This window comes from Mesorhizobium caraganae (assembly GCF_016836705.1).
Lineage (GTDB): Bacteria > Pseudomonadota > Alphaproteobacteria > Rhizobiales > Rhizobiaceae > Mesorhizobium > Mesorhizobium caraganae.
In genome coordinates this window covers 55,424-170,766 of record NZ_JAFCGY010000009.1, presented here as the reverse complement: position 1 = coordinate 170,766, position 115,343 = coordinate 55,424, and the positions used below count along the sequence as shown (strand labels likewise).

General features: G+C 63.7%; 98 protein-coding genes, 1 tRNA gene and 2 pseudogenes (1 of these 101 cut by a window edge). 44 read left to right on the top strand and 57 right to left on the bottom strand.

Features of this window, described 5'->3' with window-relative positions; translation table 11 throughout:
- Positions 1–882, bottom strand: the 5' portion of a protein-coding gene (locus tag JQK88_RS18265; RefSeq protein WP_203279027.1) for a Ppx/GppA phosphatase family protein. 483 nt of this gene lie to the left of the window's left edge; only the first 882 of its 1,365 coding nucleotides appear in the window; its start codon is at positions 880–882; its stop codon lies beyond the left edge, outside the window.
- A 286-nt stretch (positions 883–1,168) separates the two neighbouring features.
- Here JQK88_RS18265 and JQK88_RS18260 point away from each other — a divergent pair, with 286 nt between their 5' ends.
- The 4 genes from JQK88_RS18260 to JQK88_RS18245 all read left to right on the top strand — a co-directional run bounded on the left by JQK88_RS18260 (position 1,169) and on the right by JQK88_RS18245 (position 3,768).
- A complete protein-coding gene (locus tag JQK88_RS18260; protein ID WP_192253118.1) occupies positions 1,169–2,101 on the top strand; it encodes a lysylphosphatidylglycerol synthase domain-containing protein in 933 nt (310 codons plus the stop codon).
- 133 nt (positions 2,102–2,234) lie between these two features.
- Positions 2,235–2,308, top strand: a tRNA-Gln gene (locus tag JQK88_RS18255).
- Between the two features lie 198 nt (positions 2,309–2,506).
- Positions 2,507–2,866, top strand: a complete 360-nt coding sequence (locus JQK88_RS18250) for a DUF2934 domain-containing protein (RefSeq protein WP_203279026.1) — start codon at positions 2,507–2,509, stop codon at positions 2,864–2,866.
- Between the two features lie 701 nt (positions 2,867–3,567).
- Entirely contained in the window at positions 3,568–3,768 is a 201-nt protein-coding gene (locus JQK88_RS18245; RefSeq protein WP_192253112.1) for a hypothetical protein, read from the top strand.
- A gap of 217 nt (positions 3,769–3,985) precedes the next feature.
- Here JQK88_RS18245 and JQK88_RS18240 read toward each other — a convergent pair whose 3' ends face one another.
- On the bottom strand, positions 3,986–4,483 hold the full coding sequence (locus tag JQK88_RS18240; protein ID WP_192253109.1) for a DUF8453 domain-containing protein: 498 nt from the start codon (positions 4,481–4,483) through the stop codon (positions 3,986–3,988).
- A 366-nt stretch (positions 4,484–4,849) separates the two neighbouring features.
- Positions 4,850–5,152 carry a hypothetical protein gene (locus JQK88_RS18235; protein ID WP_192253106.1) on the bottom strand — a complete coding sequence of 101 codons (303 nt, stop codon included), beginning with the start codon at positions 5,150–5,152 and terminating at the stop codon, positions 4,850–4,852.
- 198 nt (positions 5,153–5,350) lie between these two features.
- Here JQK88_RS18235 and JQK88_RS18230 point away from each other — a divergent pair, with 198 nt between their 5' ends.
- Positions 5,351–5,554 (top strand): hypothetical protein, encoded by a 204-nt coding sequence (locus JQK88_RS18230; RefSeq protein ID WP_192253103.1) that lies wholly within the window; start codon positions 5,351–5,353, stop codon positions 5,552–5,554.
- 1,277 nt (positions 5,555–6,831) lie between these two features.
- Positions 6,832–7,362 carry a J domain-containing protein gene (locus tag JQK88_RS18225; RefSeq protein WP_192253100.1) on the top strand — a complete coding sequence of 177 codons (531 nt, stop codon included), beginning with the start codon at positions 6,832–6,834 and terminating at the stop codon, positions 7,360–7,362.
- Between the two features lie 117 nt (positions 7,363–7,479).
- Here the strand turns inward: JQK88_RS18225 and JQK88_RS18220 are convergent, their stop codons facing one another.
- Complete coding sequence (locus tag JQK88_RS18220; RefSeq protein ID WP_203279025.1) at positions 7,480–8,628, bottom strand: hypothetical protein; 1,149 nt, start codon at positions 8,626–8,628, stop codon at positions 7,480–7,482.
- Between the two features lie 183 nt (positions 8,629–8,811).
- On the opposite strand from JQK88_RS18220, the gene JQK88_RS18215 reads away from it, so the two are divergent.
- The 4 genes from JQK88_RS18215 to JQK88_RS18200 all read left to right on the top strand — a co-directional run bounded on the left by JQK88_RS18215 (position 8,812) and on the right by JQK88_RS18200 (position 11,365).
- Positions 8,812–9,444 (top strand): hypothetical protein, encoded by a 633-nt coding sequence (locus JQK88_RS18215; protein WP_203279024.1) that lies wholly within the window; start codon positions 8,812–8,814, stop codon positions 9,442–9,444.
- Positions 9,445–9,550: 106 nt separating this feature from the next.
- The gene (locus JQK88_RS18210; RefSeq protein WP_203279023.1) at positions 9,551–9,847 is read left to right on the top strand and encodes a hypothetical protein; all 297 of its coding nucleotides are present in this window, start codon (positions 9,551–9,553) and stop codon (positions 9,845–9,847) included.
- Positions 9,848–10,122: 275 nt separating this feature from the next.
- Positions 10,123–10,626 carry a hypothetical protein gene (locus tag JQK88_RS18205; protein ID WP_203279022.1) on the top strand — a complete coding sequence of 168 codons (504 nt, stop codon included), beginning with the start codon at positions 10,123–10,125 and terminating at the stop codon, positions 10,624–10,626.
- A 475-nt stretch (positions 10,627–11,101) separates the two neighbouring features.
- Entirely contained in the window at positions 11,102–11,365 is a 264-nt protein-coding gene (locus JQK88_RS18200; RefSeq protein WP_192253083.1) for a hypothetical protein, read from the top strand.
- A gap of 85 nt (positions 11,366–11,450) precedes the next feature.
- Here JQK88_RS18200 and JQK88_RS18195 read toward each other — a convergent pair whose 3' ends face one another.
- The 3 genes from JQK88_RS18195 to JQK88_RS18185 all read right to left on the bottom strand — a co-directional run bounded on the left by JQK88_RS18195 (position 11,451) and on the right by JQK88_RS18185 (position 14,265).
- The gene (locus JQK88_RS18195) at positions 11,451–12,884 is read right to left on the bottom strand and encodes an aldehyde dehydrogenase family protein (protein ID WP_203279021.1); all 1,434 of its coding nucleotides are present in this window, start codon (positions 12,882–12,884) and stop codon (positions 11,451–11,453) included.
- Between the two features lie 502 nt (positions 12,885–13,386).
- On the bottom strand, positions 13,387–13,773 hold the full coding sequence (locus tag JQK88_RS18190; protein WP_192254295.1) for an ACT domain-containing protein: 387 nt from the start codon (positions 13,771–13,773) through the stop codon (positions 13,387–13,389).
- A 27-nt stretch (positions 13,774–13,800) separates the two neighbouring features.
- Positions 13,801–14,265, bottom strand: coding sequence for a GNAT family N-acetyltransferase (locus tag JQK88_RS18185; RefSeq protein WP_192253073.1), 465 nt, complete (start codon positions 14,263–14,265; stop codon positions 13,801–13,803).
- 360 nt (positions 14,266–14,625) lie between these two features.
- On the opposite strand from JQK88_RS18185, the gene JQK88_RS18180 reads away from it, so the two are divergent.
- On the top strand, positions 14,626–15,702 hold the full coding sequence (locus JQK88_RS18180) for a YeiH family protein (protein WP_203279020.1): 1,077 nt from the start codon (positions 14,626–14,628) through the stop codon (positions 15,700–15,702).
- A gap of 6 nt (positions 15,703–15,708) precedes the next feature.
- Here JQK88_RS18180 and msrC read toward each other — a convergent pair whose 3' ends face one another.
- Positions 15,709–16,206, bottom strand: a complete 498-nt coding sequence (gene msrC / locus JQK88_RS18175) for a free L-methionine (R)-S-oxide reductase MsrC (RefSeq protein ID WP_203279019.1) — start codon at positions 16,204–16,206, stop codon at positions 15,709–15,711.
- A 181-nt stretch (positions 16,207–16,387) separates the two neighbouring features.
- Between msrC and JQK88_RS18170 the strand changes: the two genes are divergently transcribed.
- The 6 genes and pseudogenes from JQK88_RS18170 to JQK88_RS18145 form a co-directional block, all read left to right on the top strand.
- On the top strand, positions 16,388–17,284 hold the full coding sequence (locus JQK88_RS18170) for a GlxA family transcriptional regulator (RefSeq protein WP_246749910.1): 897 nt from the start codon (positions 16,388–16,390) through the stop codon (positions 17,282–17,284).
- Positions 17,285–17,607: 323 nt separating this feature from the next.
- The gene (locus JQK88_RS18165) at positions 17,608–18,912 is read left to right on the top strand and encodes a M24 family metallopeptidase (RefSeq protein WP_203279017.1); all 1,305 of its coding nucleotides are present in this window, start codon (positions 17,608–17,610) and stop codon (positions 18,910–18,912) included.
- A gap of 319 nt (positions 18,913–19,231) precedes the next feature.
- Positions 19,232–19,909, top strand: coding sequence for an isochorismatase family protein (locus JQK88_RS18160; protein WP_203279016.1), 678 nt, complete (start codon positions 19,232–19,234; stop codon positions 19,907–19,909).
- A 7-nt stretch (positions 19,910–19,916) separates the two neighbouring features.
- On the top strand, positions 19,917–20,903 hold the full coding sequence (locus JQK88_RS18155; RefSeq protein ID WP_203279015.1) for an alpha/beta hydrolase: 987 nt from the start codon (positions 19,917–19,919) through the stop codon (positions 20,901–20,903).
- A gap of 198 nt (positions 20,904–21,101) precedes the next feature.
- Entirely contained in the window at positions 21,102–22,742 is a 1,641-nt protein-coding gene (locus JQK88_RS18150; RefSeq protein ID WP_203279014.1) for an ABC transporter substrate-binding protein, read from the top strand.
- Between the two features lie 98 nt (positions 22,743–22,840).
- Positions 22,841–24,106: pseudogene (locus JQK88_RS18145) on the top strand (hypothetical protein); the annotation flags it as partial.
- 27 nt (positions 24,107–24,133) lie between these two features.
- Here JQK88_RS18145 and JQK88_RS18140 read toward each other — a convergent pair.
- On the bottom strand, positions 24,134–24,916 hold the full coding sequence (locus JQK88_RS18140) for a hypothetical protein (protein ID WP_203279013.1): 783 nt from the start codon (positions 24,914–24,916) through the stop codon (positions 24,134–24,136).
- A gap of 150 nt (positions 24,917–25,066) precedes the next feature.
- Here JQK88_RS18140 and JQK88_RS18135 point away from each other — a divergent pair, with 150 nt between their 5' ends.
- Genes JQK88_RS18135 through JQK88_RS18110 form a run of 6 tightly spaced genes read left to right on the top strand, consistent with a single transcriptional unit; the run spans position 25,067 to position 31,014 of the window.
- Complete coding sequence (locus JQK88_RS18135; protein WP_203279012.1) at positions 25,067–25,699, top strand: DUF4129 domain-containing protein; 633 nt, start codon at positions 25,067–25,069, stop codon at positions 25,697–25,699.
- Positions 25,696–26,901: a DUF4350 domain-containing protein gene (locus JQK88_RS18130; protein WP_203279011.1), complete on the top strand. Its 1,206-nt coding sequence runs from the start codon at positions 25,696–25,698 to the stop codon at positions 26,899–26,901. Before JQK88_RS18135 ends, JQK88_RS18130 begins: the two co-directional genes overlap by 4 nt.
- Positions 26,888–27,844, top strand: coding sequence for an AAA family ATPase (locus JQK88_RS18125; protein WP_203279010.1), 957 nt, complete (start codon positions 26,888–26,890; stop codon positions 27,842–27,844). Before JQK88_RS18130 ends, JQK88_RS18125 begins: the two co-directional genes overlap by 14 nt.
- Positions 27,841–29,151: a DUF58 domain-containing protein gene (locus JQK88_RS18120; RefSeq protein WP_203279009.1), complete on the top strand. Its 1,311-nt coding sequence runs from the start codon at positions 27,841–27,843 to the stop codon at positions 29,149–29,151. The genes JQK88_RS18125 and JQK88_RS18120 overlap by 4 nt, the downstream gene beginning before the upstream one ends.
- Positions 29,148–30,167, top strand: coding sequence for a stage II sporulation protein M (locus JQK88_RS18115; RefSeq protein WP_203279008.1), 1,020 nt, complete (start codon positions 29,148–29,150; stop codon positions 30,165–30,167). The genes JQK88_RS18120 and JQK88_RS18115 overlap by 4 nt, the downstream gene beginning before the upstream one ends.
- On the top strand, positions 30,154–31,014 hold the full coding sequence (locus JQK88_RS18110) for an RDD family protein (RefSeq protein ID WP_203279007.1): 861 nt from the start codon (positions 30,154–30,156) through the stop codon (positions 31,012–31,014). Before JQK88_RS18115 ends, JQK88_RS18110 begins: the two co-directional genes overlap by 14 nt.
- A gap of 247 nt (positions 31,015–31,261) precedes the next feature.
- Here JQK88_RS18110 and JQK88_RS18105 read toward each other — a convergent pair whose 3' ends face one another.
- Entirely contained in the window at positions 31,262–31,948 is a 687-nt protein-coding gene (locus JQK88_RS18105; protein WP_203279006.1) for a D-lyxose/D-mannose family sugar isomerase, read from the bottom strand.
- Between the two features lie 143 nt (positions 31,949–32,091).
- Between JQK88_RS18105 and JQK88_RS18100 the strand changes: the two genes are divergently transcribed.
- The gene (locus tag JQK88_RS18100) at positions 32,092–33,150 is read left to right on the top strand and encodes a D-TA family PLP-dependent enzyme (RefSeq protein WP_192253024.1); all 1,059 of its coding nucleotides are present in this window, start codon (positions 32,092–32,094) and stop codon (positions 33,148–33,150) included.
- Between the two features lie 228 nt (positions 33,151–33,378).
- Here the strand turns inward: JQK88_RS18100 and JQK88_RS18095 are convergent, their stop codons facing one another.
- From JQK88_RS18095 to hutI, 8 genes are all read right to left on the bottom strand, one after another.
- Positions 33,379–34,131: a heme ABC transporter permease gene (locus tag JQK88_RS18095; protein ID WP_192253021.1), complete on the bottom strand. Its 753-nt coding sequence runs from the start codon at positions 34,129–34,131 to the stop codon at positions 33,379–33,381.
- Between the two features lie 286 nt (positions 34,132–34,417).
- Positions 34,418–36,190, bottom strand: coding sequence for a glucan ABC transporter ATP-binding protein/ permease (locus tag JQK88_RS18090; protein ID WP_203279005.1), 1,773 nt, complete (start codon positions 36,188–36,190; stop codon positions 34,418–34,420).
- 343 nt (positions 36,191–36,533) lie between these two features.
- A complete protein-coding gene (locus JQK88_RS18085) occupies positions 36,534–45,113 on the bottom strand; it encodes a glycoside hydrolase family 94 protein (RefSeq protein WP_203279004.1) in 8,580 nt (2,859 codons plus the stop codon).
- A 312-nt stretch (positions 45,114–45,425) separates the two neighbouring features.
- Positions 45,426–46,004 (bottom strand): HutD/Ves family protein, encoded by a 579-nt coding sequence (locus JQK88_RS18080; RefSeq protein ID WP_203279003.1) that lies wholly within the window; start codon positions 46,002–46,004, stop codon positions 45,426–45,428.
- 12 nt (positions 46,005–46,016) lie between these two features.
- Complete coding sequence (gene hutU, locus JQK88_RS18075; RefSeq protein ID WP_512699812.1) at positions 46,017–47,687, bottom strand: urocanate hydratase; 1,671 nt, start codon at positions 47,685–47,687, stop codon at positions 46,017–46,019.
- Positions 47,688–47,715: 28 nt separating this feature from the next.
- Entirely contained in the window at positions 47,716–48,528 is an 813-nt protein-coding gene (hutG, locus tag JQK88_RS18070) for an N-formylglutamate deformylase (protein WP_192253008.1), read from the bottom strand.
- A gap of 1 nt (position 48,529) precedes the next feature.
- Positions 48,530–50,068, bottom strand: coding sequence for a histidine ammonia-lyase (gene hutH / locus JQK88_RS18065; protein WP_203279001.1), 1,539 nt, complete (start codon positions 50,066–50,068; stop codon positions 48,530–48,532).
- Complete coding sequence (gene hutI, locus JQK88_RS18060; protein ID WP_203279000.1) at positions 50,065–51,294, bottom strand: imidazolonepropionase; 1,230 nt, start codon at positions 51,292–51,294, stop codon at positions 50,065–50,067. The genes hutH and hutI overlap by 4 nt, the downstream gene beginning before the upstream one ends.
- Before the next feature lie 97 nt (positions 51,295–51,391).
- Between hutI and JQK88_RS18055 the strand changes: the two genes are divergently transcribed.
- A complete protein-coding gene (locus JQK88_RS18055) occupies positions 51,392–52,744 on the top strand; it encodes a formimidoylglutamate deiminase (protein ID WP_203278999.1) in 1,353 nt (450 codons plus the stop codon).
- On the top strand, positions 52,741–53,481 hold the full coding sequence (gene hutC / locus JQK88_RS18050; protein ID WP_203278998.1) for a histidine utilization transcriptional repressor HutC: 741 nt from the start codon (positions 52,741–52,743) through the stop codon (positions 53,479–53,481). The genes JQK88_RS18055 and hutC overlap by 4 nt, the downstream gene beginning before the upstream one ends.
- 174 nt (positions 53,482–53,655) lie before the next feature.
- On the opposite strand, the gene JQK88_RS18045 is transcribed toward hutC, so the two are convergent.
- Positions 53,656–54,000: a RidA family protein gene (locus tag JQK88_RS18045; protein ID WP_203278997.1), complete on the bottom strand. Its 345-nt coding sequence runs from the start codon at positions 53,998–54,000 to the stop codon at positions 53,656–53,658.
- 237 nt (positions 54,001–54,237) lie between these two features.
- On the opposite strand from JQK88_RS18045, the gene JQK88_RS18040 reads away from it, so the two are divergent.
- Together JQK88_RS18040 and JQK88_RS18035 are read left to right on the top strand one after the other, a co-directional pair.
- A complete protein-coding gene (locus JQK88_RS18040; protein ID WP_203278996.1) occupies positions 54,238–55,437 on the top strand; it encodes a GTP-binding protein in 1,200 nt (399 codons plus the stop codon).
- Positions 55,438–55,556: 119 nt separating this feature from the next.
- Complete coding sequence (locus JQK88_RS18035) at positions 55,557–55,895, top strand: protein tyrosine phosphatase family protein (RefSeq protein ID WP_112565008.1); 339 nt, start codon at positions 55,557–55,559, stop codon at positions 55,893–55,895.
- A gap of 243 nt (positions 55,896–56,138) precedes the next feature.
- Here the strand turns inward: JQK88_RS18035 and JQK88_RS18030 are convergent, their stop codons facing one another.
- Positions 56,139–56,606 carry an Lrp/AsnC family transcriptional regulator gene (locus JQK88_RS18030; RefSeq protein ID WP_192252987.1) on the bottom strand — a complete coding sequence of 156 codons (468 nt, stop codon included), beginning with the start codon at positions 56,604–56,606 and terminating at the stop codon, positions 56,139–56,141.
- A 139-nt stretch (positions 56,607–56,745) separates the two neighbouring features.
- Here JQK88_RS18030 and hppD point away from each other — a divergent pair, with 139 nt between their 5' ends.
- The gene (gene hppD / locus JQK88_RS18025; RefSeq protein ID WP_192252984.1) at positions 56,746–57,861 is read left to right on the top strand and encodes a 4-hydroxyphenylpyruvate dioxygenase; all 1,116 of its coding nucleotides are present in this window, start codon (positions 56,746–56,748) and stop codon (positions 57,859–57,861) included.
- Between the two features lie 221 nt (positions 57,862–58,082).
- On the opposite strand, the gene JQK88_RS18020 is transcribed toward hppD, so the two are convergent.
- From JQK88_RS18020 to hmgA, 5 genes are read right to left on the bottom strand one after another with little or no spacing between them, the layout of a single operon-like run.
- A complete protein-coding gene (locus JQK88_RS18020) occupies positions 58,083–58,592 on the bottom strand; it encodes a DinB family protein (protein ID WP_203279034.1) in 510 nt (169 codons plus the stop codon).
- A 26-nt stretch (positions 58,593–58,618) separates the two neighbouring features.
- On the bottom strand, positions 58,619–58,915 hold the full coding sequence (locus tag JQK88_RS18015; RefSeq protein WP_203278995.1) for a hypothetical protein: 297 nt from the start codon (positions 58,913–58,915) through the stop codon (positions 58,619–58,621).
- A 14-nt stretch (positions 58,916–58,929) separates the two neighbouring features.
- Positions 58,930–59,943: a fumarylacetoacetate hydrolase family protein gene (locus tag JQK88_RS18010; protein WP_203278994.1), complete on the bottom strand. Its 1,014-nt coding sequence runs from the start codon at positions 59,941–59,943 to the stop codon at positions 58,930–58,932.
- Complete coding sequence (locus JQK88_RS18005; RefSeq protein ID WP_203278993.1) at positions 59,940–60,827, bottom strand: MBL fold metallo-hydrolase; 888 nt, start codon at positions 60,825–60,827, stop codon at positions 59,940–59,942. The genes JQK88_RS18010 and JQK88_RS18005 overlap by 4 nt, the downstream gene beginning before the upstream one ends.
- 10 nt (positions 60,828–60,837) lie before the next feature.
- The gene (gene hmgA, locus JQK88_RS18000; RefSeq protein WP_203278992.1) at positions 60,838–62,151 is read right to left on the bottom strand and encodes a homogentisate 1,2-dioxygenase; all 1,314 of its coding nucleotides are present in this window, start codon (positions 62,149–62,151) and stop codon (positions 60,838–60,840) included.
- Between the two features lie 132 nt (positions 62,152–62,283).
- Here hmgA and JQK88_RS17995 point away from each other — a divergent pair, with 132 nt between their 5' ends.
- On the top strand, positions 62,284–62,727 hold the full coding sequence (locus JQK88_RS17995) for a MarR family winged helix-turn-helix transcriptional regulator (RefSeq protein WP_203278991.1): 444 nt from the start codon (positions 62,284–62,286) through the stop codon (positions 62,725–62,727).
- Positions 62,728–62,931: 204 nt separating this feature from the next.
- On the opposite strand, the gene tdh is transcribed toward JQK88_RS17995, so the two are convergent.
- Positions 62,932–63,966, bottom strand: a complete 1,035-nt coding sequence (tdh, locus tag JQK88_RS17990) for an L-threonine 3-dehydrogenase (RefSeq protein ID WP_023672918.1) — start codon at positions 63,964–63,966, stop codon at positions 62,932–62,934.
- A 170-nt stretch (positions 63,967–64,136) separates the two neighbouring features.
- Positions 64,137–65,324 (bottom strand): glycine C-acetyltransferase, encoded by a 1,188-nt coding sequence (locus JQK88_RS17985; protein WP_203278990.1) that lies wholly within the window; start codon positions 65,322–65,324, stop codon positions 64,137–64,139.
- 311 nt (positions 65,325–65,635) lie between these two features.
- On the opposite strand from JQK88_RS17985, the gene JQK88_RS17980 reads away from it, so the two are divergent.
- Entirely contained in the window at positions 65,636–67,702 is a 2,067-nt protein-coding gene (locus tag JQK88_RS17980; RefSeq protein ID WP_203278989.1) for a putative bifunctional diguanylate cyclase/phosphodiesterase, read from the top strand.
- Positions 67,703–67,724: 22 nt separating this feature from the next.
- Here JQK88_RS17980 and JQK88_RS17975 read toward each other — a convergent pair whose 3' ends face one another.
- Complete coding sequence (locus JQK88_RS17975) at positions 67,725–68,078, bottom strand: MarR family winged helix-turn-helix transcriptional regulator (protein WP_246749898.1); 354 nt, start codon at positions 68,076–68,078, stop codon at positions 67,725–67,727.
- A gap of 254 nt (positions 68,079–68,332) precedes the next feature.
- Between JQK88_RS17975 and JQK88_RS17970 the strand changes: the two genes are divergently transcribed.
- Positions 68,333–68,740 (top strand): hypothetical protein, encoded by a 408-nt coding sequence (locus JQK88_RS17970; protein WP_203278987.1) that lies wholly within the window; start codon positions 68,333–68,335, stop codon positions 68,738–68,740.
- A 153-nt stretch (positions 68,741–68,893) separates the two neighbouring features.
- Here JQK88_RS17970 and JQK88_RS17965 read toward each other — a convergent pair whose 3' ends face one another.
- Positions 68,894–70,939, bottom strand: a complete 2,046-nt coding sequence (locus JQK88_RS17965) for an NADH:flavin oxidoreductase (protein ID WP_203278986.1) — start codon at positions 70,937–70,939, stop codon at positions 68,894–68,896.
- Between the two features lie 57 nt (positions 70,940–70,996).
- On the opposite strand from JQK88_RS17965, the gene queF reads away from it, so the two are divergent.
- The gene (gene queF / locus JQK88_RS17960) at positions 70,997–71,458 is read left to right on the top strand and encodes a preQ(1) synthase (RefSeq protein ID WP_192252945.1); all 462 of its coding nucleotides are present in this window, start codon (positions 70,997–70,999) and stop codon (positions 71,456–71,458) included.
- Between the two features lie 7 nt (positions 71,459–71,465).
- Here queF and JQK88_RS17955 read toward each other — a convergent pair whose 3' ends face one another.
- From JQK88_RS17955 to JQK88_RS17935, 5 genes are all read right to left on the bottom strand, one after another.
- The gene (locus JQK88_RS17955; protein WP_192252942.1) at positions 71,466–72,341 is read right to left on the bottom strand and encodes an alpha/beta hydrolase; all 876 of its coding nucleotides are present in this window, start codon (positions 72,339–72,341) and stop codon (positions 71,466–71,468) included.
- 16 nt (positions 72,342–72,357) lie between these two features.
- Positions 72,358–72,963 carry a hypothetical protein gene (locus JQK88_RS17950; protein WP_312037300.1) on the bottom strand — a complete coding sequence of 202 codons (606 nt, stop codon included), beginning with the start codon at positions 72,961–72,963 and terminating at the stop codon, positions 72,358–72,360.
- A gap of 4 nt (positions 72,964–72,967) precedes the next feature.
- Positions 72,968–73,447, bottom strand: a complete 480-nt coding sequence (locus JQK88_RS17945) for a DUF3828 domain-containing protein (RefSeq protein ID WP_192252939.1) — start codon at positions 73,445–73,447, stop codon at positions 72,968–72,970.
- 95 nt (positions 73,448–73,542) lie between these two features.
- Entirely contained in the window at positions 73,543–75,192 is a 1,650-nt protein-coding gene (locus JQK88_RS17940) for an ABC transporter substrate-binding protein (RefSeq protein ID WP_192252936.1), read from the bottom strand.
- 61 nt (positions 75,193–75,253) lie between these two features.
- On the bottom strand, positions 75,254–76,804 hold the full coding sequence (locus JQK88_RS17935; protein WP_192252933.1) for a trimethylamine methyltransferase family protein: 1,551 nt from the start codon (positions 76,802–76,804) through the stop codon (positions 75,254–75,256).
- A 90-nt stretch (positions 76,805–76,894) separates the two neighbouring features.
- On the opposite strand from JQK88_RS17935, the gene JQK88_RS17930 reads away from it, so the two are divergent.
- The 3 genes from JQK88_RS17930 (at position 76,895) to JQK88_RS17920 (ending at position 80,101) form a co-directional block, all read left to right on the top strand.
- The gene (locus tag JQK88_RS17930; RefSeq protein WP_192252930.1) at positions 76,895–77,797 is read left to right on the top strand and encodes a LysR substrate-binding domain-containing protein; all 903 of its coding nucleotides are present in this window, start codon (positions 76,895–76,897) and stop codon (positions 77,795–77,797) included.
- Positions 77,798–77,907: 110 nt separating this feature from the next.
- On the top strand, positions 77,908–79,782 hold the full coding sequence (gene mutL / locus JQK88_RS17925) for a DNA mismatch repair endonuclease MutL (RefSeq protein ID WP_192252927.1): 1,875 nt from the start codon (positions 77,908–77,910) through the stop codon (positions 79,780–79,782).
- Between the two features lie 4 nt (positions 79,783–79,786).
- On the top strand, positions 79,787–80,101 hold the full coding sequence (locus JQK88_RS17920; RefSeq protein WP_203278985.1) for a DUF1905 domain-containing protein: 315 nt from the start codon (positions 79,787–79,789) through the stop codon (positions 80,099–80,101).
- A 39-nt stretch (positions 80,102–80,140) separates the two neighbouring features.
- Here JQK88_RS17920 and JQK88_RS17915 read toward each other — a convergent pair whose 3' ends face one another.
- The gene (locus tag JQK88_RS17915) at positions 80,141–80,863 is read right to left on the bottom strand and encodes a hypothetical protein (RefSeq protein WP_203278984.1); all 723 of its coding nucleotides are present in this window, start codon (positions 80,861–80,863) and stop codon (positions 80,141–80,143) included.
- Between the two features lie 176 nt (positions 80,864–81,039).
- On the bottom strand, positions 81,040–81,933 hold the full coding sequence (locus JQK88_RS17910; protein WP_203278983.1) for a DMT family transporter: 894 nt from the start codon (positions 81,931–81,933) through the stop codon (positions 81,040–81,042).
- Positions 81,934–82,025: 92 nt separating this feature from the next.
- Between JQK88_RS17910 and JQK88_RS17905 the strand changes: the two genes are divergently transcribed.
- A complete protein-coding gene (locus tag JQK88_RS17905) occupies positions 82,026–82,952 on the top strand; it encodes a LysR family transcriptional regulator (protein WP_246749896.1) in 927 nt (308 codons plus the stop codon).
- A gap of 17 nt (positions 82,953–82,969) precedes the next feature.
- Here the strand turns inward: JQK88_RS17905 and JQK88_RS17900 are convergent, their stop codons facing one another.
- On the bottom strand, positions 82,970–83,566 hold the full coding sequence (locus tag JQK88_RS17900) for a hypothetical protein (RefSeq protein ID WP_203278982.1): 597 nt from the start codon (positions 83,564–83,566) through the stop codon (positions 82,970–82,972).
- Positions 83,567–83,680: 114 nt separating this feature from the next.
- On the opposite strand from JQK88_RS17900, the gene JQK88_RS17895 reads away from it, so the two are divergent.
- Complete coding sequence (locus JQK88_RS17895) at positions 83,681–83,914, top strand: DUF2093 domain-containing protein (RefSeq protein ID WP_112564953.1); 234 nt, start codon at positions 83,681–83,683, stop codon at positions 83,912–83,914.
- Positions 83,915–84,150: 236 nt separating this feature from the next.
- Here the strand turns inward: JQK88_RS17895 and lpxK are convergent, their stop codons facing one another.
- The 7 genes from lpxK to epmA form a co-directional block, all read right to left on the bottom strand.
- Positions 84,151–85,179: a tetraacyldisaccharide 4'-kinase gene (gene lpxK / locus JQK88_RS17890; RefSeq protein WP_203278981.1), complete on the bottom strand. Its 1,029-nt coding sequence runs from the start codon at positions 85,177–85,179 to the stop codon at positions 84,151–84,153.
- A 1-nt stretch (position 85,180) separates the two neighbouring features.
- A complete protein-coding gene (gene waaA, locus JQK88_RS17885) occupies positions 85,181–86,497 on the bottom strand; it encodes a lipid IV(A) 3-deoxy-D-manno-octulosonic acid transferase (RefSeq protein WP_203278980.1) in 1,317 nt (438 codons plus the stop codon).
- Positions 86,494–87,282 (bottom strand): lysophospholipid acyltransferase family protein, encoded by a 789-nt coding sequence (locus JQK88_RS17880; RefSeq protein ID WP_203279032.1) that lies wholly within the window; start codon positions 87,280–87,282, stop codon positions 86,494–86,496. The genes waaA and JQK88_RS17880 overlap by 4 nt, the downstream gene beginning before the upstream one ends.
- 5 nt (positions 87,283–87,287) lie before the next feature.
- Positions 87,288–87,533: a DUF4170 domain-containing protein gene (locus JQK88_RS17875; protein WP_112564945.1), complete on the bottom strand. Its 246-nt coding sequence runs from the start codon at positions 87,531–87,533 to the stop codon at positions 87,288–87,290.
- 68 nt (positions 87,534–87,601) lie between these two features.
- Positions 87,602–88,402 carry a 3'(2'),5'-bisphosphate nucleotidase CysQ gene (locus tag JQK88_RS17870; protein ID WP_203278979.1) on the bottom strand — a complete coding sequence of 267 codons (801 nt, stop codon included), beginning with the start codon at positions 88,400–88,402 and terminating at the stop codon, positions 87,602–87,604.
- A complete protein-coding gene (locus tag JQK88_RS17865) occupies positions 88,389–89,732 on the bottom strand; it encodes a TldD/PmbA family protein (RefSeq protein ID WP_192252896.1) in 1,344 nt (447 codons plus the stop codon). The genes JQK88_RS17870 and JQK88_RS17865 overlap by 14 nt, the downstream gene beginning before the upstream one ends.
- Positions 89,733–90,144: 412 nt before the next feature.
- Entirely contained in the window at positions 90,145–91,185 is a 1,041-nt protein-coding gene (gene epmA, locus JQK88_RS17860; protein WP_192252893.1) for an EF-P lysine aminoacylase EpmA, read from the bottom strand.
- Positions 91,186–91,314: 129 nt separating this feature from the next.
- Between epmA and efp the strand changes: the two genes are divergently transcribed.
- The 3 genes from efp to JQK88_RS17845 all read left to right on the top strand — a co-directional run bounded on the left by efp (position 91,315) and on the right by JQK88_RS17845 (position 94,239).
- Complete coding sequence (gene efp / locus JQK88_RS17855; protein ID WP_112565024.1) at positions 91,315–91,884, top strand: elongation factor P; 570 nt, start codon at positions 91,315–91,317, stop codon at positions 91,882–91,884.
- A 69-nt stretch (positions 91,885–91,953) separates the two neighbouring features.
- On the top strand, positions 91,954–93,414 hold the full coding sequence (locus JQK88_RS17850) for a phospholipase D-like domain-containing protein (protein ID WP_203278978.1): 1,461 nt from the start codon (positions 91,954–91,956) through the stop codon (positions 93,412–93,414).
- A gap of 27 nt (positions 93,415–93,441) precedes the next feature.
- Positions 93,442–94,239, top strand: coding sequence for an endonuclease/exonuclease/phosphatase family protein (locus JQK88_RS17845; protein WP_112564939.1), 798 nt, complete (start codon positions 93,442–93,444; stop codon positions 94,237–94,239).
- Between the two features lies 1 nt (position 94,240).
- Here the strand turns inward: JQK88_RS17845 and JQK88_RS17840 are convergent, their stop codons facing one another.
- From JQK88_RS17840 to JQK88_RS17820, 5 genes are all read right to left on the bottom strand, one after another.
- Entirely contained in the window at positions 94,241–96,220 is a 1,980-nt protein-coding gene (locus JQK88_RS17840) for a glycoside hydrolase family 127 protein (RefSeq protein WP_203278977.1), read from the bottom strand.
- A 43-nt stretch (positions 96,221–96,263) separates the two neighbouring features.
- Positions 96,264–97,121 (bottom strand): carbohydrate ABC transporter permease, encoded by an 858-nt coding sequence (locus tag JQK88_RS17835; protein ID WP_112564934.1) that lies wholly within the window; start codon positions 97,119–97,121, stop codon positions 96,264–96,266.
- Positions 97,121–98,047 (bottom strand): carbohydrate ABC transporter permease, encoded by a 927-nt coding sequence (locus JQK88_RS17830; protein ID WP_192252888.1) that lies wholly within the window; start codon positions 98,045–98,047, stop codon positions 97,121–97,123. Before JQK88_RS17830 ends, JQK88_RS17835 begins: the two co-directional genes overlap by 1 nt.
- 171 nt (positions 98,048–98,218) lie before the next feature.
- Positions 98,219–99,460 (bottom strand): ABC transporter substrate-binding protein, encoded by a 1,242-nt coding sequence (locus JQK88_RS17825; RefSeq protein WP_192254286.1) that lies wholly within the window; start codon positions 99,458–99,460, stop codon positions 98,219–98,221.
- Between the two features lie 69 nt (positions 99,461–99,529).
- Entirely contained in the window at positions 99,530–100,579 is a 1,050-nt protein-coding gene (locus JQK88_RS17820; RefSeq protein ID WP_203278976.1) for a LacI family DNA-binding transcriptional regulator, read from the bottom strand.
- Between the two features lie 239 nt (positions 100,580–100,818).
- Between JQK88_RS17820 and JQK88_RS17815 the strand changes: the two are divergent.
- A pseudogene (locus JQK88_RS17815) lies at positions 100,819–101,430 on the top strand (zinc-binding dehydrogenase); the annotation flags it as partial.
- A gap of 52 nt (positions 101,431–101,482) precedes the next feature.
- On the opposite strand, the gene JQK88_RS17810 reads toward JQK88_RS17815, so the two are convergent.
- The gene (locus JQK88_RS17810) at positions 101,483–102,928 is read right to left on the bottom strand and encodes a coiled-coil domain-containing protein (RefSeq protein WP_192252879.1); all 1,446 of its coding nucleotides are present in this window, start codon (positions 102,926–102,928) and stop codon (positions 101,483–101,485) included.
- Between the two features lie 279 nt (positions 102,929–103,207).
- Here JQK88_RS17810 and JQK88_RS17805 point away from each other — a divergent pair, with 279 nt between their 5' ends.
- A complete protein-coding gene (locus JQK88_RS17805; protein ID WP_203278975.1) occupies positions 103,208–103,762 on the top strand; it encodes a dihydrofolate reductase family protein in 555 nt (184 codons plus the stop codon).
- Between the two features lie 143 nt (positions 103,763–103,905).
- Here the strand turns inward: JQK88_RS17805 and JQK88_RS17800 are convergent, their stop codons facing one another.
- The 5 genes from JQK88_RS17800 to JQK88_RS17780 all read right to left on the bottom strand — a co-directional run bounded on the left by JQK88_RS17800 (position 103,906) and on the right by JQK88_RS17780 (position 110,550).
- Entirely contained in the window at positions 103,906–104,766 is an 861-nt protein-coding gene (locus JQK88_RS17800; protein ID WP_203278974.1) for a patatin-like phospholipase family protein, read from the bottom strand.
- On the bottom strand, positions 104,763–106,004 hold the full coding sequence (locus JQK88_RS17795; RefSeq protein ID WP_203278973.1) for a M16 family metallopeptidase: 1,242 nt from the start codon (positions 106,002–106,004) through the stop codon (positions 104,763–104,765). The genes JQK88_RS17800 and JQK88_RS17795 overlap by 4 nt, the downstream gene beginning before the upstream one ends.
- Positions 106,005–106,296: 292 nt before the next feature.
- Positions 106,297–107,652, bottom strand: coding sequence for a M16 family metallopeptidase (locus tag JQK88_RS17790; protein WP_192252867.1), 1,356 nt, complete (start codon positions 107,650–107,652; stop codon positions 106,297–106,299).
- Positions 107,653–107,984: 332 nt separating this feature from the next.
- Positions 107,985–108,539, bottom strand: coding sequence for a 16S rRNA (guanine(966)-N(2))-methyltransferase RsmD (gene rsmD, locus JQK88_RS17785; RefSeq protein WP_192252864.1), 555 nt, complete (start codon positions 108,537–108,539; stop codon positions 107,985–107,987).
- A 13-nt stretch (positions 108,540–108,552) separates the two neighbouring features.
- Positions 108,553–110,550 carry a pseudouridine synthase gene (locus tag JQK88_RS17780; RefSeq protein WP_203278972.1) on the bottom strand — a complete coding sequence of 666 codons (1,998 nt, stop codon included), beginning with the start codon at positions 110,548–110,550 and terminating at the stop codon, positions 108,553–108,555.
- Between the two features lie 180 nt (positions 110,551–110,730).
- Here JQK88_RS17780 and JQK88_RS17775 point away from each other — a divergent pair, with 180 nt between their 5' ends.
- On the top strand, positions 110,731–111,183 hold the full coding sequence (locus JQK88_RS17775) for a nucleoside deaminase (protein WP_192252857.1): 453 nt from the start codon (positions 110,731–110,733) through the stop codon (positions 111,181–111,183).
- A 28-nt stretch (positions 111,184–111,211) separates the two neighbouring features.
- On the opposite strand, the gene JQK88_RS17770 is transcribed toward JQK88_RS17775, so the two are convergent.
- The gene (locus tag JQK88_RS17770) at positions 111,212–111,895 is read right to left on the bottom strand and encodes a hypothetical protein (RefSeq protein ID WP_192252854.1); all 684 of its coding nucleotides are present in this window, start codon (positions 111,893–111,895) and stop codon (positions 111,212–111,214) included.
- Positions 111,896–112,093: 198 nt separating this feature from the next.
- Entirely contained in the window at positions 112,094–115,069 is a 2,976-nt protein-coding gene (gene ileS, locus JQK88_RS17765; protein WP_203278971.1) for an isoleucine--tRNA ligase, read from the bottom strand.
- Positions 115,070–115,343: the final 274 nt, after the last annotated feature.

The following is a 115,343-nucleotide window of genomic DNA, read 5'->3' as shown; positions in this document are numbered from 1 at the left end:
GACGACGCCGACCGGCAGCGACGTCCATGACACGATGTGGTTGGCAAGCCGCGGCGAGCGCTGGCCGGTAAGGTCGATCAGCGCGATTTCGGACGAGCCGCCGCCAATGTCGAACAGCACCACCCCTTGCGTGTCGCGCTCGACCAGCGAGCCGCAGCCCGACACCGCAAGGCGGGCCTCGGTCTGGCGGTCGATGATCTCGAGTTTCAGACCGGCCTCGCGCTCGACGCGCTGCAGGAATTCGACGCCATTGTCGGCAGTGCGGCAGGCTTCGGTGGCGATCAGCCGCGCCTTCTTGATCTTGCGGTTGCGCAGTTTGTCGCCGCAGATTTTCAGCGCCTCGACGGCGCGGTCCATCGCCGCCTGGCTCAGGTGCCCGTTGGCCGTCAGCCCCTCGCCCAGCCTGACGATGCGTGAAAAGGCGTCGATGACACGGAACTGGCCGTGCCGCTGCGGCACCGCGACCAAAAGCCGGCAATTGTTGGTGCCGAGATCGAGCGCGGCAAACACCGGCAATTCCTGCATCGGCGGCCGCTGTATGGGCTGTTCGGGCCTGGGCTGCGGAGCCGGAGGCGCGGCCATGGGGCTTGGCGCGATGCTGACGGCCGGCGGGCCGGCCGCGACGATGTTGACGGCTGACGCCGCAACGAGATGCGCGGCCGTAGCGAGCTCACCGCGTGCAAAAACCTTGCGTCCGCGCCGGCGCTTGCGCCGCTTTCTCGCTTTGCCTCGCTGAGGCTGGGCGTCGCCGGCCTGTCCGTTACCGGACTGGGGCCCCGCCTGGCGGGGCCGCCCGGCGGATGGGCTTGGCCCGCCTGACGGCGGCGAAGCCCTGGACACGCCCACTTCCGGCGCGCCTGCGCCGGTGTCGTGGTCTTCCACTTCGGGTCCTTCCGGCGCCGCGCGAACCGGGAAACCGGACGCAGCAGGCACCTAAATGTTTTAAGTTGCCGCCAGAGTAGCAGTGCTGGACCGGATCACCAAGAGCAGCGGGGCAAATTTTGCCGGCATCATGCAGCGGCAACGCTCGCCCGCGTTGAATAGCGGGGCTTGTCCGATTGAATAGCCGGCTTCAATGAGGCATTTCTGAAATGAGGGCAATATTGGTGAATCGCGGATTTTTTCACGCCCGCCTGGGCGATGGGCAGCAACGCATGACGAGAACTCCATGAACTGGAGGCGCTATCTGTGGCCGGTCATCGGCATTGCAGCGGTGATCTTCTCGCTGCTGTTGCTGTGGCATGAGCTGCGCGGCATCTCGCTCGACGATGTCTGGGACGGCATCGTCGCCATCCCCACCCGCGGCTGGGTGCTGGCGGCGCTGAGTTCGGTGGTCGCCTACGCCTCGCTTGCCGGCTACGACCACATCGCGCTCTTGCATATCGGCAAGAAAGTGTCGTGGCTGTTCGTCACCTTCTGCTCCTTCACCACCTACGCGCTGTCGCACAATATTGGCGGCTCGGTGTTATCGGGCGCGGTGATCCGCTACCGCGCCTATGGCACCAGGGGACTGACCGGCCAGGATGTCGGCATATTGGTGGCGATCTGCTGGATCACCTTCGTGCTCTCCAGCCTGCTGGTTGGCGGCCTGGTGCTGGTGTTCGAGCCTGCAATCATCGACCGCTTTTCCGGCGCACCCCACCGCGGGCTGGCGATCGCCGCCGGCATCGCTTTGCTCATTCTGGTCGGCGCCTATATCTTCGGCAGCTGGCTGCATCTGAAGCCGCTGAAAATCGCCGGCTTCCAGCTGCACTACCCGGCGCTGCCGATCGTGGCGCGGCAATTGCTGATCGGCCCGATCGAGCTGCTGGCGGCGGCGGCAATCATCTTCTTTGCCCTGCCCGTGGCCGGCAATCCCGGCTATTTCGTCATCCTCGGCGTGTTCCTGGTGTCGTTCTCGGTAGCGCAGATCTCGCACGCGCCGGGCGGGCTCGGCGTGTTCGAGGTCGTGTTCCTGGCCGGGCTTTCGCAGATGGACCCGGTCGGCGTGCTGGCAGCGCTTTTGGTGTTTCGGCTGTTCTACCTGATCATCCCGCTGCTGATCGCGCTTGGCGTGGTGCTGTTCTTCGAGCATTCGCAATACAGCCGAGGCGAGACGTAGCGCCCTGCCCGCGTATCAACGGAGCAAACCAAAAGCCCATGATTGAAACGCAACGCAGGCTTGACTATTTTCCGGCGGCGGCTACAAGGCACGCGCGGCTGCTTCGGCGGCCCACCAGCGCGACAGCGCCTGCTGGGGAATAGGTTAACGGTAGACCCACGGACTCTGACTCCGTTAGTCCTGGTTCGAATCCAGGTTCCCCAGCCAAACAAAATCAATCACTTAGCTACCAAATCCGCCCCGAACCATGTTGCTGGTCCCCAAATGCGTAGCAACGTAAGCCCTTGATTTGTAAGGAGTGGTAAGGATCGGAGGCCGCGAATAGCAACATGGCAAATTTGCATTTCCGCGGTGGGATCATTCCGCCCTCCTCCGCGTTGAGAGAGAATTCACGGAGGACTCAACATGGGCGACGAACGGCACGAAAAAATTCAGCAACGAGCATACGAAATTTGGGAGCGCGAAGGCGGCGTGCATGGCGACCCAGAGAAACATTGGCACCAAGCTGAGGCAGAAATCGAGCGCGAGAATCAATTGGAAACTGATCACGCATTTACCGAACCAAGTGCCGCTGGAGCGATGGTGCTATCGGCCAAGACGAGAAAGCAGCGGCGTGCTGAGGCCGCCAGTTCCGACGTCATGACGGTAGAGGCGCTGGCGATGCGTACCGGCATTACGGGCGACCAAGCCCAAGACCTAATTGATAGGTTGGGCAATGACCGCGAGGCGATCGAGGAGGCAGCCCGGAGTTTGGCGACCGGCTAACAGAATTTCAGCAAATAGAAGGACCCCGCCGAAGCGGGATAAACCTTCATGTGATCCGGTAGCGCCTTCGTTTAGGGCGGCAACACCTTCGCACAATTGCGGCGCGGAATTGTAGCCGCTACTTTATTAGGTGTCGGCCATCTACCCCTCCCAAGCGATGGCGTGCCAAGCTCACCCCCCCGCGAGCTTGAAATCAACCCGCTGCCTCTCCCCAGGCAGCGGGTTTTTCACACTGCGCAAAGTTATCAGACGGCAACACGCGGGTCGTATTGCGTGCCAGCGAGCAGGCAGTCTGACCATGCCTCGTCATCGATCGGCTTGAGGCAGTCGCCCTCAATCATGCGATCCCTACAGGGATCCAAGATGGCGAATGAGCGCACGCCGTAAATCTCGCATCCTTTGGTCGTCCTAACCCGCCCCCATCACTAGCGACGGTAAGCTTTGGTCTTTGTGTGTTACGAACTCACCTAGTTCGAAACGCCAGCCCGCTGCATCTGCCACCGGCTCGCCCCCCGATACCCCTTCATATGCGCATTCATTGTCGTAGCCCCTCAAGGAGCGAGCCGCCAATTCAGCCTCGCTGGGGATGCGGCAAGCCGGCGAAAGCAATGCCGGCTAGGCTTTTTCGCCTAGTCCGCGGGAAGCGAAGCTTGCGTTCGCGCACAGGTTGCGCGATGCTACCGCGGGGCAAGGGGCAGCAAATGGCACGCAATATCGAGAAGGCCGCTATCACCATCGACAAGTGGGAGGTAGCCATGAGTGAAGTAGTCGGCGGTGTCGTCTTACTGCTTTACCCCGCCGAAGGTGATGTTGTTCCGATCATACTTAGGCCCGCTCAGGCAACAAAGTTGGGCCACGATTTACAATCGCCCAAGTTCATACCCAAACCTACTGTCCAATAAGCCTCACAGCTGCCCTGGATCACATCGTCATCCTCGCTGGCGCGGTCTGGCGCTACAGGCAGCGCGACATGATCGGCATGGTCGCTTGCTTCCTGATGGCCGTGCTGGGCGCCTCTATCCTGCTGCCCTAGCCCTTCTTCACCTTCGGCGTGATCTCCTCGAACCGCGCCTTGTCGCCGATCTCCTTGGCCATCTCCAGCGATTTGGTGACGACTTTTCACCGGCGGGGAGCGGTGAAGCGGTCGGAGTCGGCAATCTGCAACATGTTAAGTGGGTCCGAATCGTACTTGGCGCCGAACCAGTCATGATACACGATGCGGATCGGAAACATCGCCTGCGGTTTCCAGAAGCTTTGCTGCGGATCCATGTGCGTCATCCCAAATGAGCATGACGTCTTGTCGCCGTTTTGGAGGAGCGGAATTTCCGTTGATTCATGGAAACACGCCAGCCACCGATTTTGGTTATCCTCACTGGCACCGGCTCCAAGCGCCGCTTTGAGCCCCGCCCGGTCGTACACGATCAGGCGGATATTTGTCGCGGGAATTGATCCGGAATTCAGCACGACGAGCTTATAGGCGATCTCATTGTTCCCGCCGCTATGAGTTTTAACTGCAGCCGTTACGATCGGGCGAAACTGGCGCTTCCAGAAATAGAAGGACATACCGAGAGCAAGCAGAGACATGGCCAGTGCGGCAAGCGCTATTAAGATGTCCAAGTTCGTTCTCCTGTATTTGGCCCGCCGCCTAACGGTGGCGGGCCTCTTCAAGGCGGAAGCACACTTGTTTCTTGAACAATCCTGGTCACCTCTCCCTGGTCAACCATGGGCTTTGAGCGTTTCCCCTGAAGCGGACCGCAACCGATGGAGAGTGCAACGCCGAATCTGGAATGCAAGATGGTCCAATGAGGTAGGTTGCAGGCCTCCTGGGGCGATGACCATTATGCGCAATCGCTAAAATACGGAACGTCCAATGGACATTGCCGGAACCGAACAGGGCCGATTAGGCCTTTGCACTAGTAAGTCTGAGACCTTGGTCCCCATCAGTTTGAGGTAGGAACGCCGGGCCATGGAATGCTTCCTTGATCATTTTTTGGGCCGCCAGGTCAGCGATCGAACGTCGGCTTCCAGTCGCGGCTGCGCGCCAAGGCCCTCACAATCGGGAATGCAGGTGAAGAACACCGGCCGGCGATCGCGGCCTGCGGCCTTGCAATCCGAGCATCCGAACAGGTGGAACAGATCCCAATGCATGGAACCATGATCCGGCCCGAGGCGGCCGATCAGCGCCTGGATGTCGAGCTTTGTCGATCTGCAGCATATCGGATGCCCGCAGTTCACAGAGATGGATTCGCGGGCGGCCAGGGTATCGGCGAGCATCTTGTGGGGCATGGCGAACTCCGTTGGAGGGGTCGCCGCACCGGAGGATTATATTCCTGATCTCGAAGGCGCTGGCAAGCCAATGTTGGCGCGACTGAAAGTGTATCGTTTTACACAATTTCCAATTGCTGGACTCGCGCGACGCGTCGGTAGTTTAATTTTGCATCGAGCCAAGGAGTGGAAGGGTCGCGAACTGGGAGGAACTAGATAATGGATTTCGAATTCGACATCCGCCATCCATCTGAAGATCAGCCGTACGAAATCACCTCTTTCGCCCAAAAGTACGGCCTTACGATCCCAATTGCGGACGCCGTGCTTTTTGCCAAAGGACCATCGAGGACGGCATGCGACGCTGGCGCATTGGCTTTCCTCTGCGCTATTGCCGCACAAGCCAAGAGACAGAGGGCGCAATAGGCCTGCCAGGCGGCCGGCTTGGGTCCTTTGATCAGGCGACCTCCCAAGCAGGCGCCGGCCATTTTCTAAGCGGGCGGTCCGCAGGATTTAGATCGGCCGCAGGTCGCAACTAAGCAAATTGGCTGAGGCTGCAGAAGCGAACGTATGAGACGACGCCGATTGCCTTCAAAGTAGCTTGCGCTCATTCTTAAGTCAGCCAGCACCGCGCCTCGTTCAAGCCAGACTGGTCAGGCCCAGCGGCAGCCGCCACAAGTCCCCTAGACCATGCCGCTGGGCCGCCCTGCTACAAGACGCGTCGGGCCGGCGGCGCGCTCCCGAACGGCACAGTCTCTTCCGCGATCACACCATATGCAACGGCGGCCCGTCTGTTAGACTATCTTCGCGGCGGACCCCATTTTCCGCCATGGCCGGCGCCCCCCGCCTAAGGCACCCCAACAAGCGCCCTTGCGGCGCCGGCCATCTTCACCGGCGTTCGCTGCGGACCATCGTCCAAAAGACTGTATTCCCACAACTCCAGCGAGAGCGGTATACTCACTACTCGGCGCGCTTCCCTCAAAGCGCCGTCGCTATAAGGCTCGGCGCCCTCTGGTTTGTTCAGTGTCGAAAGGAGGGCGCCGGCCCCAGACTAGCCATTGCTGTTCTCCTACGCTGGATCGTCTCGCCAAATCGGATCACGGTTGATCTTGATTGCAACCAGACGGCGGATGCGCAGTCCGACTGCCTCGCGCCCTGTAGGGGCAAACGCTTCGACGTCTAGCGAGCCGTGGTCCTCGCCGTTCTCGCATTTCATACGGCGTGCCAAAGAGTCGACATCGACATGCGTGACACGAGTGAAGCTATGGCAAACTCGCCGAGCGAAGACCCCAACAGCCTCAAGCCCGGCGAGCCTACAACCTGATCAGAATACGCGATCAGGACCGGGGTCAGCCGGCAAGCTCGTGCAGCAAGACTCATGCCAGTAATTATTTCCCGAAATGGGACTGCGTGAAAGCAAGGTGATCTGATCTGGGGAAAACGTCCGCGCCGGGTTCTGTTGCGGAGTTGCTAATACTAGGGTGGCATTAGCCGGCTCGCCAGCCCCGAGTCGGTTAGGCCCGGCGGTAAGTCGAATTCACCCCAACGGACTCTGTCGGGCCGCTTGGTGGGTCACCGCATATTGTCTACATTAGCAACCCCTTGACTAAGCGGCGAGCCGCGCCAGAATCTTCACCATGGCACGGGAATAAGGCGGCCCAGGCTCTTGGCTTTTCGGGGGCGATGTTTGAGGGAGCAGCGCATTGTTCGTCGATTACTACGAACTCTTGGAAATCAGCCCCAACGCCAACTCGGAGACGCTTGAGCGAATATTTCGCTATTTTGCGATGCGCTATCATCCCGACAATCAGCAAACCGGAAATGAAGCCCGCTTCAGTGAAATCGTAGAAGCACACAATGTCCTGAAAGATCCGGTCAAGCGCGCCCAATACGACATCTCCTATCGAGAGCATGCCGGTCTGCGCCTTCAATTGGCCGAGGAAGCAAGCGACGGCAAAGGCATTCAGAAGGACGCTGTGGTCCAGGCCAAACTGCTTTCTCTGCTCTATGTGAAGCGCCGCCAGGATGTCAGCAACCCCGGCATTGGCGACGTCGAAATCGAACGGTTATTGGGCTGTCCGCGAGAGCATCTCGAGTTCCATCTCTGGTACATGAAGGCGAAGGGATGGATCGCAAGAATTGAGAACGGGACAATCGCGATCACGGTTGAAGGCGTCGACCGCGCCGATTCCGAACTGCGTCGCGATAGCAGCGTTCGGCTCCTGGGATCATAGAACATTGAACCGTTGACTTAGGCTGGTTGCAGGTCCGGCGGCAGCGCGGCGTTACCGCACTTCCACACCGGACTATCAACGTGGTCAAAACCCTAACGCCAATGAGTTTTGCGGCGCTCAAGCGTCTGCGCAGACACCGAGCTCGCAAAGCCTGGCGCTGACCTCCTCGACGCTCATTTCCACCGGCCAGATCGCGCTGTATCCGACCGGCTTGTCCTGCCAGTCCTTCGACGTGAACGTCCGCCCGGCGAGCTTGAAGATGGTTCGAACCGCTATGCCAGACACGTGCGGCATTTCCGTCGAGCAGATGGCGAACGCGGTGTATGCTGGCGTCAGGCCGCTGCGCGCCGGATCGCGCTCGATATCGCTGCGGCAGCGCGTCACGCCGATCCCGGAAAAATCGCTACGGCGCAGGACAACCACGCCCTTGCCGGGGAGGCGTGCATAAACGCCGGTCTGGTCGAATGCCTGGCTTAGATAATACGTGCCGGTATCCCCGTTGAAATCGGGAAAGGTGATCCAGGCGTGCAGATATTGCCAGAAATAGGTCATCGCCACCGCCGCGACGGCCAGCATGGCGGCACCGGCGCGCTGCTGCGGCGGTGTCGGCTTCCAGCCGAAAATCCAGCCGCGCTCCCTGACCACGCGCGGCGTCGCCAGCAGCGGCGCCGACGGGCTGCCGCTGAATACGCGCCAGCGCGTCTCTATTTCCTGCCACAACTCGTCGGCCGTTACGGTCAGCAGGTCGTGGTGGAAGGCGACTTGCACCATCTCGTCCCTGGGAACGAAGTGGACGTCCCAACCGGGACTCCGCCACCACCACGATTTGACCGGATTGTTGGCGTCGAAAAATTCCCGCGACACAAGCGCGGCCGTCACGTCGCGGAAGATATGACCCTTCGCCCCCCTGATGTCTATCAGTTCGAGACCGTGGATCTCGCTCCACGGAATGTGGAGTTCCTTGTTCTTCGCGATACGGAACAGGATGCCGGAGGGAGACAGCCCGAGCATCGGCTTTCGCGGGCTGTTGCGACGATGAAAGGCGAAGCCGATGTAGGCGAGGCTGGCAAAGATGATGAACAATGCGACCACCCTCGCCTCGCTGTCGTCGCTGCTGTCACCGCCGCGCGCGAGAAACAGGACCAAGATGGCAAGAGCCATGAAACCCAGCGCCCAGGGGATCTTCTTGAACAGATATTTTTCAATGCCGAAGGCCCGCGTCGCGGTGGCGTCGACCTCTTTGCTGTTCGCGCTGGTGTCGTTCATGGGGTCGCGATCAAGGCTCTTCGTGCCCGATTACAGCACCGGGCGAAACGGTGCGTCAATGAGGTGTGTCACAGACGGGCAGCCGCAAACCGGCCGCTCGGGGCGAGATTCCCGGAGCGAAAAGATTGGCTGGTTTGTGGTACTGGCTAAGCTTCGTCAAAGGTTCCTGCCCAAGGTCGCGTCATGCCCACCGATAGCCAGTACATTCTCGAAAGCATCGGCCAAGGCTGCGTGACGCTATCCGATGAGGAGTTCGTCATCGACAGGCTGGTGAAGTATGTCGGCAATGGCAGGATCCGCTGGCACGTCGAATTTCGCGGGCATCGCATCGAGCTGACGACAGGCCAGATCAAGAAGCAGCCGACCTTTCGCAGGAAAATCCTCGAACAGGCCGGTGTGCTGCCGCCCCAGCGCGCAGGGGCTGACTACAGGCGGTGGGCACTCGATCTGAGGAGAAATGCCATCGAGCTTCCGTGGCGCGACAGGCCGGTCGATGCCGGTTTCGCCATCGACAGGCTCGCCAGCCACGGCGATGGGCGCTGGACGGTTGAATACCAGGGCAAGGTCATCAAGTTCACGACGACCAAGCTGCGCAGGCAAGTCAGCTTCCGCAAACGCATGCTGGCCAAGGCCAAGGTGCTGCCGCCCGAGCTGGCTCCTGCCGCCTATCGCAAGTGGATGGACTGGCTCATTCAAAACGCCACAGAGGCCGCACCTCCGGCCGGCCAAGCGTCGATGACGGAGAAGAGCTGGCTCGACGACCTGCCGGAGCTGGCCGGCTGGCAAGATGAAGCGCCGTCCGGAGAGACCGACTAGGACAGCTGCTCATCAGCAATAGGATTCCGTAACAGGATTTATCTGCATTTTAACTAATGTAGCTCACCCTTACGGATTGTGTCTCGCGGCTTTTGGACAGAGCAGCATGGTCGACCTTGTGGATGAGGATGAGGTTTCAGCACCCGGCCGATCCGGACGCTGGCGCGTATTAGCTTTGACGACACTCCAGATCGTCCCACCGGTCATTTCGGTGGGATGCGCCATCATGGCCGGTTATTTCGCCTTTGCGACCTCCACCAAAAAGCCGCCCGCAGACATGGCAGCACTAGCCGTGTCGATCATGAAATCGGGCGATGCTTCTCCGGAACTGCGCGATTGGGCAGCGGACGTTCTGGGGATACAGACCGATATTGGAATGCCTACCAAAACTGCCCAGCAATAACCACCTGCTTGGCCTGATATTCCTGCGGCAGGAATTTGGTCGCCGCCCAAGCCGGCGGCCGGCGCCGCTCATCCAAGAGATTGCCCGAGGAGGCGCCGGCCAGGCGGGCATTGGGGTACCCGCCATCGCTACATTAGCATTCGCGCATTGACCTGGAATGGCGCGAACGCGGAAGGCAGCCGCGGCATTGCAGCAATTTTTCCCAAGACCCGGAACCCTCAACGCTGCAATGGTTGTAGCCCCAGCGTCTTGGCGCGGCTTGCCCGGAGACCAGCATGACGACGTTTCTCACCGCTCTCGGATCTGAAGGTCCTCCAGCCGACCGGGCGAAAGACATGGACCTCTATGGATGGTTGATTGGCAGCTGGGACTTGGAGACGATCCACCACCGCAACAACGGCACAGTTCAGAAAATGGACGGCGAATGTCACTTTGGCTGGGTGCTGGAAGGCCGCGCCATTCAGGACATCTGGATCAGGCCCAGGCGCCCTTCCCCGTCCACCATGTATGGCACGACCTTGCGCGTCTTCGACCCCGGGATCGGTGGCTGGCACATCATCTGGAGCGATCCGCTCAACCAGGACTATTCGCGCCAGATCGGGCGGGCCGAGGGCAAGGATATTGTCCAGATCGGCGCTGACTCGCGCGGTCTGCAGGCCCGGTGGCGGTTCACCGAGATCACCGCCGACAGCTTTCACTGGATCGGCGAGGAGAGACGCGCGGAGAGCGACCCCTGGCGCGTGACGTACGAACATTTCGCACGGCGGACGGATTCCTGAAGCACGCCCGCTTTTTGCTGCCAGCTTCTGGCATCAGCCGGGCATCTGGTGTCCCTGGCCTTGCAGGCTGGCTAAGGTCGGGCAGGTTCTAACATAGATTAGCGCGAGCTTAACCAACGCCAAGCCAGTATCTCAAAATCCGCCGCGACTAGCGCGTCAATAATCTCTTATGTATTGAGCGCGAATAGCGGGTAGACAAGCGAAGATTCCAATAGCATTGTCGGTGCGCATGCGGGCGGCGACTTCGCGGGCTTTCTGGATGTCCTTGGTCTGGATGTAGGAGGCCAGCCCGGTGTCGTTGGCGGTGCCGATCTGCCCGCAACGTCTCCGCGCTCAATCGGTACGGCCATGCATATTAGCATTCAACGATATATTAATAAGTATGATCGAGCCTTTGCGTATCGGGACCAATTCCCGATCGACGATCCGGCACTATTTGTGTGCCGCGACGCTCGACCGATGCGGAGTAAAACGCATGAGTGTCGAAACCGCACTGGCGCAGCTATTGCGCATGATCCACGGTCGCGCCCTCAATTTGGCGGCGTTGCCTGATGATGAGAGAGTTACGCACTACGACAGCATCCGCCGGTCATGTTGCGGAGCCGCCGAACATGTCGGCCAGAGTCCCGACGATGCAGCCATTACGGCAAACAGCATGGTTGAGTTTACGCGCGCCATGGTTGGCATAATCGAGACAAACCGCGGCTATGACAAGCGGCGGTCCGTCTCAGGGCGGTGACCCGGTTGACGAGACCAGCGAGGGCGCGGCCGAGACCGCGCCCCTTCGATTGCATTGGAGCTAGCGAGGGCCTTGTCTCCCTGCCCTACTCCGCCGCCTCGTAGCCCGCGATGCCCTTGATCTCGAGGAAATCCTCCAGTCCGTATTCAGCGTATTCGCGGCCGTTGCCGGATTGCTTGTAGCCGCCGAAGGGCAGGCCGGCATCCCACTGCGGATAGTTGATGTAGACATTGCCGGTGCGCATGCGGGCGGCAACTTCGCGGGCTTTCTGGATGTCCTTGGCCTGGATGTAGGAGGCCAGGCCATAGACTGTGTCGTTGGCGATGCCGATCGCCTCCTCCACGGTGTCATACGGCATGATCGCCAGCACCGGCCCGAAGATTTCTTCCCTGGCGATGCGCATGTCCGGCGTGACGTCGGCGAACACCGTCGGCCTGACATAGTAGCCACGGTTAAGCTCGGCCGGACGCCCCGGCCCGCCCGCCACCAGCGTCGCACCCTCGTCTATGCCGGCCTGGATCAGGTCCTGGATCTTGTCGAACTGGATCTGGCTGACAACCGGGCCGAGCTTGGTGCCGGCCGCATCTGCCGGGCCGACGGTGAACTTTTCCGCCGCCGTTTTGGCATAGCCGGCAGCCTCGTCGTGGCGGTCGCGCGGCACGAACATGCGGGTCGGCGCGGTGCAGGACTGGCCTGAGTTGCTGAAGCAACCGGCGACGCCCTTGGCGACGGCCTTTTCCAGGTCGACATCGGGAAACAGGATGTTGGCCGACTTGCCGCCGAGCTCCTGATGCACGCGCTTGACCGTGTCGGCGGCCGCCTTGGCGACCAGTATGCCGGCGCGGGTCGAACCGGTGAACGACATCATGTCGATGTCGGGGTGGCTGGACAGCGCCTGGCCAACGCCCGGGCCGTCGCCATTGACGAGGTTGAAGACGCCCTTCGGCACGCCGGCCTCGTCGATGATTTCGGCAAAGATGATGGCGTCGAGCGGCGCGATCTCAGACGGCTTCAGCACCATTGTGCAGCCGGCGGCGAGCGCGGGACCGACCTTGCAGGTGATCTGGTTCAGCGGCCAGTTCCATGGCGTGATCAGGCCGACGACGCCGATCGGTTCCTTGACGATCAGGGACGAGCCCTTGACGTGGCGGAATTCGAAAGACTTCAGCACTTGCGCCATCTTCTGCAGATGCGCCAGGCCGACGCCGACCTGGCTGTCGAGTGCCATCCGGCGCGGCGCGCCCATCTCGCGTGACACAGCCAGCGCCAGATCGGCGCTGCGCTTCTTGTAGATCTCGATGACGCGGTTGAGGATGTCGAGGCGCTCTTCGGCCGAAGTGAAGCCGAATGTGTCGAAGGCGCGCTTGGCGGCGGCTACCGCCTTGTCGACATCGGCCTTGGAGCCGAGCGAAATCTGCGCGAAGGCATCTTCGTTCGAGGGGTCGATGACGTCGAAACTGTTGGGCACGACCGGATCGACCCACACGCCATCGATATAGAACTGCAGATTGTGAGACATGGGTTTCTCCTTGGGCGGGATCTGATGTGATTGGGGGGCGATCGCCGGATCGTCGTATCGCGTCAGAGATAACGATGCGGCAAGAGCGATGTCAAACGCAAGGGCGGGGGATTGAGCCAGGCGGCTGTTGCTCGGCGGCGATGCGGATCAGTGGGCTTTCGAGCCGAGCTCCTGTGTGGCCTCGAAAGCGGCATTGACGAGCCTTTGACGTAAGCTGCGAACCCAATCATTTCCTTCATCCCGAAGCATGTCCCACTTCGGTCACTGCGGAGCTGCTTCGATCGCATGCAAAATGGACCAGTTGAGCCCGTAGGCCGTGTCGCCATCGGCCGGCAGCAACGATATCAGCGCGCTTGTCGTCGGTGGATAATGGTGAAACGAGGGATTCGATACAATTTTGCGCTGCAGTAATTTGCTCCAGATTGAGACTTTCCGTCAACTTCGGCGCAATCCTGCAGAGATCCTGGACAGCCTCCTGCATCACGCCATCCTCCCTATTCGCTCACATTGTAATCGTATGTCCGGCTTCACCCAGAAGGGTTCTCGCCTTCGCTTCATCCTTCACCTTGACGAGCAGATGGTCGCCATCGAAGGTGGATACCAGAAAAATGCCGAGTTCGTTTTCCGACAATGGCTTTATTACCGACAGCACGATGCCTGTTTCGTCGAAGGCAAAGGGACCCTGGAGCTTCAGGGCGACCCAGTCCCTGTCGTGCTTCACCCCGTCTGGCACCCGCTCCTGCAGGCAGACCACCGAAAGCTCGTCCTCGGTCCTGGTGATGCTGACGAAGCCCGGTCCGTCGGCCCAGCCGGGAATGCTCTCTTTTGCTTCGAGGCGCGAAACCGCATACCGCCCCGAGAGTGGCTTCAACCGGACGCTGACTGCCATCGTCGTATCCATGCTTCCGATTGCCTGCTATCGCGTCAATCTCTTGCTCATATAGACCGTCATGCCGCCCATGAACGGCTCCTCCCGGTCGACCGAATAGCCATGCCTTTTGTACAACAACACATTGGCCTCGAAAGCGCCATTGGTCAGCAGGCGCAGTTCGCGGCGCCCGGCCGCGCGTGCCTTCTCTTCGGCCCGCTCCAGCAACAGCCGGCCAATCCCCCTGCCCTGCGCCTGCGGCGCGACGCAGACATTCTCGATCCAGAGGTGATCGTCCTCCAGCATGGTCTCGATCATGCCGACAATATGGTCATCCTCGACGGCGACATCGAACGGATGCTCGGCCACCGCCTTGTCATAGTCGGCGCGCATCGGCAGCGGCTCGCGGCCGATCACCGGCACCCATTTGGCATAGGCGGCGCGCACGATGTCCCTGATCTTGGCGGCATCAGCGCGTTCGGCCGGCCGAAACCGGATGGAAGAATTGGTCATAGCAAGGCTCCAGACATGAAAACCCCGCCGGCTGATGTGGCGGCGGGGCTGGAAACGAATGAACTGGGATCTAGTGTGCCGGTCTTTGTCGTCGCGCAATCGCCTTGCCGCTCCGCACTGTGCAGGGGCGACGTCGCTTGGTGATGGCGAGTGCAAAAACGAACATGGCGCCACGCTGGAACAGGAAGTTCAGCCCGTCAAGATTTTGAGATTGGCCCAGCCTGTCGAATTCGGGAGGTGTTCCATCGTCAGCTCAAAAACCAATCGTTCGTAAAAATCGATCATTCTAACCAGAACAATTCGTTGGAAAGATTGGTTTAGGAATGGCATTCCTCCAGCATAGTCGCCTGGAGAATTGCATTGTCTTCCGCTACCCACATCGCGAACGATATTCCGAAAAGCACGATTTCTGCCGATCTGGCTGCGGGCCGCAAGCGGCTCGATTCGGTGTGGAATGGCGTTATCCCCGGCATCGTGCTGGTGGCGATGATCACGGCAGTGGCGTTCTCGGCCCACAATGTCTCCGGCGTTGCCTTGTTCAGCCCGATGATCCTCGCCGTCGTAGCCGGCATGATCTATTCCAATGTGCTCGGCACACCGGCCCACGCCAAGGCCGGCATCGCCTTCTCGCAAAAGCGCCTGCTGCGCTTTGCCATCGTGCTGCTCGGCTTCCAGCTGACGCTGGGCCAGGTCGTCTCCATCGGCGCCAGCGGCGTCGGCATCGTGGCGGCTGCCCTTGGCGCGACCTTCGTCTTCACCATCACGCTCGGCCGGCTGCTCGGCGTCGACGCCAAGCTGGCGCAACTGATTGCCGCCGGCACCTCGATCTGCGGCGCCTCGGCGATCGTCGCCACCAACATCGTCACCGATGCGCGCGACGAAGACGTCACCTACGCCGTCGCCTCGATCACGCTGTTCGGCACCGTCGCCATGCTTGGCTTCCCGCTGCTGGCGCCGGTGCTCGGCCTCGACCAGCACGCATTCGGTCTGTGGGCAGGCGCCTCGATCCACGAGGTGGCGCAGGTCATCGGCGCAGGCTTCCAGAACGGCGCCCAGTCCGGCGAGATCGCCACCGTCGCCAAGCTGACCCGGGTTTCCATGCTGGCCCCGATGGTCATCGCGCTCGGCCTGATGGCGCGCCGCAAGACGAGCAGCGACCGGTCAGGCGATCAATCGGCGGCACGGCCGCCCATGCCGTGGTTCGTCGCCGCTTTCGTCGCCGTCGTAGCGCTGAACAGCCTGGTCACCGTACCAGCCGAAGTGAAGTCGGCGATGGCGCTCGGCACCACCATCATGCTGACCATGGGGCTCGCGGCCATGGGCCTGCAGGCCAACATTTCGCAGCTGCGCTCGCGCGGCCTGCGGCCGCTGGCGCTTGCCTTCTCGGCCTTCCTGTTCATCGGCTGCTTCAGCCTGATGCTGGTGAAGTTCGCTTAAAGCCGCTCAATCCTCGAACGAGCTTGCCGCGACATAGATCGCGGCCAGTGCCTCGATGCCGGCCTGGTCGTCCTTGTCGAAGCGGCCGGGCGTCGGGCTGTCGAGGTCGATCAGGCCGAAGACGCCGTCATTATCCCTGAGCAGCACGACCAGTTCCGAGCGCGAGTCGGCGTCGCAGGCGATATGGCCGGCAAATTCGCGCACATCCTTGACCAGCATCGACATTTCGAGATCGACTGCGGTGCCGCACACGCCCTTGCCGACGGCGATGCGCACACAGGCCGGCTTGCCCTGGAACGGCCCAAGCACCAGCTCCTCGTCGGAGGCCAGGAAATAGAAGCCGGCCCAGTTGAGGTCGGGCACCATCTGGAAGATCAGCGCCGATGTGTTGGCGGCGTTGGCGACCGAGTCGCTCTCGCCCTCCAGCAGCGCCTTCAACTGGGTGGCCAGTTCGCGGTAGAAGGCTGGCTTGTCGGTGCTGTCGATGGTCTGAGCCGCAAACATGGTTCGTCTCCGTTGCCGGCGGACCAGGATGCCCGCTATATCCCTGTCTGCCACCAATAACGCGCCTGGGAAATACACAATTGTGAATACCGTCCATGCCAGCAGAAGACAGGATCGGGTGCAGCCGGCAGCGCACGAAGGCCCCCTCACCTTCGCCGTGCTGGTGTTTCCCGGCTTTCCGATGATGGCGTTCAGTTCGGTCATCGAGCCGCTGCGCGCCGCCAATGTGCTGGCCAAACGCGATTGCTACCGCTGGGTGATCGTCGGCGCCGACAAGGGCACGGTCGAGGCGTCCAATGGGGTTGTCATACAACCCGGATTCTCAGCCTCAGGCGCGCCGAAGGTAGACCGCATCGTCGTCTGTTCGGGCGGCAATGCCGACTTGCTTGTCGCCGCCGATGCGGTTGCCTGGATGCGCAAGAGCCTGCGGGGCGGCGCCCATATCGGCGCGGTGGCCGATGCCGCCTTCTTCCTCGCCAGGGCCGGTCTGCTCGACGGCCATGCCTGCACCTTGCACTGGACCAGTCAGGCCGCCTTCACCGAGGCGTTTCCGGACATCGAGTTGAGGCGCGACCTCTACGTCATCGACCGCAAGCGCTTCACCTCGGCCGGTGGCGTCGGCAGCCTCGACATGATGCTGGAGATCATCACCAACGATTATGGTGGCGAGCTCGCGGCAGGCGTCGCCGAATGGTTCGTGCACAGCCCTTTGCGCTCCAGTGTGGACCGCAAGCTGATGCCACTCAGGCTGCGCACCGGCGTCCAGAACGAGCTGGTGCTGTCGGCCATCGCCATCATGGAGGATGCGGTGGAAGAGCGGCTCGGCATGACGGAACTGGCGGCAAGACTCGGCGTCTCCTCCGACAAGCTGGAGCGCAATTTCCGCACCGAGCTCAGCATTTCGCCCAACGGCTACTACCGGCGCCTCAGGCTGCGGCGCGCCGCCGACCTTCTGGCGCATTCAACGCTGATGGTGCGCGACGTGGCGCTGGCCTGCGGCTTTGCCTCGATGTCGAGCTTTGCGAGGGCTTTTCGCGAAGAGCACGGGCATGCGCCGAAGGCGATGCGGCGGCATTAGTTTCTTCGGTGTGCTGAATATTGAAACACTGGCGGGACAGCGCCCCCCTCTGTCCTGCCGGACATCTCCCCCACTTGGGGGGAGATCAGATGTCGCCTCGGCTTTCGCCAATCACCAACGTTGCAGATCGAGCAGGACGCGAGAGCTGCTAATCTCCCTCCTTGTGGGGGAGATGTCCGGCAGGACAGAGGGGGGCGCGAAGGATCGCAACATCGCCCTTTGTACCTATGCCCTTCCTGCGGCATTTCGCACGACATCTGCGGATTTTCGCGCGGCCTTTACCCAACACCCGGCTATGTTCGAGCCTTCAGGAGGCGCACCCAATGAGCATCGTCGTATTCGATCCCGACAGCACCGAGGATGTGGACTTCAAAGACCGCATGCGCCATCCGGCTGCGGCTGACCCGGCCGGCGGCATGTGGCTGTCGGACACCGAGCCGTCCTTCATCGATGCCGACGCACTGAGAAAAGGACGGCTTGCCAAGTTGCGCCAATGGATGCGCGAGGCCGGCTATGGCGGCGTCGTGCTGTTCGACCCTTACAACCAGCGCTACGCCACCGGCTCGCGCAACATGTTCGGCTATTTCCTGCGCAATTCGACGCGCTATTTCTTTATCCCGACCGAAGGGCCGATCGTGCTGTTCGAATATCCGCAGAGTTACCATGTTTCGATGGTGCTCGACACGATCGACGAGGCGCGGCCGTCCAAGCTGGTGTGGTCTTCGGTGTCGGGCCGCGACGACGAAACCGCCGGCCCGTTTGCCGACGAGATCGCCGAACTCCTGAAGAAGCACGGCGGCGGCTCGATGAAACTTGGGCTCGACCGCTGCAGCCATCTGCAGGCGCTGGCCCTGGAAAAGCGCGGCTGCGAGGTCAGGGATTGCCAGGGCGAAATCCTGGCGGTGCGCGCGGTCAAGACGCCTGAGGAAGTGAAATGCCTGCAGGTGTCGATGGCCGGCGCCGAAGCCGCCGTCTACGCCGTGCGCGAGGCGATCAAGCCCGGCGTTTCCGAAAACGAGCTGTTCGCCATCATGTATGGCGAGGTCATCCGGCAAGGCGGCGAGTTCATCGAGACGCGGCTGCTCACCTCCGGCCAGCGCACCAATCCGTGGTTCAACGAAGCCAGCGGCCGCAAGATCCGGCCGGGCGAACTCTTGGCGCTCGATACCGACACGATCGGCTGCTACGGCTACTATTCCGATTTCTCGCGCACCTTCCGCTGCGGACCGGGCAAGCCGACCGACTACCAGAAATCGCTCTACCGCATGGCGCACGACCAGGTTCAGCACAATATTTCGATCGTCAAGCCGGGCATGGCCTTTCGCGAGATCGCCGAAAAAGCGTGGAAAATCCCGGACCGTTTCGTCGACCAGCGCTATACCTCAGTGATGCACGGCGTCGGCATGCATGGCGAGACGCCATTCATTGCCCATGCCATGGACTATGAGACCTATGGCCGCGACGGCATTATCGTGCCCGGCATGGTGGTCAGCGTGGAAAGCTATATCGGCGAGAAAGGCGGCCGTGAGGGCGTCAAGCTGGAGGACGAGATCCTGATCACCGACACCGGCACCGAGTTGTTGTCGCGCTTTCCCTATGAGGATGAATTTCTGGAGAAGCAGGTTTGACGATCGTTTCCCATCCCTTGGCAACCAGCGCGAACTCCCATCCCATCGTCATCCTAGGGCGAAGCAAGGAGCGCAGCGACGCGGCGCAGACCCTAGGATCCATGCCGGGACTCCCGAGCGCCGCAACAATGCAGAATTCTGCTCCGCTGCACTCCTCGGCGGAGGTCACGGCATGGATCCCAGGGTCTCCGCGACGCCGCTCCGCGGCTGCTTCGCCCTGGGATGACGAAGTCGCGAGAGCTTTTGGGCTAATCGCCAAAGCCTGCGCCAACTCGCTGAACGGAGCGGCGTCGGCGGCAACAGGTACAGGCCCATCCATATGAAAAGCCCGATCTCGATCAAACGCGGCACGGTGGCGGCGGTGTTTATCGACCTCCAGGAGGAGCATCGGCAAGACAAGCGCTATCTGGTCGAAGGCTATGGCGAGGTGCTGGCAAACGTCAAGCGCCTGCAGGCGGCGGCGCGGCGCAATTTCGTGCCGCTCTACCACTGGGCCTATATCGTCGACATCGCCAAGGCGCGGCCGTTCCATCCGCTCGATGCCGACGGCAAGTCGGCCTTTTCCGACAAGAGCGATCCGCTGACGGAAATCTGTCATGAGGTGGCGCCGGCCAATGGCGAAGCGTTGCTGATCAAGGCGGAGGCCAGCGCCTTCCGTTCGGGGCCGGCGGCGCGTGACCTCAAATCCGGCGGCATCGAATGGCTGATCGTCGCCGGCGTGTGGACCGAGGCCTGCGTCGACGCCACCGTGAAGGACGCGGTCGCATCCGGCTTTCGTGTACTTTTGGTCAAGGATGCCTGCGGCAGCGGCAGTGCCGCCATGCACCAGACCGCCATCCTCAACCTCGCCAACCGGCTCTATGGCGGCGCCATCACCAACACCATCGACGCCTGCCGGCTGATGGCGGGCGACACCGTCAGCGCATGGCAGGTCGAGGGTTCGGTGCCGCTGCGCTTCACCTTTGAAAACGCCGGCCGGCTCTACGGCGAACTCTGAGCGCAAAATGGGAACACTTCACCAGCTCAAGACAGCCGGGCGGGGAAAGTACGCCACCCTGCTCGACCCGGCGCTGTGGGATTACATCGACCTGGTCAACGACTGGTTCCCACCCGAAATCGCCGAACTGCCGATTGCCGAGCAGAGGTCGGTCTATGACGCGATGTGCCGTGCCTTCCATCTTGGCTACCCCAAAGGCGTAACCGCAAACGACGGCATCATTGCCGGCGATAAAGGGCACGCTATTCCCATCCGCCACTACCGTATGGCGGGCAAGCCGCTACGCGCACTCGTCGTCTATTATCATGGCGGCGGGTTTGTGCTGGGCGGGCTCGACAGTCATGACGACATCTGCGCCGAAATCTGCGCCGGCACCGGCTTCGACGTCGTCTCCGCCGACTATCGGCTGGCGCCGGAACATCCGCATCCGGCTGCCTTCGAGGATGCGCTTGCCGCCTTCGAATGGGCGGCGCAGACGACCGACCTGCCAATCGTGCTTGTCGGCGAGAGTGCCGGCGGCAACCTTGCCGCCGCGGTCGCGCATGCGTCGCGCCGCCACCCGCGCCACGCCGTCGGCCAGGTGCTGATCTATCCCGGCCTCGGCGGCGACGAGAATGCCGGCTCCTATGTCGAGCACGCACAGGCGCCGCTGCTGACGCTGCGCGACATCGAGACCTACCGCGCCATCCGCTCAAGCCCGGCGCACACGCCCGACGACCCGACATTCTCGCCGCTCAAAGACAGCGATTTCTCCGGCCTGCCGCCGACGGTCATCGTCACCGCCGAATGCGATCCACTGTCGTCGGATGGCGAGACCTATCGCGACCGTATCCTCGCCGCCGGCGGCCGCGCCTGGTGGTACGAGGAGCCGCGGTTGGTGCACAGTTTCTTGCGCGCCCGGAAGAATGTAGGGCGCGCCGGCGAAGCGTTTTTGTGCATTCTGGCGGCCATCGCCGCCGTCGCCGTGCTCGGCAATAACGACTGGCCGTACTGAGGCCGTTTCCTTCGCGCTGCGACTTCTGACTTGCCATGCCGCGACTGCGGAGCAGCGCACAAGAATTGCGGAAAAGCGAACATATCCCAATGTCAGCTCGCCCTATCATCCCTGCTCAGGCAACGGCGCCCCGGCGATCGCATCTCCCTCCCAAACAGAAGCGATTTGTCGGGGCGCCCAACAAAAGAGGGAACGACGATGAAATTCATGCTGACCGACAGAAGACTGCACCCGCAGGCGAAACCCGTTGCCGATGATTTCAGGAAAGGCGGCGTCAGCCGGCGCGAATATCTCGCCATCATGGCCGGCTTCGGCGTCAGCGCGGCCGGAGCGCTGGCGCTGGGTGGCCTCAGCACGTCGCCTGCCCGGGCCGAGGAGCCGAAGCGGGGCGGTACCTTGCGCGTCGCCATGAACGTCAAGGGCTTCAAGGATCCGCGCACTTTCGACGGCGTCGAAATGTCCAATGTCGCGCGCCACTGCAACGAATATCTGGTGCGCTGGAACCGCGACTTCACCTTCGAACCGTGGCTGCTCGAAAGCTGGGAAACCAGCGACGATGCGAAAACAATCACCCTGCATGTGCACAAGGGCATCACCTGGTCTAACGGCGACACCTTCAACGCCGACGATGTCATCCACAATCTGACCCGCTGGTGCGATGCTTCCGTTGCCGGCAATTCGGTCGCCGCGCGCATGGGTGCTCTGGTCAACGCCGACACCAAAAAGCCGGTCGATGGCGGCATCGAGAAGGTCGACGACTTCACCGTAAAACTCAATCTGCCGAAGCCCGACATCTCGCTGATCGCCGGCATGGCCGACTATCCGGCGCTGATCATGCACCGCTCCTATGAGGGCGGCGACGACCCGATGAAGGCGCTGGCGATCACCACCGGTCCCTGTGAACTGGTCAGCTGGAATGCCGAGACAAGTGCTGAGGTGAAGCGCAAGGACAAGCCGTGGTGGAAAGGCGACTTCTACCTCGATGGCATCAAATGGGTCGACTACGGCTCCGACCCCAACGCCATGCTGTCGGCGTTCGAATCCGGCGAGATCGACACCGACCACGAGACCGCTTCCGACGCCGTGTCGCAGACCGAGCAGATGGGCTTGCAAAATTCCGAGATCGCTACCGGCTCGACCATCGTTGCCCGCTTCAATGTCGGCAACGCGCCCTATGACGACGTCAAGGTGCGCCGCGCCGCCCAGCTTGCCGTCGACAATTCGGCCGTGCTGGCGCTTGGCCTCGGTGGTCGCGGCAAGCCCGCCGACAACCATCATGTCGGCCCGATGCATCCTGAGTTTGCCGATATCGGCCCGGCCAAGCGTGACGTGGATCAGGCGAAGAAACTGCTTGCCGAGGCCGGCAAAGCCGACCACGAATTCGACCTGATCTCCGTCGACGTCGAATGGCAAAAGAGCACTGGCGACGCGATCGCAGCGCAGATGCGCGAGGCCGGCCTGAAGATCAAGCGCACGGTGTTGCCGGCGGCGACCTTCTGGAACGACTGGAGCAAATACCCCTTCTCCACCACCGAATGGCTCGGGCGCCCGCTCGGCGTCCAGGTGCTGGCGCTGGCCTATAAATCGGGCGCTGCCTGGAACGAAAGCGCCTATGCCGACAAGGAGTTCGACGAACTTCTCGACAAGGCGCTGGCAACGCCGGATGCCGCCCAGCGCAAGGAGATCATGGCCAGGATCGAGCAGAATCTGCGCGATGCCGGCATCATCATCCAGCCCTACTGGCGCTCGGTCTACCGCACCTACCGCAAGGGCGTGCAAGGCTGCGAACAACACCAGTCGCTGGAACAGCATTTTGAGAAGGTGTGGTTGGAGGGGTGATCCTCCGGGACTCTTGGGCCGGCGCGGTTCGAATGAGCCGCGCCGGCCGAATGCCATTTGCCATCGCCACGAATTTTGGCACAGATTGTGCCTGACCGGTCTATCGCAACTTTCCCGACGACCATGATGTGATGGCGCTCACCGTCGAGGCGCTGATGATGCGCACCGTTCGGCGGCTTTGGGATTTGAAGACTGGCAGACCGGCGCCCAATTCGGATGTGCTGGAAGCACTGGAAGTCTGTGAGCGTTCGATCCGGCTGTCGGACGAAGCCGGCACTGCGCCGCACCCGGCGATCCTGCATCTGCACATCCATCTCCTGGAAATGTCGACGCAGCCGGAGCGCGGCATTCGCTCGGCCGACCGGCTCGGCACCATGTGTCCCGATGCCGGCCACATGAACCACATGCCAGGCCACATCCACGTTCTGTGCGGCGAATACGAGAAGGCGAAGCTCGCCAGCGAAAAGGCGGTGCGGGCCAACGATCTCTATCTCGCCTATGCCAGTGAGACGACCTACTACCTCCTTGGCTGCTGCCACGATTTGCATCTGATGATGTTCACCTGCATGTTTCTTGGCCAATACCAGCCGGCGCTGTGGGCGGCCGACAAGGTGCGCAGCCTGGTCGCGCGCGACGTGGTCGCCGTCCAGGACCGGCCAAAGCTGACACAGACGGTCGAGGGCTATCACGCGATGCGCGCGCATGTGCAGGTGCGCTTCGGCCGCTGGCAGGAGATCGTCGACGAGCCGATGGTGGCGGAGCCGGAACTCTACGTGCTAACCGCCGCCATGCAGCACTACGCCAAGGGCGTCGCGCATGCCACGCTCAAGCAATTCGCTGCGGCCGAGCGCCAACGCGAGAACTTCCGCAGGCATGTCGATGCCATTCCCGCCGAGCGGCGCTTCCTCAGCAATCCGACACGGGCCTCGCTGGCTGTCGGTGCAGCCCTTCTCGATGGCGAGCTCGCCTATCACCAGGGCCGGCATGACGAGGCCTACGATCACCTGCGCCACGCAGTCGAGCTCGACGACAATCTGTCCTACACCGAGCCATGGGCCTGGATGCACCCTCCCCGCCATGCGCTGGCCGCCCTGCTGCTCGACCAGGGCCACGCTGAAGAGGCCGAGCAGGTCTATCGCGACGATCTGGGCTTGAGCGGCAGGGTGCAACGCTGCGCCCAGCATCCCGACAATGTCTGGGCGCTGCACGGGCTGGTCGAATGCCTGAAACGGCGCGGCGAGAGCGTGGAGATGCCGGGGCTGCAGGCGAAGCTTGCTGGGGCGCTGACCAAGGCGGATGTGACGATCACCTCGTCATGCCTGTGCCGAACGAGCGTGCAATCGGAGCATAGCTGCTGCCATTGAAGCCCAGCCGACCGCAGCGGCGTCGCCTTATGAGAAGATCTCCGCCAGTTCGTCGACGCTGGTGCCTTCCTTGACCTGGCGCAGCTCGACATAGCTGACCGCGGCGGCCACCGACAGCAGCATCGACGTCACGCTCTGCACCAGCCCCGCCACGATCGTAGCGGCAGTGCCGTGAAACAGGTAGACAACCACGCCAACCGCCCCCTGGATGACCATGGCGATGATGAACAGCACCACGAACAGGCCGAACAGCGACCAGCGGCTGCCTTTGGTCAGGGCGCGGCTGCGCGACATCGAGCCGAACACGCCAAGCCGCTCCTGGATCAGAACCGGCACCGAGACCGACCAGCCGAGCCACAGGATGATGCCGGGCACGATCAAGGCGATCGTGGCCAGGCCCGATCCCAAAGCAACGAGGAAACCTATCGCCAGGGTCGGCAGCAGAAAGCGAATGGCGATCTGCAGGCTGTCGCCGAAGGTCGGACGCTTGCCGTTCAGGTCTTCGATCGTGGCCCGCACAAGCGCCGACTGAAGCAGCAGCGCGAAAATGGAGCTGACGAAAATGGCGACAACCGTGACCCAGGAATTGCGAAACATTAAGGTGGGATCGGCCGCAGCGCCAGGATCGACCGCCAGGATGGCTTGCATGCGCGATTCAGTCCACAACTGCATCAAGACCGTCGGCAAGCCCGAAAACAGAAAGGCCAATCCGACCGTCAGGACGATATTTCGGCCGATGACGGAGAAGCTGTTGTTGAGGACCCTGCCGACCTGAAATTTCTCAGGCCGTGCAAATGTTGCCGAAGTCATGATGCGCCCCCTGTTTCATCGCCGAATATTGTCCGGCGACCGCAGTAGTAAATTTGCCAAGATTGGCGAGCGGCGTCTAGCCCACTTGCAAATGTTGCGCTGCATTGTCAGTGTCGGCGCGCGAACCGCGGGTTGCATGGGGGCGAAAAGGTGACTGCCGCACAGCCGGACGCTGCGCAAGCCGAATGGCTGGCCAAACTGCACAAGCAGTTGCTGTCGGACGATTCGATCCAGTTCGACCTGCCGGCCTATGTGCAGCCCCAGCCCCCCGAGTGGCTGAAGCCGTTTGGCGAGTTCCTGAAATGGCTTGGCCCCTACATGATCTACCTGTTCTGGGGCGCCGTGATCACAGGTGCCGCGATCATCCTGTTGCTGATTTTGCTCGAGGTGAAAGGCGTTGCCTGGCGCCTGCCGTGGCGGCGCAAGAAGAGCGTGACCGAGGCTGAGGCGACGTGGCGTCCCGACGTCGGTGCGGCCCAGATCCTGTTGTCGGAAGCCGATGCGCTGGCTGCCCGCGGCGAGTATGACGAGGCGGTGCATCTTTTGCTTCGCCGCAGTGTCGCCGACATTGCCGGGCGCCTGCCCGACTTCCTGCGTCCGTCGCTGACCGCGCGCGACATCGCCAGCGCGGCGTCGATCCCGACACGGGCGCGCGGCGCCTTTACTCAGATCGCACGCATCGTCGAGGCGGCGCTGTTCGCGCGCCGGCCGGTCGGCCCCGAGGGCTGGCAAGAGGCGCGCGGCGCCTATGAGCGATTCGTCTTCAGGGATGCCTGGGTGTGAGTGCCGCGACGGCCGACATCGCCCAGCAGGAACCGTTCAGCCGAAGGACGCTGTTCTGGGGCATTTTTGCCAGCTTGCTCGCGGCGGCGGGCTTCTTCCTGCTGTCCACCTATGCCCCTGACTTCCGTCAGCCCAACGTCGGCGGCGCGACGCCACTGTCTAAGAGCGGCATCGGCTATGCAGGCCTGGCGGAGTGGCTGAAGCTGACCGGCGAAGCCCCCGATATGGCGCGGTCCGACAGCGATCTTGAGACCGAAATGCTGCTGGTCGTCACCATCTCACCCGACAGCGATCCAGATGCGCTCGCCAACATCATCAAGCTTCGCAAGGGTATGGATACGCTGTTCGTGCTGCCCAAATGGGCGACCTTGCCGCTGTTCCAGCATGAGGGCTGGGAGATGAAGATCGAGCGGCTGCCGGCCGTCGTGGTGAACGACTGGCTCGGCCGCATCACCAAGGCCAAGCTCGGCGGGGGCGAGACCACGGTCAAGCAACTCGATGTGGCAGGTCAGACGGTTACCGTTCCCGACCAACTGCAATGGGTGGCCGACGAAACCCCGCTGATTGCCGCCGGCAAAGGCAAGGCGGTGCTGACCGAGGTGGAAGACGAGCGGTTCTACATCCTGACCGACCCCGACCTGATCAACAATGCCGCGCTCAAGGATCCCGACAAGGCAGCGGCGGCGCTGAAGCTGATCGAGTTCCTGCAGTCCGAAGAGGGTGCGGTGATGTTCGACCTGACGCTGCACGGTTTCGGGCGAAAATACGACCTCGCCAAGCTTCTGGTCGAACCGCCTTTCCTGGCGCTGACGCTGACCATCCTGGCGGCGGCGGCGCTGGCGTTCCTGCATGGCCTTGGCCGGTTCGGGCCGCCGCGGGCCGATCAGCGCGCCATCGCCTTCGGCAAGCGCGCGCTGGTCGACACCACGGCGATGCTGTTGCGCCGCGCTGGCCGGCTGGAGGAACTGGGCGACCGCTATGGCGCGTTGGCGCGGGTGCGCGCCGGCGCTTTGCTCGGCGCGCCGCATGGTTTGCAGGGCGAAGCGCTCGACCGCTGGCTCGATTCCCGCGATAAGGACGAACCCGGCGGTTTCACGACCCGCCTGCAAGCCGCCGACGCGGCAAAGACCCTGACACAAATGCACGAGGCAGCCGAAAAGCTGCATGACTGGACGGCAAGGAGGCTCGGTGAACGTCGATGATGTGAAGGCCCTGGCGACACAGATCAGGGAAGAGGTGGCCAAGGCCATCACCGGGCAACACGATACGGTCGATCTGATGCTGACGGCATTGTTCGCCGGCGGGCATATTCTGCTCGAGGGACCGCCGGGCACAGCCAAGACGATGACGGCGCGCTGCTTTGCCCAGGCGCTGGGCGTCGCCTATGGCCGCATCCAGTTCACTCCCGACCTGATGCCCGGCGACATCGTCGGCTCCAACATCTACAATTTCCAGACCGGGCAATTCACGCTGACGCACGGTCCAATCTTCTGCGACCTGCTGCTTGCCGACGAAATCAACCGCACACCGCCAAAGACCCAGGCCGCCCTTCTGGAGGCGATGCAGGAGCATGCCGTCACCTTCGACGGCACCACCCATTCGCTCGGCCAGAATTTCATGGTGGTGGCGACGCAGAACCCGATCGAACACCAGGGCGTCTATCCCCTGCCCGAGGCCCAGCTTGACCGCTTCCTGTTCAAGCACCGGGTGAGCTACCCCGGCCCTGAAGAAGAAAAGGCGATCATCATCCACCACGGCGGCGGCAGCGCCTCGCACGATATCAAGCAATACGGCATCACCGCCCAGGCCGACCGCAAGACGCTGGAAAAGGCGCTGGCGACGGTCGGCGAGGTCACGCTGGTCGACGATGTCGTCGATTATATCGCCAGGCTGGTGCGGGCGACGCGCGCCAGCCCGGACCTCGAGGTTGGCGCCAGCCCGCGCGCCGGCGCCATGCTGGCGAGAGCCGCACGCGCCCGGGCAGCACTCGACGGCCGTGCCTATGTCATCCCCGACGACGTCAAGGCACTTGCCGTGCCGGCGTTGCGCCATCGCGTGATCCTTTCGCCGGCGGCGCAGATCGACGGCCGCCTGGTCGAGCAGATAGTCACCGACCTTGTTGACCAGACGGAAGCGCCACGTTGATCTATCCGAGCGGCCGGGCAGTCTGGGCAGGTGCGGCAGGGGCAATACCGGCCTTCCTGATCGCGCTCGCGCTGCCGTCGCTGTGGTATCTCGGCCTGCTGTGGATCTGCGTGCTGCTTGCTTTCCTGGCTGTGGACGCGGCCGCCGGGCGCGGACGCGCTTCCCTGGACGCCACCATCCATGCACCGCCGCAAGTCAGCGTCGGCGGCCAGTTCACCGTCAATGTCACCGCCAGGCTCAGCGGACGTCCGCGCGCGGTGCAGGCGCGTCTCGGCCATGATGAGCGACTGGAGCCGCTGGGCGGCACCGGCGGCGCATTGACTGCTGAGGCCGGCAGCGCATCGCTCGACCTCAAATTCCAGGCGCTGCGGCGCGGCATGGCCAGGTTCGATCGCCTGTGGGTGCGCTGGCGCGGGCCGTTCGGTCTGGTCTGGAATCAGGTCGTCCTGCCGATGGACAACAAGGTCGCGGTGCTGCCTGACATCCGCAGCGCCCGCGACGAGGCGATCACGCTTCTGCAGCGCCAGTCGCTGCCAGACGGCCATGCGCAACGCCGCGCCGGCCAGGGCCGCGAATTCGAGGCGCTGAAAGACTACCAGCCCGGCATGGGCCGGCGCATGATCGACTGGAAGCGTAGCGCCCGTCACGGCAGGCTTCTGGCGCGCGAGTTCCGCATCGAGGAGAACAACAACATCGTGCTGGCCATCGATAGCGGCCGGCTGATGTGCGAGCCCGTCGACGGCGTGCCGAAGGTCGACCGCGCCGTCACTGCCGCCTTGCTGACGGCGTTCATTGCGCTGAAGGGCGGCGACATGATCAGCCTGTTCGGCTTCGATGCGCGGCCGCGCGTTTCCAGCGGCGCCGTGCGCGGCTCGGCCAGCTTCGCCATGATCCAGAAGCGCGCGGCCGAGATCGACTATTCCACCGAAGAGACCAATTTCACTTTGGCGCTGACCACGCTTGCGGCGCGGCTCGACCGACGTTCGCTGGTGATCATCTTCACCGATTTCGTCGATCCGATCAGCGCCGAACTGATGCTGCGCACCGTCGGCCGGCTCACCGAACGGCATCTGGTGCTGTTCATGATGATGAAGGATGTCGAGTTGGAGACACTGGCCGACATGCCGCCGGACACACCAGAGGATGTAGCGCGCTCGGTCGTCGCCGGTGGGCTGTTGCGCGAAAGACAGGTCGTCATCGGCAGGCTGCGGCTGCTCGGCGCGCATGTCATCGAGGCCGACCATCAAAGGCTGGGGCCGGCGCTGGTTGAGCGCTATCTCGAGCTCAAGCAGGAGGATCTGTTGTGAGCGCGCTGGTCGGCAAGGATGCCGTGCGCCAGTCGCTGGCGAGCTTCCGTTCGGAACGCGAGGCCGACTGGAAGGCGTTCGAGGCGCTGCTTGCCCGGGTCGAGAAACGCGCGCCGCGTACGCTGTCGGAAGACGAGCTTTTGTCGCTGCCGCTGCTCTACCGCTCGGCGCTGTCCTCGCTCTCGGTGGCGCGGGCGACGTCGCTCGACAATGCGCTGGTCGGCTATCTCGAAGCGCTCTGCCTGCGCGGCTATTTCTATCTCTATGGCGCGCGTCGGAGCCTCCGGCAGCGCATCGGCGATTTCTTCCTGCATGATTGGCCGCATGCCATTCGCGATTTGTGGCGCGAAACCTCGCTGTCGGTCGTCCTGACCTTTGTCGGCTTCGGCGCCGGCTACTGGCTGGTGGCGAAAGACAAGGGCTGGTTCGATGCCATCATTCCGCCGAGTCTCGCCGGCGGGCGCAACCCGGACGCCTCAGTCGAAGTGCTGCGGCAGGTGCTCTACGACGGCGCCGACAGCAATTTCCTGTCGGGCTTCGCCGCCTATCTGTTCACTCATAATGTCCAGGTGGCGATCCTGGCCTTCGCGCTCGGCTTTGCCTTCGCGGTGCCGAGCGTGCTGCTGATCCTGATGAATGGCTGCCTTCTCGGCGCGATGTTCCAGATCTATGTCGCCAAGGGGCTGGGCGTGGAGTTGGGCGGATGGCTGTCCATCCACGGCACCACCGAGATGTTTGCAATAGCCTTGGCGGGCGCTGCCGGCATGCGCATCGGCACGCGCATCGCCTTCCCCGGCGAACTGACCCGGATGACGGCCGCGGCCGATGCCGGGCGCGTGGCGGCCACCACTATGGTTGGGGTGACGATCATGCTTTTGTGTGCCGGCCTGCTCGAAGGCATCGGCAGGCAGGTCATCACCAGCGACGTGACGCGCTATGCCATTGGCGGCGGCATGCTGACCTTGTGGCTTTGCTATTTCTATTTGTTCAGGGTGGTGCGGCATGGCGACCGCTAGGCGCGCTGCCGTCTCGACGATACGGCCGCTGATCACGCCGGAAGGCGTCGATCTCCGGATCAAGCTCGCCGATGCCGGCACACGCGCGGCCGCCTTCCTGCTCGACTTTGTGATCATCATCGTCACCGCCGTCGTGATCACGATCGTCGCGCTGTTCGGGCTGGCCGGCCTCAACGGCGAAGGGGCGCAGCCGCTGTTCATCGTCTGGATCATCCTGATCTTCTTCCTGCGCAACGCCTATTTCATCGTCTTCGAGGCCGGCCGCCGCGCCGCCACGCCCGGCAAAAGGACGCTCGGCATCCGGGTGGCGTCACGCAGCGGCGCCGGCCTGTCGGTCGATCAGGTCATCGCCCGCAATCTGATGCGCGAGATCGAGATCTTCCTGCCGCTGTCGATCATCCTCGGCCGCAGCGAGATGGGGCTCGCCGACACGCTGTCGACAATCTTCGGGCTGGTGTGGGCGCTGTTGTTTGCGCTCTTCCCGCTGTTCAACCGCGACCGCATGCGCATCGGCGATCTGCTGGCCGGAACCTGGGTGGTCGAGGCGCCGAAACTGGCGCTGGTCGAGGACCTGTCGCAACGCCAGAACGCACGTGCCTTCCGCTTCACCCAGGCGCAGCTCGATGCCTATGGCATCGCCGAACTGCACAAGCTGGAAGAGGTCCTGCGCCGCGAGGACTATGTCGCGCTGAAGGCCGTGGCCGAAACGATCGGGCGCAAGATCGGCATGATGATCGAGCCGGGAGATTCCCGGGCTTTCCTCACCGCCTATTATGGCGAGCTGCGGGCACAGCTCGAACGCAAGCTTTTGCTGGGAACACGCAAGGCGGACAAGTATCAGCGGTAGGAAGGCACTCTAAGCGCCTGGTAACAATCACGGAACGCCAGCGCTGCCCCTCATCCGCCTGCCGGCACCTTCTCCCCGTATAGTGACGGGGAGAAGAGAGCTGGCCGCAGCGCCGCGCCTATTCTGCAAAGCTGGATATTGGCGAAACCATCCGCGACGGCATCTTTCTCCCCGTCACTATACGGGGAGAAATGCCCGGCAGGGCAATGAGGGGCAGCACCAGCCGATGAAATGGAGTGCCTCTCGCCTACCCCACCCACTTCTCATAGTCGGACACCAGCAGGTGCAGCGGCGCGACGTCCTCGTCGATGTTGGAGAAGCGGCCGATCGGTTCGCGGAAGACGTTGTCGGTCAAATCGTCATTAACGGTCGAGACCTCGCCGATCAGCACGTCCCTGCCCTCGGCCCAGAAGGCGTGCCAGACGCCGGGCATCAGCGTAACGCTCTGGCCCGGGTCAAGCTTCAGGAGCCCGCCCGCCGGCAGCCTGTGGATGGTGCCGTCGACCGGCACCGAGACTTCGGCCTTCGGATCAATGCCGCCGTCGCGATCGTGCATGAACAGTTCCAGCACCAGCTTGCCGCCGCCGCGGTTGATGATGTCCTCGGCCTTGATGTTGTGGCGGTGCATCGGCGACAGCTGGTCCTTGCGCGAGATCATGATCTTCTCGGCATAGAGCATGCCCATGCCCTTCTTCATGTCGGCATAGACGCCGTTGCGCACGGTGAACAGGAACAGGCCGAGTTCGTCGAATTTCTCCTGGCCGTAATCGGTGATGTCCCAGCCCAGCCGCGAGGTGAAAATAGCCGCGGAGTCAGCCTTGCGCGCCTTCATCTCTTCCGGGCTCCAGTAGGCGAAGGGCGGCATGATGTAGCCGAACGAGCGGATAAAGGCGTCGGCATCGCGGATGATGTCGTTGACGGTTGAGCGTTTCATGGTCGTGATCCCTTGGCGTCGCGTTCCTGCCTAAAGCGCATAGCCGAACTGCTTTGCGGTGTCGACGCAAACTGCATACTGGCCTCATGACATCCGGGCCGATCGGGGCCATAAGTCCAGCCAAATTTCCCAAGGTGACATTCATGCAAGGCATAGACGACCTCGACACGCCGGCGATCCTGATCGATGCGGCCCGCGCCGAAGCCAACATCATTAGAGCGCAGGCGCATGCCGACCGCCACGGGCTAAAACTCAGGCCGCACATCAAGACGCACAAGCTGCCTTACTGGGCCAAGAAGCAGGTGGCGGCGGGTGCCGTCGGCATCACCTGCCAGAAGATCGGCGAGGCTGAGGTGATGGCCGATGCCGGGCTCTCCGACATCTTTCTGCCCTACAACATTTTAGGCCGCGCCAAGCTGGAGCGCCTCAAGGCGTTGCATGGCCGTGTGACGCTGTCAGTGACGGCCGACAGCCGCGAAACGCTGCAAGGGCTCGCCGCCACCTTCACCGATGCCGGCCATCCCCTGCCCGTTCTGGTCGAATGTGACACCGGCATGGGCCGCTGCGGCGTGCAGAGCACCGCCGAGGCCCTGGCGCTGGCGAAAGTGATCGATCAGGCCAAGGGGCTCACCTTCGGCGGACTGATGACCTATCCGGCGGCCGGCCGCGCTGCCGAGGCCGAAGCATGGCTGGTTGGCGCCAAGCAGGCGCTTGCGGCGTCGGGTCTCGCCTGTGATCGTATCTCCAGCGGCGGCACGCCTGACATGTGGCGCTCCGGCGAAGACAGCGTGGTCACCGAATACCGTCCCGGCACCTACATCTATCTCGACCGCTACCAGGTCGCCAAAGGCGTCGGCACGCTCGACGATTGCGCGCTGACGGTGCTTGCAACCGTGGTCAGCCATCCGACGCCGACCCGCGCCATTCTGGACAGCGGCAGCAAGGCGCTGTCCAGCGACACGCTGGGATTGCCCGAGTTTGGCGAGTTGCTCGGCATGCCCGGCGCCCGCGTCACCGGCCTCAGCGAAGAGCACGGCACGGTCACGCTTGGAAATGGTGCAAGCCTGCGTATCGGCGAGCGCGTACGCGTGGTGCCGGATCATTGCTGCGTGGTGACCAACCTGTTCGACCAGGTGCATCTCATCGACTGCGACAAGGTGCTGGAAACGCTGCCGGTGGTGGCGCGTGGGCGTATGGGGTGAAGCTTTTGGAGCTTGTGCTCGGGCAAAATTCATTCGGACGACGGCGGGACAGCACCCCCCTCTGGCCTGCCGGCCATCTCCCCCTCAAGGGGGGGATCAGATGTCGCCTCGACCGTCGCCAATCTCCGATATCTGAAAGTTGGCGGGACGCACGGACTGCCAATCTCCCCCCTTGAGGGGGAGATGTCCGGCAGGACAGAGGGGGGGTGTGACGGAGCTCGGCGTAACTCAGTTAGCCTGCCGCGCTGCAACCCTGCGCATCGCAATCACCCGCCGGCGGAAAATCTCCGTGCGCATCGCCGTCAAATGCAGGGCGAAGAACAGCACGGTGAAGCCGAGCGCCATTACCAGCAGCGGCCACAGCAGGCTGGGATCGATGGTCGGGCCGCCGAGCCGGAACACCGAAGCCGGCTGGTGCAGCGTGTTCCACCAGTCGACCGAGAATTTGATGATCGGGATGTTAATGAAGCCGACCAGCGTGATGATGGCGGCAGCCCAGGCGGCGCGGCTGGCATCATCCAGCGCACGCGTCAGCGCGATGATACCGAGATACATGAGAAAGAGCACGAACACAGACGTCAGGCGCGCATCCCACACCCACCAGGTGCCCCACATCGGCTTGCCCCAGATGGAGCCGGTGACCAGCGCAAGCGCGGTGAAGGTGGCGCCGATCGGGGCGGCCGATTTCAGCGCGACGTCGGCCAGCGGATGGCGCCAGACCAGCGTGCCGAGCGCTGCAACCGCCATGACCGTGTAGCACATCATGGCGAGCCAGGCGAAAGGCACGTGGATGTACATGATGCGCACCGTGATGCCCTGCTGGAAATCCTCAGGCGCGGCAAAGCTCATATAGAGGCCAACAGCGAGCAGGATCGCGGCGATGGACGCCAGCCACGGCACCAGCCTGTCGGCCAGCCCGACGAAGCGCGTCGGGTTGGCGAGGTCGATCCAGCCGGTGAGGCGTGAAGAGGTGTCGCTCATGCGGACCTAAATAGACCGGCGGCGGCTTTGGGGCAATCGAGGGAGTGTCGCAGGGGTGAGAAGCGGTCCGCGTTAGCGGACGAAAAGCCAACTGCTTGGCTTTTCGAGCTTCGAACGCCCTGAGCCTGCGAAGGGCCGGGCGGGGGCTGCCGATCCTCCCGGCCGGGTCCCCGCTGCTCCGCAGCGTCCCGGCGTTCGCCGGCCTTTCATCGTGCCACCGGCACGATGAATTCGCTTACGCGAACCGGCTGCTCACCCCACAAGGGGAGAAGGGAAAACCTTGGGATCACGCCGCTTCGATATTCACAGTGCGGCTGAGGCGGCGGACTTCCTCGTCGTTGAGCAGGCCGCCGGCGCGCAGCAGGCTGGCGAAACGGCCGTTCCGCAGCGACAGTTCGGCAAAACCGCCCATCTCGACCACCTTGCCCTTGTCCATGAACACGACCAGATCGGCGTCGCGAACGGTGGTCAGGCGGTGGGCTATGATGAAGGTGGTGCGGTTGCGCCGCAGTTCATCGATCGCTTCCTTGACGCGGTCCTCGGTCTCCACGTCGAGCGCGCTGGTCGCCTCGTCGAGCACCAGGATCGGTGCGTCCTTCAGCACGGCGCGGGCAATGGCGATACGCTGACGCTCGCCGCCCGAAAGCTGGCCGCCACGCTCGCCGACGACGGTGTCGTAGCCGGCGCTCTTGGCCAGGATGAAATCCTGGGCAGCGGCAGCATTGGCGGCGGCATGGACTTCGTCATAGGTCGCCTCGGCGCGGCCGACACGGATGTTGTCCTCGATCGAGCGGTTGAGCAGGCCGGCATCCTGGAACACGGTGGCGATCGAGTGGCGCAGCGACTTGCGGGTCACCGTGCGGGTGTCGATGCCGTCGATCAGGATACGGCCGTGGGACGGCGAGAAAACGCGCTGCAACAGATTGATCAGCGTCGTCTTGCCGGCGCCGGTCGGGCCGACGATGGCAACGGTCTGGCCAGCCTGGACCTCGAACGAGACGTCATCGATGCCCTGCCCCGAATTGCCGAACTCGAAGCCGACATTCTCGAAGCGGATATGGCCGGTGACATCGGTGAGATCGCGGAGGCCATCCGGCTCGGCGGCGTCGGCGGCAGAGTCCTCGAGATGGTAGAAGTCCTCGAGCTTGGCGCGGGCTTCCGAAATCTGGTTGGCGAAAGCCGACATCTGGTCGAGACGAGCGATCAGCAGCGTGGCAAAGCCGGTGAAGGCGATGACGTCGCCGATCTTGAGCTGGCCATGGGTGACGAGATAAGCGCCGATCAGCAGCACGACCATCATCGAAATGGTCGACGACAGGCGGTGCAGCGCATTGGCCATCGCCCACCAGTCGAGCACGGGGTTCTGCGCATCGAGCAGGTTCTTGACGTAGCGGCGCAGCGTATCGGCCTCATGGCCGAGACGGTTGTAGCTCTGCAGCACGGCGACGTTGCTGACCGAGTCGGTCACATGCGCAAACACCTTGTGATAGTGGCGCTCGACGGCGGCCTGGCCTGCCTTGGTGCGCTTCATCACCAGGCGGCCGATACCGACATAGAGAACGCCAAGGCCCATCAGCACCATGGACATGCGCAGATCCATGGTGATCGCGGTGGGGATCAGCAGAGCAAGCGCAACGGCCGTCGACAGATGCTGGCGCATGAATTCAAGCCACAGGCTGAACAGCGTCTCGACAGCGCGCAGCAGCGTGTGCAGCGCGTTGGAGGTGCCGCGCTGATGGTGCCAGGCAAGCGGCATGGTGATCACGCGCTCGAAAGACTGGCACAGCACTTCGCTGCGGCGCTTGTGGGCAAAGCGGTCGGCGCCACGCGCCACCAGCACGAAGGCAATGATGTTGAAGGCGCCGAGGCCGGCCCAGAGAGCCAGCGTCGAAAACACCGAACCCTTATCGGAGATGGCGTCGATCACCCGACCGAACATGATCGGCTCGAGGATGGCGATGATGGCAAGCACGACATTCGCACCGCAGATCAACGCAACGCGTTTCCTGTCGGCTGCGAGATAACCCAGCGCTCTCCAGTAGATTTGCAGAAGTGACACTTCAGCTACTCCGCCCAAACATTCATTGTGCACTGCACCATTTCTTGACACGTATCGGTTAACGGGTCGCAAAACAATGCCCGTCTACCTCTTCCGTTCCCATTCTGCGAACAAAAGATGACGACGCTGCGAAATCTGCCGTGATCACCTAACGGTTTGAGATAAAAGGTGAAATGTCAGTCTTGCGGCAAAATCATGGCATGTGCCCAAGGCTGCCACATTTTTAATCATCCACCCCGGCAGCGCCAATACATAAGAAGCAGGGCTGCTTTGCGCTATGCGCATGACCAAATAGAAACGCGCGCCCTGAAAGGCGCGCGCAAATTGGTTCAAGCCTTTGATTTTACGCTGGTATCTTGACGACCACCTCGGTCTTTTCACCGGCTTTCGGCTCAAAGCCGGAAGACTTTGTCTTGGTTCCATTGACTTCGAGCGAGATGGTCTTGGCCTTTTTGTCGCGGATGACGCGAACCTGGACCTCGGCCCCCAGCATCTTGAGCGTTGCCGAATAACCGTCCCAGTGGCTGGGCAGTTTGGGCCGGAACGTGATCTGCTTGCCGCGCCGCTCGATGCCCAGAATGCCTTCGACGGCGGCACGGTAGAGCCATCCGGCTGAGCCCGTGTACCAGGTCCAGCCACCCCGACCGCCCTTGCCTTCACCCGAATAGATGTCGGCGGCGACGACGTAGGGCTCGACCCGGTAGTGCTCGGCCGACGCATCGTCGAGCGCATGGTTGACCGGGTTCAGCATCGAGAAGCAGCGATAGGCATCGTCGGTGCGGCCCATTTCGGCGAGCGCGATGACGAACCAGGTCGCTGCGTGGGTGTACTGGCCGCCGTTCTCGCGCACGCCAGGCGGGTAGCTCTTGATGTAGCCGGGGTCCTTTTGCGTGTTCTGGAAGGCCGGGGTGAACAGCTTGACGATCTTGAGCTTGTCGTCGACCAGCAAGTTCGTCGCCTGCTGCATCGCCGTGGTCGAGCGCGCCGGGTCGCCCTCGCCGGAGAGCACGCTCCACGACTGCGCGATCGAGTCGATCTTGCACTCGTCCGAATTGTGCGAGCCGAGCGGCGTGCCGTCATCGTAGCTGCCGCGCCGGTACCATTGGCCGTCCCAGGCGGTGCTCTCCAGTGCTCGCTTCAGCACGTCGGCCTGTTTTGTCCAGGCCTGAGCCCGCTTGGTGTCGCCTTGCCCCTTGGCGACAGCCGCAAAGTCGCCAAGCGTCTTCAGCAGGAACCAGCCAAGCCATACGCTCTCGCCTTTGCCTTGCTCGCCGACGCGGTTCATGCCGTCGTTCCAGTCGCCGCCGAGGATCAGCGGCAGCCCGGCCGGACTGCTGCGCTTGACCGCAAGGTCGAGCGCCCGCGCGCAATGGTCGTAGAGCGAGGCATGCGTCTTGGAGATCTCGGGGGTGAAGAAAGCATCATGCTCGCCCTCGCCCAGAACCTGCCCGTCGATGAAGGGCAGCTGCTCCTCGAGTATCCCTGTATCGCCAGTCACCTCGATGTACCTGTTGGTGGCGTGCGCCAGCCAGACCACGTCGTCCGAGATCAGGGTGCGCACGCCGGCGTCGGTGCGCGGCAGCCACCAATGCTGGACGTCGCCTTCGGGGAACTGCCGGCGCGCCGCGTTGAGGATCTGGTCGCGCGCCAGCTTCGGATCATGCGCCAGCAGGGCCAGCGTGTCCTGCAGCTGGTCGCGGAAGCCGAAGGCGCCGCTCGCCTGGTAGAAGGCCGAGCGGGCGCGGATGCGGCAGGCCAGGCTCTGATACGGCAGCCAGTGGTTGACCATGGCGTCGAGCGCCTTGTCCGGCGTCTCGACCTGGATGGTGTCGAGGAAGCCGCGCCAGACGCGTTCATTGTCGGCAAGCCGCTGGTCAAAATCCTTGCCCGAATGGGTCTGCACCAGCGCGCTCGCTTCGGCCGGATTGGCGGCATCGCCGAGCAGCCAGACGAGCGTGACGTCGCCCCCGGCGGGGATGTCGACGTCGCTGGCGACAGCCGCGCAAGGATCATCGCCTGCCTCGACGCGGCCCGACAGGCCGGCGCCGCTGACCACGGCGTGCGGGAAGGCGCTGGTGCCCTGCCTGCCGATGAACTCGCCGCGATCGGCTGTCACCGAATGCACCGGCCCGGCAGCGGCCAGGAAGGCCACCCGGTCGCCGAAATCGAGCCCGTACGGGTTTTGCGCCAAGAGCGCGCCGGTCGCCGAATCCCTCGACGGGATGATGGTGGCCGCCGTGCTCGAACGATGGCTGCCGAGAACCCATTCGGCATAGGCATAGACGCGCAGCCGCGCCGGTGCCGAGCCCGAGTTCTGGATGCGCAGCCGCGTGATCTTCACCGGATCGGTGGGATCGACCACATGCGTCAGATCCATCGACAGCGGGCCGCGCTTCGACCGGAAGGTCGAAAAGCCCTGGCCGTGCCATGTCTCGTAAGTCATCGAGGGATCGCGCACTACAGCGGCAAGCGGCGAGAACGCCTTGCCGCTTGCATAGTCGTGGATGTAGACGCCCTCGCCCGGTCGGTTGGTGACCGGATCGTTCGACCACGGCGTCAGCTGGTAGTCGCGGCTGTTGCGGCTCCAGGTGAAGGCGGCCCCCTCAGCCGAGACATGGAAGCCGAACGAGGCGTTGGAGACGACGTTGATCCACGGCTGCGGCGTCGTGCGCCGGCCGGCAAGGCGGGTGACGTAGTGGCGGCCATCGCCTTCGAAACCGCCGAAGCCGTTCCATTGGCTGAGGCCGCTGCCGTCGGCACTGGCGTCAGACGCTGCATGGTATGCAGGCGCCACCGGCACTGGCAGAGCCGTTTCGCGAAGGGTCGCAGCACCCGCCGGCTGCAAGGCATCGCGGGCCTGCAAGGCTGCCGCCTCGGCGCGCTCGATCTGGTCGAAGATGGTGCCATTACGGGTGTGCAGCACGACGCGGGCGACGGCCAGCAACGTCTTGTAGGTCGCTTCGTCCATCAGGTCGCGGCGCACCGCGAAGATATGCTGGCGCGGCCCGAGCTCCTTGCCGCGCAAGCGGCTGTTTTCGCACAGCGTCTCGACCGCGCGCTGCAGGTCCTGCACATAGGACGAGGCCTGCTCATTGACGACGACGAAGTCGATCATCATGCCGCGGGCGCGCATATACTCCTGGAAGCGCAGCGCCTGGGCGACGATTTCGAGGTCGGCGACGTCGCCGATGCGGACCAGGAAGATCGGGAAATCGCCGGAGATGCTGGTCGGCCACAGGCTGGACTGCTTGCCCAGCCCCGAAGCAATGGATTCGGCCGGCAGGCGCAGGAACGGATCGGGATAGATCAGATAGCGTGCCAGCTTCTGCACATTGGCGGCGTCGGTCAGGCTGAGGCCAAGGTGGCGGGTCTGCACCTGCGAACGCGTCCAGGCGAGCATCGCCTGGCGAGCGAAGCTTTCGGGATGGTCGAGCCTGGCGATGGCTTCGTCGAGTTCGGCGCGGTTGGCACCAACGGCGGTCCAGAAGGTCAGCGAGATCTTCTTGTTGGCCGGCACCCGCACCTGGCGGCGCAGCGCCGCGACCGGATCGAGCGTGAAGCCATGATGGCCGCCAAGTTTGGCGCCCGGATCGAAAGCGGCGGCCTCGGCGATGGTGCGGCCACGGCCGATAAAGGCGCGGCGGTCGGTCTCGGCCTCGGCATCGCGTGCCGATCCCGACGGATCGGTGACGAAATGCACCATGGTGAGGTCGGGCTCGTTCTTGTCGCGCTTGCGCCTGGTGGCGAAGATGGCGCCGTTGTTGGCAGCGATCTCGGTCTCAATGAACATTTTCGAGAATGCCGGATGGGCGTTGTCCGAAGCTTCGTTGCCGAGCACCAGTTCGGCAAAGGAGGTCACCTCGATATGCCGGTCGGTAGCGCCGTCATTGTAAAGGGTGACGCGCCGTCCTTCGCCATTGCCTTCCGAGATGACGATGCACTCGACCTCCGAACGCAGCGAACCCACTGTTTTGACGAAGCTCGCCTTGTCGTCGGAAAAAAGCGTCTGCACTCTCTCGCCGGTCGCCTGCCTCGGCTCGGCGGTGGCCGACCACCAGTCGCCGCTGCCGGCATCCCTAAGGAAGATGTAGGAACCGAGCCGGTCTTCGGTCGGATCGGGCTGCCAGCGGGTGACGGCGAGTTCGCCCCAGCGGCTGTAGCCGGAGCCGGTTGCCGAGACCATGACGGAGTAACGGCCGTTGGACATGACGCTGGTGGCGCGCAGCGCCTTCAGCGGGTCGAGGACAATGCGGGAATCCGGGCTCTCGACCTCGGTCTCGTCCTTCGAGCGCTCGTCGGCTTCTGTCCTGACGGTGGCGGTCGGGATGTCGCGCGGCGCCCTCTCCTGCAGCAGGAGTTCGGCAGACTCGATCACCGGATCGCTGTGGAAGCGGTCACGCAGCCGGCCTTCGAAGATGGCGTCGGCAACGGCGGCGATCGACATGCCGGAATGGTGGGCCATGTAGTTCAGCACGACAGCGTGGTCGGTGCCTTCCGGCACGCGCTGCGGCGTGAAATCGACGGCGTCATAATAGCCGTGCCGGCCCATCGCGCCGATAGAGCGCAGCCGGGCGAGATTCTGGACGGATTCGCGCGGTGTGAACTGCGCTGCAAGGATCGTGGCGTAGGGCGCGATCACCGTGTTCTGGCCAAGACCGCGCTTGAGGCCAAGTCCGGGCACACCGAAATTGGTGTACTGGTAGGTCAGTTCGCGGTCGCGGGCGTTGTAGGCCGCTTCCGAAATGCCCCACGGCACGTTCTTCGAGCGCGCATACTGGATCTGGCGCTTGATGATCAGCTTGCTGGTCTGGTTGAGGATCGAGCCCTGCGGCTCCTTCATCACCAGCGGCGGCATCAGATACTCGAACATCGAGCCCGACCAGGACATCAGCGCGCCCTGGAAGCCTATCTCGACAATCGGCCGTCCGAGCCGGAACCAGTGCTCGGTCGGCAGATCGCCCTTGGCGATGGCAAACAGGCTGGTCAGCCGCGCCTCGGACGCCAGCAGGTCGTAGCAGCTTTCGTCGAGCTGGTGTTCCTCGACCCGGTAGCCGATCGAGAGCAGTTTTCTTTCCTGCCGCATCAGGAAGGAGAAATCCATCTCGAAGGCATAGCGCCGGCAGCGCTCGCGCAGCGCCAAGAGCTTGGCGCGCAAGGCCTCGACGGCGTTCTCGTCGCTGTGCGAGTCGTGCACATGCGCCTCGCAGGTCGCTTCCAACCGCGCTGCCCAGTCGGCGATGACATCGCTGCGCTGCGATCCGGCCTCGGTGTGAATGGCGGTGGCGAGCTTGCGGATTTCGCCGGCAAGCACGGCCAGATTGATGGTGCGGATCGAGGCCATCTCCGGCTGCGCCTTGATGATCAGGACGGCACGCCGCATGCCGTCGAGGCGGTCGGCGAGTCGCTGGCGCAGCGGGCGGAGCTGGCGGCGGTCATCGGGCAGGTCCTCGAGGCTCTCGTCGAGGATGGTCACCGTGTCGAGGACGCCTTCGAAATCGCCCTGCAGGTGGACGGACGGGGCTTCCGCCCATTCGGCGCAGGCTGCCGCCACCGCGACCAGATGGCCGGCGAGATTGCCGCTGTCGACCGCCGAGATGTAGAGCGGATAGAGCGGCTTCAGCGTCGTGGTGTCGTACCAGTTGAAGAGATGACCGCGATTGCGCGGCATGCTCTCGATGGTCGTCATTGTCGCGTCGATGCGAGTGATGGCGTCAGAGAGCGCAATCCAGCCGAAATCGCGCGCCGATACCACCGACAGCAGATAGACGCCGATATTGGTCGGCGATGTCCGCGGCGCCACCACCGGCGCAGGGCTTTCCTGGAAATTGTCGGGCGGCAAGTTGTGATGCTCGGCGGTGACGAAGGTTTCGAAATAATGCCAGGTGCGGCGCGCCACGGTGCGCAGTGCGTGAATGTCGGCCTGCGATATGCGCAGGCGGTCCTCGGTCTCGGCAGAACGGCTGATCCAGCAGGCAACGGCCGGCGAGCCGATCCAGAACAAAGCGAAGAAGAAGGCGACGAAGGCGCCGGTGGAATCGGCCAGCACGGGGATAGCGAGACCGACGACGCCGATGATCACGGCGCCATACATCATGCTGTAATAGGAGCCGAGGTCGTTGTCGCCGCCCTTGTGCGCCTGCGACGCCGTGCGCCACTCCAGGAGGTTCTGGCGGCTGACGAACAGGCGGTAGAGCGTGCGCACGATGGCGTCGCCCATCATCCAGGCATTGTGCGCCATCAAAAGCACTTTCAGCGCCACCAACGCGGTGCCGAAGACGGTGTCACGCGCCAGAGCGGAGAAATGGCCGCGCGGCGTCTGGTCGCCACTCTTGGGCAAGATGGCGTTGATGACATCGAAGGTCGGCGCCATGAACAGCGAGAGGATGAGCAGCGCCTGCCATTGCGCGGCCTGCGTGAAGGGCAGCAGCGTCCAGCCGGCGATCGCCGCCATCACCCAGAAGATCGGGGTCAGCGAGCGGCGCAGATTGTCGATCATCTTCCAGCGCGACAGCGCCGGCACCCCGGAACGCGGGCTGAAGATGAAGCGCAGCAACTGCCAGTCGCCACGCGCCCAGCGGTGATGGCGCGAGGCGTCGACCGAATAGCGGGTCGGATAGTCCTCGACCAGTTCGACGTCGGTGACGAGCGCCGCACGGGCCAGCGCACCTTCAAGCAGATCGTGGCTGAGGATGGTGTTTTCCTCGATGCGTCCCTTCAGCGCCGCCTCGAAGGCGTCGACGTGATAGAGGCCCTTGCCGGTGAACGAGCCGTCGCTGAAGACGTCCTGGTAGAGATCTGACACGGCAAAGACGTAAGGGTCGAGACCGCTGTTGGACGAAAAGACACGCTGGAAGAAGGAGGCATCGTCGCCGCTGGTGAGCGATGCCGTGATGCGCGGCTGCAAAATGGTGTAGCCGGCAGTGACGACGCGCTTTGCCGCGTCGAAATGCGGGCGGTTGAGCGGATGGGCGAGCTTGCCGACCAGCGACGACACGGCGTCGCGCGTGGTGCGCGTGTCGGCGTCCAGCGTCATGACGTAGACGACCTTTTCCGGCAGCGGCACGTCGAGCGGCAGGAAGGTGGTGTCGCTGTCGCCGCGCAAGAGAAGGTTCAGCTCGTGCAGCTTGCCGCGCTTGCGCTCCCAGCCCATCCAGGCGCCCTGCGCCTGGTTGTAGAGCCGGCGGCGATGCAGGATATAAAAACGCGGCGCGCCCTCGGAGGGGTAGCGGGCATTGAGCCTGGCGATCTCGTCGCGCGCATATTGCAGGATCTCGATGTCGGCGGCATCGATCTCTGTCTTGGAATCCGGCCAATCGGATAGCAGCGCGAAATGGATTTCGTCCGCGGTATTGGCGAGGTGATGCACCTCGATGTTGCGGATGTTTTCCTCGACATCGTCGCGCGAGCCGATCAGCGACGGAACCACGACCAGCGTGCGTGAGGCAGCCGGGATGCCGTGCTTGTAGTCATAACCAACCAGCCGCGTCGGCTTCAGGAACAGCGAAACGACAGTGTTGAAAAAGGCGAGCGCACCTTCGCTGGCCGGCACAGCAAACAGCGCCAGCATCAACGTGATCGAGGGAACCGAGAGCCCCAGATGGGCAAGCGCATTGCCTGAGACAACCAGCAGCAGCACCGTCAGCAGGAAGACGGGCACCACGATGCCCAGCCAGCCGGTGCTGGTGAAGGCGCGCTTGACAGTCACATAGAAAGGCGGCCGGTAGCCGATCGCCTTTTCCAGATCCGGCCGGCGCGGGCCGACCAGAAAGAAGCCGACATCGGTATGCATGGTCGGATCGGCCGATGCATCCGGCACGCCGGAGGCATCAGTGACGCCGGGGACATGGCCGGCAAGCTCGATCGCCTTTTCGGCGACGCGGAATTCGGAGAGATCCGAGCGGCGCGCCAGTTGCTCGATCGACGTGCGGTACTGGTCACGCGAAAAGAAATCGAGCGCGGCGAAATCGGTGCGCTCGCGCAGCAGCGTGTCGATGCGGCTGACGCCTTCGAACCAGACCGTCCAGTCGACGTCGTTGATAAGCCGCAGGCCGCGGATGATGTTGCCGGTGGTGACATTGCCGCTGGACAGCGTGCGATGCTCGGAAATGATGATTTCCTCGGCGTCGGAGCCGGTCTTCTCGAGCTCGACCTCCAGCCATTCCAGCGCCCTGCCGGCATTTTGCGAGCCGTCGCGCAGGCGGTAGAGCAACTGCGTGGCAAAGGTGGTGTCCTGGGCATGGGCGCCATAGCTCGACAGGATCTTCTGCCGGTCGGCATTGTCGTCGGTCGCCAGAACCCGGTCGGCGACCTCGTTGGCGATGTGGCGCATCTGCCTGGTGCGGTCGACGCGCACGGCGATGCGGCGCAGGTTTTCGATCAGCACGAAGCGCAGCAGCGACGGCAGCGCCCAGAGTTCGCCGATCTTCAGCGGCTCGACCGACTGAAAGCCTTCGACGATTGCCTTGAACATGGTCGCCGAGACCGAACTGTCGGAATGGGCGACATAGCTCCAGGCCAAGGCCAGCGCGCGCGGCACGGCCTCGCCATCGGACAGTTTCAGGGTCGGCAACTGCCGGTAGAAACGGCGCGGCAGGTCGCGCTTGACCTGAAAGATGGTCTCCTCGACCAGATAATTGTTGTCGAGCAGCCATTGTGCGGCAGGCGTAATGGTTTCGCCCTTGGCCTGGGCGGCATTGGTCGAGCGGTAGACTTCGAGGATTTTCTTGGCACTGTCGCGGATGCGGGCCTGGAAATCGAAAGGCGTCAGGCCGAACAGGTCCTTGACGTCGCCCTTGGCGAGGCTGTCGCCCAGCGCGCGCAGACGCTCTTCTGGCAGGAAATTGGAGCGTATCGGCTCTTCGGTGATGGCCGGGAAGCTGGCGCTGGTCTTTTCGATCTGGGCAGGATTTGTCTGGATATTCATTGAAGATTCCGCATGGGGGACGCGATGCGGCGTCACCGCCACGGCAATGTCCCTAAAACCGATTCAAATGCAATTGGTTGCATGATTACACTGGCCGAAAGTTTTGCTTCGCACCACTCCAGGAGCGTTATCCCTTCGACATTTCAAGGAGGGGCTTTCGACAACTAAAGGACGAGCACCCCTGCCCTCCCGTCCGCCTTGGAACGACGGAAGGATTCAGGCTTTTTCGTGATCCAGGCAACAGCTTACGCCAGATTTCTCCGGCGTGCGATCATGTTTGGCAACAGGCGTTAATCGTTGCTGGCGGCGCGGCTAGCCCAGGCTGGCGATCCGGATCACGAACACGGTCGTCGGCCGCATCGGTTCCACGTGCAATTGGGCGACGTCTGGGCCGATCACGAGCGTGTCACGAGGTCCAAGCCGGGACAGTGTCGGGTCGGTCACGCCGACCTCGCCGTCGAGCGGCAGGATAAGGGTCGTTGCGGTCGTCGGACGGATATCGGTCGGGGCTGAAACCATGAGGCGCTCGACCGTATGGGTCGCCCGCCCGCGGCGGGTCATGACGTTGAGGTCGGTGATCGGGCCAGAGATCAGCGCAGCCGTGGTCGCCACATCGGCGGGGAAGGACACCGGGGCGGAGGCTCCGGTCACCTCGGCAGCCGGCCGGCCGGCTATGTCGAGGATGATGCCCTCGCCTTCCAGCACGGCAAGCGTGCGGTCGACGCCGGCAAAGCCGGAGAACGGGCCGCCGCCTTCGACACGCGCCATCGAGACGCGCCAGTCGAAGTCGTCAAGCCCGGCACCGTCAGGCACGACGGCGATTTCGGTCGTCGTGCCGCCGCCATTCTTCCACGGCATGGAGCGGTAGTCGGCGGCACGAAGGATGCGCATCGGTTCAGCCAATCAGCCGAGAATGCCGGGCAGATTGAGCTGGTGCTCTTTGGCGCAGGCGATGGCGATGCCGTAGCCGGCATCGGCGTGGCGCATGACGCCGGTCGCCGGGTCGTTCCACAACACGCGCTCCAGGCGCCTTGCGGCGTCCGGCGTGCCGTCGGCGACGATGACCATACCGGAATGCTGCGAAAAGCCCATGCCGACGCCGCCGCCATGGTGCAGCGATACCCAGGTGGCGCCCGACGCGGTGTTGAGTAGGGCGTTGAGCAGCGGCCAGTCGGAAACGGCGTCGGAGCCGTCCTTCATCGCTTCCGTCTCGCGGTTCGGCGAAGCCACCGAGCCGGAATCGAGGTGGTCGCGGCCAATGACGACGGGCGCCTTGAGTTCGCCCTTGGCGACCATCTCGTTGAAGGCGAGGCCGAGGCGGTGGCGGTCGCCAAGGCCGACCCAGCAGATGCGCGCCGGCAGGCCCTGGAACGAGATGCGCTCGCGCGCCATGTCCAGCCAGTTGTGCAGATGGGTGTTTCCGGGGGTGAGCTCGCGCACCTTGGCATCGGTCTTGTAGATATCCTCGGGATCGCCAGACAGTGCCGCCCAGCGGAACGGGCCGATGCCCCGGCAGAACAGCGGCCTGATGTAGGCCGGCACGAAGCCCGGGAACGCAAAGGCGTTTTCGAAACCCTCGTCCTTGGCGACCTGGCGGATGTTGTTGCCATAGTCGAGCGTCGGCACGCCGGCGTTCCAGAAGGCGACCATCGCCTCGACATGCTCGCGCATCGACGCGCGCGCCGCCTTCTCGACAGCCTTGGGGTCGCTGACGCGCTTCTCGCGCCACTCAGCCATCGTCCAGCCCTTGGGCAGATAGCCGTTGATGGGGTCATGCGCCGAGGTCTGGTCGGTGACCATGTCGGGGCGAATGCCGCGGCGGAACATTTCCGGCACGATCTCGGCGGCATTGCCGAGCAGGCCGACGGATTTCGCTTCGCCGGCCTTGGTCCAGCGCTCGATCATTTCCATCGCTTCGTCCAGCGTCTCGGCCTTCTCGTCGACATAGCGAGTGCGCAAGCGGAAATCGATCGAGTCCGGATTGCATTCGATAGCGAGGCAACAGGCGCCGGCCATGACGGCGGCAAGCGGCTGGGCGCCGCCCATGCCGCCGAGGCCGCCGGTCAGGATCCACTTGCCTTTGAGGTTGCCGTTGTAGTGCTGTCGGCCGGCTTCGACGAAGGTCTCGTAAGTGCCCTGCACGATGCCTTGCGTGCCGATATAGATCCAGGAGCCGGCCGTCATCTGGCCGTACATCATCAGGCCCTTCTTATCGAGCTCGTTGAATTTGTCCCAGGTCGCCCAGTGCGGCACGATGTTGGAGTTGGCGATGAGCACGCGCGGCGCGTCGGTGTGCGTCCGGAAGACGCCGACCGGCTTGCCCGACTGCACCAGCAGCGTCTCGTCCTCATTGAGTGTCTTCAGCGACGCGACGATGCTGTCGAAATCGTTCCAGGTGCGCGCGGCCCGGCCGATACCGCCATAAACGACCAGCTCGTTGGGGTTTTCGGCGACGTCCGGATCGAGATTGTTCATCAGCATGCGCAGCGGCGCTTCGGTCGTCCAGTATTTGGCATTGAGCTTGTCGCCGCGCGGCGCACGCACTTCGCGGATGTTGTGGCGAGGATTGTTCATCATTGTCCCTTTCGAGTAAGGCGGCGGCTCAGCGCCCGGCCCAGTCAATGGCGGTTTGGAGAATTTTCGTCAGCGTGGCGCGCATCGGTGCGGCGAACTCGGCATCATAGGGCACTGGCCAATTGTCCGGTTCACCCTTGCCCTCGGGCTCGCGCAAATAGCCGCGATCGGCAAGTTCCATCTGCAACGCATGGTAGCCGCCTTGCGGGTTGCCGAAATAGCGCGTGATCCAGCCGCCCTTGAAACGGCCGTTGATGACATTGCTTTCACCGCTTTCGGCCATGATCTGGCCGACCAGCGCCTGCAGCGCCGGATCGGCGCTCTTGCCGTCATTGGTGCCGAGGTTGAAGACCGGCAGCGTGCCATAGAACAGGCGCGGCAGCACCGACCGGATCGAGTGGCAATCGTAGATGACGATTTTTTCGTGCAGGCCGCGCAGCCTGACGGCCTGGGCCGCCAGCATTTCATGGTAGGGCACGAAATAGGATGTGCGGCGCTGGTCTATCTCCGACGGCGTCGGTTCCGCACCGGGCAAATAGAGTGGATCGCCGTCGAAGGTCTCGGTGGGGCAAAGCGTGGTCGTCGTCTGCCCGGGATAGAGCGAGGCGCCGGAGGGATCGCGGTTGACGTCGATGACGGTGCGCGAGATCGACGTATGCACAACCGTCGCACCGAGGCCGGCGGCAAAATCATAGAGATTGTCGATCCACCAGTCGCAATCGCGGCGGCCGAGCCAGGGCGAGACCAGCCGGTTGTCGATGCCGGCGAGATCGATGCCGGTGTGCGGGATCGACACCAAAAGAGGTGCGGTGCCTTCTGTGACTGTCAGCCAGTCGGTCATGTCAGGCTCCCGAGATCGAAGGTAGTGTTACCGCGCCGGCAGCCTTGATGGTGGCGCCGCTGCGCACCATGGCGATGGCCTTTTCCATGTCCGGGTGGAAATGCCGGTCCGTGTCGAGATGCGGCACCTCGGAGCGGACCAGCTTGCGCACGGCTTCAAGGGCCGCGCTCGACGCCAACGGTGCATGGAAATCGCAGCCTTGCGCGGCGGCCAAAAGTTCGATGCCGATGACGGCCGTGGCATTCTCCACCATGCCGATCAGCCGGCGGGCGCCGTGCGCCGCCATCGAGACATGGTCTTCCTGGTTGGCCGAGGTCGGGATGGAATCGACGCTGGCCGGATAGGCCTTCTGCTTGTTTTCGGAAACCAGTGCCGCCGCCGTGACCTGCGGGATCATGAAGCCGGAGTTCAGGCCGGGCTTCGGCGTCAAAAACGCCGGCATGCCGGAGAGCGCCGGATCGACCAGCATGGCGATGCGGCGTTCCGACAGCGAGCCGATCTCGCAGACGGCGAGCGCGATCATGTCGGCGGCGAAAGCCACCGGCTCGGCGTGGAAATTGCCGCCGGAGAGCGCGGTATCGTCCTCGGCGAAGATCAGCGGATTGTCGGTGACGCCATTGGCCTCGGTGCCGAGCGTATCGGCGGCCTGACGCAACACGCTGAGGGCTGCACCCATCACCTGCGGCTGGCAACGCAGGCAGTACGGGTCCTGCACGCGCTCGTCGCCGACGCGGTGCGATTCACGGATGGCGCTGCCGGCCATCAGATTGCGCAGCGCTTGCGCCGTCTCGATCTGGCCGGGGTGCTTTCTCAAGAGATGGATGCGCGGATCGAAGGGTGCATCCGAACCCTTGGCGGCGTCGGTCGACAGCGCGCCGGCGACCAGCGCCGACTGGTAAAGCACTTCGGCCTCGAACAAAGCGGCCAGCGCATAGGCGGTCGAGAATTGAGTGCCGTTGAGCAGTGCAAGACCCTCCTTGGCGCCGAGCGTCACCGGCTCCAGGCCGTGCGAGACGAAAGCAACCTTGGCCGGGAAGCGGCCATGCGGGGTAAAGCATTCGCCGACGCCGATCATCACCGCGGTCATGTGCGACAGCGGCGCGAGATCGCCGGAGGCGCCGACCGAGCCTTGCGCCGGCACCACGGGGATGACGTCGTTGGCGAGCATTGCTTCCAGCAATTCGATGGTTTGCGGCCGCACGCCGGAAGCGCCCTGCGCCAGGCTGGCGAGTTTTAGCGCCATCATCAGCCGGACCACCGCGACCGGCATCGGCTCGCCGACGCCGGCGGCATGCGACAGAACGATGTTGCGCTGCAGCGTTTCGAGGTCGGCGGCCGGAATACGGACGCTGGCCAGTTTGCCGAAGCCGGTGTTGATGCCATAGACCGGCTCACCCTTGGCAACGATGCGGGCGACTGCCTCGGCGCTGGCCTTGATCTTCGGGCGACAGGCAGCGTCGAGCTTCGGCACGGCGCCACGGTAGATCGCGCGCCAGTCAGCCAGCGTCGCATTGCCGGGCTTCAGGTTGAGTTCGGTCATTGTCCTCTCCAGATGCGGGCATGAAGCGGGTTGAAGCCCATGCGGTAGACGAGTTCGGCCGGGCGCCCGATGTTCCAGATCGCCAGGTCGGCGGATTTGCCTGCCTCGAGCGTGCCGGTCTGGCCGAGCAGGCCGAGCGCGCGGGCGGCCTCGCGGGTGGTGCCGGCCAGGCATTCCTCGACGGTCAGGCCGAACAAGGTCGCAGCCATGTTCATGGTCAAGAGCAGCGAGGTCAGCGGCGAGGTGCCGGGATTGTTGTCGGTGGCGACGGCCATCTTGACGCCGTGCTGGCGAAACAGGCCGATCGGCGGCTTCTTGGTTTCGCGAATGAAATAGTAGGCGCCGGGCAGGATCGTCGCCACGGTGCCGGCCTTGGCCATCGCCGCAGCACCGGCGTCGTCTGTATATTCGAGATGGTCGGCCGACAGCGCGCCATAGCGGGCGGCGAGTTCGGCGCCGTGAAGGTTGGACAGTTGGTCGGCATGGAGTTTGACCGGCAGGCCGAGTGCCCTGGCTTTGTCGAAGACGCGGGCGATCTGCTCCGGCGAAAAGGCGATGCCTTCGCAGAAACCGTCGACGGCGTCGGCCAGGCCCTCGGCGGCGATGGCCGGCAGGATTGTGTTGGCGACCAGATCGACAAACGCGTCCTTGTCGCCCTTGGCTTCCGGCGGCAACGCATGCGCGCCGAGGAAGGTGGCGCGAACCGTCACCGGCCGCTCCTTGTCGAGGCGCCGGGCCGCGCGCAGCGACTTCTGTTCATTTTCGAGATCGAGCCCGTAGCCCGACTTTACCTCCACCGTCGTGACGCCCTCTGCCATCAGCGCATCGAGGCGCGGCAGCGTCTGCGCAACCAACTCGTCTTCGCTGGCAGCGCGCAAGAATTTGACGGAGGAGACGATGCCGCCGCCGGCACGGGCGACCTCTTCATAGGTGGCGCCGGCCAGCCGCATCTCGAACTCGTTGGCGCGGTTGCCGGCATGGACGAGATGAGTGTGGCAATCGATCAGGCCGGGGGTGATCCAGCGGCCTTCGCAGTTGGTGGTCTCGCTGCCCTGAGCCAGGGCTGACGGCATGTCTGCTTCCGGCCCGGCATAGACGATGACGCCGTCGTGGGCGGCGATCGCGCCCTTCTCGACGATACCCAGTCCGGCTTCGGCCATGGTCGCCAGGCGCGCATTGCGCCAAAGGTGAAGGTCCCCTGCCCGGCTTTTGTTCTGTGCCGCCATCATCTTTTTCCGTTTGATTGGATGGCGATTATGTATATACATATTAGAACGCACTGCAAGTGCTATTGTCATCGGAAATTCGGATTCGGAGAAAAACGTGACGGCGATCTTTGCGGAACAGGCGCTGCTGGCCGATGGCTGGCATGACAAGGTGCGGATCTCGCTGAGTGGCGGTCAGATCGCGAAGGTCGAGCCGGGTTCTTCGCCGCAGGCCGGCGACGAGCGGCACGCCATTGTTGTTCCAGGCATGCCGAACCTGCACAGCCACGCCTTCCAGCGCGGCATGGCAGGGCTGGCTGAACTGCGCGGCCCCTCGGCCGACAGTTTCTGGAGCTGGCGCGAGGTGATGTACCGCTTCGCGCTGTCGATGACGCCGGACCAGGTCGAGGCAGTTGCCGCACAGCTCTATGTCGAGATGCTGGAGGCCGGTTTTTCGCGCGTCGGCGAGTTCCACTATCTGCACCACGACCGCGACGGAAAGCCCTACGCCAACCTCGCCGAGATGGCCGAGCGCATTGCCGCCGCATCGGTTGAGACGGGCATAGGCCTGACGCTGCTGCCGGTGTTTTATGCGCATTCTTCGTTCGGCGGCGCCGCGCCCAACGAAGGCCAGCGGCGATTCATCAACGATGTGAATCGCTTCGGTCGCTTGCTTGAGAAAAGCCGCGAATCCGTTCGCGCGTTGAATCAGGCTGTCGTCGGCGTTGCCCCGCATAGCCTGCGCGCCGCAACGCCCGAGGAACTCGGCGTCGTTGCCGCGATGGCGCCGGACGGGCCGATCCACATCCACGTCGCCGAGCAGGTGAAGGAGGTCGAGGACTGCCTCGCCTGGTCGGGCGCGCGGCCGGTCGAATGGCTGCTCGCCAATGCCGGCATCGACAAGCGTTGGTGCCTGATCCATGCCACCCACATGACCGTGACTGAGATCATCGGCATGGCGAAAAGCGGCGCCATTGCCGGCCTTTGCCCGATCACCGAGGCCAATCTCGGCGACGGCACTTTCGCCGCGCCGCTGTTCACCGAACAGGGCGGCCGCTTCGGCGTCGGCTCCGATTCCAATGTGCTGATCGGCCTGCCGGACGAATTGCGCCAGCTCGAATATTCGCAGCGCCTTGCGCATCGCGCCCGCAATGTTCTGGCGGTGGCTGGCGGCTCGACCGGGCGCGCACTGTTCGACGCAGCCCTCGACGGCGGCAGCGTGGCGCTGGGCGCCGGTCCGTCGCGGATCGCCGCCGGCGGTCCGGCCGATTTCGTCTCGCTCGACCAGAACCATCCCTCGCTTGCCGGCAAGAGCGGCGATGCCATTCTCGATGCCTGGATTTTTGCCAATGGCGGCAAGGTCGATTGCGTCTGGGTGCATGGTAAAAAGCAGGTCAGCGGCGGCCGGCATGCCAGGCGCGAGGCAATCGCCGAGCGTTTTCGCCAGGTGATGATGGCGCTTTCGGCATGAGCATGATCGAGACAGCGGCGGTGGAAGGCGGCGGCTCGCTGCACCAGCGCATCCTGTCCGACATCAGCGAAAAGATTCTGTCCGGCGTCTGGGTGCCGGGCTTCCGCATCCCGTTCGAGCACGAACTGACGGCCGAATACAATTGTTCGCGCATGACGGTGAACAAGGCGCTGTCGCAACTGGCCAAGGCCGGGCTGATCGAGCGCCGCCGCCGTTCGGGCAGTTTTGTCCGCCAGCCGCAGTCGCAGGCGGCGGTGCTGGAAATCCATGACATAAGGATCGAGGTCGAGGCGCTCGGCCTGGCCTATCGCTACGAGCGCGTGACGCGGCAGAAAAGGCGCAGCAGCGCCGAGGATCGTGGCTTGCTGGAACTCGGCGCTGCCGGACAGGTGCTGGCGCTCGAATGCCGGCATTTCGCCGGCAAGCGGCCGTTCGCGCATGAGCAGCGGCTGATCAATCTCGCCGCTGTCGCGGAAGCCGCTGAGGAAGAATTTCTCGACATCGCCCCCGGCCCCTGGCTGATCGGCCGCGTGCCATGGAGCGAGGCCGAGCACCGCATCCGCGCGGTGGCGGCGGACAGGCACATTGCCGAAGCCCTCGACATCGCAACCGGCGCGCCATGCCTGGTGGTCGAGCGCCGGACCTGGAGCGCGGAGTATCCAGTGACGCAGGTGAGGTTCACCTACGCCGCGGAGAGCCACACGCTGGTGGCAAGGTTCAGGCCTTCGCAAGGGTAGCGCTTTCTACCCTCCCCCTCGAGGGGAGGGTCGCGGAGCGAGTGCCGCACGGCGGCACTAGTGACGCGGGGTGGGTAGGTGCAGCCTCGCCGACCCCACCCCGTCTCACAGTCTCCGCTTCGCTTTGACTGTTCGCCGACCCTCCCCTCGAGGGGGAGGGTAAAGCGCCGCGCCTCAGATCGCCGCCGTAATAATAATCTCGACCGTGTATTCCGGCCCTGCGAGCTTGGCTTCGCCGGTGGCGCGGGCGGGCGTGTTGCCTTGCGGCACCCACTTGTCCCATTCCTTGTTCATCTCGGCAAAGGTGCCCATGTCGGCCAGCCAGATGATCGCTTGCAGGATCTTGGTCTTGTCGGTGCCGGCCTTGGCCAGCAATTCGTCGATGGTGGCCAGGATCGACTTGGTCTGTTCGCCGACGCTGGCGCCAGGCGTCCCGACCTGGCCGGCGAGGTAAACGATGTTGCCGTGAATGACGATCTGGCTCATGCGCGGGCCAACATCGATGCGACGAATGCTCATGGGAGGTTCCTTCGTTGGTCGGTGGCGCCTGTTTAGTGGCGCTGCCGGCTTCGGGCAAGGCCGGCTGAACGAAACCGCTTGAGCCAACGCACGGCGAATTGAACCCGTGCGGTTTCATTTCGGGGGGCTAATCTGTTGACGTATGTAATAATATAACATACCAGATCGATCCCCTACCCTAGCCGCGCGGATCGCCACACCATCCCGCCCATCCGCGCCGAACCTTCGGATACAGACATGCTGCAAACCTCCAAAACCAAACGCCTGCCCGTCACCGTGCTCTGTGCCGGCAAGACCACGCTTTTGAACCACATTTTGTCGAACCGCGAAGGCCGCCGCGTTGCCGTCATCGTCAACGACATGGGCGAAATCAACATCGATGCTGAGCTGGTGCGCGACGGCGCCGACCTGTCGCGTACCGATGAGCGACTGGTGGAAATGTCGAATGGCTGCATCTGCTGCACGCTGCGCGACGATCTGCTGAAAGAGGTTCGCGCGCTCGCTGAACAAGCCCGCTTCGACTATCTCCTGATCGAATCCACCGGGATTTCAGAGCCGCTGCCGGTCGCCGCGACCTTCGATTTTCGCGATGAGAATGGCGACAGCCTGTCCGACGTCGCCCGTCTCGACACGATGGTGACGGTGGTCGACGCGCTCAATCTGCTCAAGGATTATTCATCGTCCGATTTCCTCAAGCAGCGCGGCCAGTCGCTTGGCGAGCAGGACAGCCGGGCGCTGGTCGACCTTTTGGTCGAGCAGATCGAATTCGCCGACACTGTGGTGCTGAACAAGGTCGGCGTCGCCAACTCGCAGCAGCTGGATATGGCGCGGCTGATCGTGCGGGCGCTCAATCCCGATGCCGAGATCGTCGAAGCCGATTTCGGCAAGGTGCCGCTCGACAAGGTGCTCGCCACCGGGCGCTTTGATTTCGATAAGGCGCAACAGAACCCGCTCTGGTTCAAGGAGCTCAACGGTTTTCGCGACCATGTCCCGGAGACTGAGGAGTATGGCATCCGTTCCTTCGTCTACCGGGCGCGAAAGCCGTTCGAGCCAACGAAGTTCCAGGCGTTCATCGATCGCGCATGGCCGGGCGTGGTGCGCGCCAAGGGCTTTTTCTGGCTGGCGACCCGGCCGCATCACGTCGGTGAAATGAGCCATGCCGGCGCGCTGGTCAGGACCGAAAAGCGCGGTCTTTGGTGGGCCGCCGTGCCGCAGGAGCGGTGGCCCGACCATGCCGAATGGCGCGAAAGCATGCGACCCTATCTCGATCCGGTCTGGGGCGACCGGCGCCAGGAGATGGTGTTCATCGGCTGCGAACCGATGGATGAGCGGAAAATCCGCAGCGAACTGGACGATTGCCTGGTCGAGACGGAGGACTTCCGGCCCGAACTGTGGCGCGGACTGCCCGACCCGTTCCCGACCTGGACACATGGCTGAGGTGGATTTTGCCCGGGGGAATGGCTATTTGCGCAAAAGGATTTCCTGTTGCGCGGATTGCCGACCTCGCTCGAGAGTGGCAAGACTCTGCGCCAAACCAGATTGCGAGGATGAGAGCCATGGAATATCGCGAAATCAGCGAGGACTATTCGGTCTCGGGCCAGATCCAGCCCGAAGATGCCGCCGCCATCAAGGCCGCCGGCTTCAAGAGCGTGATCTGCAACCGGCCGGATGACGAGCAGCCCGGCCAGCCTTCGGCCGACAGCGTCAAGGCGGCGGTCGAAGCCGCCGGGCTGGCCTTCCGCTACATCCCGGTGATCAGCGGCCAGATCACCGCCGAGAATGTCGAGGATCAGGCCGAGGCGCTAGACGCGCTCGAAGGGCCGGTGTTTGCTTATTGCCGATCTGGAGCGCGGTGCACGAATTTGTATGGGCTTATTCAGCAGTCGAAGGGGTGAAGGGTTAGGGCGATTGCCAAGGCCACTTCCACAAGTTGGCGACCCTTGGCGCCCCCTCTGTCCTGCCGGACATCTCCCCCCCACAGGTGGGGAGATTAGCGCTTCGCCGGTGACGCCTTTCCTGCAACGCTAGCGATTGGCGAAAGCCCGCACGACATCTGATCTCCCCCCCTCGTGGAGGAGATGTCCGGCAGAACAGAGGGGGCGCTGTCCCGCCGGCTCATCCGATAGGATCCAGGAAAACTAAATCGGTAGCGCGCCGGTCTCCTTCAGCGTCTCCAGCACGATCGCCGTCTTCACATGCTGCACGGATTCGTGCGGCAGGAGCACGCCGTTGACGAACTCCGACAGTGATTTGAGATCGGGCGTCACCACCTTCAAGATATAATCCATCTCGCCGGTCAGCGCATGCGCTTCCTGCACTTCCGGCAGCCGTGCCAAGAGTTCGCCGAAGCGCCTGGCATTGTCGCGGTTGTGGGTGGCGAGCGTCACCGAGATGACGTTGACCAGCGAGAAGCCGAGCTTGTCGCGGTCGAGCACGGCGCGATAGCCCTTGATATAGCCGTCGTCCTCCAACCGCTGGCGGCGGCGCGAGCATTGCGACGCCGACAGGTTCACGCGTTCAGAGAGGTCGTTGTTGGTGAGCCGCGCGTCGCCCTGCAAAAGAGCCATTATCTTGCGGTCGAATTGATCGATGCGCGCATCATCCATGGATTTATCTCCAATCATGCATGAATTACGCATGACCTGAGCATTTCAAGCGTTTGAATGCAAGCACCGTGCGGCCGCTCCGCGCTATAATGCGTCGTCTCGTGGCCCGATGCGGCCACCATCCGTTTGGAGGAATGCCATGGGTCCCTTTCCGCACGACGCCCCGCCCGCCAAGATCAGCAAGGAAAACCCCGCCGGCACCGACGGTTTCGAATTCGTCGAGTTCGCGCATTCGGAGCCGCAGAAGCTCGCCGAACTGTTCACCCGCATGGGCTATGTCGCGGTGGCCAAGCACCGCACGAAGGACATCACCGTCTGGCGCCAGGGCGACATCAACTATGTCGTCAATGCCGAGCCGGGCTCGCATGCGATGAGGTTCGTCGACAAGCACGGTCCGTGCGCGGCTTCGATGGCCTGGCGTGTTATCGATGCCAAGCACGCCTTCGACCATGCGGTGTCGAAAGGCGCCACGCCTTACGAAGGCGACGACAAGGCGCTCGACGTGCCGGCCATTGTCGGTATCGGCGGCTCGCTGCTCTATTTCATCGACGCCTACGACAAGAAGGGCTCGGCCTATGACGCCGAGTTCGAGTGGCTGGGCGAACGCGACCCGCGGCCGCAAGGCGTCGGCTTCTATTTCCTCGACCACCTCACCCACAATGTCTATCGCGGCCAGATGGACAAATGGTGGGATTTTTACCGCGAGTTGTTCGGCTTCAAGCAGATCCATTTCTTTGACATTGATGGCAAGATCACCGGCCTGGTCAGCCGCGCCATCACCTCGCCCTGCGGCAAGATCCGCATTCCTTTGAACGAATCCAAGGACGAGACCAGCCAGATCGCCGAGTATCTGAAGAAGTACAATGGCGAAGGCATCCAGCACATCGCCGTCGGCACCGATGAAATCTACGCTGCCACGGACAAACTGGCGGCCAACGGTCTGAAATTCATGCCCGGCCCGCCGGAGACCTATTACGACATGTCGTATGACCGCGTGAACGGCCATGACGAGCCGATCGATCGGATGAAGAAGCACGGCATCCTGATCGATGGCGAAGGCGTGGTCGACGGCGGCACGACCAAGATCCTGCTGCAGATTTTCTCCAAAACCGTGATCGGGCCGATCTTCTTCGAATTCATCCAGAGGAAGGGCGACGAAGGCTTTGGCGAAGGCAATTTCCGCGCGCTGTTCGAATCGATCGAGCAGGACCAGATCAAGCGCGGGGTGATCAAGGTGGACGGCAAGGCGGCGTAACGCCCCTAATTACCAACGTCGCGCTGCCCCTCACCTGCCTGCCGGCATCCTCTCCCCGTATAGTGACGGGGAGAGGGGGCGCTCTCATCGATGATTTCGCTAATCTCCAGCGTCGCAAGAAGGGCGCCGAGGCTGCAGTCAGCCATTTCTCCCCGTCACTATACGGGGAGAAATGCCCGGCAGGGCAATGAGGGGCGGCGCCAACATCGGGGATTGGTCGATCACAACCCCAACTTCTCGACCTCTTCCTTCCTCACCTTCAAATCATAGTCGAGCAGAAACTCATCCAATTGCGGCGGCGCGACCGACGTGCCGGACAGCATTGCGTGCACCTGGCCGCGATGGTGGATGTCGTGCAGGAAGACATGAGCGAGGATATCGCCGATCTTTTCGGGGATCATGCCGTCCTCGCGCCGGTCGGTGATGACGCGGCGGTCGAGATCGGCCTCCGACAGCTTGCCGCAAAAAGCGATTAGCCGCCGGTCGGCCGCGGTCTGGGCGGCAAACAGCGTCTGCGGCTCATCGAACGGCACGTAATCGTCATGTGCGGCAGCACCGACGCCGCCCTCTTCCAGGAAATCGAGATAGAGATAGTCGACCGCAAGGATGTGGTTGAGCGTCGCCTTGATCGACGGAAAGAAGCTGGTGCGTTCGGCTTCGAATTCGCCGGGCTTCAGCGCAAGCACGGCGCGGTAGAGCCGGTCGTTCGACCAGAGATTGTTGCCGGCCATGCGGCGCAGGTGGTCGAGCAGGGTGGTCACGAGTTCATTCGTCTGACCAGGCCAATGCCTGCCGCCATGACCGCGAAGCCCGCGACAACGATCAACAACAGCCGGTTCATGCGCCGGCGCATGGCCTGCGTTTCCTCGTCACGCGCCACATTGGTGTTGGTGATGGTGTGGAACATCATCGCCTTGCGCGGGTAGCCGCTGCGGTTGGTCAGATCGAGCGAGCGCGCCTCGATGCGGTAGCTCAACCGGATCGCCTGGATGAACACCGCCAGAATGCCAAGCGCCCAGACGCCGGCCAACAGATAGAACGCCTCGCCCGTCATTGCATTGCCCCCGTTTACGCCTGGTATTTCTCGACTTTCTGCTCGATGGCGCCGAAGATCGAATGGCCGGTCTTGTCCTTCATCTCGATACGCACCGTGTCGCCGAAGCGCAGGAATGGCGTTTTGGCTTCGCCTGATTCAATGGTCTCGATCATGCGCAATTCGGCAATGCAGGAATAGCCTGCACCGCCCGCCGACACCGGTTTACCCGGCCCGCCATCGAGCTTGTTGGAGACGGTGCCGGAACCGATAATGGTGCCGGCTATCAGTGGCCTTGTCTTTGCGGCATGAGCGATCAGCGCCGGAAAATCGAAGGTCATGTCGACGCCGGCATTGGCGCGGCCGAACGGCTTGCCGTTGAGATCGGCGAGCAGCGGCAGGCTGACCTTGCCGCCATCCCAGGCGTCGCCGAGTTCGTCCGGCGTTACCGCTACAGGCGAAAAGGCCGAAGACGGCTTTGACTGGAAGAAGCCGAACCCTTTGGCGAGTTCGGGACCGGTCAGCGCGCGCAGCGTCACATCGTTGACCAGCATGACCAGCCGGATCGCGGCACGCGCCCGGTCGAGACTTGTGCCCATCGGCACATCGTCGACGATGACGGCGACCTCCGCCTCCATGTCGATGCCGTAGGCTTCGTCGGCCATGCGGATCGGCTCGCGTGGCGCGATGAAAGAATCGGAGCCGCCCTGATAGATCAACGGATCTGTCCAGAAACTTGCCGGCATCTCGGCGCCGCGGGCTTTGCGCACCAGCTCGACATGGTTCACATAGGCCGACCCGTCGGCCCATTGATAGGCGCGCGGCAGCGGCGAATGGGCGTCATGCTCATGGAAGCGTGCCGACGGCACCGCATTGTTTTCCAGCGATTCCGCGACGGTCGCCAGATGCGGCGAAATCCGCTGCCAGTCGTCGAGCGCCGCCTGCAGCGTTCGCGCCAGGAACGAGGCGTCGGTGAAGCGCGTCAGGTCGCGCGAGACGACGACGAGTTTTCCGTCGCGCGTCCCGTCCTTCAATGTGGCAAGCTTCATGCGGTTTCCTCTCCTGATGCGGCTTTGGCGCCGTCTACGTTCACAACAAGGCCGTCGCGGGCAATCGTCAAGTCACCCACCCACGATTTCCTGACAGCGGCCTCCCAATCGATCTCCACGATCGCGGGATCGTCGGCCGGAATGAGGTGATTGAGCACCAGCCTTCTTACCGCAGCCTCAGTGGCGATACGCCCGGCTTCCTCGGCAAAGGAGTGGCTGGCAAGCAGATGCTCTCTCAGCCGCGCGCCATTGCCGGTCTTGGCGACCAGACGCTCGATGCCTTCCTCAAGCATCGCTTCATGGACAAGGATGTCGGCATCCTTGGCGAAGCCGGCGAGCGGCGGAAAGAAGGCTGTGTCGGCCGAGAAGACGACACTTTTGCCCGCATTCTCGAAACGCAGCGCAAAACAGTCGGTCACCGGCGGATGGTCGACGCGCAGCGCCGAGACCTTCAGGCCGCGCTGTTCGAAAATGTCGCCTTCACCGAACTCGGCGATCGAAACCAGCTCGCGAATGTCCGGCCTGCCTTCATCGACGATGCGGATTTCGATGTCGAACTCCATCGCCTGGCAGAAACGACGCCAGTAATGGCCGGTGCCGGGCGGCCCGAATAGCGTCACCGGCTTGGCCAGACCGGCGGTCCAGGCGGTATGCAGCAGCGGCCCCAGTTCCAGCACATGGTCGGAATGCAGATGGGTGATGAAGATCAGGTCGAGCGCCTTGAGGCTGATGCCGGCATCGACCAGGCCACGCGTGACGCCGAGTCCGCAATCGACGACGATGGTTCGCCCGCCGAGTTCCAGCAGCGATGAACTCGGCCATGGCCCACCCGGCCGCAGCGCCGGGCCGCCCTTGGAACCGAGACACACCAGCCGGTCGCTCACAGGGCGAGCCTCAAGACCAGTCGCCCTCCGGCGTGCCGTTGAAACGCTTCTTCAGATCGGACCAGCAGTCGATGTAATTGTCCTGTCTTGTTTCCAGCTCGGCGCCGTAGCGGGTCAGCATCTGCGGGAATCGGGTCTCGAACATGAACGCCATGGTGTTGTCGAGCTTGACCGGTTTCAGTTCGACACGCGAGGCCTTTTCGAAGCCAGGCGCGTCGGGGCCGTGGGCCAGCATCAGATTGTGCAGGCTGATGCCGCCGGGCACGAAACCTTCCTCCTTGGCGTCGTACTGGCCGTGGATCAGGCCCATGAACTCGCTCATGATGTTGCGGTGATACCAGGGCGGCCGGAACGTGTCCTCCGTCACCAGCCAGCGCGGCGGGAAGATGACGAAGTCGATGTTGGCGGTGCCCTCCTCGCCGCTCGGCGCCGTCAGCACGGTGAAGATCGACGGATCGGGGTGGTCGAACAGGATGGCGCCGACAGGCGAAAACGTCGCCAGATCATATTTATAGGGCGCATAGTTGCCGTGCCAGGCGACGACGTCGAGCGGCGAATGGCCGATCTCGGTGACATGGAAATTGCCGCACCATTTCACCGTCAGCCGGCACGGCGTCTCCTTCTCCTCGAACCAGGCGCTGGGCGTCTTGAAGTCGCGCGGATTTGCCAGGCAATTGGCGCCGATTGGGCCACGATCGGGCATGGTGAGCTTGGCGCCATAGTTCTCGCAGATATAGCCGCGCACTTCGGAATCGACGAGTTCGACCTTGAAGACCAGCCCGCGCGGCAGCACGGCGATCTCGCCGGGCCGAAGCTCAATGACGCCCATCTCGGTGACGAAGCGCAAGGCGCCAACCTGGGGCACGACAAGCAACTCGCCGTCGGCGTTGAAGAAATGGTCGTCGACCATCGAGCGGTTGGCGACATAGACATGCGCCGCCATGCCGCTTTGCCCCAGCACGTCGCCGGCGGTGGTGATGGTGCGCATGCCGGCGATGAAATCGGTCGGCTCCTTCGGCATCGGTACCGGGTTCCAGCGGTACTGGCCGAGCGCCAGTTCGTGGTCGCCGACATTGGGAGCGGTCTTCCACAGGGGATAGCTGGCCGCCTTGAAACGCCCGGTGTGCTTGACGCTCGGCCGGATGCGGTAGAGCCAGGAGCGCTCATTGGTGCCGCGCGGGGCGGTGAAGGGCGAGCCCGAGAGTTGCTCGGCGTAGAGCCCGTAGGCTGGCCGCTGCGGCGAATTGCGCCCCTGGGGCAGCGAGCCGGGCAAGGTTTCGGTCTCAAAATCATTGCCGAAGCCCGACATGTAGGAAAAGGCCATCCGATCCTCCCTGATCCCGGTCTCTTGAGTCGCCTGGAACGCGGCTTGCCGGCACTGTTGACCAAACTGGTTTCATTTGTAACCATTGAAAATGTAACTATCAACGGCAAAAGCCGCTTCCACGGTGCGCAGATGGAACCTGAGATCCTGGAACTCGAAAGCTTCCTGCCCTACCGGCTCTACCGGCTGGCCGACACCGTCAGCCGCGAATTCTCGAAGATCTACCGCGAACGCCACGGCCTGACGCGGCCGGAATGGCGCACGCTTTCAGGGCTGGGCCAGCACGGCACCATGACCGCGACAGCGCTCGGCGAACAATCGGCGATGCACAAGACCAAGGTTTCGCGCGCGGTGGCCGAGCTTGAGCGGCGGCGCTGGGTGACGCGCACACCGGACGAGAATGATCGGCGTGTGGAGCATTTGGCGCTGACCAGGGCTGGGCTTGCGGCCTACCGCGAGATGGTGCCGCTGGCGAAGGCGTTTGAACGCGAGCTTTTGGCTAGGCTCAGCGCGGCGGAACGAGCGGCGATTGTGAACGGGGTGGCGGCGCTGGAGACGGCGTTGTCCGTTCCGTAGCGATCCTTCACACCCCCCTCTGTCCTGCCGGACATCAAGGGGGGAGATCAGATGTCACGAAGGCTTTCGCCAATCTCGGACGTTGCAGAAATCAGCAAGACGACGAAGCTGCTAATCTCCCTCCTTGCGGGGGAGATGGCCGGCAGGCCAGAGGGGGGGTGCTGTCCCTCCATCGTCTCCAATAGGAGGCGCGACTCTGCCCGCCTACCAATCCATCACCACCTTGCCCGAACTGCCGCTCCTCATCGCATCGAACCCCGTCTGGAAATCGTCGATGCCGATCCGATGGGTGATCAGGCCCGACACGTCCAACGGGCCCTGCACCAAGGCGATCATCTTGTACCAGGTCTCGAACATCTCGCGGCCGTAGATGCCCTTGAGGTGCAGCATCTTGAAGATGACCTTGTTCCAGTCGATCTCGAAACCGGTCGGCGCGATGCCCAGAATGGCGATCTTGCCGCCATTGTTCATGGTGTCGATCATGTCGCGGAAGGCGGGCGCGGCGCCTGACATTTCGAGGCCGACGTCAAACCCCTCGGTCATGCCGAGCGCGGGCATGACATCCCTAAGCTTTTCCTTCGAGGCGTCGACGACATGCTGGACGCCGAGTTTTTTGGCCAGCGCAAGCCGGACCGGATTGATGTCGGTGATGACGACTTTTCTGGCACCGACGCATTGCGCCACCAGCGCGCCCATAATGCCGATCGGCCCGGCGCCGGTGACCAGCACGTCCTCGCCGACCAGATCGAAGGACAGAGCGGTATGCACGGCATTGCCCAGTGGATCGAAGATGGCGGCGATCTCGTCGGGCACATCGTCGGGGATGGGCACGACATTGTGCTGCGGGATCGCCAGATATTCGCCGAAGGCGCCGGGACGGTTGACGCCGACGCCGAGCGTGTTGCGGCAGAGATGCCCTCGCCCAGCGCGGCAGTTGCGGCAATGGCCGCAGACGATGTGGCCTTCACCGGAGACGCGCTGGCCGACCTTGTATTCGGTGACCGCGGCGCCGAAATCGGCAACCGTGCCGACAAACTCATGGCCGGTCACCATCGGCACCGGCACGGTCTTCTGCGCCCACTGGTCCCAATTGTAGATGTGGACGTCGGTGCCACAGATCGCCGTCTTCTTGACCTTGATCAGCACGTCGTTGGGGCCGATCTCCGGCACCGGCACCTCTTCCATCCAGATGCCCGGTTCGGCCTTGGCCTTCACCAGCGCCTTCATCATGTTCGACATCGTCTAGCTCCTTACCCTCCCCCTTGTGGGGAGGGTGGCCCGAAGGGCCGGGTGGGGGTCAAACAACTGGGGGAGGTCGTGACCCTGCAGACCCCCACCCTGCCTCCCGCCCGCTTGCTTTCGCAAGCGGTCGAAAGTCGACCCTCCCCACAAGGGGGAGGGTAAAACTCTCAGCCAATGACGCCCAGTTCCCGGCCGACCGCCGCGAATGCCGCCACGGCGCGGTCGATATCAGCGCTGGAATGCGCCGCCGACATTTGCGTGCGGATGCGCGCCTGGCCTTTCGGCACCACCGGGAAGGAAAAGCCGATGACATAGATGCCGCGCTTCAGCATGCGCAGTGCCATCTCCTGCGCCAGGCTGGCATCGCCCAGCATCACCGGGATGATAGGATGATCAGCACCGGCAAGCGTGAAGCCGAGCTTGCCCATTTCGGACCTGAACCGCGCCGCATTGGCATATAGGCGCTCGCGCAAGGCGTCGCCATTGCGGATCAGCTCGAACACCTTGATCGAAGCGCCGGCGATCGCCGGCATCAGCGTGTTGGAAAAGAGATAGGGCCGCGAACGCTGGCGCAGCCAGTCGACCACCTGGCTTTTGCCGGAGGTGTATCCGCCGGAGGCACCGCCCAGCGCCTTGCCGAGCGTGCCGGTGATAATGTCCACCCTGCCCTCGACGCCGCAATGTTCGGCCGAGCCGCGGCCGTTCTTGCCGACGAAGCCGACGGCATGGCTGTCGTCGACCATCACCATGGCGTCGTACTTTTCCGCGAGATCGCAGACGCCTTTCAGATTGGCGATGATGCCGTCCATGGAAAACACGCCGTCGGTGGCGATCAGCCGGAAGCGGCAGTCCTTCGCTTCCTTCAGCCGCGCTTCGAGGTCGGCCATGTCGTTGTTGGCGTAGCGGAAGCGCTTTGCCTTCGACAGCCGCACACCGTCGATGATCGAGGCATGGTTGAGCGCATCGGAGATGATCGCATCCTCCTCGCCGAGCAGCGTTTCGAACAGGCCGCCATTGGCGTCGAAGCACGAGCCGTAAAGGATGGTGTCGTCCAGGCCGAGGAAGGAAGAAATCGTCGCCTCAAGCTGCTTGTGCTCTTCCTGCGTGCCGCAGATAAAGCGCACCGAGGCCATGCCGTAGCCGTAGCGGTCGAGCGCGCCTTTGGCTGCCGTGCGCAATTCGGCGCTGTCGGCGAGGCCGAGATAGTTGTTGGCGCAGAAGTTCAGCACCTTGTCGCCGCCGACCTCGATCTCGGCCGACTGCGTCGAGGTGATCACCCGCTCGGATTTGTAGAGCCCGGCCGATTTCAACCCTTGCAGTTCATTGTCAATATGGGAGAGGAATGCCGCGCTCATGATCAAGTCCTATTGAGATTGGCGGCGACTGTCGCGCCCTCTGAATGAAAAATCCACCGTAAATGCGACCGCTTCGGTGGCGCGGCAAGCTCAACCTTGGCGCGATCCGATCGCAAAACCAGCATGTTGGAGTAGCAGGTGTGCAAATATGGCCATGCCGCGAAAGAACATGATAACCATTTCGGCAGCTTTCATTGACTGCTGAAGCAACAATTCCGCCGGCTTCGAGACCTGTTAACCCTTTCAAGCCAATGGTCTTCTCGCCATGAATCCGTGGCGGAAATCCGTTCGACCGAGGGGTCACCTAGAATATGTCGCAGCAGCCGGCGCAAACCGTCTCGGGCAAACTCATCCTGCTGATCAAGACCGGCTACTGGCTGGCGCTGTTGATCATCGCGGCCATGGTGATGGCCTCCTTCATCCTGCTGCAGCAGATGATGGCGGCCCAGCAGCACAATCACACTTTGCTCGATATCGTCAGCACCCAGAAGGCGCTGTCGCAGCGCATCGTCTTCCTGGCAAGTGCAACCGGCTCCGCCTCGCGCGACAAGCAGCCGGCCCTGGTTTCTGCGCTGAAGCAGGCGACCACCGAGTTCGAGACAAATTACGATCTGCTGCTCGAGCAGACCGGGGCCGATCCCAAGTCGCCGGCACGGTCCGATCCGAAATCGATCGAAAACGTGCTGTTCGCCAAGCCGTTCCACCTCGACTATTTCTCGGTCGGACTTATCGCCAATGGCGAAAGGCTGATCTCGTCCTTTGAGTCCCAGCTCTCCGGCAAGGCCGCCTACAAGGGTGGCGGCGAGCGCGTCAATCTCGACGCCTCCGTCGCCAACGCGACGCTGTCGGGCTATGCCGCCCTTGGCCAGCGTATCAGCGCCTTCGCCGACGAGCGGTCGGAAAAGCTCCTCGATCTCCACCGCACCTTGTTCTACGCCACCATCGGCGTCATCGTGCTGGTGGCGCTTTTCATCTTCCGGCCGATGTCAAAGGCGATCCTGCGCAAGACGCATGAGCTTATCGACGCCCGCAATTCGATGGCCTTCATCGCCGTGCATGACGGGCTGACCGGCCTGCACAACCGCACCTTCCTGACCGATCACTTCGAAACGCTGATCAAGGGCGCGCATCGCCGGCGTGAAAGGCTGGCGGTGATCCAGCTCGATCTCGACCGGTTCAAGCAGATCAACGACACGCTCGGCCACGCCGCCGGCGACTATGTGCTGGTGGTCACCGCGCAACGCATGCGCGATTCCTGCCGCGCCTCGGATCTGTGCGCGCGTCTTGGCGGCGACGAATTCGTGATGATCCTCAACGGCGCCGGCGGCACCGAGGATATCAACATGCTGGCCAGGCGCATCCTCGAGCAGATCAACGAGCCGATCATGTTCCAGGGCACGACCATCCTTCCGGGCGCCAGCGCCGGCATTGCCGTCTATCCCATCGACGCCGACAATGCGGCAGATCTGCTCGTCCACGCCGACCTCGCGCTCTATTCCGCCAAGAAGCTCGGCGGCGGTAGCTTTTCGTTCTTCTCCGAGGAACTCAGGCGCGAGCTCGACTACCGCAAGCAGCTCGAGCACGACATCAGGGTCGCCATCTCTGAGAATGCTTTCCAGGTCTATTTCCAGCCGCAGGTGTCGCTCACCAACGGCGCCATCAGCGGCATCGAGGCGCTGGTGCGCTGGAAACATGCCGAGCGCGGCATGATCTCGCCGGGCGAGTTCATTCCCGTGGCCGAAAAATGCGGCTTCATGCCCGAGATCGGCCGCATCGTCTTTGCCAAGGCGATTGAACAAGCAGCCGAATGGGACCGCGCCGGCATTGCGTTCGGGCGGCTTGCCGTCAACGTGTCGGGCACTGAACTGCGCGAACCCGACTTCGACCGCTTCCTGTTCGCGACGCTGGAGAAGGCTGGGCTGTCGCCCGACAAACTGTCGCTGGAGATCGTCGAATCCGTCATTCTCGACGACGAAAAGACCGGCATCGCGGCCAAGCTGCGCCACATCCGAGCCGCCGGCGTTCATCTCGAACTCGACGATTTCGGCACCGGCTATGCTTCGCTCAGCCACGTCAATCCGAACGAGATCGACCGGCTGAAGATCGATCGCCGCTTCGTCCAGAACATCAACGAGAATGGCGACAACACCAAGATCGTGCGCGCCATCACCGAGTTGGCGCGCGGCCTCGGCATCTCGATCGTCGCCGAGGGTGCGGAAACCGAGGCCGAACTCGATTCGCTGATGGCGATCGGCTGCGACCAGGTGCAGGGCTATTCCATCGCCTTTCCGATGCCGCAGGACAAGGCGCGTGAATGGCTCCTGGCGCGCAGTCCGAAGAAAGCCAAGCTGAAGGTGCTGCAGGGCAATTTAGCCTAGACTATTGCCACACCGGTGCCGGTCATTTGGCGGGCGTGACATTGGCCCGCAATACTGCCAGCACCTCGGCGAACTCCGCCAGCCGGTCGTCCGGTAATCCCGCGCGCAGCCGCTTGTCGAAAACGAGAGCCGCCGCGCGCAGTTTCACGAACATGGCCTCGCCTGCTGCGGTCAGCTCGACCAGATGAACCCGGCGGTTATCGGGATCGCGGCGGCGCGTCAGCAGACCTTGCGCCTCCATGGCATTGAGATGGTGGGTGAGCGTGGCGCCCTGGATGCCGATCATGCCGGCAAGCTCGCGCTGATTGGCAAGCTCGCTCGACTTGACCGAAAGCAAGGTCAGCCACACCGGCAGCGTGCCGCCGGCCTCGACCAAAGCGGCGTCAAAAGCTTGCGCTACCAGCTTGGATGTACGCGCGAGATTCATGCCGACGGGCGGGCGGTCAAAGGGAGTCATGAGTCGACAGTAGAACAAGGCACCGAGCGAGGGAACGCAGCATTATTAATTGACATCGAATCATTCGATGTCTAACTATATCACCTGTCGTTGCTAACGTTATCCGCGTCGCCTTGAGCCGGACCGAGGGCCAGTTTTGGCGACGTTCATTGGCGGTGGGGCAAGGAGGAACCATGCAATATTTCTACATCGTCATTATCGGCCTTCATGTCATGGCCGGCGTGTTCTGGGCCGGCACCACCATCACGCTGGCCCGCGATCCCGAAATCAAGGCCGAGCGTTTCATCCAGCCGCAACTGGGCTCGGCGGGCGTGGTGTTCCTGACCGGCGCGCTGCTCTGGTATTTCTTCCATGGCGCCTATTTCGGCTCGATGGAAATGGTGCTGGCGCTGGGCATCCTGGCCGCCTTTGCCGCAGCCGGCGTTCTCAGCGTCGTGGTTCGCAAGACCAGCCGGCAGCTTGCGGGCGCGGACGCCGCAACGGAGAGGGCTTTGCGCACCAAAATGGCTGGTGGCGAGCGCATCGCCGCATGGCTGCTGGTGCTCACCGTACTTTGCATGGCGACCGCCAGGATGATTTGAGCCTTGCCGCGCCACGTCAGCTTGAAGCTTTCCGCACCGCATGTCGCTTGGCTCCAGGCCGGCGACGTGCGCGGCGCGCAGATCCAACCGATGTGCAAGGTGGCTCTCCGCACAGAGGCTCGACTGCGCGCCAACAGCCGGGCCGGGATGGGCTCAGATCCGCAAGCCGAACCTGATGCCGTCATAGATGGCGGCGTGGATGTTGCGCGAGGCGACGGCATCGCCGATGCGCAACAGCACGAAGCTGCCCTGCGGGTTGCGCTGCGGAAAAATGTCGCCGCCGCCGACGAGCCGCTCGTAGTCGATCGCGCCACCGTTTTTCGACAGCGGCTTCAGCGCGAGATAGAGATCGTCGAGGGGGGCGGTGCCATGTTCGACCACGACCTGGTCGACCCGCCTTTCGCCGCGCCAGCCATCGGCAAAGTCGGAGGCCAATTCGGCGACCAGCTGGTTGCCCTCGCGCCGCACCGAGCGCAGCCTGGTGTTGATGGTGATGGTCACGCCCTTTTCCTGGAAGGCGCGCATATAGGGAACGTGGTTCATGCCGCCCATTTCCGGGGCGAAGAAGCGTTCCGGCGAAACCAGTTCCAGCTTTGACCCGGCATTGGCGATCAGTTCCGCCGCGCCCATGCCCTGGTGGCCGCCATTGTCGTCAAAGAGCAGCACGTTCTCGGCGGGCTTGACGCTGCCGGCCATGATGTCCCAGCTCGACGTCACGAGATTATCGCCTGATGTCAGCGGCGGGTTCTGCGGCAGGCCGCCAGTAGCGATCACCACCACATCGGGCGCCAGCGCCAGCACATCGCCCTGCTCGGCCCAGGTGTCGTAGCGGATCTCGACGCCGAGCCGGTCGAGTTCGGCCAGCCGCCAGTCGATGATGCCGATCAGCTCCTTGCGGCGCGGGTTCTGCGTCGCCAGTCGAACCTGGCCGCCGGCCTGGCCGGAGGCTTCGAGCACCGTGACGTCATGGCCGCGTTCGGCCATGACGCGGGCAGCCTCCAGCCCGCCTGCCCCCGCGCCAACGACGACGACTTTCCGCTTCGGCCCTTTGGTCTTGACGATGATGTGTGGAATTTCGGCCTCGCGGCCGGTCGCGGCATTGTGGATGCACAGCGCCTCGCCGCCTTCATAGATGCGGTCGAGGCAATAGGTGGCGCCGACGCAAGGGCGGATCTCGTGCTCGCGGCCTTCCATGACCTTCTTGATGATATGCGGATCGGCGATATGGGCGCGGGTCATGCCGACCATGTCGAGTTTTCCCGTCGCGATGGCATGGCGCGCGGTGGCGACATCGGAAATGCGCGCCGCATGGAAGGTCGGAAATTTCGTCGCCGCCCTCACCTCGCCGGCGAAATCGAGATGAGGCGAAGAGCGCATGCCGGTCACCGGGATGACCTTGGTCAGTGCGGCATCGGTCTCGATCGAGCCGCGGATGATGTTGAGGAAGTCGACCTTGCCGGAGCCAGCGAGCCGCTTGGCAATCTCGACGCCCTCCGCTTTCGACAGGCCCTTTTCAAAATCCTCGTCGGCGACCATGCGGATGCCGACGACGAATTTTTCGCCGACCGCCGCCCGTACGGCATCCAGCACCATGTCGGTGAAGCGCAGCCGGTTGTCGAGCGAACCGCCGAACTCGTCGTCGCGGTGGTTGGTGGCCGGCGACCAGAAACCGTCCATCAGATGGCCGTAGGATTCGAACTCGATGCCGTCGAGGCCGGCCGCCTGGCAGCGTTGGGCGGCCGACGCATAGTCGGCGACGATGCGCTCGATGTCCCAGTCCTCGATGGTTTTTGGAAAAGCGCGATGCGCCGGCTCGCGCACCGGCGAAGCTGACAGCACCGGCAGCCAGTCGGCCTTGTTCCAGCCGGTGCGGCGGCCAAGGTGGGTGATCTGGATCATCACCTTGCAATTATGCTCGTGACATGCGTCCGCCAGTTCGGCCAGCCACGGCACGATGCGGTCGTCATAGACATGCAAATTGCCGAAGGCGGCCGGGCTGTCGCGCGAGACGATGGCCGAGCCGGCGGTCATGGTCAGCGCCATGCCGCCCTTGGCCTTTTCGGCATGGTAGAGCCGATAGCGCTGTTTCGGCATGCCGTCCTCGGAATAGGCCGGCTCATGGCTGGTCGACATCACCCGGTTCTTCAGCGTCAGGTGCTTGAGCTGATAGGGCTGGAGAAGCGGATCGTTGCTGGTCATGGTCTTCCTGCCATTTCAAATTATGCTAATGAGCGGAAAATCCAAGGACAACCGCTTATGATCGATACAAAAACCCTCACCCAGCTCGGCGCGCACGTCGAGACGCCACAGAGCCCCGAAGAAGCGGTCCTCGAAACCGTGCCGTTCCAGCGCGGCGACGGGCCGCCGGCGATCGTGCGCTTCACCTGTCCGGAATTCACCTCGCTTTGCCCGGTCACCGGCCAGCCGGACTTTGCCCATATCGTCATCGACTACGCACCCGATGCCGCCCTGGTGGAATCGAAGTCGCTCAAACTGTTCATGACCTCGTTTCGCAACCATGGCGCTTTCCATGAAGACTGCACGGTGATGATCGGCCGCCGCATTGTGGCGGCGACCAAGCCGCTGTGGTTGCGCATAGGCGGCTATTGGTATCCGCGCGGCGGCATTCCGATCGATGTCTTCTGGCAAACCGGCGCGCCGCCTGAAGGCGCCTGGCTGCCCGACACCGGTGTTGCCCCCTATCGCGGCCGAGGCTGAACGGGCGTCAGCCATTGGCGGCGCCGGTCCGGCACAGCTTCGTTGCGAGGAACGGAAGGACCGCATCGCGATAGCGCGGCTGGTCGTAGCGCAAGAGGTCGACATGGCCTGCCCCTTCGAACCAGACCAATTCAGAGCCGACGGCAGCGTTCTGTAGCGCCAACACCTGCCCGCGATCGATGAACGGATCGATGCTGCCGGCGAGCAGCATCAGCGGTTCACCGATCTTGCCGAGGCGGTCGACCGGCTTGGCGTTGTCGGCGCTCAAGCCGAGACGGAGCGGCATCTGTGCCAAAAGCACATCGGCCTGGAGCCCGCGCCAGAAGTGGAAAGGCATGCGCCATGCCGTTGTCTCGCGCAAACTCGCATAGAGCTGCTCCAGCACATAGGCATCGGCACGCGCTTGCTGTGCTGCGAAGACAAAGGCAGCGGCGCCCAGTGACGAGCCGACAGCGCCAAGCCTCTCGCCGGGAAAACGTTGCCTGGCAAAGGCGATGATGCGGGCGGCGTCCTGCCCTTCTGTGTAGCCAAAGCCCTGGATGGCGCCGCCGCTCTCGCCGTGCCCCGACAGGTCGAACAGGACGATGGAATAGCCGGCATCGAACAATAGTTTCGCTCGTTCAACCAGGGCCAGCCTGTTGGCGCCGCGCCCATGCAGCAGGACGATCGAGCCGCAACTGCCTTTTCGATCTGCCACCCAGCCGACAAGCTCGGGCGCGCCGGCTTGGTCGAGCACGACGCGCGCAACCGGCAGGTCACCCGGCTCCGCCAGAGCTTGCCGGGGCTCGCGGGCGATCAGCATAGTGCCGATGTGCCAGTAGACGACGCAGGCGGCAGCGCCGAGCCCGACCAGCACGATCGCGAGCAAAACGCGAAGCGTCATTGCCGCTCACCCCGGCTCATTCGCACTGATACTGGCTGAGCGCCCATTCGCCGGTCACCGAGAGCAGGTCGGATATCTTCCAGGCGCCGTCGACCTTCTTCAGTTTCCACTCCAGCCGATGCTGATTGCCTTCGACGACGAAGGCGACCACCACCTTGGCCTGATCACCATTGACGGCCTCGATGCTCTTCAGGCTCTTGTCGATTGCAAGCTTGTCGTAATTGGCATTGTCGAGCGCCATGTTGGGGTCGAGACATTCGCCCTGCCCCGACGCCCGCAGCGCATCGCTCTTGTCGAGCACGGTCTTGGCCGGATCGACGAAGTTCTTGCGCTCGGTCGGATCGAGCTCCAGCCCGAGATGTTCGTAGAACGGCTTGACGACTGCCGTCGGCGAGCCCGGCAGGATCGGTGCGGCCGGCTCGGACGGCGGCCATGCCAGGGGCGGCTTTGCCGGTTCCACGGCGACCCCGGGTGGATTTGCAGGCGCTGTGCCGCCGCCCGGCACCGTCTCGGCCGGGGCATTTGCGGGTGGCGGACCCAGCAGCCCTTGAGCGGCGGCGCCGCTCATACCCACCGCCAGCAGGCACAGAGTAGGCAGCGCCAGGGCGAGACGGCGGAACACTGGATCACTCCGGCGCTTTGTCAGGCATGCATTCGAGCGCGCTCAGCGTCCAGTTGCTGGTCTTCGAAGTGATATCGGCGATCTTCCATTTGCCGTCGATTTTCTTCAACGACCACAGCATTTCGCGTTTGGACTCATCGCCTTCCGCAAAAAGGCTGAACGTCGCCGTCACCTCGGCTGTATCACCGTTGACGGACTCGGCCAGCTTCAATGTCTTGGCAATCGTCTTCTGGTCGAAATCCTGGGCGTCGAGGCCGGGATCGAAGTCGAGGCAAGCGACCTCATCGGGCTTGTTCTTCTGCGCCTGGTCGTTGAGATCGAAGAGTTTCGTCACCGGCTCGGTGAAGCGGTCGCGGTATTTGGCGTCCCCTTCGAATTTCACTTCAGGGACATAAAAGAACTTCACGGCGTTCGAAACCGGCCCTGCCAGCGCAGCGGCGGGCAAGGCCATCCAAAGGGCAGCGGCCAGCACTATCGGTCTCATGCAGGAATCTCCGGATGTTCGGCGGCAAGGTGGCAATACCACACATCCTGCATATCGGCTTTTTTGCGGCTCATGAAGTCCTTGCGTGCAGCGTCTCAGCCATCCAGCCAGACGTTCTGCAGGTCCATCTCGAAGGTCTGGTGGACGCCGTAGTTCTTCACCTTCTTGTTCATGTGGCTGTAAAGCTTCTGCCAGAAGGGCTGAATGATGACACCGGAATCCTGCAGGATCTGCTCGACATCCTTCATCACTTCGCGTCGCTTCTCCACATCGATCAAGGAAAGCGCCTGCTTAAGCTTGGCGTCGAAATCGGGATTTGCGTAGGCCGATTCATTCCAGGCCTCGCCGCTGCGGTAGCCTAACGCCAGTACCTGGACGCCGAGCGGGCGCATGTACCAGATGGTCATCGAATAGGGATACTTCGTCCAGTCGTTCCAGAAGGTCGAGCCCGGCAACACCGTGCGCTTCACCTTGATGCCGGCGTCGCGCAATTGGCCGGCAATCGCGTCGCCGGTGTTCTTCTGCCAGTCGTCCTCGACGGTAATCAGCTCGTGCTCGAAATCGGCCTGTCCGGCATCCGCCATCAGCTTCTTGGCGCCGGCGGCATCGCGCGTCTTCTTGGGGAGCGCAAAATATTCCGGATGGATGGGGCTGACATGGTGGTTTTCGCCGACCGTGCCACGACCGTTGTAGCCGAGCTGCAGAACCGTATTGTTGTCCACCGCCATTTGCAGCGCGTTGCGCACGCGCTGGTCGTCATAGGGCTTGTGGGTGATGTTGGTGCGCGCAACCAGCGTGGTCGCAGTCGCGACTTCCGACTTCTGCAAACCCATCTTGTCGAGGATGTCGATGAAATCGGACGGCGTTTCGAAATTGAGGTCGATCTCGCCGGAATCGAAGGCGTTCACCGAAGCATTGAAGTCGGTGCCGTAGTCTATGAATTCAACGCTGTCGAGCGGCGCTTCGCCGCCCCACCACTTGCCGTTTTCACGACGCTTGACCACCGCCTTCTGCCCGACATCGTAAGAGACCAGTTCGAAGGGTCCGGTGCCGATCGGCTTCTTGATCGGGTCGGCGCCGTCGGCATCGAAATTGCGGTGGACGACGAGCGCGGGATAGTCGGTGAGGTTGGGGATCAGCGAAATGTCGGGCGCTGCGAGCGTCAGCTTGACCGAGAAGTCGTCGACCTTGGTGATCGCGCCGTCCCTCGCCTTGCCAGACTTCTCATCGATCAGCCCGCCGACGCGCGCGGCCATGGAATTGCCGGCGACGGCCTTCTCGCACCAGCGGGTGACATTGAAGACCACGTCATCGGCGTTGAAGGCATCGCCATTGTTCCAGGTGACGCCTTTGCGCACATGCAGCGTGTATTCGGTGGCGTCGTCATTGACGTCCCAACTTTCGAGCAACACCGGCTCGAAGGTGAATTCCCTGGTGTAGCGGACCAGCGGCTCCAGCCAGCAGCGCGAAATATTGGCGAGCTCCACCCAGTCATAGGTGCGGGGATCCTTCTGCGCCTTGACCGACATCGAGATGTGCAGCGTGCCGCCCTTCTTCGGCTCCTCGGCAAAGGCCTGTCCCGGTGCGGCGAGTCCGATCATGCCGTAGGCCAGCGCCGTCGAGGCGCCGAACGCACTTGCCAATGCGAGAAACTCGCGCCGGTCCATACGGCCCGCACGCGTCTCTTGCGCCATCGCCTGGATGGCGTCCGGCAGGCGATCGCCGTTGCTTCTGAACAGTGTCATGTCTTCCTCCCTTGCGGTTCCCGTCGGGTCTTTGCCCGTTATCGATTGACGTTGTTTCCTGTCAGCTGACGCTGTCCGGCAGCCTCTCCTCGCGCTGCGCGATAAATTCCCTTAGGCCCTCGGCGACGCCCTCATCCAGCTTCGGCTCCTCATAGTCGGCGAGCATGTTGCGAGCTTTCTCGCGGCCGCGCGTGTCGTGGTCCTTCGCGCCTTCGGCCTTCCACTGTTCGTAGGAGTTGAAGTCCATGATGGTGGGCATGAAGAAGGCGGACTCGAAATGCTCGAGCGTATGTTGGGTGCCAAGGAAATGACCCTGCGGCCCGACCTCGCGGATCGCAGCCATCGCCTCCTTGAAATCGTCGAACGCCAAGCCGCCGGCATATTTGTACCAGCCGACAAGTTGCTCGCAGTCGGTGGCGAATTTCGAATAGCCGCAGGTGAGCCCGGCTTCGAGCCAGCCGGCGGAATGCCAGATGTAATTGGCGCCGGCGAGGATCGCGGCATGCATCAGCATGTTGGATTCGTAGCCTGCCTGGGCGTCGTTGAGCTTGGAGCCGACATGGAAGCCGGAGGTGCGCCAGGGCAATTTGTATTTCCGCGCCAGCGCGCCCATCAGATACATCATCTGGGCCGCCTCCGGCGTGCCGCCCATCGGGGCGCCTGTCTTCATGTCGACGGTCACCATGAACTGGCCGTAGATCTGCGGCGAACCCGGGCGGATGAGCTGCGTGAAGGCGACACCGGCAAGCGCTTCGGCATTGACCTGCGCCACCGCGCCGACGGCCGAGGCGGACGTCGAGGCACCGCAGAGCGCGAAGGGTGCCAGGATCAGCGGCTGGTTGTGGCGCGCATAGACTTTCATCGCGTCCAGCATGGTGGCGTCCCACACCAGCGGCGAGTTGCAGTTGGTGATCGACACCAGCACCGGATTTTCGCGCACGAACTCTTCGCCAAAGACGATGCCGGCCATCGCCATCGTGTCTTCGGCGCGCTCCTTCGAGGTGACGATGCCCATGAACGGCTTGTCGGAGTGCTTCAGCGCCGAGTGGATGATGTGCAAATGCCGCTTGGGCACAGCGATCTCCATCGGCTCGCAGATGATCGAACTCGACGAATGCAGCGCCGGCGCCATGTAGGCGAGCTTGTGGAAATTGTTGAGGTCGTTGAGCGTACCGTAGCGCCGGTTGTTATCGAGGTCGCGCACATAGGGCGCGCCATACATCGGCACGAAGACGGAGTTCTTGCCGCCGACGCGCACGGTACGCTCGGGATTGCGCGCATTAAGGGTGAACTCGGACGGGACCTTGGAGACCAGCTCCATCAACAGGCCGCGGTCGATGCGGACGCGTGTCTCGGACACGTCGGCGCCCGCTGCCTTCCACATGGCGATGGCTTCGTTGTCACGAAATTCGCAACCGACCTCTTCGAGAATGGCGAGCGACTCCTGGTGGATCAGCTCCACCGCCTCATCCGGGACCATCTGGTAGGTGGGGATCTCGCGGACCAGGGTCGGGAACGAGGTGACGGGGGCGCTCCTCAGCGCCTTGCGCCCGAGGCGGCCGCCGCCGCGGCGGTGGGTTTGCTCGGTCAGTTCAGCGGCCGGTGCGTTCATGGAGCCTCCTCATTCCGTTCCACCCAAGTTAGCGAGATGAAATATGGATGTGACGCTGGAAAATCCTGATCTCTTGTATAAGCTGAGCTTATGCGAAGCCTGCGTCATCTCCTGCCTTCGGCCGGCAGCCTGATCGTCTTCGAAGCGGCGGGCCGGCTGTCGAGCTTCACCGCCGCCGGGCGTGAGCTCGGCATGACGCAGGCCGCCGTCTCCTATGCGGTGCGCGGGCTGGAAGAACAGCTCGGCGCGCAGCTGTTCCAGCGCCGTCACCGTCAGGTGATTTTGACCGAGGCCGGCGAGCGTTTCCATGCCGACGTCTCGCTCGGCCTCTCGCATATCCGCAAATCGGCGGAGGACCTGCGCCTGCAGGCGACCGGCGGCCATGTCACACTGGCGGCCTCGACCGCCTTCGGCTCGTTCTGGATGATGCCGCGGCTGCAGCAGTTCCGCGACGAGCTGCCGGGCATCGATCTCAGAATCCAGACCGCCGACCGCGACCTCGACATCATCGCCGAAGGCATTCCGCTGGCCGTGCGCGGTGGCGAACCGCGCGACTGGGCCGACTATCATTCGCTGCCGCTGGCCGACGAGGAGATTTTCCCGGTGGTGGGCGCCAGCTATCTCGCGAAATTCGGCATGCCGAAGACTGTCGCGGAGCTGGCCACGCACCGGCTGATCCATCTCGAAGAGCCCTATCGCGAGGCGGCGAGCTGGGACGAATGGTTCCAGTCGGCCGGAGGCAGCCTCGACAACACCTCCCGCGGCCTGCGCATCAACGATTACGGCCTGGTGATCCAGGGCGTCATGGAGGGCCAGGGCATCGCGCTCGGCTGGCGGCATCTCGCCGAACGGCTGCTGGCAACGGGGCTGCTGGTGCCGGTGACGGATCATGTGCTGAGGACCGGCAAGGCGTTCTATGTGGTTTGGCCGAAGAACCGCGAGCTGAGCGAGAATGCGCGCAAGGTCAGGGATTGGCTGGCCGCGCAGGCTTGAGTCGGCGCAAACATGAGGGCGGCGTTCCTGCACACCCCCCTCTGGCGTCTCCGATGTTCGGCATGCACTGAATGCTTCCGCACGCCCCACGAATCCGCCTATAGTGCCCCATGCCCATTCGCCAGCTTTCCGAAACGATGATCAACCAGATCGCCGCCGGCGAAGTCATCGAGCGTCCGGCGAGCGTGGTGAAGGAACTGGTCGAAAACGCGCTCGACGCCGGCGCCTCCCGCGTCGAGATCGTCACCGCTGGCGGCGGACTGAACCTGATCCGCGTCACCGACGACGGCTCAGGCATCCCCCAACCGGAGCTGTCGCTGGCGATCGCGCGCCATTGCACCTCCAAGCTCGCCGACAACATTCACGACATCCGCTCGCTCGGTTTTCGCGGCGAGGCGCTGCCGTCGATCGGCTCGGTGGCGCGGCTGTCGATCCGCTCGCGCACGGCCACCGGCGACGCTGCCGCCGAGATCGGCATCGAAGGCGGCCGGGTTTCGGCGGTCAAACCGGCGGCGGCCAACCGAGGCACCACGGTCGAGGTGCGCGACCTGTTCTTCGCGACGCCGGCAAGGCTCAAATTCATGAAGGGCGAGCGGGCGGAAAGCTCGGCCACCAGCGACGTGGTCAAGCGCATTGCCATCGCCTTCCCCGCCGTGCGCTTCACGCTCGCCGGCTCCGACCGCTCGACGCTGGAATTGCCAGCCACCGACGACAGCGCGGAAGGCAGCCTGCGCCGCGTCGCCCAGGTGATGGGCGCCGAGTTCCCCGACAATTCCATTGCCATCGATGCCAGCCGTGACGGCGTGCATCTGACCGGTCACGTCTCGATCCCGTCCTTCACCCGCGCCAACGCGCTGCAGCAATATGCCTATGTCAACGGCCGGCCGGTGCGCGACAAGCTGATCGCCGGCGCGATCCGCGGCGCCTTCGCCGATGTGTTGCCGCGCGACCGGCACGCGGTCACCGTGCTGTTCCTGACGCTCGATCCGGCGACCGTCGACGTCAATGTCCACCCGGCCAAGGCGGATGTGCGCTTCCGCGACCCCGGCCTGGTGCGCGGGCTGATCGTCGGCGCCATCCGCGAGGCGCTGGCCAATGCCGGCATCCGCGCCGCCACCAGCGGCGCCGCCGGCATGATGGCGGCGTTCCGCCCGGGCGCTGCGTCCTATGCCCATGCCGGTCCGGCCAACGGCCATCGCAGCTATGACGCGGCCTACCGGCCGTCTGGCTCCGGCGGCTTCGACCCATCGCGCTCGCCACAGCGACCGCTGGATATGGGTCACGGCGAAGCAAGGGCGCAACGAAACGGCTTTGCTGACAACGACCAGGCGGCGTTCGATGCCGGGCCGCTTGCCAGCGCCGATGCGCGTGCCGGCTCAGCCGAGGCGGCCGAGACGCTACTCGGCACGGCGCTGGGTGCTGCCCGCGCGCAGGTGCACGAGAACTACATCGTCGCGCAAACCCGGGATTCGCTTGTCATCGTCGACCAGCACGCGGCGCATGAGCGGCTGGTCTACGAGGCGCTGAAGAATGCGCTGCACTCACGCGCCGTGCCATCGCAGATGCTGCTGTTGCCCGAGATCGTCGACCTGCCGGAGGAAGATGCCGAGCGCCTGGCCCTGCATTCCGAGACGCTGGCCCGTTTCGGCCTCGGCATAGAGCGCTTCGGCCCCGGTGCGGTGGCGGTGCGCGAGACGCCGTCCATGCTGGGTGAAACCAATGTCCAGCAACTGGTGCGCGACCTCGCGGACGAGATCGCCGACAATGACACGGTCGAGACGCTGAAAGAGCGCCTGGACAAGATTGCGGCGACCATGGCCTGCCATGGCTCGGTGCGCTCCGGCCGCCTGCTCAAACCCGAAGAGATGAACGCGCTGCTGCGCCAGATGGAGGCGACGCCGGGATCCGGCACATGCAACCATGGCCGCCCGACCTATATCGAGCTCAAGCTCGCCGACATCGAGCGGCTATTCGGGCGGCGGTAAGCCTGTGAGCGGCAACTCGACGGTCCAGTTCCAGTTCGAAGCCGAGGTGATCCACTGGCGGGGCCCTTCGCCATACTTCTTCGCGCCAATCCCCGAGCAGCATGGCGACGAGATCAAAAAGGTGGCGAAGTTCGCGACCTATGGCTGGGGGGTGATACCTGTCGAGGCCACCATCAATGGCGTCACGTTCGGCACATCGCTTTTTCCCAAGGACGGCAGCTATCTTTTGCCGTTGAAGGATGACGTCCGGCGCGAGTGCAATCTAACGGCAGGCGATTCGATTTCCGCGTCCATTTCGATACAGCTTCGCGGACGATAATGACGCCGCCCATGGGCGATTATGTTGACAGGCGTCGCTTCACTTCTTCAGGCGATACTTCTTGGTCTTGCGGTCAAAGACATACTCCTCCTCATACCCGGCACGGCCATCGTAGAAACTCACCGATATGATGTCATTGCCTCGCTCAACACTGTTCTGCACGTTCCAATAGATGGGTGTCATCAGCATGCCCGCATTGCAGAGGTCGCCGCCGAATTTGATGGTCTGTATGGCCTCCTTCCGCTTCTTGTTGATGACCTGAATCTTCGTCATGCAGATTCCGTTGTCGGTTTTCGTGTAGATCCCGGCAAACCGGTCGGTGGCCGTCTGCGCCCAGAAGGGAATCTCGACGATTCCTTCGACCTTGCCCTCGCCGGTGTCGTCCAGGCCCGCTACCTTCCTGAGATTGACGGGGAATTTATCGACGCCCTTGCTCCAGCTGCCCGTCAAGACACCGTCACCAAGCTCGAGAGAAAACGGGCATCCAGCGGTATCAAGGCCTGTTTTTTTGCCCATGACGATGACGCGCTCGAACTCCTCGTCATTCGCAATCGCGCAAAGCGCAAGGCCGGCGCCACTGGCTTTGCCGTAGAGCGCGATCGGACTTTGCTTCGCGTCGTAGAAGTAGCTGCCCTGGACAGTGATGCCGCTGCCGAAACTGTAGGTCTGCAAGGAGAGATGGACGGGATCGGGACCGATGGAACCTTCGTAGTTTTCCACGTGATACCAACCCGCCATGGCTTTGCCGCTGAGCAGCAGCAAGCAAAAAAACGGCCGATACGAACTGCCTGACCATCCCGACCCCCCGGTGAATTTCAACTCACCATAGCCAGCCGGTGGGGTCATGTCTGGACCGCAGCGACAGCCGGCCGTCTCGTGAGCTGTGAACTCCGGTACGGCTCTCATTTTGATTCGGGAAAAGCGTCCAACCCTCTGATCTAGCGCTTCAAATTCACCACGATGACACCGCCAAGCGCCAGCGCGCCGCCGACGATGCCAAGCAGCGTTGGCACTTCGCCCAGCCAGAAGAAGCCGATCAGGGCCGACATGGGCGAAACCAGATAGAGGAAGTTTGAAGCGCGCGCCGCAGGCAGACGCGAAAGAGCGGTTGCCCAGGCGGCATAGGCGATCAGGCTCGGCACGATGCCAAGAAAGATCACGGCGCCGATCCCGGCTGTGTTGGCGACCGCTGCCTGCGCAAAGCCGCTTGGCAGAAAGGGCGCCAGACAAAGTGCGCCAAGGATCATGTTCGAGGCCGAGATGGTCAGCGGGTGATGGCGGGCAAACAGCGGCTTCTGAACGATCGTGTTGACGGCCGAGCACAGCGCGGAGCCCAGAACCAGCAGCGCGCCGGTGTTGAAGTGCAGGCCATTCCCGTCGGCCACGGCGATGATGCCTATACCGGCGAAAGAAATCGCCGTGCCGAACCAGGCCCACCCTGAGAAGCGTTCGCCCAGCAATGCCATTGCCATGATGGCGGTAAAGATCGGGCTGACATTGATGATGAAGCCGGCCGCACCTGCCGATACGGTCAGTTCGCCGTAGTTGAGCATGACCGTGTAGAGCGCGACGAAAATCGCGCCGCCAAAGGCGATGCGCCACAATTCGTCGAGCCGCGGCAGCGCCGGGCGCTTGACGGAAAGGAAGATCGCCGCCGGGACCGCGGCGATGGCAAAGCGCAGCGCACCGAGTTCCAGCGGCCCGAAGGCGGCGAGGCCGGCGCGGATCGCGGGAAAGGCGGACGCCCAGCCGACCACCGTCAACGCCACGGCGATGGCCGCCGTGGTGTCTATCCGCTGTGTCGGATTCGACGTGCTGGTCGTTGCGCTCATCTCACTGTCCTTCGTGCTCTTGGGTCTCGAAAGCCAGAAAGCGCCTTTTCGACGCTGTTGACAAACGATCAAATCGAGGATCACCTGTGACTATGGATCACAGCTCAGACACAATGGTGCCGCTCGAGACACTGCGCGCCTTCGATGCGGCGGCACGCACCGGGAGCTTTTCGGCCGCCGCCGAGAAGCTCAACATCACCCATGGCGCCGTCAGCCGGCAAATCGCCAAGCTGGAGGACTGGCTGGGCCTGAAAGTGTTCGACCGCGGCGCGCGCGGCGTCTCGCTGACCATCGAGGGCAACCGTCTGCATCTGCGCACGGCGGAGGCTTTTGCGCTGATCTCCACCCATTCCGACCGTTGGGTCGAGCCGCGCGGCACCGCCGTGGTGCGGCTGACCTCGATCCCCTCGGTCAGCGGGCTGTGGCTGATGCCGCGCATGGCGGCGCTGGAGAACAATCCCAGCAAGCTGCGCATCGTGCTCGACGTCGACATCCGCCAGGCCGACCTTGCCGACGAAGGCATCGACCTGTCGATCCGCTGCGGGCGCGGCGGCATTCCGGGCCGGATCTCGGTGCAGCTGTTCGAGGAATATGTCTTTCCCGTCGCCGCACCTGGCCTTGCCCGGGAGATCGGCCGCGGCGACCCTGCCCGGCTGCTCAAATTTCCGCTGATCAACGATTCCGACGCTTCGGGCTGGCGCGCCTGGTTTGCCGCGCAAGGCATGGATTACCGCCCGCGCCCGCAGGACCGTCGCTTCGAGGACTACAATCTGGTGCTGGATGCCGCCGCCTACGGGCTCGGCATCGCGCTGGCGCGACCGCCGCTGACTGGACATCAGCTTGATACGGGCCGCATCGTTGCCGTCGATGAGCGCACGGCGCTCAACCCGGTGTCATACTGGCTCGACCGGCCGCTGGGACGGCCGCGTACTGCTGCCGCCGAACTTTCACGACGCATCGCAATCGAGGCGGGGCTGGCGATGGAAAAGATGGAAGCGTTCCTCGAAGCCGAACGCTAGCGGCGATCGTTCGGTGCTCAGCGAAGCACCAGCAGGACGAACCCGATAATCGCGACAGCCAAAAACCCGGTCCCCACCGCCATCAGCCCGATACGCATCTCTTGCTGGCTTTCGGGCTGGACTGCGCCATTCGATCGAGGCGTCGCCTGCCCTCGTTTCGCCGCTGCATTGGTTGCGGAGGCACGAGACTTCGGCGAAACTTCAGGGACGAGAAAGGCAAGCCATGGCAGGCCTGCGGGTTTCGCAGCAGCGCCATCGTCGGTCCTTGGCGGCAACACCGGCAAACCGTGCTGTGCGTCGTCGTTTGCCGGTGCAAGCGCCGCGGCCCTTGTCGGGGCACCATCTGGCGCCCCGGCGCCTGGTTCGGCAATTGCCAGATAGGCCTGCAGGATTTCGGCAGATCCTGTCTGCTGCGCCTTGGCAAGGGTGGCGGACAACTGGGCCTGCAGCGCCGGCACCGCCGCCGGCTGCAATGGAGCACCGGATGGCGCCGGCGGCTGCGCCAGCGCCTTGACAAGGCCCGTTTTCGCCGGGTCGGCGTTCGCCGACGGCACCGCCGCCAATACCATGGCTTCGCGCAGCAGAGCGGTCAGACGGGCCGATGAAATGTCCATGCCGGTCCCACGAGAATGGTTTGCGGGGCGACAATAGAGCCTCAGCATTGCGTCAAGCTTGACCTTGCCGGCAATTTATGGCGATGAAATCAGCATGAACTCTGGCACCACCCGATGATGAACCGTTTCGAAGGCCCTGGCGGCAAGGAAGCCCGGATCCGCTATCTCGACGGCGATTTTCAGGTCACCAGCCCCGGCGCATTCGTGCGCTGCGCGGTGACCGGCGAGAGCATCCCGCTGGACGAGCTGAAATACTGGAGCGTCGCCAGGCAAGAACCCTATGTCAGCGCCGCCGCCTCGCTGCGCCGCGAGATCGAAACGCATCCGGAGCTGCGCAGCCGGCGGTGAGCAGATACCTGCCGCCAGCGATCCTTCACACCCCCCTCTGCCCTGCCGGGCATCTCCCCCGCAAGGGGGAGATCAGCTGTCATCGATTCATTCGCTGACTTTCAGCGCAGCAGGAATGGCGGCGCATTGAAGCTGCCAATCTCCCTCCTTGCGGGGGAAATGGCCGGCAGGCCAGAGGGGGGTGCTGTCCCGCCGGCATCTCCGAGTATTTGGTCGCTGCGCGCGAAACCCCGCCCCTAACCCTGCAGCCTGCGCTGCCTCCACGCGTCCAGCGTCTCGTCGATGATGCGTTCGGGCACATTGTCGAGCTCGAACACGGCGTCGATCTCCAGCACGTCGAGCTGACCAAGGAATTCGGCCGAGGCTGCACCATGGCGCAGCCGGGCGGCGTCCTTGGCGGTGGTGACGAGGCCCAGTCCCTCGCGGCGCGCGGTTGCCGCCAGCTCAGTGAGCTCGTCAGGGGCATAGAAATGATGGTCCGGAAACGACCGGCTCAGCGCCACCTCAGCGCCTGTGTCGCGCAGCGTGTCGAAGAATTTTTCGGGATGACCGATCCCGGCAAAGGCGAGGAAACGCCGACCGGCGAAGCGTTGCTTGCCGCCGGGCTCGGCATGCGCCTCGAAGATCGGCCTGCCGGCGCGCGCGGCCTGGCGCACGACCTGGTCGGCGGCGGTGCCCTCGCCCATCTTCAGCAGCCCGTCGGTGAAGACCAGCTGGTCGACGATGTTGGCGCGTAGCGGCCCACCCGGAATAACGCGGCCATTGCCGATGCCGTAGCGGGCGTCGACGACGACCAGCGCATAATCGATATGGATACGCGCGCTCTGAAAGCCGTCATCCATGATCAGGAAATCGCAGCCATGGGCTTCCAGGAGCAGTTTGGCGCCGGCGGCGCGGTTGGGGCTCACCGCAACCGGCGCTTGCTCGGCCAACAGCAGCGGCTCGTCGCCGACATGTTTGGCGGCGTCGTGATTGATGTCGACGACATGGGGCTGCGCGAACGAGCCGCCATGGCCGCGCGACAGGAAGCCGGGATTGAGCTGCATGCGCCTGGCCTGCTTTGCCAGCGCGATGGCGACCGGCGTCTTGCCGCTGCCGCCGACGGTGAAATTGCCGACGCAAAGCACCGGCGCGTCGATCCTTTCGCGCGGCGCGCGGCGCATGCGGCGGCCGGCGACCATGCCGTAGACCGCTGACAGCGGCGACAGCGCGAAGACCCGCCAGTCCGGCGCTTCCCACCAGAAAGGTGGCGCTTCGGACGCCACCCTAGCGCCCGTCGGCGCCCTTCAGGCGCGACTTGATGATCAGCGGCTGGATGTAAGGCTCGAGCGACTTCAGCGTGTGCGCCAGCGCACCGCGCATCTGGTCGACGGTGGCGGCACCGGCCGCCATCATCTCATGGCGGGCTACTTCATTGCTCAGCAGGAAATTGACGGCGCCGGCCAGCATGTCGCGGTCGCGCACCAGCTTGGCGCCGCCGCTGTCGAGCAGACGCTGATAGGCTTCGCGGAAATTCTGGACGTTGCGGCCGGCAAGCACCGCAGTGTCGAGCATGGCCGGCTCCAGCGGGTTCTGGCCGCCTTCCGAGGTCAGCGAGCGGCCGACAAAGGCGATTTCCGTCAGCCGGAGATAAAGCCCCATCTCGCCGATCGTATCGCCGAGCAGGATATCGGTGTCGGCGGTGATCCGGTCGCCCTTGCTGCGCCGCGCCAGCTTCAGGCCCATGCCGGAAATCTGCGCGGCAAGCGCTTCGGCGCGGTCGGGATGGCGCGGAACGATGATCGTCAGCAGGCCATGGTGGCGCTTGTAGAGCATGGCGTGGACCTCGGCGGCGACCACCTCTTCGCCGTCATGGGTCGAGATCGCCGCCCAGGTCGGGCGGCCGGCGATCTGGCGCTTCAGCATCGCCAGAGTCCTTTCGTCGACCGGCGGCGGCAAGGTGTCGACCTTGAGGTTGCCGGACACAGTGACCGGCCGGGCGCCAAGCGCGCGAAACCGTTCGCCATCAACATCAGACTGGGCAACGACATGGGCGAGGTTCTCGAACAGCGCCTCGGCGATGTTGGCGCGCTTCTTCCAGGATTTGAACGAGCGGTCGGACAGCCGGCCATTGACCAGCACCTGCGGCACGCGACGTGCGCCAAGTTCGAGGATGGTCATCGGCCAGATCTCGGATTCGGCGATGATCGCCAGGTCCGGCCGCCAGTGATCGAGGAAGCGGCTGACCGCCGGCTTGAGGTCGAGCGGCACATATTGATGGATGATGCGGTCGCCGAGCCGTTCGTCGGCGACCTGCGCCGAGGTCACCGTGCCCGTCGTCAGCACGATGTTGACGCCGTAATCGAGGATGCTTTGCACCAGCGGCACGACAGCGATGGTCTCGCCGACGCTTGCGGCATGGATCCAGATCACCGGGCCTTCGGGACGCGGCCGCCCGGCGACGCCGTAGCGCTCGCGACTGCGACTACGATCTTCCTTGCCCTGCGACGTCCGCCAGGCGACATAGGGGCCTATCAGCGGATAGGCGGCCGCTCCGGCGAAGCGATACGCCGTCAGGAAGGCGCGCGCCCAGCGCTCGCTCATGGATTGCCGTCCACGAGGCGATAGGCCTCGGCGGTTGCGGCATTGAGCGCGGCCGTGACTTCCTGGCGCTTGCGCTCCATTTCGGCCTCGTCGGCATTGGCCGGCACAAACACCGGCGTTCCAATGACGATCGAGGAGCGGCCGAACGGCAGGTTGATGGTGGTCTTGTCCCAGCTCCGTTCCAGCACCTTGCGGCGGCTGGTGGCGATGGCGGCAGGCATGATCGGCCGACCCGAAAGCCGCGCCAGCAGAACGATGCCAAGCCCCGCGTCGCGCGGCGTGCCGTGGGGAATGTCGGCGATCATGGCGACGTTCTTGCCGGCGACGAGTGACTTTTTCAGGGCAATGAGCGCCTTGGCGCCGCCCTTGTCGAGGTGCTTCGAGCTTTCGCGGCCGCCGGAGCCGCGCACCGCCTCGATGCCGAATTTCTCGATCATCAGCGCGTTGAGTTCGGCATCGGCACTGCGCGAGACCATGGCGACCAGCGGCCGTCCCTTGGGATAATAGGCCGGGGTGAGCAGATGCTGGCCATGCCAGAGCGCGATGATGCCAGGCTCGAACTTGGAGTAGGCGCCGCCGGAAAACTGCGCCGAGCCTTCGACCGTGCGGTTGGTCAGGCGCACCAGGCGGACAAACCAGGCGAGCAGGCTGACGATGATGCTCTTGACGATTCGCGACTGCGCCAATGGCTCGCGGATCTTGCGCCAGAACGTCTTCGTGCTGCCGCCGCGCCTTCTTCTGACCGCGGCGCCGGTGGGCTGCCCTTTCACCGCTTCATGCTCCATCGCTGTCAACTGCCGGCCTTGCTTTCAGGGTCGAGCAGCCGATGCAGATGAACGACGAAATAACGCATATGGGCATTGTCCACGCTGGCTTGCGCCTTGGCTTTCCACGCGCTGTGCGCGGTTTGGTAGTCCGGATAGACGCCGACGATGTCGAGCGCGTCGAGATCGCGGAACTCGGTGCCACCCAGCTTCTTCAGCTCGCCGCCAAATACCAGGTGCAAAAGCTGTTTCTTTCCGTCTTCCGCGGGCATTTCGGTCCTTCACATATTGTGAGTTTGTGACAGGTCTAGACCAAAGCTGTCGACTTTGGAACCTTCGATCACGCTTCCATACCGGCAATGACGCCGGCAAGCACGGTGAGCAGCTTCCCGCTGCCGGCGACCAAGGCTCCGTGACGGATAACCTCGCCGGCGTAAAGCGGCGCGCGGCCATGCCCGTCGAGCACGGCGCCGCCGGCTTCGCGCAGAATGAGATCGGCGGCGGCAATATCCCAGTCATGCGCGTTGGGCTTGACGAAGGTGGCGTCGAGCGTGCCGTTGGCGACCATCGCCAGCCGGTAGGCGAGCGAGGGAATGTGCGCCGCGCGATGCACCCGGCTCTGCCACTCCGCCGGCATCCGGTCGATCAGCTGCTTCAGCCCGCCGATCTCGACCGTCTCGCCCAAGCGACGCACGGCAATGGACTTGCCATTAAGGAATGCGCCCTGTCCGGGCAGCGCCCAATAGGTTTCCTCCTTGGCCGGGCATTCGAGCACGCCGGTGAGCGTGCGGCCATCCTCGACCACGGCGACGCTGACGCACCAGGAGCGCAGACCTTCGAGGAAGCCACGGGTGCCGTCGATGGGATCGACGACGAAGGTGCGTCGCGCCAGAAGCCGCGCCGGATCGTCGGTCGTTTCCTCCGACAGCCAGCCATACCCCGGCCGCGCCGCGAGCAGGGTCTCACGCAAATAGGCATCAGCCGCATGGTCGGCTTCGCTGACCGGCGAGGTGCCGCCCTTCATCCACACTTGCGGGTTTTTGCCGAAATAACGCATAGCGATCGCACCGGCCTCGCGGGCGGCGTCGCGCAAAAGCTCAAGGTCTTCTGCAGCCGATATGACCGGGTCACGCGCCGGCAAGGGTCATGCCTTCGATCAGCAGCGTCGGTGCGGCGGTGCCGAAATTGCGGTCGAGGTCGCTCGCCGGCACCATGTTGAGGAACATCGTCTTCAGATTGGAGGCGATGGTCACCTCGGCCACCGGATAGGCAAGCTCGCCATTGTCGATCCAGAAGCCGGACGCGCCGCGGCTGTATTCGCCTGTGACCATGTCGACGCCCTGGCCGAACACTTCGGTGACGTAAAAGCCTGATTTCAGCGACTTGATCAGATCTTCCGGCGTCCTGTCGCCCGGCTCGATGGCGAGATTGGTCGATGACGGCGACACCGACGAGCCGCTGCGCGCACCGCGTCCGTTGGTGACAAGGCCCAGTTCTCGCGCCGCGGACGTCGACAGGAACCAGTGCTTCAGCACGCCGTTTTCGACCATCAGCAGCTTTTCGCCCTCGACGCCTTCGCCGTCGAATGGCCGCGAGGCCTGGCCGCGGCGCCGCAGCGGCTCGTCGGTCACGGTGATGTCAGCCGAGGCGACCTGCTTGCCCATCATCTCGCGCAAAAAACTGGTCTTGCGCGCTACCGAAGCGCCGTTGATGGCGCCGGCGAGATGGCCGGCAATGCCGCGTGCGACGCGCGGATCGAAGACGACATCGACCGGCCCGGTCGCGGCCTTGCGGGCACCGAGGCGGCGCACGGCGCGCTCGCCGGCCTTGCGGCCAATCAGTTCGGGGGCGTCGAGATCGGAAAAATGCTGGTGCGAGGAATATTCGTAATCGCGCTCCATTCCGGTGCCCTCGCCCGCAATGACGCTGGCCGAGCGCGAAAAGCGCGAGGCGACATAGTGGCCGACAAAGCCGTTCGACGTCGCGAGCACCAGCCCGCCCAGCCCGGCGCTGGCGCCGCTGCCGGCCGAATTGGTGACGCCTTTTACGGCAAGGGCTGCTTCCTCGGCAGCCAGGGCCGCTTCCTTCAACTGATCGGCCGAAACCTCGGTGGCGTCGAACAGATCGAGATCGCGCACCTTGCCGACGAGCAAAGCCGGATCGGCAAGACCCTGGTAGGGATCCTCCGGCGAGACTTTCGCCATCGCCACGGCGCGCTCGGCCAACGCCTTGGGGTCCGATGCCGCCGTCGCCGATACGCTCGCCACCCGGTTGCCGACAAAGACGCGCAACGAGACATCGTCGCCCTCGGAGGCCTCGGTACTCTCGACCTTGCCCAGCCGCACCGACACGCCGGTCGAGCGGCCGCGCACGGCAACCGCATCTGCGGCGTCGGCGCCGGCCCGCCTGGCAGCCTCGACCAGAGCCGCGACGCGGTCGGTCAATTTCGCTGCCTCTGATGTATCGGTCATGCGCATGGTCCTGGCTTCAAGCCGCGCCGGGCAGTAGCGGCTGCTGCACCATCTATTGTCCCGATGCGGCTTGTGCAATGGCGCATGGGCAATTGCGCCGCTGCGGCATAGCGCCCGAGCAGACCGCAAAGCCCATCCACGGCGCCGCGCTCGCAGGCCAAGGCGGTGGTGATGGTAAGCCCCACTGCGCGGAGGCGGCTCCGAACTTCTCGAAGCAGCAACCTTTCCACGGAACTCAGCTTTAAGAGATCAAGTTGATTTAATTTATTGTCCACGGATTCCAGCCTAACCGGATCGCATCCATTTCAGGACGAACGTGGAGATTCGATAGTCCCGCTTTTCGTCGCCAACCTGCTGGCGCCACGGCAGCCAAAAGCGGCCGCGGAGGCGTATAGCCGCTCCCGCCCGCCTCTTAGGCGACCGGCGTCCAGATCACATCGTCGACCCTGGTCGCCCCCGTCGCCAGCATCACCAGCCGGTCAAAGCCGAGCGCCGAGCCGCTGGCCTGCGGCATGGTGGCCAGCGCCGCGAGAAAATCCTCGTCCAGCGGATAGCGCTCGCCATAGACGCGCTCCTTCTCGTCCATCTCGGCGGCGAAGCGCCGTCGCTGCTCGGCAGCATCGGTGAGTTCGCCGAAGGCGTTGGCGAGCTCGACGCCACAGCAATAGAGCTCGAAGCGCTCGGCAACGCGCGGGTCGTCGGCGCTCCGCCGGGCAAGGGCTGCCTCCGAGATCGGATAGCCGTATAGGATGGTGGCGCGCCCCTGCCCCAGTATCGGCTCAACCTTTTCGACCATCACTCGACTGAACAGGTCCGCCCAATTGTCATCCTGCGCCGTACGCAGGCCGGCCTCGACCAGGGCTTGATGGAGCGCGTCCCGGTCGGTGCTGCCATCAGCCGCCACCGTGGCGAGAAGATCGATGCCGGCATGGCGTTGAAAAGCTTCGGCCACGCTCAGCCGTTCCGGCTCGGCAAATGGATCGGCCTCGCGGCCGCGAAAGCGAAAGGTTTTGGCGCCGACCCGCTCGGCCGCCAGCTTGAGCAGCTCGGCGCAATCGGCCATTAGGCTCTCATAGGTTTCGCCCACCCGATACCATTCGAGCATGGTGAATTCCGGATGGTGCAAGGGGCCACGCTCGCGGTTGCGCCAGACCGCACCCAGACTGAAAATGCGCTGTTCGCCGGCGGCGAGCAGCTTCTTGCAGGCGAATTCCGGCGAGGTGTGGAGATAAAGCGGCCGGCGCTCCCCGTCAGAAGCAATTGCCTCGGTGGCGAAAGCCGAAAGATGCGCCTCATTGCCGGGCGATATCTGCAGGGCCGCCGTCTCGACCTCGATGAAATCGCGCTCGCCAAACCAGTCACGCATCGCGGCCGCGATGGCGTTGCGGGCGATCAGCCGCGGCCGGCGGTCGGCGTGAACATCCGGCGTCCACCAGGGCGAGGCCTCGGTCATGGCTTTGCCGGGCAACGGAATTGCTGACAGGGCTGGCGGTTCGCGCCAAGATGCGCTACGGCGACGGCTCTCGCAGCCGATTTGCGCCGAACAATCGTTTCAGGCCAACGAAGTCTAGGATTGAAAACCGTGGTGAAGGTCATCGCCAGTTCCCTGCGTAAAGGCAACGTCGTCGACAAGGACGGCAAGCTTTACGTGATCCTCTTTGCCGAAAACATCCACCCTGGCAAGGGCACGCCGGTCACCCAGCTCGACATGCGCCGCATCTCCGACGGGGTGAAGGTTTCGGAGCGCTACCGCACCACCGAGCAGGTCGAGCGCGCCTATGTCGAGGACCGCGAGCACACCTTCCTCTACGCCGATAGCGAAGGCTATCATTTCATGAACCCGGAGAGCTACGACCAGGTCGCGGTGTCGGAAAGCGTCGTCGGCGACATGGCGCCCTATCTGCTCGAAGGCATGGCGGTGCAGATTTCGCAGTTCAACGGCATCGCCATTGCCCTCGTGCTGCCGCAGCGCGCCACCTTCGAGGTGGTCGAGACCGAGCCGGTGACCAAGGGCCAGACGGCCTCGTCGTCCTACAAGCCGGCCGTGCTGTCCAACGGCGTGCGCACCGCAGTCCCCCCGCACATCAGCGCCGGCACCCGCGTGGTGGTGATGACGGCGGATGGCTCCTATGTGGAGCGGGCGAAGGACTGAGGCGCCAAGCCCAGTCCTCGTCAATCCCTTGCATTGCCTTCTGCGGCCACTGGCTCGATAGTCCTGGCGATGTGGCAGACCTTTGTGACCTACTGGCCTCTGATCCTCGTGATCATTCCGATGCTGATGGCCGCTATCGGCATCGTCCACGCCATCATGACGAAGGAAGACGTCCGCGCCGCCACCGGCTGGGTGGGCGTAATGATTTTGTCGCCGTTCCTGGGCGCAATCATCTACGCCATCGCCGGCATCAACCGCATCCGCCGCGCCACGATCAGCGCCATGAGGCCCGTGGCGGGCGAAGCCGAGACGGCCAAACACGACCGCGACATTGCGCTCGAAGCGCTGATCTCAGCCGAATTCGGCCAACGCTTTGCCGGCCTGAAGACATTGGGCGACAGGGTGGCGCGACGCGGCCTGCTTTCGGGAAACGCAATCACCATGCTGAGGACGGGCGACGATGCTTACGCGGCCATGTGCAAGGCGATCGACGAGGCACAGCGCAGCGTCCTGCTCGAGACCTACATCTTCGACAATGACGAGATCGGGCAGGTGTTCGTCGAATCGCTTGCCGGCGCGGTTCGGCGCGGCGTCACCGTGCGCGTGCTGATCGATGCCGTCGGCGTGCGCTACTCCGTGCCCAGCATCCTGACGACTCTCCGGGAAGCCGGCGTCACCGTCGACCTCTTCAACGGCAACATCGTCATGGGCCTGAGACTTCCCTATGCGAACCTCAGAACGCACAGGAAGATCCTGATCGTCGACGGTGCGGTCGCATTCACGGGAGGCATGAACATCCGCAAGGGATTCTCGGCCGAATTCGCGGGAACCGCCAGTTCGGCGGATACGCATTTCCAGGTCACTGGACCGGTCGTGGCCGACCTGTTTGCGGTTGCCGCCGAGGACTGGCGCTTTGCCGGCAACGAGGCCCTCAAGGACGAGGTCTGGCACGTCGAAAAACCCTCGCCGCCGCCCGATCAGCCGATCCTGGTGCGGGCCGTGGCGTCGGGGCCGGACGCCAGCATCGAAACCAACCACAAATTGCTGATGGGCGCATTTTCCGTCGCCCGCAAATCGATCCGCATCATGTCGCCCTATTTCCTGCCGGACCGGGAATTCATCAGCGCGCTGACCACGGCCGCCCGGCGCGGCGTCGAGATCGATATCGTCGTGCCGGCGGTCAACAACCTCTTCCTGGTCGGCCGTGCCATGACGGCGCAATACGACCAGGTGCTGAAGCATTATTGCCGTGTCTGGCGCCACGAAGGGTCGTTCGACCATTCGAAGCTGCTGTCGGTCGATGGCGTATGGGCCTATGTCGGCTCCTCCAACCTCGACGCCCGGTCGCTGCGGCTGAATTTCGAAATCGACCTGGAGGTGCTGGATGCAGGCTTTGCCACCGAGATCGAAGCACGCATCGGATCGGCAATCGCTTCCGCCAAACCCGTCACACTCGCAACCCTGAAAGCGCGGTCATTTGTCATCCGTGTCTTTGACCGGTTGCTATGGCTGGGATCGCCCTATCTTTAGAATCAGTACAGATTGAACAGCAGGCCCATGGACATAAACGGACGCAGCCTCCCCGAAACCGTGCTCCTGTCGATCCGCGGCAGGAAAGCGCGCAAGGCGAACGCGACGCCGCGCAAGCGGGTTGATGGCGCTGAGATGGTGGTCGCCTCCTACAATGTTCACAAATGCATTGGCACCGACCGCCGGTTCGACCCCGAGCGGACCGCCCGCGTCATCCGCGAGATCGGCCCCGACGTCATTGCTTTGCAAGAGGCCGACAACCGGTTTGGCGATCGCGCCGGGCTGCTCGATCTTGCCCGGATCGAACACGAAACCGGGCTGGTGCCGGTGCCGGTTTCGGGAAACGGCAAGGGCCATGGCTGGCGCGGCAACGTTCTGTTGTTCAAGCGCGGCACGGTGCGTGACGTGCATCAGATCAAGCTGCCGGGGCTGGAGCCGCGCGGCGCGCTGGTGGCTGAGATCGACCTCGACGAAACACGCACGCTGCGCGTCATTGCCGCGCATCTCGGCCTGCTGCGCCGCTCGCGCTCCGAGCAGGCCCGCGTCGTGCTCGACATTATGAGCAGCCAGGATGAAAGGCCGACCTTGCTGCTCGGCGACCTCAATGAATGGCGGCTGGGCAACCGCTCGGCGCTGAAGACGCTGCACACCACCTTCGCCACGCCGCCGGCCGTGCCGACTTTCCCCTCGGGCCTGCCGGTGCTGGCGCTCGACCGGATCATGGCCAACCGGCACGGCATGGTCTCGTCGGTGGAAGCCCATGATACGCCGCTATCGCGGGTTGCGTCTGATCATCTGCCGCTAACGGCTTTCGTGAGTTTGTAACTCACCCGTCGCGCAACCACACCACCATCTCGCCGGGGTCACGATTGTCCCAGGCGTAATAAGGGACGGCCTTGAGCTTCGCCTGCTCGACGGCTGGCGCCTCGGTGCGATAGAGAGCGGTGCCCCAGTTCTCCGCCTCGGCCCTGCTGCCGATGGCCGAGAGGGTGACGACGCCGCCGAGAAGGTTCGGTTCGGGATGCGCCTCGATCTCAGCCGTGCGCGGCAAGGTGATGCGGTGCAGTTGGCCGGCATTGTCGGTCTCTTCGACGCAGTAGATCAACGGGCCGCGCGCGAGCGCTACGCGGCCGATGTCCTGGCGCACCTGCGGGTTGGCGAACAGACGCGAGATCGACATGTCGAGGTCGAGCTCGACACGGTCGCCCTTTTGCCACTCGCGCCGGATCGCCGCGTAGCCATCGTTCGACGCGGCATCGAGGTCGACAGGCGCGCCGTTGACCTTCAGCGTCGCCTTGCGGCACCAGGACGGCACGCGCAGATGCAGCGTGAACTCAACGGGCGCATCCGGCTCGACCCGGATCGAGACCGCGCCGTCCCAGGGATAGTTGCTGGTCTGGACGATGCTGACCGGCGTGCCCGCGATGTCGAAACGCGCCGTCGAGTCGCCATAGAGGTGGACGGCCAGCGCATCGTCGGCCAGGCCGTAGAAATAGCTGCCGATCGACGCCACCATGCGGCCGATATTGGGCGGGCAGCAGGGGCAGCGGTGCCATTTCCAGCGATTGTGCTTGCCCCGGCTTTCCAGCGGGTTCTCGTAGAAGAACAGCGAGCCGTCGAGCGACAGGCCGGAGATCGAGCCGTTGTAGAGCGCCCGCTCCATCATGTCGGCGTAGCGGGCGTTGGGACCCATGCCGAGCATGCGGCTGGCCCAGAACACCAGCCCGACCGAGGCACAGGTCTCGGCATAGGCGGTTTCGTTGGGCAGGTCGTAATCGCTGGTGAAGCCCTCATTATGGGCCGACGGCCCGATGCCGCCGGTGACGTAGAGGCTCTTGGTGGTGAGATCATCCCAGAGCCGGTCGAGCGCCGCCCGCAGCGTATCGTCGCCATATTCGGTGGCGATGTCGGCCATGCCGGAATATAGGTACATCGCCCTGACCGCGTGACCGACGACCTTGTCCTGCTCGCGCACCGGCCTGTGCGACTGATTGTATTCGTAGGTCTTGAAATGATAGGCCTTCGGGTCGGCGCCGCGCGCACGCGCCTCCTCGTCGAAATAATGCGGCTCAACGCCGCGCTGGTCGATGAAGTATTTCGCCAGCTCCATGTATTTCCGCTGGCCGGTCGCTCGCGCCAGCTTGACCAGCGCCAACTCGATCTCCTCATGGCCGCAATAGCCCTTCTGCTTACCGGGCTCTGGCCCGAACCTGTCGGCGATATGGTCGGCATAGCGGCATAGGATGTCGAGCAGCTTGCGCTTGCCGGTGGCCTGGAAATAGGCGACCGCGCCCTCGATCAGATGACCGGCGCAGTAGAGCTCGTGGCAGTCGCGCAAATTGGTCCAGCGCAGGCCAGGCTGGATGCGCTGGTACCAGGAGGACAGATAGCCGTCGGGCTGCTGCAGCTTTTCGTACATGTCGATGACGGCGTCGATGTTTTTCTCCAGCCGGTCGTTGCGGCGGCGGTAGAGCGAATAGGCGGCGGTCTCGATGGTCTTGCCCCAGTCGGAATCCCAGAACATCTGCGTTGTCACCGTCGAGCCGGTGAAGCCGGGCGTGGCCGCCTCGTCGGGCGACGGCGAATGGAATGGGATGACGAGACCGGGCGACGGCCGGTCCGGATCGATCTGCTCCAGCATGCGGGCTTCGACGCAGCGCTCGTAGAGGATGTCGGCGGTGCGCGAGGCAACCGCATCGACGCGGTCGCCCCAGAAGCCGCGCACATCGACCTGCGGCACCGGCAGCGGGCGGAAGGCGAGGCTCAGTTTTCCCGTCTTCCGGGCGGCGGATTTGTGTGCGGTCATCGGCTGGCTCCGTTCGATTTCGTCATTGTCATTTCACCGCGGGTCATTTCACGGCGCCGGCCATCAGGCCGCGTATGTAGAAGCGCTGCAGCAACAGGAAGAGGATCAGACAAGGCACCATCATCACGGTGACGCCGGCCTGCACGGCGCCCCAGTCGATGGCGCCGAAGCGGCCGGATTGAAGTGCGGTCATCATGATCGGCAGCGTGAATTTGGACTGGTCGGTCATCAGCACGAGGGCGGCCAGGAACTCGTTCCAGGCGCCGAGGAACGCGAACAGCGCGATGGTGACGATGCCGGGCCAGACCAAAGGCAGCATCACCTTCAGCAGCATGGTGAGATTGTTGGCACCGTCCATGCGGGCGGCCTCCTCGATCTCGCGCGGCACCGCGTCGAAGGCGTTGCGCATCATGAAGATCGAGAACGGCAGCTGCAGCGTGACATAGACGCAGACCAGCCCGGTCAGCGTGTTGTGCAGGCCGACCTTGGTAAGCACCAGGAAGATCGGCGTCAGGATCGACTGGAACGGGATCATGATCGTCGACAGGATGACGACGAAGAGCAGGTCCTTGAACGGAAAGCGGAAGCGCGAGAAGCCGTAGCCGGCAAGCACGCTGACGATGACGGAAAACACCACCGTCATGACGGAGACATAGAGGCTGTTTTGCGCCGGCAGCCACAGCCCGTCGCCGAAAGTGTTGAGCGTGCCGTAATTTTCGACCGAAAAACCGGTGGTCGGCCAAGGCGGCAGCGGCGGCAGGCGCGCCTCTTGCGACGGCTTGAAGGCCGACAGCACCGTCCAGACGATCGGTGCCAGGAACAGCACCGAGGCGATCATGCCGGTCGCGTGCTCGGCGATGCCGAGGCGCAAGCGGCTGTTACGGCTTCTTGCCTGCGCCATCAGTCGACCCCCTCGGGCTTGCGCAGCAGCCAGAGCTGGAACGTGCTGAGCGCGACCAGGATGGCGAGCAGGATCATCGACAGCGCGGCGCCATAGCCCAGCTTGAACGATACGAAGGACTGGTTGAATATCCAGTAGACGGCGGTCAGCGTCTGATTGCGCGGACCGCCGCGCAGGATGATGTAGAACTGGTCGAAGGCGAGGATGGAGCCGGCGACCGACAGGATCAGCGCCAGCGCCAGGGTGCGGCGCATCAGCGGCAGCGTGATGGCGCGAAAGCGCGCGAACGGCCCTGCCCCATCGATCATCGCCGCCTCCTGCAGATCGGTCGGGATCGACTGCAGGCCGGTCATCAGGATGATCATGGTGAAGCCCGCCACCTTCCACACGACCATGGCGATGATCGACCAGAAGGCCGGCTGGAAGGTGGCCAGAAGGTTGAATTTCTTCCCGGTGAGGCCGAGGTCGAAGGCGGCCGGACTGAACAGGCCGGAATCGACATTCAAAAGCCACGACCAGAGCAGGCTCGCCGAAGCGAAGCCGATAACAGCCGGCATGAAGAAGGACGTGCGGTAGAAGCCGGTGAGCCGCCGTGGACGCTCGATGAACAGCGCCAGCGGAAAGGCGACGGCGAAGATCGCGATCGTCACCACCACCGTGTAGAGGCCGGTGAAGCGCAGCGCATTCCAGAACCTGGTGTCGTGCAGGATCGCCCAATAATTATCGAGACCGATGTAGCTGTGCTCGCCCATCAGCGGCCAGTTGTGCAACGACATCCACGCCGTCATGCCGAGCGGGATGATGAAGAACACGACGACCAGCGCCACGGCCGGCGCGACATAGAGCAAGCCGATCCACTGCCGGCGCCCGGCGCCGACCAGTTTTCGCGGGCGCGCCGGGGCGGAGGTTGCTGCGATGGTGGTCATGCGATGCTCCAGTTGCGGCGTCCCCCTCCCCCTCGAGGGGAGGGTCCGGCCGAAGGCCGGGGGTGGGGTCCTCTGCGCAGTGCGCCGACAGAAAGGCCGAGCACTTCGCAGGCGACCCCACCCGGACCCTTCGGGTCCGACCTCCCCTCAAGGGGGAGGTTGAGGGCGGCGCTATTTCTGCGGCGCCTGGTCGATGATCGACTGCATGGTCTCCTGGGCGTTCGCGATCGCGCCGTCGACATCGTCGCCGAAGAAGACTTCGTTGACCATCTGCGTCCACGGGCCGTTGGCGGAGTTGATCAAATCGTTGAACACCACCGAATAGGGTGTGCGGCCCTTGGCCATCGCCTCGGCGGCGATCTGGTAGCGCGGGTCGAGATCCTTCAGCGCCTCCTTGGCGATGTCGCCGCGCACCGGCAGGCTGCCGTATTTGGCGAGGATGGTCTGGCCCTCGAGCGAATAGGCGAAGTCGAGAAACTCCTTCACCACGGCGAGCTTTGTGGTGCCCTTGGTCACGACGAAATTGTCGCCGCCGGCGAAGGATGACCAGCCGCCATCCTTGCCCGGCAGAAAGGTGACGCCGTAATCGACATCAGGATACTGCGTGTTGAGCGCGCCGATGGCGAAGGCGCCGGAGGGCGAGATGCCGATATTGCCGGCGGCAAAGGCGGCAAAGAAGTTGGAACCGGTGTCGGTCTGCGCGCCCGCCGGCACCAGATCCTTCTTGACCATCGACCGGTAGAGGTCGATGGCGCCGCGCAATTGCGGGCTGTCCAGCGTCGCCTTGGCGCCGTCCTCAGCCAGGATGTCGCCGCCCGAGGCCCAGATCAGCGGCGTGAAGGTGAAGATGTTGCAGCCGCCGCAATTGCCGGAGAAATAGAAGCCCTTGATGTCGCCTCCGAGCGCGTTGACCTTCTCGGCGTCGGCTTCGATTTCGGCCCAGTTGGCCGGACCCTTTTCAGGGTCGAGCCCGGCCTGCTTGAACAGCTTCTTGTTCCAGATCAGCACCGAGCTATCAGCCGAGAACGGCAGGCCGTAGATGCGGCCCTTGTAGGTGCCGGTCTTGACGTGCGCCGGCGACAGGCTGGCGAAATAGGGCAGCGACTTCGCCCAGTCAGTGATGTCTTCCAGCTGGCCGGCGGCGGAAAAGGCCGGTGTGTAGATCAGGTCAAGTGACAGCGCGTCGGGCGCAGTGCCGCCGGCGGCCGCGGCGCCATATTTCGGAATGATCTCGGCATTGGGGATGATGTCGAGCTTGATCTGGTTCTCATGCGCCTTGTTGAAGGCATCGACGATGCGCGGCATGAAATTCGAGCCGTCGGCACGCACCCAGATATTGGCCGTGTCGGCGGCCATGGCGGGCATAGCGAAAATACTCGCGGCAAAGGCAAGCCCGGCAATCCTGGTCTTCATGGTTTTCCTCCTCATGGTTCTGTTCTCCTCCCTATTGCGGCGCTCTCCCAGATCGCGCCGCGCGTTCTCCTAGCCGCCTGGTGGACGGCCGCATGACTGACGCACCACCAGCCGGCACGGCAGTTTTCGGATGCCCGGCGCGGCCGGTTGGCCGCCGACGAGCGAAAGCAGCGCAAGCCCGGCCTCGCGGCCAAGCGCTGAAAGGTTCATGTCGACCGAAGTCAGCGGCGGCCGCGTCGCTTCCGCCACGATCTCCCAATTGTCGAAGCCGATGACGCCGACATCGCCGGGCACGCCGATGCCGCGCTCGCGCAGCGCATCGATGACGCCGCGCGCGATCTGGTCGTTGCCGCAGAAGACGGCGTCGGGTTTCTCCCCCCTGCCCGCCTTGCCGTCGAACAGTCTTGCGACCGCCTCGTGCCCCCAGGCCTCCGACCAGTGCCCGAGCAGCGGCTCGGCAACCGGCAGGCTATGCTCGGTCAGCACCTCGCGATAGGCACGCGCCCGCTCATGCACCACGGCGAAGCTCGCAGGACCGCTGACATGGGCGATGCGCCGGCGCCCAAGCACGCAAAACTGCTCGACCGCCAGCCGCGCGCCGCCGGCATCGTCGGAGACGAAGCCGATGGCGTCGGGATCGGGCTGGGTAAAGGCGTAGATCACCGGGATGCGCAGATTGGCGAGGTCGACCGGCAGGTGGCGGTCGATGCGCTTGCCGGTGGCGATGATGCCGTCGACGCGCTTGTCGAGCATGGCCTCGACATGCAGCTGGCCGAGCCGCTGGTCGTCCTCGACATTGCACAGGAACACCGAGACGCCGGCATCGACCAGCGCATCGGAAACGCCAGCCATCAGCGGCAGCGAGAAGCGTCCATAGGTATCATTGGTCAGCAGCCCGACGGTGAAGGAGCGCTTGCGCAACAGGCTCTGTGCCAGGCTGTTCGGCCGGAACCCGAGCCGCTGAGCCGTCTCACGAATGCGCTCGCGCGTCCGTGCCGTCATGCGCCCCTGCCCGTTCAGTGCCTTCGACGCCGTCGCCACGCTGACGCCGGCGGCGGACGCTACCTCACGCAGGGTGACGGGGGTCTTGGCGGGCGCAGGCGCGGCATCGGAAACCATTTTGCGACGCGGATTCCTTAGTTGGGAAAAGGTTTTCTCTTATCGCCTTGCTCATTGCCGACTGGCGAGGGCAGTGAGCAAAAGCGCGGTTGGGAAAAGGTTTTCTCAACGTGAGATTAAGCGAAGGATTCGGCCATTGCAAGAGGCCATGGACATGCCCGGGTTTCGGTAGGCCCAGCAATTTCTTGCCTACTGTCGGTAGCGCAGTGCTTCAAGCAGCAACGCGAATGCGGGCGAAGTCTGGCGACGGTTGGGATAGCCTGCTGGCGACGTCGGACGTGCTTGGCACGGGCTGGTTTGCGGCCAGTGCCGCGCGGGCGCAACCTGGCTCGACGGTTGTCGTCGTCGGCGACGGTGCGGTTGGGCTGATGGCCGTGCTGTCGGCAAAGCAGATGGGGGCCGAGCGCATCATCGCGATGAGTCGTCACAAGACACGGCAGGATCTGGCGCTCGAATACGGCGCGACCGACATGATCTCGGAGCCCGGCGACGAGGGCGTGGCGCGGATCAAGGAATTGACCAAGGGCGTCGGCCCCGAATCAGTTCTGGAATGCGTCGGCACCAAAGAATCGATGATGCAGGCCTTGAACAGCACACGGCCGGGCGGCTCGATCGGCTATGTAGGCGTCCCGCACGGCGTCGAGTTCGACGGGCAGCAGTTGTTCTTCGCGCAGAAGAGCCTGCTTGGCGGCCCGGCCCCGGTGCGTCGCTTCCTGCCGGACCTGATGGACCTTGTGCTCGAGCGTCGGATTAACCCCGGCAAGGTGTTCGATCTGGAACTGGCCGATGTCGGCGAAGGCTACCGCGCAATGGACGAGCGCCGCGCGATCAAGACCCTCTTTCGGGTCTGACCTAGCTGCAGGACCCGTCCTTGCAATGCTGTCAGCCGCCGTGGCAACGCCGCTACGGCGTGGCGCGCAGGTTGCGGCGCGTGCGGCGGCGGCTTACGGCGCGGGCGGCTCCCGCCACCGGGCCGTTGATTTCTACCACGACGCCTTCGCGCGGCTTGGCGCTGGCAACCTTGTGCAGGCGCTCAAATGGCAACAGTTCCTTGACGCGGGCATTGAGAGCCGCGACCTCGGCTCGCAGTTCCTCGCATTCCTGCCGCTGGACATCCAACTCCATCCGTTCGGAGGCGTGCAGCAGCGAAAGCTGCGATAGATCGGCGTTCGCGGTCGAAAGGCTCATCTTGTCGCTTTCGCTCTCCTTCATCAGAGCAGCCAGCCTTTCGTCCGCGACCTGCTTTTCAGCAACGGCGTCGGCCCATTGAGCCTTGAGCCTGGCGGCCTCGGCTGAGGCCGCGCTGCTCTCGTTCGAGGCCAGTTCCAGCCTCGATTGCAGGCTCTGGATCTCGGAACGCAAGCCGCTTGTCTCCAGCTGGTTGCGGGCGAGTTCGGCCTGCGTGTCGGCTTCCATCATGGAAGCCGCTTCAGTCATTTCCGCCAGCTTGGTCTGCGCCTGCTCGAGCGATCTCTGCAACCGCAGTTCCTCCTTCTCGCTCTTGCCGAGTGCCGCCAGCAGTTCCGCAAGCCGCGCCACCTCGGTGGTGTGGATCGCCGAAAGCTCGTCCAGCCTGTGGCGCGCTCTGGTTTCACGCTTGCGCGCCGTGTCGACATCCATCGCCAGGCTGACATGCTTTTCGCGCAGCAGCTTGTTTTCGCGCGCCCGTCTGTTGGCTTCGACCGTCTTGGCCGTCAGCGCCTTGACGATGTCGCCGAACTCGGCCTCGCGCTTGGCGCTTGCATTGGCTGACTTCACGAGTTCCAGCCTTACCGCCGCAAGTGCCTCGCGAAGTGTCTCCCGGTCCTGGACCAGGCTTGCCTCGCGCTGCTTCAGGACCTCGAAGGCAGCTTCGCGCTCGCGCTGCTTCCTGGTTGCGTCGTGGAGCTGTTCCGACAACGCTCCCTGATGCGCGGTCAGGTCGATGGTTGCCAACTCCAGCTCGTTGGCGCGAAGAACGTCGCCGTGCAGGAGGTTCAGGTAGTCGCGGGTGAGATTGTGCGAATTGGATATTTCCGAAAGTTTCGCGTTGATCTCGTCCAGATAGTCCTGCGCATTGTGAAAGAGCCCATCCACCGCGCTCAATGCGGCCAGCCGGCTTTGCGCATGCGGCGTCAGCCGCCGTGCGCTCTCGGCCGGCGTTGTGCCGTCGTCAGCCCGGGAACTGTCCTCAGGCTGCAAGCGCTCATTGTTTGCGGCAAGGTTCTCGTCGGGAACAGGGCCGTCTTGCGGCGGCGACAGATCGTCCAGTTCAAGACACTCATCGATCGCATCCGCCAACTCGGCTTCGATCTTCGCAAATGCTTTGTCGGAATTCGCAGCACGCTTCATCAGACTCTTGAGGTTCATGACCTAACACCCTTCGCACTCTCTCCAAATTCTATACTTAACGATTTGCTAATGTTCCCTTCTACATCCGCTTGTTCCGTTGGGGAAGCCCCCTGCCCGGCCAAGCTTGGATAGTCATGTTGATCCATGCATCCGGCCCAGCGAGAGGTTTTTTTCCCATGGCGGGACTTTGAAGGCGCGTTGCACGCTCAGCACGGCCCAACAAGTGCGGCGTATTTTTGCCGCGGCGTGTCGCAAAAGGCGCGCGCCATCCGTCCTCTGAACAGAAAGGAGAACGCCATGCGAAAACTCATCGTCACCGAATTCATCAGTGTCGACGGCATTGCCGAGGTCGAGAAGCTGCCCAAAGTGACCTGGAACGATGAAATGCAAAGGTTCAAGGAGGATGAGCTTGCCGATAGCGGCGCCATGCTGTTGGGGCGCACGACCTATGAGATCTTTGCCGGCTCATGGCCGAGCGAAACCGGCGACTTCGCCGACCGGTTCAATGCGCTGCCGAAATATGTCGCCTCGACCAGCCTGGAGGCGTTGGACTGGAAGCCGGTGGAATTGCTTACGGGTTCCTTGCCGGAAGCAGTGAGCAAGCTGAAGCAAGGCAGTGGCGGCAACATCTATGTGCATGGCAGCCTCAGCGTCGCGCAGGAGCTGCTGCGCCACGGCCTGGTCGACCGCGTCAGGCTGCTGAGCTACCCCGGCACTGTCGGCGAGGGCAAGAAGCTGTTTCCGACCGACATGCCGGTGGCGCTGGAGCCGATCTCAGCCATGACGTTCAGCAATGGCGTGGTGGCGCTGGAATATGCGGCGGGGAAGGTGAAGGCTGATCTCCCCCCTTGAGGGGGAGATGGCCGGCAGGCCAGAGGGGGTCGGTCCGACTGGATGCGACCTCCTTGCGACCGATGAGGTTGGCGCTTCACACGAGACGACCCCCTCTGTCGCCTTCGGCGACATCTCCCCCCTCAAGGGGGGAGATGTCAGCCTCAACCGGCCTTCTTCCCTCGCTTGCCCTTGGCACGCGCCTCGACCACCCTTTCCACCTCGCGCTTCAGCTCGTCCTTGATCTCCAGCGTCTCGGCCATCAGCGCGTCGATCTTCATGAAATCGAGCACGCGGTACTTCGACACGTTGGGGCGGATCAGGATGTCGGGCGGCCCCTGCTTCAGCTTGTGGGCGATGATCGACTGCATCATCAATTGCGTGGCGCCGTACATCAGGTCGACGGTGGTCGGGTGCTTGCGCTCGGCCTCGCTCGGCGCACCGACGACATCGATGGCGATGATGATGTCGGCGGCGTTTTCGATCAGGTCGAACGGCACCGGATTGTAGATGCCGCCGTCGATCAGCACGCGGTCGTCGCGCGTCACCGGGCGGAACACGGCGGGAATGGCGGCCGAGGCGGCGAGCGCCGAATGCAGGTCGCCATCGTCGAAGACGGCGAGCTTGTGGCCGAAATAGTCGGTCGCCGTCACCTTGAGCGGGATCTGAAGGTCGGCGAAGGTTTCGGGAATGGCTTCGGGCAAGAAGGCCTTCAAGATGCGCTCGATGTTGAACTGGCCGACGCGGATGCCGCCCTGCATGGCCTCGGCGATGGTGCCTGGCCGCGAGCGCCACATGCGCGCGGCGACCTCGGCACGGCGGCCAAGGATCGAGCGGGCATAGTCCTCGATGTCCTTGCCGCTCATGCCCGAGGCCATGCCGGCGCCCATGATGGCGCCGATCGAGGAGCCGGCGATGGCCACCGGCTTGATGCCGAGTTCGTCCAGCGCTTCGACGATGTGGATGTGGGCAAGGCCGCGAGCGCCGCCGCCGCCAAAGGCGATCCCGAAAGTGGGCGCCGTCATTTGGCCTCCAGCTTCGGGCCGATGCTCATGATCGCAGGGGCTGGCGTCAGCAACTTCTTCGCCGCTGCCTTGACCTGATCGAGCGTCACGCCGTTGATGAGCGCCGAACGGCGCTGCACGTAGTCGATGCCGAGATGGTCGAGCTGCAATTCCACCAGCGTCGATGCAATGGCGCTGGAGGAATCCAGATTGCTGATGGCGTAGGAGCCGACCATGTATTTCTTGGTCGCGTCCAGTTCGGCCTCTGTCGGCCCCTCCTCGGCCATCTTCCTGACCACGTCCTTGACGATGGCGAGCGTCTCGGCCGCGCGGTCCGAACGCGTCGCCGTGGTGATGATCAACGCATTGGAATGCTGGTGATCGACCAGGTTGGAATCGACGCTATAGGCAAGGCCACGCTTTTCGCGCACCTCGTCATAGAGGCGCGAGGTGAAGGTGCCGCCACCGAGAATCTGGTTCATCAGCACCGCCGGGAAGAAATCCGGCGCATCGCGTTTCACGCCGGGATAGGCGAACTGCAGTGAGGTCTGCGGCAGGTCGTAATCGACCTCGAGCTGCTGGCCGAGATTCAGCTCAGTATCGGCTACCGGCCGCAGCAACTGCTTTTCCGGCAGGTCGCCGAACACGTCATCGAGCTTCTGTTTCAGCGTCGCGGCGTCGATGTCGCCGACCACCGCAACATGCAGGCCGTTGCGGGCGAAATTGGCCTTGTGGAAGGCAGCCAGATCCGCCGCGGTGATGGTGGCGATACTGTCTTTGGTGCCCTGGTCCGGCCGGGAGTAGGGATGTTCGCCATAGATGGCGCGCAGCCATTTGGTCTGGGCGACCGTGTTGGGGTCGCGCTCACTGGCGATGATGCCGGACAGGATCTGGGAGCGGATGCGGTCGATCGGCGCCTGGTCGAAGCGCGGGCTGGTGACCGCCAGCCTGAGCAGGTCGAAGGCCGCATCCTTCTGCTCGGCCAGCATGCGCATCGAGCCATAGGTGCCGTCGCGCGCCGCGTCGAAGCTCATTTCGGCGCCGGCATCGTCAAGCCTGGTCTGAAAGGCCTCGCTGTCGAGGTCGCCGGCGCCCTCGTCGAACAGGCCGGTCATCAGATTGACCAGCCCCTCTTTGCCGGCCGGATCCTGCGTCGAGCCACCATCGAAGACGAAGCGAATGGCGATGATCGGAATGGAGTGATCCTCGACCAGCCAGGCGTTGATGCCCTTTGACGAGGTCACCTGCTGGATGTCCATCGCGCGCGCGGCAAGTGCCGGCAGGACGAGGAAGAGGATGGCGAGGAACAGGGTGGTGAAGGTACGGAGCGCCTTACCTTCTCCCCGCCAGGCTCTCCCTTCTCCCCTTGTGGGAGAAGGTGGCCGAGTGAAGCTCGGTCGGATGAGGGGTGTTCCAGCTTGGCGACGACGGCGATCCTTCACCCACCCCTCATCCGTCTCGGCGCTGCGCGCCGATCCACCTTCTCCCGCAAGGGGAGAAGGGAGGGCGCGCGCTACGGGAGAAGCCAATGCAGCTTGGTTCGCCATCAAATCAATTCCCCGCCTGTTGCTGCGGCAAGAGATAGCCGGTGGTCGAACGGTCGAGCAGCAAATAGCGGGCGGCGACCGCCTTGATCTCGTCGGCGGTGACCTTGCGAATGCGGTCCGGCCATTCCTCGATGTCCTTCACATTACCGCCGGTGGCGAGCTCGGCGCCGTAGAGATTGGCCATCTCGTCCTGTTTGTCGCGGGCGAAGATCAGGGCCCTGATGTAACGGGCCTTGGCCTTCTCCAGCTCGTCGGCGGTGACGCCGTCCTTGATGATGCGGGCGATCTCGGCGTCGACGGCCGCCTCGACGTCGCTCAGTTTGGCGTCGCCGCGCGGCGCGCCATAGACGGTGAAATTGGTAGCGTCGAGCATGGTGCCCTGGAAGAAGGCGCCGGTCCCCGATGCGATGCCCTGCTTGACCACCAGCTGCTGGTAGAGCCGGCTGCGGCTGCCGCCGCCAAGGATCTCTCCCAGCAGGTCGAGCGCCTCGGCCTCGCCGGGCTTTGCCGTGTGGTAGGACGGAACCACCCACTGCGTCGAAAAGCTCGGCACCGAAACGCGCGCATCGGTGAGCGTCACCGTGCGCCTGGTGTTCTGCTCGGGCTCGACCGGGCGGATGCGCGGCGGCAGGTCCGGGCCGCGCGAGACCTTGCCATAGGTCTTTTCGGCCAGCGCCTTCACCGCGTCCGGCTCGACATCGCCGGCAACGATCAGCACGGCATTGTTGGGGCGGTAATACTTGTCATAGAAGGCAACCGCATCGGTGCGGTTCAGCTGCTCCATCTCCTGCATCCAGCCGATCACCGGAATGCGGTAGGGCTGGTTCTGCCAGAGTGTCGCGTCGACCTCCTCGTCGAGCACGGCCTCGGGGTTGCTGTCGATGCGCGAGCGGCGCTCTTCCAGGATCACGTCGCGCTCGGTCTTGATGACCTCGTCGGTCAAGATGAGGTTGCGCATCCGGTCGGCCTCGAAGCTCATCATCTGTTCGAGCGCCGAGGGCGTCACCGTCTCGTGAAAGGCGGTGTAGTCATAGGAAGTGAAGGCGTTGTTGGAGCCACCTATATCCGAAATGGCGCGGTCGAACTCGCCCGCGGCATGGTTGGTCGTGGCCTTGAACATCAGGTGTTCGAAGAAATGCGCGATGCCGGATTTGCCTGGCGGTTCGTCGGCGCTGCCGATCTTGTACCACACCATATGGGTGACGATCGGGGCACGATGGTCGGGGATGACCACCACTTCCATGCCGTTGTCGAGCAGGAAGTTCGCCACCTTGCCGTCATCTGCGGCAAGTGCCGGGCCGGCCACGGTCAGCGCGGTGGCGAGCAACGCTCTCCGCAGCCATTCAGTATGAGGTGTCATCAATGGCTCCGGTTTGTTATCGCGCGACGATAGGCAAGGTTAGCCACCGAGGCAAAGTGAATTGTGCGTCATTTTGAAGGCGCTGTTTCTTCCTTCTCCCCTTGTGGGGTGAGACGCGGTCCGCGTAGCGGACGAAAAGCCAATTGCTTGGCTTTTCGAGCCTCGAACGCCCTGAGCCATGCGAAGGGCCGGGTGGTGGCCGATCCACCCTGCCGGGTCCCCGCTGCTTCGCAGCGTCCCGGCGTTCGCCGGCCTTTCATCGTGCCACTGGCACGCTGAATTCGCTTCGCGAACCGGCTGCTCACCCCACAAAGGGAGAAGGGGGAGCCTAATTACCCAGCCTCGATGAACCGGATCACCGTCTCGCCGTAGTTGCGCTCATCGACCACCGAGAATTCAGGCCCAACCTCGAAGGGCGCCGAGGCGGCTTCCTCGACCACGCAAAGCGCGCCGGGCAGCAGCCAGCCGCCTGCCTTGGCCGAACGCAACGCGCGTTCGCCGAGACCTTTGCCATAGGGCGGATCGGCGAAGATCAGGCCAAAGGCGGCAACCGTGCCGGCCTCGCCCAAGGCAGTCGCGTCGCGGCGAAAGATCTTGGTGCGGCCGGTGAGGCCAAAGGCTTCGACATTGGTGCGAATCAGGCCGCGCCCTTCCGCCGATTCCTCGATGAAGACGCCATAGGAGGCGCCGCGCGACAGCGCTTCGAGGCCGAGCGCGCCGGTGCCGGCGAACAGATCGAGCACACGCGCGCCCTCGAGCTTGTCGGCGAAGCGGTGCGCCAGCACGTTGAAGACAGCCTCGCGGGCGCGGTCGGTGGTCGGGCGGATGGCATGGTCGCGCGGCGTCGCCAGCGGACGCCCGCGAAACTGGCCGCCGACGATTCTCATTTAAGTCCGGGTCTCATCTGGTCCGGGGACCCTTGGGACCATTGCGCGGCCGCTCACCGCCGCGACCGCCATCCGGACGCTCGCCGCGCGGCTTGCCGAACGGCTTGGCGCCACCCGGCTTGCCATAGGCCGGCTTGCCATAGGCCGGCTTGAACGAGGCCTTGCGCGCCTTGGCGCCGGCCGCCTTGGCGGCATCGGCTTCCGCCCTGCCCTTGCCGATCGGGCGCGCGCCCGGCGCCATCCAGACATTGGCCTTGCGCTGGCCCGGCGGCTCGATCGGCCGCTGCTCGCGCTCAGGTTTTTTGCCGCCACGCGGTTTGTCACCAAAGGCGCCACGGGGTTTATCGCCGAAGCCACTGCGCGGCTTGTCGCCGAAATCGCCACGTGGCTTGTCGCGAAACTCGCTACGCTCGGGCCTCGGGCCGCGTTCGCCAAAGCTCTTTTCCGGCCTTGCACCCCTTTCAGGGCTGGTCGACAGCTTGCCCAGCGCCTCGTCGCGGCTGCCCTCGCGGCGCTTGCGGTTCTTGATCAGACCGCCCTCGCCGATCGGCCGGCGGTCGCCCTCGCGGGTGAATTTCGGCCGTTCGGGCTCCACTTCGCGCTCACGCCGCACCGGCTGGTTGGAGAACGGCTTGGTGATCTCGGCGTCGAAATTGGCGCCGGAATCCTCGATCAGGCGTTCGCCGAGCTGGTCGCGCAAGACGCGGCCCTTGATCTCCAGCACATGGCCTTCGGCGAGGTCGTCGAGCTGGAACGGCCCGTAGGAGATGCGGATCAGCCGCGTCACGTCGAGGCCGAGCGAACCGAGGATGTTCTTCACTTCCCGATTCTTGCCTTCGCGCAGGCCGATCGTCAGCCAGGCGTTGGTGCCTTGCTCACGGTCGAGCGTCGCCTCGATGGCGCCGTAGAAGACGCCATCGACGGCAATGCCTTCACGCAGGCCTGCAAGCACGCTTTCCTCGACCTTGCCATGAACGCGCACGCGGTAACGGCGCAGCCAGCCGGTGGCAGGCAGTTCGAGCACGCGCGACAGACCGCCGTCGTTGGTGAGCAGCAGCAGGCCTTCGGTGTTGATGTCGAGCCGACCGATGGTCATCAGCCGCGGCAATTCGGCGGGCAGCACGTCGAACACGGTCTTGCGGCCCTCGGGGTCGCGGTTGGTGGTGACGACTCCGGCCGGCTTGTGGAACAGGAACAGCCTTGTGCGCTCGATCGGCGGAATTTCCATGCCGTCGAGATGGATGATGTCGCCGGGCATGACGTTGAAGGCCGGCGAGGTCAAAGCCCGGTTGTTGACCTTGACACGGCCGGCCGCGATCAGATCCTCGGCATCGCGCCGCGAGGCAAGGCCGGCGCGGGCGAGCCGCTTGGCGATGCGCTCGCCGGCTTCTTCCGTCTCCACGGCGCGCGGGCGCGGCTTGAAGCCGCTGCCGGATGCGCCTTGCGGCCGGTCACCACCGAAATCGCGCTTGGGGCGATCCGCGAAGTCACGCTTGGGCCCATCTCCGGCGTCGCGCTGCGGACGATCGCCGAAATCACGCTTTGGCCGGTCGAAACGGTTTTCGCCTTCGGCGGCCGCAGGCCGATCACCGCGCGGTGCGTAGGGCTTGCGCGGACCTTCGCGCTTCTCATAGGGCTTGCCCTCGGTACGAGGCCCTTTGCTAAACGGCCGGTCGCCGCTCTTGAAGTCGCGCTTCGGCCGCTCGCCATCGGCCGCCATCGGCCGGTCGCCGCGCGGCGCATAAGGCTTGCGCGGACCTTCGCGCTTTTCGAACGACTTGCCTTCCGGGCGCGGACCCTTGAACGGCCGGTCGCTGCTCTTGAAGTCGCGCTTCGGCCGCTCGCCATCGGCCGCTGCCGGCCGGGCACCGCGTGGCGCATAGGGTTTCTTGGCCCCGAAGGAAGGCTTGCCGCCTTTGCTGACGGCGCCATCACGGCGCGGCCCCGCGGCTCTCGGACCGCTTTTGCCCGGGCCTTTGTGGCGCGGGGATTTCTTGTCGTTGTCGTCCATGTGGCCTTTGTCCGTTTGCGCTGCTACAGCGTGGCGCATCCTTTGGGGCGCGCAACGAACGCTATAGCACTTTGATGTGGCGCATGATCATTTCCGAAAATCTGTTCCGATGTTCGGGTTGACGCGCTCCATAACAGGATCACAGCTAAGTGGCGAGGAGATAATCAGGATGCAAACCGCGTGAAGCGGCCGGATTTCATGGCGCTGGCGCTGAAAGAGGCGCAAGCCGCCGCCTTGCGCGGCGAAGTTCCCGTCGGCGCCGTCATCGTCAGCGGCGACACCGTGGTGGCATCCGCCGGCAACCGTACCCGTGAACTTGCCGATCCGACGGCGCATGCCGAAATGCTGGCGATCCGCGCGGCCTGCCAGAAGCTCTCCAGCGAGCGGCTGACCGGGCACGACCTCTATGTGACGCTGGAGCCCTGCGCCATGTGCGCCGGCGCCATTTCCTTCGCCAGGCTGCGCCGGCTCTATTTCGGCGCGGCCGACGAGAAGGGCGGCGCGGTGGTCAACGGCGTGCGCTTCTTCGCCTCACCCACCTGCCACCATACGCCCGATATCTATCCGGGCATGGCCGAAGCCGATGCGGCCTTGCTGCTCAAGGAATTCTTTCGGGAAAGGCGCGAACCGTAGGCCCGGCCAATGATGGCGGGCGGAGTCCCTACCAGGAAGGCAGCCAGTCGAAGAGCCCGCCGCTCTTGCTCTTGGCGGCTGCCTCTTTCTTGAGGCGGCGTTCCTTCTTGTATTCGTCCTCGCCGAGTTCGCCCTGCGGCGCGGTGTCGGCGGCGGCGCGGTAGGCCAGAGGCGGCTCGCTCAGATATTTGCGCGTGGTGGGATCGCCCTGCTTGCCTTCTGCCGTACGGCGCTGGATTTCGGCGGCGCGGCCCTTGTCCGAATCCGCCGGCGACCAGCGTGGCGGGTGGCTCGAGGCCGAATCCGCCATCGCCTTCTTCACCGCAGCCGGATCGGTCTGCACATCGTCGACGATCTGTGACTGATAGGACGGATCATCCTGGTGGGCGGTGGCGTCGGCACGCAGGCGGGCGCGGCGCTGCTCGGGCGATTCGGGCCAATCGGTGCTCGCCGTCTCGATGCTTTCCTGCGGCGCCGGCAGCGCTTCCTTTTGCCCCGGCGCGGGCTTCACCAGCTCTGGGCGCGGCTTGTAGTCGATCTGTTGCTTGCGCTTCGGCGAGATTGAAAAGGCACCCGAAAGGTCGCCCGCAAGCTGCTCGCCAGCCGTCTTGTCGGTGCCGTAGGTGGGCGAACTCATGCAGCCGGACAGAGCGAGGCCGGACGCGACAAGCGGCGCCAGCAGCGCAACGCGCACGGAAGTTCTGTCGGTCATGCCAAAAAGTCCCACTCTAGACAGCCTCTCGATCGTCACCGGCCAAAGGTCCGGTCCCCCATCGTCCACGCTCTTGCGACGGAAATCCGGCGACAATTTGTCTTCCGGAGTTTCGCGTGTTTACCTCAACCACTCGTTAAGGGCAACGCGCGGGCGGTTTTCGCTCGCGGCGTGGCTTTTGTGCACCGGCTTATGGACTCACAAACGTCCCAGAGCCTGCAGCTCATGCAGCACCGCGGCATCGCGGGCCGAAACGTCGGGGAATTCGGCATCCTGCCCGACATCGGCCGTATAGCGCCACGAGCGCGCGCATTTGACCAGGCCGCGGTCCTCGGCCTTTTCGACCACGACGGCGACACCTTTGACATCGTCGAGCGCAAAGGCGCCTTCCGGCGCCTTGCCATGGGCGATGACGAGATCGCTGGTGATCGCCATTTCGGCCATGTCGACATCGGCGATTGCAGCTTCAAGCGCGGCATCGTCGAGAGTCACGACCGGTACCGCTTCCAGCGATGAGCCGATGACCTTCTGGGCCCTGGCGATCTCGAGGGCGCCGGTGACGACACGGCGAACCTGCCGCACCTTGCGCCATTTCTCCGCCAGCGCCTCGTTCTTCCAGTTGGCCGGAATCTCAGGGAACTGGTCGAGATGCAACGAAACGGCATCGGGATGACGGTCGAGCCAGGCTTCTTCCATGGTGAAAGGCAGCATCGGCGCCAGCCATTTCACCAGGCAGTCGAAGAGGTGGCGTACCACTTGCACCGAGGCCTTGCGCTTCACGCTGGAAGGCCCGTCACAATAGAGCGCGTCCTTCCTGATGTCGAAATAGAAGGCCGAGAGCTCGACCACCATGAAGTCGAGCAAAGTGCGGGTGATGCGCTTGAACTCGAACGCGTCGTAGCCCGAGCGCACGACCTCATCCAGCTCAGCCAGCCGGTGCAGCATCAGCCGCTCCAGTTCCGGCATCTTTTCCAGCGGCACCTCCTCGCCATCGTCATGGGCCAGCGTGCCCAGCATCCAGCGGATGGTGTTGCGGAGCTTGCGGTAGGCGTCGATGTTGGTCTGCAGCACGTTCTTGCCGAGCCGCTGGTCTTCCCAATAGTCTGTCGTCACCACCCACAACCGCAGGATATCGGCGCCGGACTGCTTGATGACGTCCTGCGGCACGATGGTGTTGCCGAGCGACTTCGACATCTTGCGGCCCTCCTCATCCATGGTGAAGCCATGGGTGACGACGGTGTCGTAGGGCGCCCTACCCCTGGTGCCGCAGCTTTCGAGCAGCGAGGAGTGGAACCAGCCGCGATGCTGGTCGGAGCCTTCGAGATAGACGTCGGCCGGCCATTTCAGGTCCGGACGGTCCTCCAACGTGAAGACATGCGTCGAGCCCGAATCGAACCAGACGTCGAGGATGTCCATCACCTGCTTCCATTTGGAGGCATCGTGATTACCGAGGAAGCGCTCCTTGGCGCCGGCAGCAAACCAGGCGTCGGCGCCTTCCTGTTCGAAAGCATCCATGATGCGCTGGTTGACCGCTTCGTCCTTCAGCACATTGCCGTCCTCGTCGGCAAAGACGGCGATGGGCACGCCCCAGGCGCGCTGGCGCGACAGCACCCAGTCGGGACGCTCCTCGATCATGGCGCGGATGCGGTTCTGGCCGGCCGCAGGCACGAAACGCGTGTCGTCGATGGCCTTCAGCGCCCGGCTGCGCAGCGTCGTGCCGTCGCCGAGGTCCTTGTCCATATAGACGAACCATTGCGGCGTGTTGCGGAAGATGATCGGCTTCTTAGAACGCCAGGAATGCGGATAGGAGTGCTTGAGCCGGCCTCGCGCGAACAGCGCGTTGCGCTTGATCAGCTCGTCGATCACCGCCTGGTTGGCATTGCCCTTCTTGCCGTTGTCGTCGAGGACGCGCGCGGCGCCGCCCTCGCGGTCCGGGCCGAAGCCCGGCGCGTCCTTGGTGAAGAAGCCGCCATCGTCGACGGGAAACGGGATCGCGGTGTCGATACCGCGCTTGAGCAGCTCGGCCACCGCATCCGTCCAGGCGTCGAAGTCCTCTCGGCCGTGGCTGGGCGCCGTGTGGACGAAACCCGTGCCGGCGTCGTCGGTGACATGGTCGCCGGCGATCATTGGCACGGGGAATTCATAGCCGCCGCCCAGCCCCCTGAAAGGATGCGAAAGCGTAAGGCTTGCAAACTGTTCGCTTGAGACGCTGTGAAGCCGAGTCAACGTGACCTTGGCTTTTGCCGCCGCGTCCTCGGCCAGCGCATCGGCGAAGATCAGCTTCTCGCCGGGCTGAGGGCCGAAGGCATTCTCGGCGGCCGTCACCGTGTAGAGGCCATAGGCGACGCGCGGCGAATAGCTGACGGCGCGGTTGCCGGGCAGCGTCCAGGGCGTCGTTGTCCAGATGACGACATGGGCCTCGAGCAGGTCAAGCGAGGATTCCGACAGCACCGCAGCCTGCGCGTCCTCGGCGCCGGTGATCGGGCGAGCAAGGCTGGCGACCGGGAATTTCACCCAGATCGTATCGCTCTCATAGTCCTGGTATTCGACCTCGGCCTCGGCCAGAGCGGTGCGCTCGACCACGCTCCACATCACCGGCTTGGAGCCACGATAGAGCTGGCCCGACATGGCGAATTTCAACAGCTCGCCGGCGATGCGCGACTCCGCGTGGAAAGCCATCGTCGTATAGGGATTCTTGAAGTCGCCGACGACGCCGAGGCGCTGGAATTCGCCGCCCTGGACCGAGATCCAGTGCGCGGCGAAGTCGCGGCATTCCTTGCGGAATTCGTTGACCGGCACCTCGTCCTTGTTCTTGCCCTTGGCGCGGTACTGCTCCTCGATCTTCCATTCGATCGGCAGGCCATGGCAGTCCCAGCCCGGCACATAGTTGGCGTCGTAGCCACGCATCTGGAACGAGCGGGTGATGACGTCCTTGAGGATCTTGTTCAGCGCATGGCCGATATGAATGTTGCCGTTGGCGTAGGGCGGGCCGTCATGCAGAACGTATTTTTCGCGGCCGGCGGCCTTCTCGCGCAGCTTGCGATAAAGATCCATGTCCTGCCAACGCTTGACCAGCAGCGGCTCTTTCTCCGGCAAGCCGGCGCGCATCGGGAAATCCGTCTGCGGCAGATAAAGCGTCTTGGAATAGTCGATCGTTTCAACAGTGTCGGTCATTTGGTCTGCCATGTGCATTGCCCGGCGGCATCGAAGCTCGGGCGTGAAGTCTTCGGTTGACGCATATCATTTTCCCAAAACCGGACCCACTTTTGGGCGATATGCGTTGATGTTCTGGAAAAAGCGCGAGGGGGCGCGCAGAAACTCCCGGCGGCTCCAGCGGCGCTCAGGCCACCCGGAACACCGGGCCTGTAATTCGTATCGCGATCGCGAAAAGGCGCGAAAAGCTGGTCATGGCTGGGCTTTTAGCCGAAGCCACGGCAGGAATAAAGCG

Bases quoted from the DNA above. Each gene is read 5' to 3' on its own strand.
- JQK88_RS18045 (WP_203278997.1), bottom strand. From the start codon at position 54,000: ATGAGCATTCGTCGCATCGATGTTGGCCCGCGCATGAGCCAGATCGTC.
- JQK88_RS17850 (WP_203278978.1), top strand. From the start codon at position 91,954: ATGTGGCAGACCTTTGTGACCTACTGGCCTCTGATCCTCGTGATCATT.
- JQK88_RS17875 (WP_112564945.1), bottom strand. From the start codon at position 87,533: ATGCCCGCGGAAGACGGAAAGAAACAGCTTTTGCACCTGGTATTTGGC.
- JQK88_RS18190 (WP_192254295.1), bottom strand. From the start codon at position 13,773: ATGGCAGTCAGCGTCCGGTTGAAGCCACTCTCGGGGCGGTATGCGGTT.
- JQK88_RS18080 (WP_203279003.1), bottom strand. From the start codon at position 46,004: ATGCGCATCCTTCGTGCCGCCGACTACCGCTCCATGCCGTGGAAGAAT.
- JQK88_RS18185 (WP_192253073.1), bottom strand. From the start codon at position 14,265: ATGACCAATTCTTCCATCCGGTTTCGGCCGGCCGAACGCGCTGATGCC.
- JQK88_RS18235 (WP_192253106.1), bottom strand. From the start codon at position 5,152: ATGCCCCACAAGATGCTCGCCGATACCCTGGCCGCCCGCGAATCCATC.
- JQK88_RS17840 (WP_203278977.1), bottom strand. From the start codon at position 96,220: ATGACCGCACACAAATCCGCCGCCCGGAAGACGGGAAAACTGAGCCTC.
- tdh (WP_023672918.1), bottom strand. From the start codon at position 63,966: ATGTCGAACATGATGAAGGCGCTGGTGAAGGCCAAGGCCGAACCGGGC.
- JQK88_RS18200 (WP_192253083.1), top strand. From the start codon at position 11,102: ATGAGTGTCGAAACCGCACTGGCGCAGCTATTGCGCATGATCCACGGT.
- JQK88_RS18160 (WP_203279016.1), top strand. From the start codon at position 19,232: ATGAAAAGCCCGATCTCGATCAAACGCGGCACGGTGGCGGCGGTGTTT.
- JQK88_RS18140 (WP_203279013.1), bottom strand. From the start codon at position 24,916: ATGACTTCGGCAACATTTGCACGGCCTGAGAAATTTCAGGTCGGCAGG.
- JQK88_RS18210 (WP_203279023.1), top strand. From the start codon at position 9,551: ATGGTCGACCTTGTGGATGAGGATGAGGTTTCAGCACCCGGCCGATCC.
- JQK88_RS18195 (WP_203279021.1), bottom strand. From the start codon at position 12,884: ATGTCTCACAATCTGCAGTTCTATATCGATGGCGTGTGGGTCGATCCG.
- JQK88_RS17835 (WP_112564934.1), bottom strand. From the start codon at position 97,121: ATGGCGCAGGCAAGAAGCCGTAACAGCCGCTTGCGCCTCGGCATCGCC.
- JQK88_RS17985 (WP_203278990.1), bottom strand. From the start codon at position 65,324: ATGAGCGCGGCATTCCTCTCCCATATTGACAATGAACTGCAAGGGTTG.
- JQK88_RS17945 (WP_192252939.1), bottom strand. From the start codon at position 73,447: ATGAGACCGATAGTGCTGGCCGCTGCCCTTTGGATGGCCTTGCCCGCC.
- JQK88_RS17905 (WP_246749896.1), top strand. From the start codon at position 82,026: ATGGATCACAGCTCAGACACAATGGTGCCGCTCGAGACACTGCGCGCC.
- JQK88_RS18020 (WP_203279034.1), bottom strand. From the start codon at position 58,592: ATGGCCGGCAACAATCTCTGGTCGAACGACCGGCTCTACCGCGCCGTG.
- JQK88_RS17965 (WP_203278986.1), bottom strand. From the start codon at position 70,939: ATGACCAGCAACGATCCGCTTCTCCAGCCCTATCAGCTCAAGCACCTG.
- hutU (WP_512699812.1), bottom strand. From the start codon at position 47,687: ATGAACAATCCTCGCCACAACATCCGCGAAGTGCGTGCGCCGCGCGGC.
- hutI (WP_203279000.1), bottom strand. From the start codon at position 51,294: ATGGCGGCACAGAACAAAAGCCGGGCAGGGGACCTTCACCTTTGGCGC.
- JQK88_RS17910 (WP_203278983.1), bottom strand. From the start codon at position 81,933: ATGAGCGCAACGACCAGCACGTCGAATCCGACACAGCGGATAGACACC.
- JQK88_RS18205 (WP_203279022.1), top strand. From the start codon at position 10,123: ATGACGACGTTTCTCACCGCTCTCGGATCTGAAGGTCCTCCAGCCGAC.
- hmgA (WP_203278992.1), bottom strand. From the start codon at position 62,151: ATGGCCTTTTCCTACATGTCGGGCTTCGGCAATGATTTTGAGACCGAA.
- JQK88_RS17770 (WP_192252854.1), bottom strand. From the start codon at position 111,895: ATGACCGACAGAACTTCCGTGCGCGTTGCGCTGCTGGCGCCGCTTGTC.
- JQK88_RS17980 (WP_203278989.1), top strand. From the start codon at position 65,636: ATGTCGCAGCAGCCGGCGCAAACCGTCTCGGGCAAACTCATCCTGCTG.
- JQK88_RS17830 (WP_192252888.1), bottom strand. From the start codon at position 98,047: ATGACCACCATCGCAGCAACCTCCGCCCCGGCGCGCCCGCGAAAACTG.
- msrC (WP_203279019.1), bottom strand. From the start codon at position 16,206: ATGTTTGCGGCTCAGACCATCGACAGCACCGACAAGCCAGCCTTCTAC.
- hutH (WP_203279001.1), bottom strand. From the start codon at position 50,068: ATGACCGAACTCAACCTGAAGCCCGGCAATGCGACGCTGGCTGACTGG.
- JQK88_RS17865 (WP_192252896.1), bottom strand. From the start codon at position 89,732: ATGACCGATACATCAGAGGCAGCGAAATTGACCGACCGCGTCGCGGCT.
- JQK88_RS17955 (WP_192252942.1), bottom strand. From the start codon at position 72,341: ATGACGCTTCGCGTTTTGCTCGCGATCGTGCTGGTCGGGCTCGGCGCT.
- JQK88_RS17930 (WP_192252930.1), top strand. From the start codon at position 76,895: ATGCGAAGCCTGCGTCATCTCCTGCCTTCGGCCGGCAGCCTGATCGTC.
- JQK88_RS17880 (WP_203279032.1), bottom strand. From the start codon at position 87,282: ATGGAGCATGAAGCGGTGAAAGGGCAGCCCACCGGCGCCGCGGTCAGA.
- JQK88_RS18230 (WP_192253103.1), top strand. From the start codon at position 5,351: ATGGATTTCGAATTCGACATCCGCCATCCATCTGAAGATCAGCCGTAC.
- JQK88_RS17900 (WP_203278982.1), bottom strand. From the start codon at position 83,566: ATGGACATTTCATCGGCCCGTCTGACCGCTCTGCTGCGCGAAGCCATG.
- JQK88_RS17895 (WP_112564953.1), top strand. From the start codon at position 83,681: ATGATGAACCGTTTCGAAGGCCCTGGCGGCAAGGAAGCCCGGATCCGC.
- hppD (WP_192252984.1), top strand. From the start codon at position 56,746: ATGGGTCCCTTTCCGCACGACGCCCCGCCCGCCAAGATCAGCAAGGAA.
- JQK88_RS18035 (WP_112565008.1), top strand. From the start codon at position 55,557: ATGGAATATCGCGAAATCAGCGAGGACTATTCGGTCTCGGGCCAGATC.
- JQK88_RS17845 (WP_112564939.1), top strand. From the start codon at position 93,442: ATGGACATAAACGGACGCAGCCTCCCCGAAACCGTGCTCCTGTCGATC.
- JQK88_RS17940 (WP_192252936.1), bottom strand. From the start codon at position 75,192: ATGACACTGTTCAGAAGCAACGGCGATCGCCTGCCGGACGCCATCCAG.
- JQK88_RS18030 (WP_192252987.1), bottom strand. From the start codon at position 56,606: ATGGATGATGCGCGCATCGATCAATTCGACCGCAAGATAATGGCTCTT.
- epmA (WP_192252893.1), bottom strand. From the start codon at position 91,185: ATGACCGAGGCCTCGCCCTGGTGGACGCCGGATGTTCACGCCGACCGC.
- hutG (WP_192253008.1), bottom strand. From the start codon at position 48,528: ATGACCGACTGGCTGACAGTCACAGAAGGCACCGCACCTCTTTTGGTG.
- JQK88_RS18220 (WP_203279025.1), bottom strand. From the start codon at position 8,628: ATGAACGACACCAGCGCGAACAGCAAAGAGGTCGACGCCACCGCGACG.
- JQK88_RS17825 (WP_192254286.1), bottom strand. From the start codon at position 99,460: ATGAAGACCAGGATTGCCGGGCTTGCCTTTGCCGCGAGTATTTTCGCT.
- rsmD (WP_192252864.1), bottom strand. From the start codon at position 108,539: ATGAGAATCGTCGGCGGCCAGTTTCGCGGGCGTCCGCTGGCGACGCCG.
- JQK88_RS17780 (WP_203278972.1), bottom strand. From the start codon at position 110,550: ATGGACGACAACGACAAGAAATCCCCGCGCCACAAAGGCCCGGGCAAA.
- JQK88_RS18105 (WP_203279006.1), bottom strand. From the start codon at position 31,948: ATGAAACGCTCAACCGTCAACGACATCATCCGCGATGCCGACGCCTTT.
- JQK88_RS18155 (WP_203279015.1), top strand. From the start codon at position 19,917: ATGGGAACACTTCACCAGCTCAAGACAGCCGGGCGGGGAAAGTACGCC.
- JQK88_RS18100 (WP_192253024.1), top strand. From the start codon at position 32,092: ATGCAAGGCATAGACGACCTCGACACGCCGGCGATCCTGATCGATGCG.
- JQK88_RS17790 (WP_192252867.1), bottom strand. From the start codon at position 107,652: ATGACACCTCATACTGAATGGCTGCGGAGAGCGTTGCTCGCCACCGCG.
- JQK88_RS17820 (WP_203278976.1), bottom strand. From the start codon at position 100,579: ATGGTTTCCGATGCCGCGCCTGCGCCCGCCAAGACCCCCGTCACCCTG.
- JQK88_RS18250 (WP_203279026.1), top strand. From the start codon at position 2,507: ATGGGCGACGAACGGCACGAAAAAATTCAGCAACGAGCATACGAAATT.
- JQK88_RS17810 (WP_192252879.1), bottom strand. From the start codon at position 102,928: ATGAACCTCAAGAGTCTGATGAAGCGTGCTGCGAATTCCGACAAAGCA.
- JQK88_RS18150 (WP_203279014.1), top strand. From the start codon at position 21,102: ATGAAATTCATGCTGACCGACAGAAGACTGCACCCGCAGGCGAAACCC.
- JQK88_RS18085 (WP_203279004.1), bottom strand. From the start codon at position 45,113: ATGAATATCCAGACAAATCCTGCCCAGATCGAAAAGACCAGCGCCAGC.
- JQK88_RS17970 (WP_203278987.1), top strand. From the start codon at position 68,333: ATGCAATATTTCTACATCGTCATTATCGGCCTTCATGTCATGGCCGGC.
- JQK88_RS17935 (WP_192252933.1), bottom strand. From the start codon at position 76,804: ATGAACGCACCGGCCGCTGAACTGACCGAGCAAACCCACCGCCGCGGC.
- JQK88_RS18040 (WP_203278996.1), top strand. From the start codon at position 54,238: ATGCTGCAAACCTCCAAAACCAAACGCCTGCCCGTCACCGTGCTCTGT.
- JQK88_RS17800 (WP_203278974.1), bottom strand. From the start codon at position 104,766: ATGACGGCGCCCACTTTCGGGATCGCCTTTGGCGGCGGCGGCGCTCGC.
- waaA (WP_203278980.1), bottom strand. From the start codon at position 86,497: ATGAGCGAGCGCTGGGCGCGCGCCTTCCTGACGGCGTATCGCTTCGCC.
- queF (WP_192252945.1), top strand. From the start codon at position 70,997: ATGATCGATACAAAAACCCTCACCCAGCTCGGCGCGCACGTCGAGACG.
- JQK88_RS18095 (WP_192253021.1), bottom strand. From the start codon at position 34,131: ATGAGCGACACCTCTTCACGCCTCACCGGCTGGATCGACCTCGCCAAC.
- JQK88_RS18260 (WP_192253118.1), top strand. From the start codon at position 1,169: ATGAACTGGAGGCGCTATCTGTGGCCGGTCATCGGCATTGCAGCGGTG.
- JQK88_RS18015 (WP_203278995.1), bottom strand. From the start codon at position 58,915: ATGACGGGCGAGGCGTTCTATCTGTTGGCCGGCGTCTGGGCGCTTGGC.
- ileS (WP_203278971.1), bottom strand. From the start codon at position 115,069: ATGACCGACACTGTTGAAACGATCGACTATTCCAAGACGCTTTATCTG.
- JQK88_RS18170 (WP_246749910.1), top strand. From the start codon at position 16,388: ATGATGGCGTTCAGTTCGGTCATCGAGCCGCTGCGCGCCGCCAATGTG.
- hutC (WP_203278998.1), top strand. From the start codon at position 52,741: ATGAGCATGATCGAGACAGCGGCGGTGGAAGGCGGCGGCTCGCTGCAC.
- JQK88_RS18245 (WP_192253112.1), top strand. From the start codon at position 3,568: ATGGCACGCAATATCGAGAAGGCCGCTATCACCATCGACAAGTGGGAG.
- JQK88_RS17795 (WP_203278973.1), bottom strand. From the start codon at position 106,004: ATGGACATCCAGCAGGTGACCTCGTCAAAGGGCATCAACGCCTGGCTG.
- JQK88_RS18110 (WP_203279007.1), top strand. From the start codon at position 30,154: ATGGCGACCGCTAGGCGCGCTGCCGTCTCGACGATACGGCCGCTGATC.
- JQK88_RS18165 (WP_203279017.1), top strand. From the start codon at position 17,608: ATGAGCATCGTCGTATTCGATCCCGACAGCACCGAGGATGTGGACTTC.
- JQK88_RS17995 (WP_203278991.1), top strand. From the start codon at position 62,284: ATGGAACCTGAGATCCTGGAACTCGAAAGCTTCCTGCCCTACCGGCTC.
- JQK88_RS17805 (WP_203278975.1), top strand. From the start codon at position 103,208: ATGCGAAAACTCATCGTCACCGAATTCATCAGTGTCGACGGCATTGCC.
- JQK88_RS18215 (WP_203279024.1), top strand. From the start codon at position 8,812: ATGCCCACCGATAGCCAGTACATTCTCGAAAGCATCGGCCAAGGCTGC.
- mutL (WP_192252927.1), top strand. From the start codon at position 77,908: ATGCCCATTCGCCAGCTTTCCGAAACGATGATCAACCAGATCGCCGCC.
- JQK88_RS18010 (WP_203278994.1), bottom strand. From the start codon at position 59,943: ATGAAGCTTGCCACATTGAAGGACGGGACGCGCGACGGAAAACTCGTC.